Raw genomic sequence first — 115,343 nt, 5'->3', positions numbered from 1 at the left:
CTTGTCGATTTACGGCCAGGCAGCGCTCAAGATGCTCCGCGGCGGAGCGAATTACGATGCCGTTGTTGACTGCCAAAACGGGATCCCGTTTTTCTCCCCATTGTTCTTACCGCGCACTACGCCCATCGTCCAAGTGGTCCATCACGTCCACCAAGAACAGTTCCGGACAAAATTTTCCCCACCCATGGCTGCGGTGGGACGTTTCCTGGAGAGCGCCGGCGCCAAGACGGTGTACGGCCAGCGCTCCATCGTCGCCGTTTCGCCGTCAACGCGTTTGGAATTGCGGAAGCTCGGATTTTCCGGACCCATCCACGTGGTGCCTAACGGCAGCATCGACATTCCTCCATTGGTGGCAGAGCGGGCGACTGAGCCGACCATCGCCGTCGTGAGCCGTTTAGTGCCGCATAAGAGGCTGGACCTGTTGTTGGGGCAGTTCGCCGTTGCCGTGCGGACTGTGCCGAAACTGCGTTTGGACCTTGTTGGTGACGGTCCCGAGCGGTCACGCCTGCAACAGCTGGCCATGGACCTGGGCCTCGACGACGCCGTGACGTTCCACGGTTATCAACCCGACGCAGTTCGGGATGAGTTGTTGGGCAGGGCATGGTTGACCGCGTCCACCTCGGCTTCGGAGGGATGGGGATGTTCGGTGATCGAGGCGGCCGCGTGGGGTGTGCCTTGCTTGGCCATACGAGTTCCTGGCATCCGGGACTCAGTTGTTGAAGGCAGGACCGGATGGCTTGTGGACGCGCCTCGGGAATTCGCAAATGCAATGATCGACGCCGTGTGGGCTTTGGCCGCACCGCGAACGGCCAGCGTGATGGCCGCGGAGTGCCGCGAATGGGCCGGATGCTTCACGTGGGACAGGAGTGCAAGGCTGCTCACCGGGGCGCTCCTCGAAGAAGAAAAGTTGTTGCGCGAGGGTGGAGATCCACGCGCCAGCCACTCGGATCTGTCCACGTTGGCGCAGTTCGATCTGCCCGCCGAAGCGGATCTGGATACCATCCTGCGCCCAACGGACGAGGTTGCGGTGATTGGGGGGAGCTACGTATCGGTGTTGATGAGGGGGCGCGACGAATTCGAAGCCTTCGCTGCCGTGACAAGGATCGGCGGCGAAGGGGTGCAGCTCCGTCCAGCGGGCCCGAACACGCTCCTCGCCGGGCCTGGAAGCGCATTCTCTCCTGTCGACGCCGTCGACGGTCAGTAGCGCTAATTTGTTGGTGGAGGTTAAGGATCACGTCGTGACCACTGCTGTGCGGGAGCGGGCAACAGCGCAGGGCAGGGACAGCACACCGGACAGCACGGTGGACATAGCCGGCAACAGCGGTGTCCTGGCTGTCTCTGCGGGAGTAGTTGGCCTCGTAAGTTATGCCTGCACCCTCTTGATGGCCAACATGCTGGGCACAGCCGACTACACATTGTTCGCCTCAGCCTCAATGATGGTCGGGATTGTGGGTATCGTGGCCGCGGCCTTGGTCCCCCTACCGCTTTCGCATGTTGTGGCCGCTTATCCCGAGGGTTCTGAAGGCAGGCGCGACGGGATTGCCTTCTCGGTTTTTGTGTCGTGCCTGGCTGGTGCTGCGGCTGCCCTCATGTCGGGCGGACTGACGCTGGCGCTGGGCAAACCGTCCATGGCAGGCTCGGTGGCGCTGGGTTCTTTCGCCATTTTCGCTGTGACGGCCCAGGAGGGATGGCTTCAGGGCGAACTGCGTTTTAAGTGGTACGCCCTGCGGACCGTGGGCGAAGTGGTGGTCAGGCTGATGTTCAGCCTGTTGGTCATTGCGATGGCTTGGGGTGCGGGAGGCGCAGTCCTGGGCTTCGCCGTGGGTGCCGCCGGAGGACTGTTGGTGCCGCGTTCGTTCTATCGCGACCTCCGTTGGCGTCCGCATGTGGTGCGCCAAAAATGGCGGTGGGCTGAAACCAGCGACATCGCATCGGTTCTGTGCGTGGTGTCGGTGTTGGTGGGCATTGATGTGGTGTTGGTGGGCTTTCTGGACAACGGATCGGTGGCCGCCGCAGGTTTCCAGGCTCTCTCAACGATCGCCAAGGGTCCCGTTTATGTGGCGGCAGGGACCGCGTTGGTGGCCTTTCCGTTGCTGCGCACCCCCGGGGTGGACGCAGGCGGCGTCCTCAGGGATGCCTTCGCTTCTTTCGGGCAACTCGCCGTGGTGGCCTTTGCCATCATCGCCACCGCGCCGGCGTCGCTGGCCGGCTTGATTGTTCCGCAGAAATATCACGGCTCGTTGGAACTCCTGCCGTGGCTTGCCGCAGCCGGCCTGGGTTACGCGGTGTTGATGGGACTTTCCACAGTGCTATTGGCCATGCGGGCCTACCGTCGTTGCCAGGCTGGCCTCGTGTGCGCGTCATTGCTGGTTGTTGGCGGTCTCTGGGGCGGATGGCAGATGGGCGGCGTTTTCGGCTTGAGCATCGGTTGTGCCGTCGGGTCTGTAGCGGCCGCCGTCGTCATGGTGGTGTTGGCGCGGCCCATCCTGATGACTGCCGGGCCGGGCACTGGAGTCGGCCGGTCTGCGCTCCTTGCCCTGGCGTTGCTGGTAGTCCTCGCTGTGGCCGGGCATCTGGAGCCGATGGTATGGCTCCTGGTGTCGGGTGTCAGCGGGGTGGCAGTCCTCGCACACCAGCGCGGCATGCTGCCGTACTGGAACGACCTCAGAATTCGACGGCGACGCCGGGCCCGGCGCCGCCGTATGTCCAAGCATGTTGAGCGGCGAACAGTTCGAGTGGCGTTCTTGGGCAGTTGGGTGTTTTCCAACGCAGCGGTTGCCTTCATTGCCGTGGTTGCCGGGGCGTTCGGTGTCCGGGCCTTGGGCCTTCAGCAGGGTTTTGAACTGTGGGTGGATGAGCTGTTGTACGTCCAACTCGGTGAATCCGTCAGCACCGGGCACTTCCCCACGCTGCCGGATGGACCATTTTTCCTTCACCCACCGGGCTACTTCCTGCTCGAAGCAGCAGCCATCAAACTGTTCAACATTTCCGGACCCATCATCGACGTCACTTTGCACCTGCGCTGGCTCAACGCCGCGCTGGGTGCCGTGACCGTGGGTCTGGGTTTCCTTCTGGTGCGGAAGCTGGCCAGTACGACGGCGGCATGGCTCACAGCTGCGCTTCTCGCGTTCGAGCCGTTCGTCCTCAGGAACAACAGCCATGCGTTCTTGGAAACTTCGGCGATGCTACCGGCCCTGATCGGACTGCTCCTACTCGTGGATAGAGGCGCGCAAAAGAGCAGGCGATCTTTCCTGAGGATTGCTGCCGCCGGTCTGCTGCTGGGGATTTCCGTGCTGTGTAAAGACTTCTTCTTTATTTGCAGCGTTGCCCCCGTCCTCGTTGCCACTGTGTGGAAGAAGACGATCCCGTGGCGTCAAGGGCTGGCTGTGGCCGGCTTCGGGTTGGTCCCCTATGCGGTGTACCTGCTGGTTGTGACTGCCAATGGATATTTCCCCAGTTGGGTGTGGGCCAAGAGCAACGGCGTATTGCGCATGTCCGGGGCGGTGAAGACCTCGGGATTTACGTCGGAGGGGTCCCCGAGCCTGGTCTCGCGGCTCATTGAGCAAGGCGGCAGCTTCGGTACAAGTTATGCGCTGTTGGGCTTGTGCCCGTTGGTGGGGCTCCTCCTGTGCTTCAGCCACTACGCCGGTCGGCGTCTGATCGGGTTGGCCGGCTTGGGCCTTGGCGCGGCGGGCGCCTACAGTGCAGTGTTCGGCACGTTCGAGGAACAATACGGGTACGGCGTCATGGTGGCCGGGGCTATCTGTTCGGTCCTGGTTGTTGTGGAGCTGCGGGAAAGACGGCCCAAAGCACGCCGACCGCTGGCAGTCCTCAGCGTTTGCTACGTGCTTGTCACCGTGGTGTTGGGGCTCCGCACCGAACTGGCCGTGGATGACGGATTCGTCAGGGCCAACGGCTGGATACAAGCCGAGCTTCCACCCGACGCTCGAATCAGCGTCACCAACAGCACAGCGCAGTTCGCCTACAGGGCGGATCCGCGGTTCGGGATTTGGCCTTCCGCGCCCCTGATGAAACAAAACGGCGTCAGCTACATCCTCACCCAGTCCAAGCCCACCAGCCAGGGCTACGGATATGCCAACCCCACCATGCTCGTTTGGTTGAAAACCCATGGCACCCCGATGATCACCACCCCCGGCCCTACTAACGGTGAAACCACTGTTTGGTACGTGGATCCTGCCGATCTTGAATCCGCGGCAGCGGCCAACGTCGGGGTGCCCTCCAAGGACTACGGGACGGAAAAATGACGATGCGGGTTTTGCACTTGGGATTTGAGGATCCCCGGATGCCCGGAGCGGGCGGCGGGTCAGTCAGGACCCACGAAATCAACAGCCGCCTCGCAGCGAAGGGGTTTGACGTCACGGTACTGACCACCCGTTATCCCGGTTGGGAGGCGCGCGTCCAAGACAGGGTGCGCTATATCCCCATCGGCATCGGCACCGGAAAAAACAGGTTGACCAGGTTGCTCGGATACGTAGTGCGCCTCCCTTGGGAAGTGCGCAAACGCCGTTCGGCGGCAGACCTTGTTGTGGAGGACTTCTTCGCGCCCTTTGCCACCATGGCCGCACCGCTCTGGACCCGGCGCCCTACCATCGGAATCGTTCAATGGCTCCACGCCCGTGACAAAGCACGGCAATACAAGTTGCCCCTGCACTGGGTTGAACGGTGGGGCGTTCGCAAACATCGCCGGCTCATCTCCGTTTCGCAGGGAATTGCTGACAACTTGCGGGCCTATAACCCGAACGTCCACGTGGATGTCATCGGAAACGGAGTCGATCCCGCTGCGTGGAAACCGGAACCCAAGCTCGGGCGTGACATCCTCTTCCTCGGCCGTCTTGAGTTCGGCCACAAAGGGCTGGATCTGCTCTTGGAAGCGTGGGCGCAGTGCAGCGAGCGCATAGACGCCAACCTGCTAATCGCGGGGACCGGGCATGACGAAGCCAAGCTGCGCGAAGCCATCCGCAAGTCCGGTCTTGAGGGCCGGATCAGAATGCTTGGCTGGCTGTCGGGGGACAGGAAGTTTCAAGCGCTCAGCGATGCGCGGCTGGTGGTAGTGCCTTCAAGGCATGAAACCTTTGGGTTGGTGGCCATCGACGCCCTGGCCACGGGGACCCCGGTGATCGCGTTCGACATCCCCTGCCTCAGGGATGTGGTTCCACGGGGTGCGGGTTGGCTGGTGGATGCCTTTGACATCAACGCCTTCGCAGACGAGATGGCGTTGCGTTATGTGGACCCTGGGCTGCGGACCGCGGCGTTGACCGGACGGGAATTCGCCGCCGGGTACAACTGGGACGCGCTCGCCGACTTGCAGGCTAAGTCATACCGGGACTCGCTGATGGCTTTGGGGCCAGCCGGGTCAGAAGCAATGCACTCAGGCGGTCGGGAAGGGGCATAAGTGCCGCATCAAACAACAATCGAACACTCGCTGGCGGGCGACGCTCCGTGGTTGTTCCTCTCGCCCCACCTCGACGACGCCGTATTGTCCTGCGGCGCGCTGATGGACGCACAAGCCCGGGGACGCGGGATCATGGTGGCCACGGTGTTCAGCGAAGCAACGCCTGCACCACACACTCGCGCTGCGCGGTCCTTTTTGCGGCAATGCACCATGTCAGACGCCGGAGAGCTATTCGAGGCCCGGAAGGCGGAGGACCGGGCAGTCCTGGCGGACATGGGCATCCAATCCATCCATCTCGGCGAGGTGGATGCGCTGTTCCGACGCCGGCGCAAGCCACCCCTGCTGGGGAGCAGCGCCTGGGACAGGCTCCTCCCGGAGTTCACCCACCGCTACCCCAGCTATCGGTTTGATATCGCCCTGGGTCGGATTGCCAGAGGCGACATGGCACTGATCCGCGAGCTAAGGAACGTTGTGTCTGCGCTCATGAGCCAAACGCAGGCTGAGCTGCTGTTTTGTCCGGCCGGGGTGGGTAACCACGTGGACCACCTCATCACCCGCGGTCTGGGCGCGGATCACCGGGATCGCTTGGTGATGTACTCGGATTTCCCGTACGACATGGTGGCGGGACCGGACCAAACGCACATCGACCGCATGGGACTTGTGCCGTGGACCTGGGCCGAGGGCCTCCACGCCAAACCTGGCCGGATCCGGCAATACGCTACCCAGGCCGACGCGTTGTTCCCCGACGGCAAGATTCCCTTGCACCCCGAAACCTATTACGTGCCGTCCGTGTAGACGCTCCTAAAAGCTTGACTGAAATCGTCCGCTCCGCATATTCTGAACGAACGGTCGGTAATTTATTAGGAGCAACCATGGCATCGCAGAATCTGCAGTCAGTGCCCGCTGAGCTGTCCCCGGAGGAGCAGGAGCGGGAGGAAGCGGGTAAGGCGTACTTTGATCGCATCATCTCGGAGGACTCGCGCATCGAACCGCGTGACTGGATGCCGGCGGCATACCGCAAGACCCTGCTACGGCAGATCTCCCAGCATGCCCACTCGGAAATCATCGGGATGCAGCCGGAAGCCAACTGGATTACCAGGGCACCGAGCCTGAAGCGGAAGTCCATCTTGATGGCCAAAGTCCAGGACGAGGCTGGTCACGGCTTGTACCTGTACTCCGCAGCAGAAACGCTGGGCCAGAGCAGGGACCAGATGATGGAAGATTTGATCGCCGGCAAGGCCCGGTACTCGTCCATCTTTAACTACCCCACGATTTCCTGGGCGGACATGGGAGCCATCGGTTGGCTTGTGGATGGTGCCGCCATCTGCAACCAAGTGCCCCTGTGCCGCGCCTCCTACGGTCCTTACGGCCGCGCAATGGTGCGCATCTGCAAGGAAGAGTCCTTCCACCAGCGCCAGGGTTTCGAGATCCTGCTCGAGCTCTCCAACGGCACGCCTGCACAGAAGCAGATGGCCCAAGACGCAGTGAACCGCTGGTACGCGCCGTCGTTGATGATGTTTGGTCCGCCGGATGACGATTCGCCCAACTCCAAGCAGTCCATGGCATGGAACATCAAGCGTTTCAGCAACGACGAACTCCGCAGCCGGTTCGTCGGGATGATGGTGGAGCAGGTCCGCGTCCTTGGCTTGACCCTCCCGGACAAGGACATCCGCTTCAACGAAGAGACCAAGAAGTGGGAGCACGGGCCCCTGGACTGGAACGAGTTCAAGGAAGTCCTGGCGGGCCGCGGCCCCTGCAACTCGCAGCGCATCGAGCGCCGCCGTGAGGCACACGAAAACGGTGCTTGGGTTCGCGAAGCCGCAGTGGCTTACGCCCGCAAGCAAGCAGAGAAAGTGAACGTAGCATAATGGCTCCCCACGGCAACCCCGAAGCACCGGCCAGCGCCGCCAGTGAGATTAACCGCGAAGCACCTAAGGTCGCTACTACTGCGGACCAGCATCGTGAAGCGCCATGGTCCCTCTGGGAAGTCTTCGTGCGCTCCAGCCGGGGTCTCTCGCATGTGCACGCTGGTTCCTTGCACGCTCCGGATGCAGCTATGGCCTTGCGAAATGCCCGGGATCTGTACACACGGCGCAATGAGGGCGTCTCCATCTGGGTGGTTCCGGCAGAGGCCATCTCCTCCAGCGACCCGGATTCCAAGGGAGCATTTTTCGAGTCCCCTCAGGGCAAGGATTACCGCCACGCCACCTACTACACCAAGAGCGAAGGCGTGAAGCACCTGTGAGCAACAAAGAAACCGACTTCGCTATCGAGGGCCACGGCGACATTTCCGTAGGAGTCCACGGCGCTGGTGCGTCCGGAGATGGTTCTGCAAGCGCCACCCGCATCACGCCAGGTAATGCACTGCGTCCGGAAGACATTGCCCTTGAGATCACCAGGGGAGAGATCAAGCCCAGCGAGGACGTCGCCGAGTTCGCCCTGCGCGTGGGCGACGACGGCCTGATCCTCGCCCAGCGCTTGGGCCACTGGATTTCCCGTGCTCCTGAGCTCGAGGAAGACATCGCGCTCGGCAACATCGCCTTGGATCAGCTGGGCCACGCCCGTTCGTTCCTGACCTATGCCGGTGCTGCTTGGGGCAAATCCGAGGATGATTTGGCGTACTTCCGCCGCGAACACGAGTTCCGTTCAGCGCACCTGTTTGAACAGCCCAACGGTGATTTCGCAGTGACCATCGCGCGCCAGTTCATTGTGAGTTTCTATCAGTACGAGCTCTACACCGCGTTGACCGCGTCCACGGATCCCACCATTGCCGCCATCTCCGCGAAGGCCGTGAAGGAAGTGGATTACCACCGCGATCACAGTGCCCAGTGGGTGCTGCGCCTAGCGGGCGGCACTGACGAATCCAGGAAGCGCATCATCCAGGGTTTCAAGCTCTTGTGGCCGTACGTGGACGAACTGTTCGAAGACGATGAGCTGACCACCCGCCTGGCCGAGGCCGGCGTCGTGGTTCAACCGTCGAGCCTCCGCCCGGCATTCGACCGGCTGACGGGCGAAATCATGGCCGAAGCCGAACTTGATATCCCCGCCGTTCCGCAGGCACCCGGTGGTGGCCGCCGCGGTATGCACTCCGAGCACCTTGGTTTTGTCCTCGCTGAGATGCAGGTCCTGGCGCGCGAGCACCCAGGCGCAAGCTGGTGACCAGCGTGGCAGCACAGGCTCTCAGCACGGTGGAGCAGCAGGCATGGGACATCGCGTCCACTGTCTGCGATCCGGAGATCCCGGTCCTGACCATCGAGGACTTGGGCATCCTGCGGGGCATCCGCGTCACGCCTGCGGTCGGGGAGACTGACTCGCACGACGGCGGCCCCGCAACTACCGCCGTCGAGGTCACCATCACGCCCACCTATTCCGGCTGTCCCGCGATGGACGCCATTGGTGACGATCTCCGGAAGGCCTTTGAGCAGCAGGGCTACGCAAGCGTGGATATCAACCTGGTGCTCGCGCCGGCGTGGACCACGGATTGGATGACCGAGTCCGGCAAGGCGAAGCTGCAGGAGTACGGGATCGCGCCGCCCTCGGGCCGGGCTGCCGCTGGCGGACATTCCGGTCCCGTCCGGCTGAGCCTCGCGGTCAAATGCCCGCAGTGCAACTCGCTGAACACCAAGGAACTCACCCGTTTTGGTTCCACCTCCTGCAAGGCGTTGTTTGTCTGCCAGGACTGCAAGGAACCGTTCGACTACTTCAAAGTCCTCTAAGGAAGCAGCCATGACCACCGAAACACAGACGGCCAGCCGCCGTCGTGCGTCTTTCCACAACCTGACCGTCACGGACGTCCGACGCCTCACGGACGATGCCATTGAGGTCACGTTCGGTGTTCCTGCCGAGTTGGCTGGCCAGTATGACTACCTTCCAGGCCAGTACGTAGCGTTGCGCACCACGTTGCCTGACGAGAGCGGCGAACTGCACGAGGTCCGCCGCAGCTACTCCATCTGCGCGGAGCCGCGCAGCTTTTCGGACGGCAGCAGCGAGATTCGTGTGGCCATCAAGAAGGACTTGGGCGGGCTGTTCTCTACCTGGGCGAACGCCGAGCTCAAGGCGGGGGACGTCCTGGACGTCATGAGCCCACAGGGTGCGTTCATCTCACGGCACGGTAAGGACGGTTCCGCCGTTCAGCACAACGTCATGAACTCCATGAACCACCCGGAGGAGTTGGCGGGGGAGCCCGGGAGCTTTGTGGCAATTGCTGCAGGGTCCGGCATCACTCCGGTGATCGCGATCGCGCGGACCCTCCTGGCGGCGAATCCCGAGACCACTTTTGACTTGGTGTACGCGAATAAAGCGGCCATGGACGTGATGTTCCTTGAGGAGCTCGCGGACTTGAAGGACAAGTACCCAACCCGTTTGGCGTTGCACCATGTGCTGTCCCGTGAACAACGCATCGCTCCCTTGATGACGGGGCGCATCGATTCGGAGAAGTTGCAGGCGCTGTTGAGCAGTGCCATCCACGCCGAGGACGTGGACGAATGGTTCCTGTGCGGGCCGTTCGAGTTGGTCCAGTTGTGCCGCGACACGCTCGCCGCACGTGGCGTGGAGCCGGAGCACATCCGCTTCGAACTGTTCACCACCGGCCGGCCGGACCGCCCCGAGGGCAACGCCGGCAGGCCCGTTCTTGCCGACGAGTCGCAGGATACGTACAAGATCACCTTCACCTTGGACGGCCTCACCGGTGACGTCGCCAGCCCAACCCATGCCCGCGAGTCCATCCTCAACGCTGCCCTGCGCGTTCGTCCGGACGTTCCGTTCGCCTGTGCCGGCGGCGTCTGCGGGACCTGCCGGGCCAAACTGGTCACCGGGACCGTGACCATGGATGAGAACTACGCCCTTGAACAGGACGAGCTGGATAAGGGTTACGTCCTGACCTGCCAGTCCCACCCCACCAGCGAAGAAGTGACCGTCAACTTCGACGTCTAAGGAGTCCCATGATCGAGCTCTCCATTGCCAGCGGCACTGCCGAGATAGTCCTTAACATCCCCGAAAAGCTGAACTCGCTGAACGAAGACGCGCTGAGGGAACTGGATAAAGCGTACGACGACGCCGCTGCCGCCGCTTCCCGCGGCGAGGTGCGGGCCCTGTTGCTCCGCGGGGAAGGCCGGGCTTTCTGCGCTGGCCGCGACATAGCTGCAGTCACTCCTGAAACCGATGATGCCCAGGCATACCTGGGCGGGCTCGTGGAGCCGTTGCTGAAAAAGATGGCTGCGTTCCCGGCGCCCACCTTCGCTGCCGCACATGGTGCGTGCCTCGGCGTTGGTCTTGGGCTGTTGCTGGCCACGGACGTTGTCTATGTGGCGGAAAATGCCAAGTTCGGCTCTCCCTTTGCCAAGCTGGGCGCCACCCTGGACTCCGGCGGGCATTGGTACTTCACGGAGCGGCTGGGCATGCACCGCACCCTGGACTTGATCTACACGGCCGATCTCATCTCGGGCACCGAAGCCGTGGCTCAGGGAATGTTCAGCCGCGCGATGCCGGCCGACGTGTTGCTCGATAAGACGTGGGCGATTGTTGCTCGCGTTGCTTCCGGCGCAACGGGTGCCTTTGTTGCGTCCAAGGAGCTGGTGGCCCACATCCGGGATCAGCGCCTTGGCCTGTGGGCTTCCATGGCCGAGGAAAACACGGAGCAGGCGCGTCTGTGCAAAACCGACGATTATGCCGAGGGTTTCCGGGCGTTCCAAGAGAAGCGCGCGCCGGTTTTCAAGGGGTAGTCGGGTCCGCACATCCTCCGGCCCACGCAACGCCGGGCCTTGCCGCAAGAGGCAGGGCCCGGCGTCGTACGTTCCGCTAGGGGTGACCCGGCAGCGTCTGGCAGGCGATTCCGTTCTTGTCCCGGTCAAGTCCGGCCACATCCCCGTACCAGGGGTAGTACTTGTTGAACCATGCCTGGGCTGCGGACCAACTGCTGAAGCTGGTGCAGTTCACACTGTCACCCGGGTTAGCCGGCGGCTGGGGCGTGGGTGGTGGCGGGGGAGTGACGGGCGGCTGCGGCGCCGGCGGCGGCGTGACCACCGGCGGGGGAGGCGGCGAGCAGTTGTTGCCCGTAATACCGCCGGTGCCCCCGTTCACGGACCGGTACATGAAGGCGGCCATGGCATCCCGGGCCACCGGCTGCAGCGGGTTGTAGGCCCGGCACCCGTAGCCAATGTCCCAGCCTGTGGAAATACCATGTGCTGCGAGCCAGGTGATTTGCTTGTAGAACTGGCTGCTGACCGGAACATCCTGGAACGGCGACGTCCCCGGGGCCGAGAACGTCGGATTTCCTCCGTATCGATAGAGGAAAGCGGCCATCGCATCACGATTCACCGGCGTGAGCGGGCGGAACGTCGTCGTGCCGTTCGATTCTGCCCAACCGGTTGAGATCCCCCTTGCGGCAAGCCAGGTGATTTCCTTATAGAACTGGCTCGACGGCGTGACGTCAGCAAAGGGCGATGTGGCCGGGGGCGTGAACACGGGATTGCCCGCCAAGCGGTACAAGAACGCTGCCATGGCATCGCGGTTGACGGCACTGAGCGGACGATAAGTTCGGGTCCCGTTTGACTCCAACCATCCGGTGGAGATTCCTTGCGATGCGAGCCAGGAAATCTCCGCATTGAATTGCGTGGATCCGTTCACGTCAGTGAAGGAAATAGGTTGCGCCACAGGCGCATCGATGGCGACCGTCGGGACCGCCACCATAGTGTTCCCGCAACTGCCTTGCAGGGCTGAGGAAAGCGCCGCGGATTCCGCGGAATCCACGGTGAGATGCCACCGGTACTTCACGAGTACCCAGTCCGTCACGTACCGGCAGGATGTGCCCGCCAGCGGGGGCATCCACTCCGCTGGGTCGCGGTCGCCTTTTGCCTGGTTGACATTGTCCGTGACGGCTTCCAATGCCACGTCCAGGCCTAGGTCGTTGGCATAGTCCCGGCGCTGGTCCGAGGTCCAGGCGCTCGCGCCGGAACCCCATGCTTCGGCAAGTGGCACCAGGTGGTCGATGTCGACGTCGGACGCGTTTGTCCACGTTGCTCCGTCATACCAAGAGTTCCACTGACCGGTTGCCACGGTGCAGCCGGAGCCGAAGGTGACCGGGGTCAGCGACTCCCGCTGGAGCACCTCTGATCGGGTGTCGCAGCCGTTATGGTCCGCATCGATCCATAACTGGAACTGGTCCCGGGTGTAACCGGCATTTGATTCAGGTGCGATGGTGAGTGTTGAAAAAAGTGTTGAAACGCTGGCCTCATTCGAGGCGCTCGCGGATTGCGGCAAAAAGACAGCCGCCGATGCGGTCAGCGATAAAATCGCCAACCACGAAAGAGCCTTCGGCATCTGGGTCCCCATATTCGATTAGTGCGCTCTGAGCAGCGCATATCATGGGATCGTACAGCCCCGCGAGGGTTTTAGAAGGAACCTTTCATTCTGGTGACGCGGGCGTAATGGTCATGACGGGGGAACGGATGTCCCGAGGTCCGGATCGGAACACGTCAGATCATATAGCTCTGTGCTGAGCGGCAGAATGTCGCTGACCTTTGGCCAACCTGGCGAAATTATTGCCGCTTCACCGGCCAATGAAGTTTTCAGTTGCTGAGTGGTCTGCAGGGCGCTCAAATCAGGGTCCCGCATAAGTTGAATGGCCGCCAGCAGCGCTTTTTCCGGGAGCGGCGCGTGCCCAACCCCATAGCTGGCAATCCAGACGACGTGATTTTCGTCGGTGTTGTAGAGACCCTTGCCACGGTGCTGGAAATCGCCGTGCTGGAGGAAAGGCACGGCATGCACTGGCGTGTGCCAGTCAGTGCCGTTCTGCATATAAAGCAGGCGCCGAGGTTTGCAGTCGAGGGCGTCCAGTCCGACGCCGAAGCGCCGGGCCTCATGTTCCGCAACCCGCTTCCAATCGCTATCTTCAAGGTCAGCATCGGCCGCAAGGGCTTTCGTTATGTAGTTCTTGACGAATATCGGGTTGTATTCAATGATTCTGGTCTGTGGATTCCAGACGAGAACGGATGCTGCTTCCCCTAATTCATGGCCGAAGTATAGCGACGCGAACCCTCCACCCGATCCTCCGATGAGCAGGAGTTCGCGCCCGCTTCGTGCGGAGATCTCTCGCAATAAGGACGTTAAGCTGTCTTGGAGGCTTTGGTGGGCATTGCCCGCATACCAAGCCAAGCCCAGAGTAGGGTCCAGATTTACAGATGGGTCGGACACTGCGATGAAGCCGAAGCCACCCATGGCACTGATCTTTCGACCCGAAAAGAACGGGCCGGATTTATCTTCTCGCCCAGTGATTGCGCCGTTAAAGAAAACGGGAATTACCGCATTTGACTCTTCCAAGGGATTGCCACTGACGAAAATATCCAGGTCTGGACCAGATCCGAGCCCAATCGTGTGAACTCCATCGCGCCACTGAGGGCCCTCAAGGAAATGTGCCACCGTATCCCACTCGAAGTGACTGCCAGGCCAAACGTCATAATTACTGGCAGGGACCGTCACCGGACGTAGTGATTCAGAAGGGAAGTTCATTGAATCAGTTCCCCTTTTGCAGCGCATGTGCCGCGACGTACGTCCCCAATTGATCCTTCGAAAGTGCAGAGCTGATGTCGGAGATGGCCGTTGTGTCTGCGACAACAATCGACTGCCCGTCCTGGGAGGTGCCGGTACCAAGGGTCGGCAGTGTGAACATGACCGTGTCGCTGGCTTTTAGGTCCTTCAGGCCCAGCGCCAGGCCGGCCAGCGCAGCAGCGTCAAAGCCTTTGTCCACGGTGATGAATGGTGAGACAGCGCTGACCATGCTGCTGACGGTTACGGGGTTGGTCAGGGTATTGCGGGCAATTGTTTTGCTGATGATGGCCTTCATGAAGGCCTGCTGATTGCGGACGCGTTGGTAGTCCCCGTCGCTGAACGACTTGCGTTCACGAACGAAAGCTAAGGCTTCGTCGCCGTTCAGCGTCTGCTTGCCTGCTGCGTAGTAGTGACCCTTCATTGGGCCCGACGCCGGAGCGAACGGAATCTTCACGTCTACTTCGACGCCGCCAAGCGCATCTGTGAGGCCCTTGAAACCCTCAAAGTCCATCATGGCTACATGGTCGATGCGCTGCTGGAGCAGGGATTCCACGGTTTGAACCATGAGGGGAACTCCGCCCAAGGCTAGCGCTGCGTTGATTTTTGCTTGGCCATGGCCGGGAATGTCGATCCAGAGGTCCCGCATGAGGGAAACGGCGTAGACGTTCTTACGGTCTGCCGGAATGTGTACCAGCATCAGGGTGTCCGCCCGCTGGTCCGTTGGTGCTTGGGTGGATACATCAAGCCCGCTCGAGCCACGGGTGTCACTGCCCATGACCAGAATGTTTACGGCTGCAGTGCCATTGACCGGCTCAGCTTTCTGGGGCCGGGTTGACTCGTCCGGAAAAGCTGCCTCGATTTTGGTGGTGCCGGAGTTAAAGGTCTGAGCCAGATTGAAGAGGTATCCGCCCCCGATCAAAGCTGCGACGAGAACAGCGGCCGCGAAGCCCAAGAGAACGTTTCGGGTGGTCTTGCTGGCCTTCTTTTCACGCCGGGGACGGGGTCCTACGGGCGCGTTTTCGGTATCGGTCGGGAGCGTCATGAGTTCCTTGGTGTAGGCAGCAATGACGATTCTAACAAGGGGTACCGATCAAGATCACGAATGTGGGCGTCCCGCGAGAGTCCTTCGGGCTCAGGAAATGCCGGCGTACGGAATTTCCTGGGCCGCACCCCAGCGATTGGTCAGGCTTATTGAATACCGGTTTCCGCTGGGTATAGCTGCCGCGCCAACTCTAAGCGTCAACGCTTCCAGCTTCGGATTCAAGCCTTGCTGTTGGCCGTATGCCGTATCGGCATCGGTCAATTCGAAAACTTTCGTGTGGGTGCTCCCGTTCACGTCGGCCCATGTCACCTGGGCCGAGCCTCCTTCGAGGTTGAAACCTGTCACATGGATTTCTCCGGTGGCCGCAGAAAAGGTGCTTTCCGTAATCACAGGTTTGGCGTACCCGGAGATGAGCTGATTTTTCAACGGGGTGCCGGTCCCCTTGCACGTGAAATAGGGGTCCCACATGAAAGATATAACCTTCTTTGCCGCGCCCATCTGCTGGAGTTGCCTGTCCATACGTGGCAGGGAGGTCTGCCCACGGGGTCCTGCGCCGCATGTGTTCCCCGTTGCCGTGGGCGTCATGCCTTCAAGATTGGCCCAGAGGACCGCGCCAGTACCTTCAATACCTGATGCAGCAGCCCTGAAGTAGTCCCCGGTCGGGGCCACGTACTTGCTTTTCCATGAACCATCTCCAACCACGGCTGCTGCGTACGAGTCCACCGGGGCGCTGGCTTCACTGGGCAGATAAGCTCCGCCTTTACCTGTGCCCATCCCATCTTGAATCGCTATGTTCACAACAAGCCCACTGGATGTCCCGGCTATTTTTTCGATACCCCTCCGGACCGTGTCAGGACTGATATTAGCGGCGTCAACCCTCGTGTCCAGGTAAGGACTGATGATGGCGGACCGCGTAGGTAGGTATTTGTGAACCAACTGGTTTTGGCTTTTGTAGAGTTCCAAGATGGGATCGAACACCGCACTATCGCTCAACGGCATTTCAATGTGGTGGTAGAAACCTGCGAGCCCGTCAACGTTATTGACGGCGGCTTGATACTGGAGGAACCGTTCAGTGAACAGGGACAGCGTTCCTATGTAGCTAAGGTCAGGGAGATAGTCGACGTCCGTCCGCTTTACTGGAGCAGGGAGGCCGGCGTAGTAGTGCATTCCTGACTTCGTTGCTGCAGCGGCCAACCCACCGGTGGTATCCGTGCCCGGAGCCTGGCCGCCGCCCGCTACCACAACGTCGTACCTGCCGTCCGGGGAGTCGCAGCCGTCGCCCGTCGTGGGCAAGACAAAAACCGCGAAGGACCTGCCGTTGTTGGAAATAATCTGGTCCCTGGGGCACTTGAGGGCTGACCGGCCCCAGCTGTCGCCGTCCAGATAAGTGAAATACCGATTGACGACAATGCCTTTGGTAGCCGGGGCTGAGCAATTCTCGCCGCTGACACTACAGTCGGCCGGCAGTGAGTTTGCGGAAGCCGGGGTTAGTAGAGTTCCAAACGTAATCACGGTGTCACCGCCCGCTGCTTTGATGTCTGCCAACTTAGTTCTGCTATCTGAGCTATCAACAGGTGGAGAAATAAAATATCCGCTGATCGGATAGCGCGGCAGGTCCTGGGCTTTGGCTGCGCCTGTGAGCGTCTTCGTCACCGGCCCTGGACCGATCCCCACTGCTGCCGCGACCATGAGCGCCGCAAAAAGGGTTATCAACCATCGCTTGTTTCGGGAGCCGTCACCCAGACGGGTCCCGACTTGCCCGAAAAACTTGGGGGGCGTCATTTATTCCTTGATGTCGGGGGCAGCAGAGTTGACTCTAGTCCATACGATAAACTAACCCGGGTTGCCCTCTGCGGATGGACGTCCCGAGGCCTCCTGTTCAAGGAGCGCCGCTGGATCCGGATGTGGGGGAATCACGGATGTACTACGGGGGAATAAATTGATGAGAACCGCGATCACACGCGCTGGGTCGGTAGGTGCTGTCCTACTGCTGTCCCTCCTAGGTTTCTCTGGCGTTCAACCCGCTCTGGCAACAGACACAAACCCGCCTACCACGTCCGAGCAGCCTGGCGAAAGTGCGTCGCCTGATCCGGGGACAATCGACCCACTACCTATCGACCCGCTCCCTGTGCAGCCCGTACCCTCCGAAACTCCTGTCGTTGCTCCCACCGAACCCGCCCCGGTTCCTGTTGACCCGGCCCCCACACCTGTACCTGTTCCCGATCCCGTTCAACCTCCGGTTACAGTTCCGAGCCCGGAACCGGCCGCGCCCGGCCAGGACTCGCCGGCCCCCGTTGGTCCCTCAGTACCTTCCGCGCTTCCGACGATTCAGGACGTTGTCCCCACTCAAGACGACAGCTCTGCGTATGTGGAACCTGCTCAACCTGGTGGGGAAGATTCGACCACACCATCAGCCGAGCCCACTCCAACACCCACACCGCAGGCTTCCAAGACGGCCGAGCCTCCAGTGGCGAGCGCGACGATTACCGGTCCGCTAAAGGCTGCTTTGGCTCCTGTAGCAGAGAATAGTCCCTTGGTGCAGATCATTACCGTCTTGGTGTTGATTCTGTTAGGCGTCGCGTACTTCCGAGCCCTGCGCACCAAGGGTGTCCGCGGCCCCCGCCTTAACGGCAAGTAAACGCATGGGCAATTCGCTCGCCACGGACAACTCCGCCACAAATCCTGCATCACCCATGCGCGTCATGCTTCTCACGCATTCTTACTGGCCTGAGTACAGTCCACCCCAACGGAGGTGGATGACGCTCACAAGGGAGTTCCGCCGCGCAGGCTGTGAAGTCGATGTTGTGGCGCCCGTAGCGCACTATCCGAACGGGCGAAGAAACCTCCCCCGTAAAGAGGCAGGTGTGGCTTTTTCGAGCCAGCGCGGCCCGTATGGAGAAACCATTCGCCGCGTGCCGTACATGCGACACCTGGGTACGTCCTCTTTGGCGCGTTTCGTTGATCAGTTCTTTTCGGCTGTCATGTCTGTCCCGGTTGGCCTCCGGGGACGGAGACCGGACGCAATACTGGCAACAGCCCCAAGCCTTCCTACCCTCGCCACAGGCTTTGCCCTGTCGAGGATCCGCAGAGTGCCCTTAATTGTTGAAATGAGGGACGCTTGGCCCGACCTGGCGCGGGACGCCCGGATAGTGCAGGGCAGCGTTAAAAGCGTTGTGGAACGAGTTGTTGAATTCGTGCAACGCCGTGCCGACCTTGTCGTCACCGTTACTGAGGGCTTCGCAACGACTTTGCGGGAACGCGGCGTCAAAAACGTCGTGACCATCAGCAACGGCCTTGATCTGAAGTCGATTCCATTCTTGCCACCCCCGCCGCTACACAGGGAGGTTTTCCATGCGTTGTATCTGGGAAACCACGGCAAGAGCCAGCGCCTGGATGTGTTAATCCGCGCTAGCGCCCTGCTGGGCGACGGCTTCCATCTCACGCTGGTAGGCCAAGGGTCAAGCCGCCCCCAGTTGGTCAAACTCGCTCGGGAACTCAACGCACCGGTGACCTTCCTTCCCCCTCTGCAAGGTCCTGCGGTCATCGAGAAATACCGGGAGGCGGACACCTGCATAGTTTCTCTGCGCGACGATTGGAAGTCGTTCGAAACGACTGTCCCGTCCAAAACATACGAGGTCCTCGCTATCGGCCGGCATGTCACAGCAATCGTCAAGGGTGAGGCCCAACGCATCATCCTAGATGCCGGTGGGGGAGATGTGGTGGCTGCGAACCCTGAAGCCGTCGCGCATTTGTGGCGGGAGTTGGCCGCAAACCGGTCCCGATTGGCCGCGAGCACCAGTGGAAGAGAATGGGTACGGGAGAACGCTGACTATCCCAACTTGGCAGTCCGCTACATGGAGGCGATCTCGGTGTTGATCCACCGGGATGCGCTGGCCCCAGAAGGTCGTGTCTCGTGATTCAGCTCGTTAAAAATGTGCGTTTGGCTGCGGAGACTGTCTCTGAGCACCTGACCGAGTCTCCGTTCATGCTTGTGCTCCTCCTATTGCGCAAAATGCCATCGCGCATCGTGCGTCCGATTGCTGGATTCATTTCTGGGTTGCGGCCCACGAGCGGCCACCCGGTTTTCCTCTTGGCCGCCCACTCAGCGGGTGACCAGAAAGGCCTTATTCGACGCTTCGAGAGGTCCTTTGAAAACAAAATCAAGGGTGAGCGGGCGCGGAACGGCGCCGAAGTAGCTATTGCTGCAGGCCTGCCGGAATGGGCGGATACTTTCCTGGAGCTGGCTGCAAACTCAAACGTTGCACGGCATGCCTCCACTACTGCGAGGCGCCAGTGGTACGCGGGCGAGATGAGCCGCGCCGTCGCTGTTCTCGACGGCGGCTCCGGCAGTGCAGCCAAACTGCACAACAGGCTCCACGCTGAGTTGCTCGTATTCCAGGGCTGGCGTCCGTCGCTGCCGCATGTGGAAATGATCCCTGAGCCTCAGCGGGTACTGCATTTACTTACAAACTCCGTCCCGCATACGGCGAGCGGTTACGCCCGGCGAGCCCATTCCATTCTCACTGCCCAGCGAGAGGGAGGATGGGAACCTTTGGCCGTGACCAGGCTCGGGTATCCGGTCCAAGTAGGGGCCTTGGATGCCAAAAAGCAGGACACCGTAGACGGAGTCCGCTACATGCGTATCCTTCCCTCTCGGATGGCGCGGACCATGGACGGTCGATTGCAGCAGCAAGCGCGCGAACTTCTCGAGATTGCCAGTGATTTCAGGCCGGCAGTGCTTCACACGACGACACACTTTGTGAATGGTTTGGTCGCCCGGGAGGTAGCCGAAGCCCTCAACATTCCTTGGGTTTATGAAGTCAGGGGCCAACTTGCTGACACATGGGCATCCACCCGCGGTGAGACCGCACGCACCAGCGAACGTTACAAGCTCTTCATGGATTGTGAAGGCGATGTCATGCGCTCAGCTGATCTGGTGGTGACGCTCGGGGAAGCCATGAAAAGGAACATCGCGGCCATGGGCGTTCCCGAGGACAAGATCCTAATCAGCCCGAATGCCGTCGGAGGGGCGTACTTGGAAGAGCCAATGGAGTCCCGGCAGGCCCGGCTCCTTCTTGGGCTGGATCCAGATGGACTATACATAGGCACGGTCAGTAGCCTCGTGGGATACGAAGGACTTGACGATCTTGTCACGGCCTTTGGTTACTTGGCGCCACGCCTGCCGGGGTTGAAGCTTGTTGTCGTGGGAGACGGCATTGCCGCACCGATGCTGCACGGCCAAGTCCAGAGGTTGGGACTCGCGGATCGAACTGTCTTTTCGGGCCGCGTTCCACCGGAAAAGGCTCGGCTATACCACGCGTCGCTGGACGTTTTTGTAGTCCCGCGGAAGGATATGGCAGTCACGAGGGCCGTCACGCCACTCAAACCGGTGGAGGCTTTGGCGTCGCGACGGCCGGTTGTGGTGAGCGATTTAGCGGCCCTGCGTGAGATAGTTATCGACGGCGTGAACGGCAGGGTAAGTAAGCCCGAGGCCCCGGAACAGTTGGCTGAGGTGTTGATGGAATTGCTCGAAGATGAGAGCGCGCGCCGCCGACTCGGATCCGCCGGCAGGGAGATGGTTTTGGCCGAGAGGACGTGGCCGGCGAATGCCGCTGTCCTGGGCCGGGCTTATGAGAATTTGGGGTCCAAATACATGAGAAGGATCAGTTGATGTCCGCCAAAAAGGCTTTTTTGCCCGAACCGGCGGTCGTTCAGCCGTTGGCTGTAGATATGCGCCGTTTGACTCGAGTCGGGGCACGGCCGCGGTTTCTGGATTATTTGGTGCAGCTATGGGACTTCCGGGAATTCATTGCCTACGATGCTAGGGCAAGAGTTCAGAGCGGCACGCGAAGGGATCGCCTCGGAAGTGCCTGGCTTCTGCTTAATCCTGTTTTCAATGGACTCACATATTATGTAATATTCGGGCTGCTGCTGCAGACCAGCGGCGGCATTGAGAATTACGTAGGCTATCTAGTGATAGGCATCTTTGTCTTCCAGGGAAGTGCTGGTGCTATTACCAGCGGTGCTCGGTCAATCCATAACAACAAGGCAGTAATTCAAGCATTCAATTTTCCGCGAGCGACCCTCCCGATTGGCATGAATCTTCGGGAAATGATGTCTAATGTTCCTCTCATAATTGCAATGCTCTTAATTATAACTCTGATACCGCCGGTCGAAAAGATCACCTGGCTTTGGTTTCTAATTATCCCAGCGCTGCTGTTGCAATCAATCTTCAACCTCGGTGTTGGCTTTGTCTTAGCGCGCGTGATATCCAAGGTTCATGATGTTACCCACCTACTGCCATTTGTTATGCGCGCCTGGATGTATGGTTCCGCTATTTTTTACTCTTACGAGCGCTTTATCAAGCATCCGGATATATTAGCCGTGATGAAGATGAATCCGCTTTTTAATGTCATCGATATTATTCGTAACTGCGTTCTTTATGCGCAAGCACCCACATGGCAGTCGTGGGCCACCTTGGCAGTCTGGGCGCTGGGTGCGCTTATTGTCGGAATAGTCTTCTTCTGGCAAGGGGAGGAATCATATGGTCGGGGCTGAACAGACCTTGGAAGTCGAGGGTCACCCATGCGTAGTGGTCGACCGTGCTGCCATGCAGTACAGAGTGGTGACTAGTGACTCAGCGGCCGTGGCGTTGGAACGCAAGGGCACGAGCTTCGCGAGACGACTAGGACGTCGACGCAACACTGTGACGGTAAGAGCGCTCCATGAGCTCTCCCTCGTTGTTGAGCGGGGTGAATCATTGGGGATCATTGGCCGGAACGGATCGGGCAAAAGCACCCTAATGAGACTTATTAGTGGGCAGGAAAGACCCACAACAGGGGCCGTCTTCGCGTCAAGCACGCCTATCATGCTGGGGGTCAACGCAGCGCTTATGCCCGACCTGTCCGGTCACCAAAACGTGGTCTTGGGTTGCTTGGCAATGGGCATGAGCTGGGAGCAAGTCAACGCTAAGTTTTCGAGCATCGTGGAACTTTGTGGTCTAGAGGATTCAATCTATCTCCCCATGAAATCCTATTCCTCAGGTATGGCTTCGCGGCTACGCTTTGCCATTGCTGCGAGTATCGACCCCGAGATACTTCTCGTGGACGAAGCCCTGAATACGGGAGATGCACAATTCGGTGACCGCAGCATGAAACGAATGGACCAGTTGCGGGAGCAAGCAGGCTGCGTTTTTCTGGTAAGCCACTCCCTGGATACCGTCATCAAAATGTGCAGTCGCGTCATATGGTTGGACAAAGGGCATCTCATCATGGACGGTGATCCTACCGAAACTGTGCAGACGTACCGCGATTTCACCGGCCATTTGGCTAAGGGGAACAACATATCCGCGGTTCGAATCCGCGATGAGGCACGCGCTTCCTTGCAAATGACTGAAGTGCTGACAAGAGGCAAGTCTCGTAGGAGCCGACCATGATCCTTTCCGTGAAAAACGTACGTACGGCAGCGTGGCACTTTCGAGCCGGTGGGTTTTCCCAAGTCCAAACTTGGTATTCGCGTCAGCGTGCACTCGCGACTAGAAATAGGTCCAGCAACAGCGTGGAGGCCCGTCCGCAGGCCCAGAAGCCCGCCAGTGAGAAGAAGCAGTTATCTTTTGCTGCGTACAACTATCCGTCGGTCCCCCCGCGTAGAAGTGATCTGACGGTGGGTGTTGTTCTCGACGATTTCTCCGCCAAAGCCTATGCATTTGAATGGAATCTCGTCTTCCTCAAAAAGGACAGATGGCTCCGACAGCTGCAAGATCAGAATGTTGATTTCCTATTCATCGAGTCTGCTTGGAACGGTAACGAGGGTTCTTGGCGGTACCAGCTCACGGGCACAAGCGGCCCCAAGCCGGAGTTCCTCGCCTTGATGCGCTGGTGCCGGGAGAACGGGATCCCGACGGTTTTTTGGAACAAGGAAGATCCGCCGCACTTTGAGGACTTCTTGGCGGCGGCGAAGGAATTCGATGTTGTGTTCACGTCGGATGAGAACAAGCTGCAGGATTATCGTCAGGCACTTGGACACGACAGGGTGGACGTTCTCCCTTTCGCGGCTCAACCAGCTATTCACAATCCGATCCGCCCTAAGAGTGGCCGGCATGCGCGTGATGTCGCTTTTGCGGGGATGTACTTCGCCCACAAGTACCCTGAGCGCAGGGAGCAACTGCGGATCCTCCTGGACGGGGCCATCGCTGGCTCGGATAAAGTCAAGCACGGGCTTGAGATATTTTCGCGACAGTTGGGCGGGGATCCCGAGTATCAGTTCCCTGCACCTTATGACGGACATGTTGTTGGGACCCTGAATTACGACCAGATGCTGACGGCGTATAAGGCTTACAAAGTCTTCCTGAACGTCAATTCGGTTGTCGACTCGCCCAGTATGTGTGCACGCCGGATTTTTGAGATTACTGCGTCCGGTACCCCTGTGGTGACGACTCCTAGTCCTGCCATCCCGCGCTTTTTTCCGAACGGGGAGATTCATTCCGTATCGAATACCGAGCAAGCGAAACAAGTCACCCGGGCGCTGATGCGGAGCCCGGAGTTGAACGACAGATCAGTGCACTTGGCGCAGAGGAAGATTTGGGCGGAGCACACCTACGCTCACCGAGCGGAAAAAGTCGTCGGAGCGGTCCTTCCACATCGGTCACGACCGGTTCAAGTGGGCTTGGTGAGTGCGTTGGTGTCGACCATTCGTCCGCACCAATTGGAGCACATTTTCAAAACGATTGGTTCCCAGAGGAACGTTGTTGTTGAACTTGTCCTGCTGACTCACGGGTTCAAGCCAAGCTGGCTTAAGATCTGGCGTCTACGGCGAAGGTACGGGGTCCGCCGGGTGACGCTTCTCCACGCGCCTTCGACGGACAGTTTGGGTGATTGCCTTAACCAGTGTGTAGCCGCCTCCACCGGCTCCATTTTAACCAAGATGGATGACGATGATTACTATGGCGCCCATTATCTGCGGGACCAGGTGAATGCACTTATGTATTCCGGGGCGCAGGTCGTGGGCAAGCTCGCGCATTTCATGTATATATCCAGTGCGAACGCAGCGCTGCTCAGGTTTGGACACATGGAGCATCGCTTTAGTCACATAGTCATGGGCCCTACCATCATGGCGGAACGATCGACTTTCGAGCAGCACCCTTTCGAAAATCTTGGCCGAGGCGAGGACACTGCGTTCTTGAGGTCAGTCACTGATGCTGGCGGCAAGATCTATTCCTCTGATCGCTATAACTACTACCAATTTAGGGGCGGTTCAGGACATACATGGTCCGCCTCGGATGATGAGCTCCTTGCATCCGGCGAGGTTCAGTTCTGGGGCGATCCTGAAAAGCATCTAACTCTTTAAAGAAAAAATGAAAAATATGGGGAGCATTAAATTGAGTAATATTAATCGAGTTGCCGTAATAGGCCTTGGATACATCGGTCTTCCGACCGCCGCGATTTTGGCAACGAATGGTTTAGATGTGGTTGGCGTCGATGTCAATCAAAAAACTGTCGACGCTGTCAATCGAGGAGAGGTTCCATTCGTCGAGCCGGACCTCGGCGTTCACGTGGCGGGCGCCGTCAGCCAAGGCAAGCTCAGGGCTGTGACTAGCACGCCGTCAGCGGAGGCCTACATTGTGGCCGTGCCGACGCCTTTTAGGGACGATCATTCGGCGGATTTGAGCTACATTGAAGCGGCAGCGCGAGGCATCGCCCCCCAGCTCAAGGGAGGGGAACTCGTGATTCTGGAGTCGACCTCCCCGCCGGGTGCAACGGAGCATCTGGCACGGTACATCTTGGACCTTCGTCCGGACCTGAGCTTGGACGACTCTGACGGACGGGCTGCGATCTTGGTCGCGCACTGCCCCGAGAGAGTGCTGCCAGGTCGAGTCATGATTGAGCTGGTAACGAATGATCGGATCGTTGGCGGAATAACGATGGCTGCGGCTGAAGCTGCCAAAGACCTTTACGGTGTATTTTGTCAAGGTGAAATCCTCACCACGGATGCTGTCACCGCCGAAATGGCAAAGCTTGTCGAGAACTCATATCGAGATGTTAATATCGCCTTCGCGAATGAATTGTCCGTGATCAGTGACAAGTTGGGCATCGATGTGTGGGAGCTCATCCGGCTGGCGAACCACCACCCCCGAGTGAATATCTTGCAGCCGGGGCCAGGGGTCGGTGGCCACTGCATCGCAGTCGATCCGTGGTTCATTGTCGCTGCGGCGCCCGAAGAAGCGCGTCTGATCCGCACCGCGCGGGAAGTTAACGATGCCAAGCCCAGATGGGTCGTGGACAAAGTACTCCATGCGCTCGAAGGCCTGCCAGCTGATGCGGAAGTAGGGCTACTTGGTTTAGCTTTCAAGGCCAACATTGACGACCTCCGCGAATCACCGGCCATAGCAATCACTGAGACATTGGCGGCCGAGCTCGGTGGCCGCAGGATCAACGTCTCGGAACCGCACATCGGTGAGTTGCCCAAGAGCTTGTCTGCTCTGACGAACGTTCACCTTTCAGAAGACGCTGTCGAGCGGTCCCAAGTTGTGGTCCTGCTGGTGGACCATGATGAGTTCAAGGCGTTGCCTGCAGCTGAGTTCGAGGGAAAATACGTGATTGACACACGAGGTTCCTTGGATCTTCTCGCACTAGAGGTTGGTATCCGGTAGCTGTGAAACCAATCGAGATCACCGCCGGTGGGACCACATATCGCCTGGATCTTCCGGATGCGGAGCAGGACTATATACAAAAGACCATAGCAACCACTCTCCGGCCGTATGAGGAAGCGATGTTGATAGACATCGCAGGCCTGCTTTCCCCCGGTGATCTTGTGCTCGATATCGGAGCGAACTGCGGTAACCACACCCTGTACCTGAGCTGTGTCGCTGGCGCAGAAGTGCACGCATTTGAACCGGATTCGGAGCTTTGCTCGACAATTCGGAAAAGCCTTTCGTTGAACGGAGTCGAGCATCTGGTCACTGTCCACGATGTCGGCGTCGGTGACGCAGACGGATTTGGTCAGTTAGTGCAGACGGCTGAGAACAACAGGGGGGCTCAGCGACTTCAACGAGTTGCTTCCGGTGATGATGCAGCACGAATTGTCCGACTGGATGATTTAACCTTCCCGAAGCGGATCCGTGCCATCAAGATCGATGTCGAGGGTATGGAACTTGACGTGTTGAACGGTGCGCGCATGCTTATCGAGCATGATCGCCCAGAACTCTACGTCGAATGCCAGACGCGTTCGGACTTCGAAAGAATCCACAGTTGGCTCGCATCATTGGGCTACGGGTATCTATCAACGTTCAATGCGACCCCCACCCACCACTTCGGGTCGACGGGTTCACCTGACGGTAGGGACCGTTTCGAGCAGATAGTTAAGCAGCAAGTTGCCGCTACCTATTATGACCAAGAGCTCATAAGCCGGCTGCGGAAAAGTCTTACCGAAGCCAATCTCAAATATAGGGGTGCCACTGCCAAGATTGCGCCGCTGACTGAACAGCTGCGTATTGCCTCTGAATCACATGCTGGCCAGGCAGAACTGGTGGAGCAGCTCAAGAACCGCGTGGTGGATTCCGACAGGCGGTCATCGGAGGCAGATCGTCGTGCAGAGGCCGCCGAAAGGCAGTACCGGGAGCTCCGAGCGAAGCTGGACGCCAGCGCTAAAGCGACCGACAAGCTGACAGAAAGTGCCAAGGCCCATTCTGTCATCCTGAGCGAAGTGCGCCGAAGCCTAGAGTCGGAACGCAATCGAGTCAGATCTCTGGAGAGGCTGACTGCACAATCAAATGCCCTGAGTCTCGAACTGGGGGCGCGTAACGCCGACCAGTCCCGGCAGTGGTTCGAGGAACGGCAGGGGCTCGAGTCTAGGCTTGAGTTGTCAGGAAAGCGCTTACAACGAATGCGCCGCAAGGCGAATCTTGCTTGGGCCAAGGCATTCGCTGCGGTTAATCAGGAAGCCGAAACTGCTTCCCGGCTTCAGGACGTGGCCTCCAAACTTGCGGATTCTGAGACCGGGTTGGAGGCCGTGACGGCCCGCTTGGAGGAGACATCAGCACAACTTGCGGACGCAAATGCGGCGCTCAGCGAGGCAGACGCGAGGGCAAGAGAGGCCAATCGCCGTGTCACCGTCGAACGTGGTTTGGTTTCACGGCTCGAGAGGTCCCTCGCGGACTCTAGGGCCGATGAGAAGAACTGGCAGGACGCCCTCGATCTTGCAACCGGCCAGTTGAATGCAACCAAGGAGAAAACCAGCGACCTTGAGGGACGGTCGAACGCACTTGAGCAACAAGTAGCGCGACTTCAGGCCGCACTCGACGAAGCTGAGTCGCAGCTAGAAGCTGCTGAGCTAAAAACGAAGGCACTCAGAGCAAGCGTCACTTACCGCCTTGGTCAGACCCTCAGGGAGTCGGTTAAGTCGCCGACCCTGATGTTAAGGCTTCCGGTTGCACTCAGCGCGCTAGCTACCGAGCAGCGCCGCCGGCAGGTCATTCAAGGAGCAGTTGTGCCCGAAACGACCTTTGGGCCATCGGCATCCGCCGACTTGTCCTTGGACGTGTCCCAGGTTCCCCGCAATAGGGCCGCGGAATTAAGGGCAGCGCGACGGCTGCCCGGAACTGCCACGGCAACCTTGCAACTTACAGCGGATCAACGCAAGTCACGATTGCGAGTGGCAGCGATCATGGATGACTTCACTGTCCAATCGTTCGCCCCGGAATGTGATCTGCTGGAACTCAGTGTAGCTAACTACATTGAGGAACTTCGCTCCTTTAAACCATCCTTGGTATTCCTAGAGTCTGCCTGGCGTGGTAAGGACAATGAGTGGGGCAACAAGGTGGCGCAGACTGCCAATGAGGTGCGAGAAATCATTGCTTGGGCTCAACTCTTTGGTGTTCCTGTCGTGTTATGGAATAAGGAAGACCCGGTTCATTACTCGACCTTCTTGAATACTGCTAAGTTGGTGGATCATGTGTTTACCACAGATATTGACTGCATCCAGAGATACAAGGGTGACCTAGGCCATGACCGAGTCCATTTCCTTCCTTTTGCCTGCCAGCCGGCGCTCCACAACCCTCTCGAGATCTTTGATCGAGAACCTGCTTTCTGCTTTGCTGGGGCATACTATCGACGATACCCGGACCGGACGCGTGATCTCGAATCGTTCATGGAGCACATTCCAGACTTCGCACCTTTGGAAATATTCGACCGAAACTTTGGAAAAACTGACGAACAGTATATGTTCCCGGAAGAATACCAAGGGTATATAGTAGGGACTCTCAATAGTGCGGAGATAGACTTAGCATATAAGGGCTATAGTTATGCTATTAACCTAAATTCGGTGAAGGAATCGCAGTCAATGTTCGCCCGACGCGTTTTTGAGCTTCTGGCATCCAACACTACCGTGGTAAGCAACTACTCTCGCGGTCTCCAGCTCATGTTCGGCAGCATTCCTGTGGTGGCCGATAGTGGGGCGGTTGTTGTCAGCGAACTGGCAACGTACAAGGATAAGCTGCATGATCGCCGGCGTCGACTTGCGGGCCTGCGGAAGGTTATGCGAGAGCACACCTACAGCCACAGGCTGGAGCATGTCATGGCGACTGTTGAAAATCGATCCGGGACGGTGGCGGAGCCAACTATTGAGGTCTTCAGTCTCGTGGCAAATCCTGCCGATGTTGCGGCTGTTAGATCCGCTGTAGCGCGCCAGGTAGGGGTCAACGTAGTGCTGCACCTCTATGCCGATTCCGAAACACGTTTTGCGGGCTCCGACGGCATGGAAACAGTTGAACCTCTTTCGACCGTTGCCGAACTTACGCCGAAGAATTTGGTTGCGTCGAGCAGCTTGGTGGCCGTCATGGTGCCTACTGACTATTACGGGGAAAATTACCTCCTCGATATGGCGCTTGCTCAGCGCTACTCGTCGGCCGCGGTTGTAGGCAAGGCTACTCATTTTATGACTCGCCGGGATGGCGTCCGTCTCGATGGGTCTGCTACCGCCTACACATCCGCGGGTGCTTTGCCGGTGAGGGCAAGCCTTGTGCTCGAGTCTGACATTCTGCAGAGACCACTCGGTGAGTGGTTGGCGAACGCCCTTCATTCCAGCTACGAGCACAGTTCGATGCTCAACCTTGAGGCCTTCGACTACTGTCGGGACGGCAGGAATTTGTCTGACTCCGCCCGAGCGTCTGTGTCCAGTAGCTTTCTGGACGAGGGCCTTCCATTCAGCGAATTGGCTCGCAGAGCGGACCGAATTGAGGCGTCCGACTTCGTCCAGTCCAGCGATCGGGCCATGACTGGTGCTGAACTGGCTGAGTTGTTCGTAACGCGCGCCCGTCCCGGCGTGAGCACTTCCATCGGCGGTGATGGCTGGGCGTTCGAATCCACTTTGGCTGATGGCGTGCATGACTACTTGTATGCCACTGATCTTATCTCTTTGGACAAAATATCGTCTGACGGCAGGTTGGACCTCCATGTTGAAGTTGACCCAGGGCTGAATCTTCAGATTGCCATCATCTATTACGGGCAGGAGAACGATCGCGTTGACGGCCTGGTTCGGGCGCCGAACCAGAATCACACGCTTCACGTCCCAGAAAACGTGGTGGCCGTGAAGGTCGGGGTTCGAATCTACTCATCAGGTGCAACAATTCTTCGCAGAATATTATGGGAGCACAAGAACGTTGAACCCGCGTTCATAGCAGCACGTGCCAAGAACTTGGTACTGACGAACAGATACCCGTCGTATGACGACCTGTACAAAAACGCATTCGTGCACAGCAGGGTCCGTCGCTACATCGATGCTGGTGTGCCAACCGAAGTATTCGTATTGGCGGAGAATTCGTCGTTGAGCTTTAGGGAATTCGACGGCGTCAATGTCATTACTGGTTCAAGTGGGGCACTCCGGATTTTACTCGAAGAAAGAGATCACCAGTCGATTTCGCTTCACTTCATTAACGAAGCGATGTGGGACGCCATCCGTGATCTTCCGCAGCAGCCACGTATTGCGATATGGGCGCACGGCGCTGATATTCAAAAGTGGTCGCGGCGCGGGTTCTTGTATCAAACGGATGATGAAGTCCGGAAGGCAAAGGAAGCAAGTCAGCAGCGAATCGCCCTCTGGCGTCGAATTTTCAGCGAGGCAACATCAAAGGTTTCGATCGTCTTCGTTTCTGAGTGGCTGGCGATGACTGCCTTTGAAGACCTTGAAGTAGCGGCATCCGAGGTCACACATGAAGTCATTCATAATCCGATTGATACCGAGCGATTCGCATATCGAAAGAAACATCCTAATCAGCGTCTAAAGGTTCTTTCCATAAGGCCATACGCGTCTTCCGTCTATGCAAATGATCTCTCCGTCGAAGCCATCTTGCTGCTGTCCGAATTGCCGATATTTCCCGAAATGGAGTTCCGCCTCGTTGGGGACGGTCCGCTTTTTGATGAGCTCACTGAGCCATTAAAGATCTTTCCAAATGTCATCCTTGATAAGCGCTTCCTGAGCCAAGAGCAGATTGCGAAAATGCACCAAGAATATGGTGTCTTCCTTTGCCCATCCCGCATGGACACCCAAGGTGTGTCCAGGGATGAGGCTATGGCGTCGGGTCTTGTGCCGGTGACGACGCGTGTGGCTGCGATCCCTGAATTCGCGGACGAATCATGTGGAGAGCTAGTTGAGCCGGAAAACGCGGCCGAGATTGCCGCTGCCTTGAGTCGATTGGCTGGATCGGCACGTCTGTTCCGCAGGAAGTCGGCTGCTGCCGCGAAACGCGTTAGATCCCAAAGCGCAGCTGGGACTGTAATTCCGAAAGAACTTCAAATCTTGGGATACTCACAGACCAGGTGAAAGGCAAAAGATGAGCCGATGGCCCCTACAGCGTCTGAGGGCCATCGGCTCACCCTGCGTTATGGCAAGAAAGACGATCCCGAGTGCTTTCGTGTCGCTTAGATGAGCGTCTCGAGGGGCTCGCTGGCGGCTATCCGCGAGAACATGCTCACTCTGCCGATGTCGACCTGCCCCTTTGCAACCTGCCATCCCATGACCTTGATGGAGGTACACGAAACACCCTCGGGAAGTTCGAAACCGGCGAAGTACGTCCGCTCCCCGGCGTCGACATCGACGTAACGAAAGTGGCCGATGTTTGGAATGACCGATTTCGTGAGGCGCTGTTTAGAGAGTTGAAGGTCCTCCGCTCCCTCTAACTGGAGCGATAAGAGCAGCCGCCGGCCGGATGAGACATGACATCTAGCGTCGAACTGTAAGCCAAATGATCTTACTTCCGGAGAGACGGTGAATCCTTGGGGACTGAGAACTGAGTCATGCCACGAGTTGCCAGAAGCCACGCTCGTGGCCTCATCAAGGTTTTTCTGCGCCGAGGCTCCAAGAGCCACCGCCTCTTCTATCTCAGCAAATTGTTTAGCCACGGACTCATAAACAGAATCTTGATAGTGATAGGGAGCGAGGCTCCACTTGTGCTTCCGATCTGAGAGCGCCTGCTCCCAGGGAATCTCGATGCATGGCACGTTCATGTATTGCCTTACAATGGCGACGTACCTGGCCAGTAGGTTATTGGCTTCATCAGGCATCATGTTCCACGACTTTTGCAGAGGGCGTCCCTCGTTGTCATACATGGACCACGGGACGTTGAACAGAACGATCTTTGAGGTTAGCGCGTTCGTTTCCAAGTACTTGGCAAACGTGATGACGGCACTTTCCCACAGGCGGAAATGCTCCTCAGATCCAAATTTGATCCACTCCGAGTCACCAAGGCCATCGAGGAGTCCGCTTTGGATTAGTTCAACTGAACGCGTAATGTAGCTGTTTTCGGCAACCCGAATCACCCCGAGACGCTCGTCGGTGAGATCCCAGAAAATGTAATCGGACTGAGCTGACACGTCTCGAAGCGTGGTGAAGATACTGCCGTCGAAATCCCCCTGCAAGTTGCGGATCTGGAAGCGGCTCTCCAAGGCGCCTGAGTTGGCTTCTGCAACGTATGGAAGGCCGGTTGCGCTGATCAGCGACTGTCGTGCGGTATATCCGATCAGCGAATGCTTAGTCTTGTCGAGAAAATCAAAGGAGTCACGAGATACGCAACTACCGTAAACATAGATTCGTGCCATTATTTACTCGCTCTAACTCGTGTGCGGTTGCCTATGAAGAGAAATCGGCGATTCGATTGCCGACACCCAGTAGTTCTGCAACGGCGGCAACTGTTCGTGCCGCTGCCCTGCCATCGCCATATGGATTAACAGCGTTGGCCATCGCGTCGAAAGCATCCGGCTGATTAAGAAGGCGGTCAACCTCTTTAACGATTCTTTCTTCATCCGTCCCGATCAACGCGACTGTGCCTGCAAAGACCGCTTCGGGCCGCTCGGTGTTTTCTCGCATGACCAGAACCGGCTTGCCCAAGCTGGGAGCTTCCTCTTGGACGCCGCCAGAATCCGTCAGTACAACGTGCGCCAGCGACAACATGCGGGTGAACTCACCGTAGGCAAGAGGCTCGGTGACGATCACGTTCGCTTTGTCTTCGATGGCAGGCAGGACCGCTTCGCGAACGGCAGGGTTTTTGTGAACGGGCAGGACGACGAGCAGATCGGGTTCATTTTCGGCGATCCGGGCGAGGGCACGGCCAACCCCGCGCATGGCGTCCCCTTGGTTTTCACGACGGTGAGTCGTCACCAACAGAATCCTCCGCCCGGATGCGGCCAACTCCTCTAAACGAGAGTCAGAGAAGGGAACATTCTTGTCAACGGTGGTGAGGAGAGCATCAATCACGGTGTTTCCGCTGACGACAATGTCTTCCTCAGCAATTCCTTCGGCTAGGAGGTTTGCTTTGCTTGTGCTGGTTGGCGCCAAGTGGAGGCTAGCGATCTGGCTGGTGATCTTCCTGTTTGCCTCTTCCGGAAAAGGGGAGAACAGATCGCCACTGCGAAGGCCCGCTTCCACATGAACAACAGGGATGCCGTGGTAAAACGCTGCAATAGCGCCTGCAGTGGAGGTGGTGGTGTCTCCTTGGACGATGACTGCGTCCGGTTTGTTGATGGTAAAAAGCTTGTCCAGGCCATCGATTGTTCGCGTCATTATTGCCGACAGCGACTGGCGCTGTTGGAGGATGTTTAGATCATGGTCTGGGACGATTCCAAAAAGATCGTTGACTTGATCGAGCATCTCACGGTGCTGGCCGGTTACAGTGACGACGCAATCGAAGTCGTCTGACTGCTGGAGAGCAATGACGATGGGAGCCATTTTGATGGCTTCCGGACGGGTACCGAAAATTGGCATGACGCTGGGCATGGATTCCCCCAATAGCAATGGCTGACCAGCCGATGCTATCGCACAGTCAATCGAGGTGATTAATCCATGTGACGTTAGGAATTGACTAGCCGGCCAATATCAGGCTCAGCAGGAGGAGGGGGATGCTGAGGGAAATGAGAGCCACCAGGGCCAGGGCGACCCTGCGTTTCTGCCGAAAGGTTACCGCACTCCGCCCAAGTGAGCCCGGGGTCCCGCGTCCTAGGAAGCGGTGTCTCCGCATGTGCCGTGGAGATGGCAAGAGGGTGGTAGGTCGCCCCATAAGATTCGCCACCCGTTCGCTCCTCAGTTCCGTCCATGACGCGTCGACCAATCAATTCTTACACTGAGGAACGGTTGCAACCACCCTCACGATCCTGGAGGAGGGGATGGGGTGCTTTACCCGGCCTGCTCAGCCTTGATCTGAATAAGGTGCGTCGTTTTTCATGCCTGCACCGTTGAGTACGTCGATCAGGTAGTACTTACCGGATCCCAGCGATGTGTTGCCAAGCGATGCCATCACAGATTCAATCCGAGGATTTATGCCTTGCTGCGTGCCGTAATTCGGGTTGTAGCTTGTTGCTGGAACTGTCTTGTTAAAGGTTTGGCCATTGACGTCTGTCCACCTCACCTGAACGGTGCCTCCGCTCAAATTCTCCCCCGTGACGAGAACATCCCCGTTTCCATAGAAGATTGAGTCCGTGATGACCGGAGTGGCGCTTGCAGTCTTCATTCGCTGGAACATGGGTGTGAACGTTCCCGTACACGTGTAATACGGGTCCCACATGAAAGAGATGATCTTCGTGGGGCTGTTGCCGAGTTGCTGGAGTTGCCTGTCAACACGCGGCTTGGTCGTCTGGCCCCGAAGGCTGGTGTCACAGGGGTTCTGCGAGGTCGCTGGCGCCATGCCTTCCAAGTTTGCCCACAGCTGCGTCCCGGTTCCGTCGACGCCGTCAGCCATCGCGGCAAAATAATCCCGGTTGGGTGCCAGATACTTGCTTCCCCATGAGCCGCTGCCAACTACGGACGCTGCGTACTGGTCCACGCTACTACCGCTTTCATTGCCGAAGAAGGCTCCGGTTTTCCCAGTCCCCATCCCATCCTGTACGGCAATAGCCAGTGAAACTCCGTTGGCTGTGGCTGCAATGTCGGCAATCGCCCGGCCAGCCTCATCCGGCGTGATGTTCGCTGCGGAAGCTATCCGAGTGTCCAGATACGGACTTATGACGGCGGCACGCGTAGGCATGTATTTCCTTATCGCCGCGTTCTGGAGCTTGTAGACGTCGAGGACCGGTGCCCAGATGGGGCTGTCACTGAGTGGCATCTCAGTGTGGTGGTAGAACCCCGCTAGCCCGGGAACGTTGTTGACTTTGCCTTCGTACTGGAGAAAGCGGTTAGTGAATGCGGTGAGTGTTGACTGGTACGAGAGATCAACGAGATAGGTGATGTCCGTTCTCTTCACAGGTGCAGGCATGCCCGTGTAGTACTTCATACCAAGTGTTGTTGCCGCCTTGGCCACAGAGACTGAGATGGAAGTGGTTCCGCCGTTGATGACGACAACGTCGTACAGGCCGTTGGAAGATGTGCAGGTTGTGCCCAGTGTTGGGAATACGAGGATTGTGTAAACGGTGTTCCCACTCGTGACCGTCTTGTCGCGAGGGCAGATTAGCGCCGGCGCGCCCCAGGAGTTCCCGTCTGAGTACGTGAAGTACCGATTCACTTTGACGCCGGACGTGGCCGCTGCGGCGCAGTTGACGCCCCCGATGGTGCAGGACGCGGGGACTGAGGCTAGGGTGGCCGGCTTCAAAAGCGATCCGAACGTAATGATGGTGTCCCCGCCTACTGACTTTATATCCGTCAATTTGGACATGTTAGTGGCATCGTTGGTGCTGCCATAGATGAAATAGCCGCTAATTGGATAGACGGGCGGTGCGCCTGCGGCCTGGGCAGGGAGCGCAGTCAGGATGCTGACCAGCAGTGCGAACACGGCCAAAAGGGTGGCGGTGATGTGTGGGGCAGGGTTAGTGGTGCGGGAGGGCGTCTCTACCTTTAACTTTGCCACGGGGGATCCTTGGGCTCGTAGGGTGAGACCTTGGACCTATGGGGAAAGGATGGCGCCGTGGCGGCGTAAAACTCAATACTTTGACTGATATCTTCACGCGTAAAACACAGCCGAAATCGAAGTGCTAAAAGTGAATTTAGTGTGTCAGCTCAACGGCATATCTTTACTGGATAAGTCACATGGGCCGAGAGCCTCCGGGCCTGGTCAGCCTGACTGAGTAGAGCACTCCGGCCGCACCCACGTGTCCAACAACCCGCCGGTTTCCACTACGAACCTGTCCAGCCACGCGGCCGGGGAGAGATCGGGTTCAGAACCAACCATTTGGACCTCGACGGCGGTGCACTGCCGGATCAGGGTCCCGGCGCGGATGACGTGATAGTCAGAGGTGACAACGGTGATCGATTTCCAGCCATGTTCCTTGATCAGCGCAGCCAAGGCATCGGCTTCGCCCCTAGTATTGAGCGGCTGCGGACGGAAACAAATCAAGCCGGGCTGGCCTTGCTCATCGTTACAGAGTTCGTCGCTATCAGCGTTTCCTGAAAGGCCCGTGGTGGAGACAACCAAGACGGGGATGGCAAGTTGGCTTTGGAGCTGCTGGGCGGCCGGCAGGCGTTCCCTGCTGAGGCCGCCGAGCACCACGATCGCGTCGGTGTGGTGCGGAGGGGCCTGGGGAGGGTTGTAGAAGAACTGGATTGACGCGATCAGCCAGAGCACAGGCACCAGGAAGATGCATACTGCTGCGATGCTGAGCCCACGCGCGGAGGAGGCGGTGTTGATGGGCATGGGGCCAGTCTAAGGTTCCTGAATGTGGGTTTGCCTCCAGCTTGTGACTGCCCGCTTGCCGCTACCGAGTGTCAACATCCTCAAAAACAAGGAACGTCTGGGTATCCAGAACCCCGTCCATGGACTGCAATTGGTCGAATATCACGCGGCGAAGGTGAATATTGTCCGTGGCGCGGACCAGGAGGATGACGTCGAAGTCGCCACCTACCAGCGCGATGTGGTGGATCTCCGGGATGGCCCGGAGCTGTTCTTTGAGTTCCCGCCAAGAGTGCTGCTGGACTTTCAACGTCACGTAGGCCGAGGACCGCAGCCCGGCTTTGATGGGATCCACCAGCGCGGTGAACTTGGTGAGCACACCTTCGCCGGTGAGCCGGGCAATGCGCGTATAGGCGTGGGCCCGGCTGATGTGGACGTTTTCAGCAACCTGGGTGATGGACATGCGTCCGTCAGCGGTTAGCTCCCGGATGATGTCCCGATCCACCGTGTCCAGTGGTACTGCGCCCTGCTCTGCTTCGGCCTCACTCATGGCTGCCTCCAATTCGTCTACAGCTCAGGCGCGTTACCCAGCTCACAAACACAATTCGTCTTTCAGAATAGCCAAATATTCCAAGCCTTTCCATGATTCTGCCGAGAGCTGGATACGAAACATCCCCAAGGAACATACTGGAAGCACATAGTGGCTAGAGAAGGATGGACCAATGACGATCCACGCAGATCACTCTGCGCCGGAGACGGTAGCAGGGGACCAAGCTGGTGACGTGCGGGCAAAGTTTGGCATCAGCGTTGAGGATTACATGCTTCCCGCCCGGCACCAGATCCAGATGGTGAACCCGGATGGCACCCTCCGTTCCAAAGATGAGCAGGGCACCGAACCTGGCCACGAGTACCCCACACCCGGCGACTCTGAACTGATGGCCGCCTACGAGAGGCTCGTCGTCGGGCGTCGCGTAAACGACCAGAACTCGGCGCTGGTCCGGCAGGGCCGGATGGCCGTCTACCCGTCCAGCCATGGGCAGGAAGCCTGCCAAGTCGCCGCTGCCATGTGCCTCCAAGAGGGTGACTGGCTGTTCCCCACCTACCGCGACGCCGTCGCCGTCATGACCCGCGGCGTGGACCCGGTCGAAGCCATGACCATCTTCCGTGGGGATTGGCACGGTGGTTACGACCCCAAGAAGTACAACGTCGGCATCCAGTGCACGCCGTTGACCACCCAGCTGCTGCACGCCGTCGGGGTGGCGCATGCTGCGAAGCTACGCGGCGAAGACACCGTGGTGATGGCCATGTGTGGCGACGGCGCCACCAGCGAAGGTGACTTCCACGAGGCACTCAACTTTGCCGCCGTCTTCCGCCTTCCCGTCATTTTCTTCGTGCAAAACAACAAGTACGCCATCTCAGTTCCGCTGAGCCACCAGTCCGTGGCGCCGTCGCTTGCCCACAAGGCTGTGGGCTACGGGATGGCCGGAGAGCGCGTGGACGGCAACGACCTGGTGGCCCTGATGGCCGTTATGGACCGGGCCGTGAAACTGGCACGGGAAGGCTCCGGCCCACTGTTGATCGAAGCCCACACGTACCGCATGCAGGCCCACACCAACGCCGACGACGCCACTCGCTACCGTCCCGACAGCGAAGTGGCCGAATGGCAGGCCAAGGACCCGCTGACACGCATGAAGGCGTACCTCACCGACAAAGGCCTGCTGGACGACGCCGCATCGGAACGGATCACCGAACACGCAGAATCAGTTGCTACGCAGCTCCGTGAAGGCCTTGGCGAGGACGTCCCGGTCCAGCCACTGGACCTCTTCAAATACGTCTTCTCCAAGCCCACCCCTCAGCTGAAAGAACAGTCCGACATGCTCGCCGGCGAACTCGCCCGCGCTGAAAGCGCCGGTAACACCGATAACTCCGGAACGGAGAGCGCAAAATGACCGTCACCACAACTGCCACCGGCACCACTACGGCAAACGTCAGCGCGGCCACGGCCAGCGCGGCAGCATCCGCGGCAGCAACTGCCGAGGCAACGGGACCGCAGAGCCTCACCATGGCCAAAGCGCTCAACACCGCCATGGCCGACGCAATGCGGGCAGACCCATCCGTCCTCGTTTTCGGTGAAGACGTCGGCCTGCTCGGCGGAGTCTTCCGCATCACCGACGGACTGATGGCCGAGTTCGGGGAACAGCGCTGTTTTGACACCCCGCTGGCGGAATCCGGCATCGTGGGCATGGCAGTGGGCATGGCCATCAACGGCATGCGCCCCGTCATCGAGATGCAGTTCGATGCTTTCGCCTACCCGGCCTTCGAGCAGATCGTCAGCCACGTGGCCAAGATGCATAACCGCACCAAGGGTGCCCTCAAAATGCCCATGGTCATCCGCGTCCCCTACGCGGGCGGCATCGGGGGAGTGGAGCACCACTGCGACTCCTCCGAGTCCTACTACGCACACACTGCCGGCCTGAAGGTCTACACGCCGGCCACCGTGGCCGACGGTTACCGGATGCTCCGCGAAGCCATCGACTCCGATGATCCCGTCATGTTCATGGAACCCAAAAAGCTGTACTGGTCCAAGGACCAGGTGGACTTGGGTGCCCTGCGCGCAGAGCACGACGCCGGCACCTCCACCGAGGGCCGTGCCGCCGTCGCACGTCCCGGCACTGATGCGACGTTGATCGCCTACGGTCCCTCGGTCCCCACGGCCCTCGCCGCAGCCGCTGCCGCCGCCGAAGAGGGGCGTTCGCTGGAAGTTATCGACGTCCGGACCCTCGTCCCCTTCGACGACGAGACCGTCTGCGCGTCCGTGCGGAAGACCGGCCGCGCCGTCGTCATCGCCGAAGCGCACGGGTTCGCGTCCGTGTCCTCGGAGATCGTGGCACGGGTCCAGGAGCGGGCGTTCCACTACCTCGCCGCCCCGATCCTCCGGGTGACCGGCTTCGATGTTCCGTTCCCCTCTCCCAAGCTGGAGCACTACTACCTGCCAAGCGTCGATCGCATTCTCGACGCCGTCGACGATCTCCAGTGGGAGGACTAACCATGAGCTCAGACATGCAGGTATTCCGGCTGCCGGACTTGGGAGAAGGCCTCACGGAGGCGGAGCTGGTGAACTGGCTCGTCGCTGTGGGCGATGAGGTCCGCGTGGACCAGCCCATCGCCGAAGTAGAGACCGCCAAGTCCATGGTTGAGGTGCCCTCACCTTATGCCGGCACCGTGGCCGAGCTCCACGGAGCGGCCGGTGAAACGCTCGACGTCGGCAAGCCGCTGATCTCGATTGCCCGGGTGGGTGCCGCCTCGGCTCCGGTCACTCCCGCGGCCTCTTCTGACGGACCGTCCGCTGTGTCCACGGGAGTCGAGGTAACACCCGCCGCTGACGCTGCAGCGGAGACATACCGGACCGAGGAAAAGGCCGGCTCCGGCAACGTGCTCATCGGCTATGGCACCCCCGGGGGAGCAACCGGCGGCCGGACCCGCCCGCGGAAGGGGAGCATCGCCGTCGCGGACCGTGCGCCTGAACCTGCAGTGACCGAACCCGCTGAACCGTTGGTGTCCCGGACACGAGTCCCGGGAAAGCTCAGTGCCGTGATCTCACCGCTGGTGCGGAAGATGGCACGGGACCACGGTGTGTCGCTGGATGCCATCAATGGTTCCGGTGCCAGCGGACTGATCATGCGTCGGGACGTGGAAGCTGCGATCTCCACGCCGGAGGCTCCAGTCGCTGCTCCGACCGTACCTGCCGTTGCGGCTCAAGTAGCTGCCGAGGGTTCGCTGGACGGACGCACAGGCTTGGCCGTTTCTTCCCGAACGGCTGTTCGCGGTGTTCGGAAAGCCGTTGCGGCCAACATGACCCGCAGCCGCTCCGAAATCCCTGAGGCAACAGTGTGGGTGGACGTCGATGCCACCGCGCTGCTCGAGATGCGCGCCGAACTCAAGAAGCGCGCTCCGCAGGACACTCCCGGCCTACTGGCCTTCATTGCTCGATTTGTCACGGCTGGGTTAAAAAAGTACCCGGCGCTCAACACACGTTTTGAGACATTGGGAGACGGGTGCCAGGAAATTGTTGGATTCGACGGAATCAACCTGGGTTTTGCAGCCCAAACAGATCGGGGACTCGTGGTCCCGTCCGTCCGTAACGCGCACACGCTCAGTGCCCGCGAACTGGACGCGGAGATCCGCCGCCTGACCGCCGTCGCACGTGAAGGCAAAGCGACGCCCACCGAACTGGGCTCGGGCACCTTCACGCTGAACAACTACGGGGTGTTCGGCGTAGACGGCTCAGCCGCCATCATCAACTACCCCGAAGTCGCCATGCTCGGCGTGGGCCGCATCATCGACAAGCCCTGGGTAGTAAACGGCCAACTTGCCGTCCGCAAGGTCACCGAACTGACCCTCGCGTTCGATCACCGGGTGTGCGACGGCGAAACGGCCGCGGGCTTCCTGAGGTACGTTGCGGACGCGATAGAAAACCCTGGCGGGGCGCTCGCGGACATGTAAGTTCCCCAGTCCTGACACCAAAAAGCGAGTTAAACATCTGTGACCAGCCTTCCAGCTGGTCACAGATGTTTAACTCGCTGGCTACCGTTACTTGGCGGCGTGCTCCGGGTTCTCTGAGCTCACCGTCTGGTTGCCGGCATCTACGGTTTCAGCATCCGTGCCGGCGTTGTTACGGCTTCGCTTGCTGGCCGGACGGGTACGGATGAGCGCGATCACGCCAGCGATAAGGCCGAGCAGGCCGGCGCCAAATCCAACCCATCCCGCGGTGCGGCCGCCGTTCTCCGACGTGGACGCCGAAGCGGCCGTGGTGGACGCCGACGTCGCGCCGTCCTTTGCGGTGGTGACGAACGACGGCGCGGGGTGCTGCGGTTCGGGCTGGCCGTCAACGGCCTTCTGGTCCCACTTCACCACGGTGCCGTCAGTGTAAGTCTGGGTTGCCGGAAGCGTGATGGTGGTGCCCTCGGCCGGCAGGACCCCAACGGAAAGGGAGAAGGACTGGTACTCGTTCACACCAATCTCGTGCGCCTTGTCAGCAGTCCAGACCACCGAAGTGACAGCCTTGGTCAGGGTAGTTCCGGATACTGTGACCGGCTTGGGCAGGGTGGTGGTGACGAGGCTGGCCTTCCAGCCGTCGATGGGCTTAACCGACACCGAGTTGAACGGCGTATCGGTGGGGAGCGATACCTGGATCTTGCTGGTTTTGGCCTTGGCGGATTCGTTCGGGACGTTGAAGGTCAGGTGCGTGTACCCGCCAGCGGCGGGATCGTCAGGATCCACCTTGACGTGGGCTGACGCGGCGGAGACGCCGAAGGCCAACAGGCCGGCAGCCATGACGGCTGCCGAGGTGGTCTTGATGGTGCGTCGGATGGAGTTTTTCATGGCAGGGATGTGCCTTTCACAAGGAGTAAAGGGTAAGGAAAAGTGATGTTGAATCAATGCGCTGTTGCAGAGCGTTGCCGCGGCGGACCTTCTCCACAGTGAGAAGCGGCTCAGGCGGCGTGCAGCACTGACGGCGGCCCCCGCCGGGAGGGCAACCGAAGGCCCAGGCGGCTGCGGAGCGGAACCGGCGGTGCAAGGAACGGATGCGCGACTTGGGGTGTCCTGAGGGGTGCCGGGCGTGGCAGCCGGATGAGTGGGCGGAGCCATGCGGCCACGGCCCACAAGGATTCTTCGCCTCGGGCCAGCACCAGTGCTGTCCCGAGCGTGGCCAGAACGTGGGCAGCCACCATGAGGAGGCCGCCGTCGCCAGCGTTGTGAGCGGGCATGATGGTGGGCAGGGCCCCGATGGAGGAGGCTGCAGAGTGGGCAGCGTGCCCGGTGAGTACCGGCGTCGCCGAATCCGCAGGGCCAAGCGAGGCAGAAAACGCATTGAAGGACCAGTGAAGCCACAACTGCCCGGCGCCCAGTAGCCCGATCAACGCCGGCCAGGATAGCCGGAACTGGGTAAGGACGGCCACCGGGACCATTGTGAGGGCGCACAACGCCGTCAAGATGGCAGGCTCGGGAAGGACCCCGCCGCCGGCCGAGTGACCACCGGCGGCCAAACCCAAGACGACTGAGCCAATGACCCCCGTACGGAGCATTCGGAAAGAAGCGCGTGCAGTCACCGGCGCTCCTTTCAGGGAATCATCGAAAAGCCAACAGGCATCTGAAAGATCTTACAATCCGGTGGAGGCGTTTCCACCGAGTGACTTAATCATTGGCCTCAGTGCGGAGCCGTCGCCGCACGTATGCGCCCACCGCGATGAGGCCAGCGAGCACCACCACCGCTCCCACGGCGAGGCCCCAAGGGAACTGCGGTGACTGTGCCGTCGTCGTGGATGCCGTCGCGGACGCCGACGTCGCCCCCGCCGAAGTTGCTGCCGCCGAAGCGTTCGAGGTTCCGGCGGTGAATGTGAACGTCCCCTCTATGGGGTGCGAGTCCGAAGATACGATCCGCCACACCACGGTGAACTTGCCTGCCGGTGCGCCTGACTTGATGTTCTGCGTGACGTGGTTATCCACGATGCTCACGGGACCATCGGACTGGTTGGTCCCGGACTGATCCTTGACGAGGATCTCGGAACCGAGGGCCAGCGGAGTGTGGTCGAATGTCAGGTGCACCGCGGAAGGGACCTGAGTCAGCACTGAGCCGTCTGCCGGATCTGTAGCCTCGAGCACGTCGTGTGCCAATGCTGGAGCAGCAGGCCCCACTGCCAGCACCACCGACGCACCAAACAGTGCCATCACCAGTGCCAGACTCCGCAACGGCCTCTTAGCGGACCAACGACCCATAACGTTTCCTCCGCATCAACCACTTCAATTGTTCTATCCAGTGTAGAACGGAGCACCTCGAGAGCGATGTGCGCGTTCACTGGAACGCGGACACCCATTAAGCTGAATACTGTTTTTGCCTTCAACCACCGGGGAATCGTGCGAATCGTAGTTCTTGGAGATATTGGCCAGCCCGTTTACCACGTTGGCGACGAGGCGATGACCCACGCCGTGGTGGCTGAGCTCCGGTTCCGGGGAATCACGGATATAACCTTGCTGTCCCGAAATCCCGAGGAAAGTACCCGGTTGTACGGCACTGCCGCCGTGAAGACGCTGGAATTCCCGTGGCCCCCCAACCGCCGCGAAACGTACCTCAAGGAAATTCAGTCCGTCCTCGCGGGGGACTCCAACGCGCTGCCTTCCGATGATCAGGTCCACCCTCTGATCCAGACGATTGCATCCTCGGACGGCGTGGTGATCGCCGGCGGCGGAAACATGAACTCGCCGTACGGTTGGCTGCTCTACGAGCGTGCTGCGGTGGGAGCAATCGCCAAGGCATTGGGTAAGCCGTTAGTCATCTCCGGGCAAACTGTTGGCCCCGTGCTTACCGGCCCGGACTACGACACAGCGCTGGAACTGTACCGTTCAGCGGCCTTATCCAGCGTACGCGAGCGCACGTCCCTGCAGATGATGCGCGACGCCGGAGTCCCGGCAGGCCTCACCCTGGACGATGCAAGCTTCCTCATCAGCGATCCGACCAGCCGCCCCGAGCCGTCCTCAGCGTCGCCCACGTATTCGCCCAGTCCGGAGCGGCCATTCCTCGTGGCCAGCTTCGCAGGCGGAACCGGCGCCATGGACAAGGATGACTTCAACCAGCGTGTGGCAGAGCTGCTGGACAGAATCGCAAAGGCCGGCGATCTCGACGTCGTGATGATTCCGCACATGTCGCATCCCGGCAAAGCGGATCTGGACATCGAAACTCACGAGGATATCCGGCGTCGCATGACGTGGGACAGGGTCACCGTGTGCGGGCAATTCACGGCGGAAGAGGCCGCGGCCCTCACCGCACAGGCCGAATTGGTGGTTGCGAGCCGGTACCACCCGATTGTCTTTGCCCTTTCAGCGGGTGTGCCATGCCTGGGACTCGCTGTGGATTACTACGGAGAAGTCCGGCTGGGCGGTGCGCTGGCCAATTGGGGCCTCGGCCACACGTTGAGGTCCCTGCGTCATATAGTGACCCCCGAATTTGATGAATTCGTGGATGAATTCTGGAGCCGAAGGGACGAGATCCGCTCATACCTTCTAGAGCTGAGCCCGGCGCACGCCCGATTCCAGGGCGACTGGTGGGACGCCGTCGTACGCGCCCTTAGGGGTGCGTCCGAAGAAGCCCCGGTCTTGGGCACCTTGGCGCCGGCTTTTCCGGAACTGGATTCCGGAGAGCACCCTGTGGCAGCCAAGCTGACAGCGAACAACGAGTCGCATATTGGCCACCAGTCCGTGGAATTGTTCCGGCTGACCCATGCACTCGAGGACACCACCGCTACCTTGGCTGCGGTTGAGGCTGAAGCCGCCCAACTCCGGCTACAACTCGGGGCCCTGGAGTCCAGCCGGGTAGTCCGGTTGGCGCGGTGGCTGAGGTTGCTGAGGCGCTGAGCCGTGCACCAATCCCTAGCCAACGCACAGCCGGTCTTCCAACAGCCAGCAGGGTTCCGTGGGTAGAGTAGAGGCCTGAACATCGCCGGATTGCACTGATACGGAGAACTCATTGTCAGCTTGGCTTGAACTTGGACCAGACAACTACGTCTTGGAAACCGAGGGATCGTTACTTAACACCGGGCTTGTGGTGGGCTCTGAGCTTGCCATGGTGATCGACACCGGTTGCGGCCCACGTCAGGGCCGGGAGATCCTCGCTGCTGTCCGCGAGAAGACGCAGCTGCCGCTGGTGGTGGTGAACACCCACGCCCACTACGACCACTTCTTTGGGAACGCGGTTTTCGCGGACGACGGCGTCACGGAGTTTTGGGCCCACGCCAACTGTGCAGCGGCAATCGAACGCGACGGCGACAATCAGCGCCGCTTCGTAGCCACCAACGAACCCGAGATGGCCGCGGGGGAGGGCGACGCCGTCGGGATTGTGGTCCCTAACGCCCTTGTTCGTGACCAGCCGGTTCTCGTGGACCTCGGTGGAATCACGGCGACCCTTTTCTACTTGGGCCGCGCGCACACCGACGGAGACCTGATGGTGGGCACCGCCTCGACGCTGTACGTGGGCGATGTGGTGGAGCACGGCGCTTACCCGTCCTTCGAGGATTCCTATCCCGAGGAGTGGGCCGATGCCCTGAGGCACATCTCTGCGCTCCGGCACCGCTACGAATTCCTGGTCCCGGGACACGGCAAACCAGCCAGCGACAGTTTTGTTAAGACCATGGCGGACACCATGGGTACAGCCGTGCGGCAGGCCACCCAGTCCATACGTGACATGCCCTCCGATGCCACCAAGGCCATTCCGGTGCTGCCTTACGGTCCTGAACAGTCGCGCTGGTTCATCAAGAGGCTCCAGGAAACCAACGCCCAACACGGACGGGTTTCCTTGGCCACACCGGATTTCGGCCCTAGCTCCACCGGCTCCTACCCCTCATGACAGGTTCCTTACAATTTTCGTGATTGGTTCCTCCTAACCATGGACTAATTGCTGCCAGGGGTTTTAGGATGAAGGCGACCATCGGTTTCGCGACTACCTGGGGGTGTCGAGATGACGGGTTCACGCGCTTTCCCGCGTGCTACCAGCATTCTCCGCTCTGTCATGGTCGCGGGCGCTGGGACGGCCCTCTGGATGGTCCTCTCAGCCACAGCTGCAAGCGCTGACTCAGGAACGTCAGGCAAGCACTCGCTCACGGATGGACTGACCTCAACCATTTCGTCCACTGTCTCCTCCGGTCCTGCCATCAGCATCCCTGTGCTCAATGTTCCGTTGCCCGCGCCCGTCAAGGCCCTGGTGCCACAGGAAGCGGTCCACGTTCCCGTGCCGGCAGTAGCACCCATCGTCCACCAAGTGAGCAACAGCGTTGACCACCTGGCGGGTTCGGCCCCGGTGGTTGGCAGTGTTGTTCCCGTCGGTACGGTTGGCGCCGTGGTCAATACCGTGGTGGTTCCTGCCGCCGGTGCAATAGACCACACGGTGCAGGTTGTGGTTCCCCCGGTCAACCAGGCCGTGGAACCCGTCCAGCTGGCCCCGGTAACTGATGGTGTGAACCCGGTTGTTGATCCGGTTGTCGGTGTGATCGGCGGCGTCCTTCCGCCGGTTGATTCCCTGACGCCGCCCGCTGGGATCCTCCCGGTTACTACTCCTCCGACGACTGCTACGCCTCCCACGACGGACCCAGGGTCCCTGCTCCCGGCGCTGCCTGACGCGGTTAAGGCGATCGGCGACGGCGTCGAAAGTTCCGCCGCCATCGCGGTGACCGAAGCGGCAGCGGGACGTGAAGCGACGGCTCGGACAGCCGGGTTCGGCACGGTTGCGATGTCCCAGGCCGGGAGCAATTTTGGGACCGCCGGTATCACCACCGTTCTCGATGCGGAGTGGGCACAGCCCGCCCCAGGAGACCCTTCGAACCTTCCGGTCGGCCCCGGCACGGTACCCGTTGGTGCCACTGGCGCGGGCTTCAGCAGTTCCCAGAACGGCCCTCCCGGTCCGGCAGCCGCCTTCCTTCACGGCGCGCTGATCATTCCTGCAGACCTCCTTACCGGCCCAAACGCGGCCAGCTACCAAGAATCACCAGCCCCGGTCTTCTCTGACCCCGGCTCCTCTCCTGACTAGGTTCCCAGCCCGCCGCTGATCGTTGCGCGGCATAAGGCACATTGGGCGCTCCGGAACCGGACGTCCCTGGAACCTAAAACTTCAGGAGAAGACCACCATGAATACGACCATCCGCACGTGCCTGATCGGCACCTGCTTTGCTGGGGGCGTCATCGTCCTCAGTGCGACGGCGGCCAACGCCGCCGACACCACCAGTGGTAACAACGGAACCCTTTCCGGCACCCAAGTGGTGGCGCCAGTTACCGCTCCAGTCAACGTCAACAGCACTTCGCTGGGAATCCTCGGCACATCGACCGCGACCTCCGGCACCGCCGCCCCATCGGGAACGTCGGGAGCCGCGCCGGCAGCCGGTACCAGCGGTTCCAAGGGCATTGGCTCAGGTACGCAAGTAGTCGCCCCGATTACTGCGCCAGTAAACCTGGGCTCGTCGTCAGTGGGTTTGTTGGGGGGTTCCACTGCGACGGGCCCGGCATCGTCATCCACTGCTCCGGCAGCTTCGGCTCCGGCAGGGGCCACGACCAATGGCTCGAAGGGCGCCGCTTCGGGTACACAAGTGGTCGCTCCGGTGACCGTTCCCGTTACGGTCGGTTCGACGTCGGCGGGCGTGCTGGGGGATTCGTCCGCTAGTTCAGCTCCGGCAGCTTCGACCCCGGCAGCTTCGGCTCCGGCAGGGGCCACGACCAATGGCTCGAAGGGCATCGGTTCGGCTACGCAAGTTGTCGCTCCGGTGACCGTTCCCGTCACGGTTGGTTCGACGTCGGCGGGTGTCTTGGGGGATTCGTCGGCTGGTTCCGCACCAGCAGCTTCGACCCCGGCGGGCACCGCTCCGGCAGCAGGTTCAAGCTCGGCTCCGGCTGGCTCAACGACTAGCGGCTCGAACGGCATCGGTTCAGGAACGCAAGTAGTTGCGCCGATTGCGGCGCCCGTAAACCTGGGCTCGTCGTCAGTGGGTGTGTTGGGGGGTTCCACTGCGGCGGGTCCAGCGGCGTCCACTACTCCGGCGACAGGCTCAAGCTCCGGGGCCACAACTAGTGGCTCCGGCGGTATCGGTTCGGGGACGCAGGTAGTTGCTCCGGTGACGGTTCCTGTGGGCGTGGGTTCGACGTCGGCAGGCGTCTTGGGGGATTCCGTACTCACGGCGGGTTCCGCTGGAACTCCCGGCGCAGCAACTCCGGCTGGTTCGAACGGAGGCACAACATCCGGCGATAACGGAGTCGTCTCCGGCACCCAGTTGGTCATCCCTGTTACTGCTCCCCTGAGCGTCGGCTCCGTCACCCTTGGCATCGGTGGTGCCTCCGCCGGTGGAGTGACCCCTCCGGCCGTCATCCCTCCAGTAGCCACGCCCCCGGTTGTCACCCCTCCTGCTGGCGGCACCAACAATGGAGGCGCTGACAATGGCGGCGCTGACAACGGTGGCGCTCCGACCGATAACGTCATCAGCACCCCGGCCATGGGCGGGCTCACCGAAGGCGTTATCACAGCAGGTGTGAGCACCGGCGCGGCTGACGCTGGAATTCGAGTGGAGGCTGCTGCCGCTATCACCGGGGCCGCCAAAGGTGCCGTTCTGGCAGCGCCCACGGCCGCCGTCGTCGGAAGCTCCCGCGCCTTGGCCAGCACCGGTCTGAATGCCGCAGTGATCGCTTGGGCCGTTGGCTTGGTGCTCATGGGCCTGGCCTTCGCGGCCGCCGGCCAGAGGAAGTCAGCCGCCAACGCCTGGTTGCTGGGGTAACCGTTCCACACTGAAGTTGCCGCGGTCCCGGAAACGGAACCGCGGCAACTACGGGCCGGTGACGCCGTGGTCATAGGATGAAGGCGATGACCACCACCCAAGCGAACCAAAACTTCAGCCTCCGCAGCATCGCGCTCCCGGCGTTCGGGCCCGCGCTTTTGTTCTGTATTGGCGAGGGGGCGGTGCTTCCGATCATCGCACTGTCCGCGCGGGACCTCGGAGCTTCGGTTGCTGTCTCTGCCCTGATCGTGACACTGATAGGTCTCGGTTCCTGGATCTTCAACATTCCGGCGTCCATCATCACCATGAAGTTCGGTGAACGGTGGGCAATTGTCGGAGCCGGTGCTGCGGGTGCGATCGCACTCGGTGCGGCTGCGTTCGCACCGCACATGGGCAACGGGATCTGGTTACTGGCCGTCGCCATGACGTTGGTGGGAATGTCCGCCAGTGTCTTCAACCTGGCCCGGCAGAAGTTCCTGACTGAGGCGGTTCCGGTCATGTTCCGGGCGAGGGCCCTGTCCACGCTGGGCGGCGTCACTAGGATCGGTATTTTCATTGGACCGTTTATCGGTGCCGGAGTGATGCAGTTCGCGGGGATCAGCGGGGCTTACTGGGTGGGGTTCGTGGGAATGATGGCGGCGGCAATATTGTCGCTCACCATCCCGGACCTGGTGGTCCCTGACGCGTCCGACGGCGGCCCCCGGCCTCCGGCGTCGACGTTGAAGAGCGTGGCGGTTTCCCATGCGGGAGTGTTCCTGACGGTGGGTTTCGGCATCCTTCTGCTCAGTGCGCTACGTGCTTCGCGTCAAGTGGTGATCCCCCTGTGGGCTGACAACCTGGGGCTCGACGCCACGCACGCGTCGTTGCTCTATGGCCTTTCCGGGGCGATCGACATGCTGGTCTTCTACCCGGCAGGCAAGCTCATGGACCGCAAGGGCCGGCAGTGGGTGGCCGTTCCTTCCACGCTGATCATGGGAACAGCCTTGATACTGATCCCCTTCACCGGGGGATTTGTGTCCCTGCTGCTCGCCGCGCTGTTGATCGGGTTCGGCAACGGCATCAGTTCCGGACTGATTATGACCCTGGGTGCCGATTTCTCGCCGGACAACGGGCGCAGTCATTTTCTGGGTATTTGGCGCTTCATCTCAGACTCCGGATCCACGGGTGGGCCGGTGCTGCTTTCCGGGCTGACCGCTGCAGTCTCGCTCTCCACGGGGATCTGGGCCACGGGCGTCCTGGGGTTTGCCGCGGCGGCCGTGTTCGCCGTCGCAATTCCCCGCCTTAAGCACCGCCGGAACTACTAAGGGGACCCTGCGACTATCCGGTGACGAAACTCACCGGAGATTCACAGGAAAGTCACCTCTCTGGATAAACTCAATCAAGCTGCGTTCGCGGCCAATTTTCGGTGCTCTTTGGGGGCGCTAGAGCAAAAGGGCGAAAAAATATATGCGAGACCACCGGAGAGCAGTACGCTCACGTCTCATTCTTGTCAGTGTGGCCGCCCTGTTGGGGACTGCACTTCCCGCTCTCCCGGCGGCGGCAACCGAAACGCCGGCTCCCACGCCGAGCGCGGGGCCGGTGACGCCGGGGACTGATTCAACCACCATTCCAACGGACCAGTTCATAGTGAAGTTCAAGGACCGGGCCGGCATTCAGTCCATCGATCCGCAGAAGTCCTTCAACCAGGCCGCAAATGCGGTGGGCGTGCCGGTCAAGAAGGTGCGCACCACGGGCTCGGGCGAGCAAGTGGTGCGCACTGACCGCAAGCTCGGCGGCCCGGAAGCCAAGAAGTTGGTGGCCACCCTGGCAGCCGATCCCAGCGTGCAATACGCAGAACCGGACGCTATCATGAGGCCCCTGGCGCTTGCACCGAACGACTCGCTGTTCAAGTATCAGTGGAACCTCGGTGCGGGGACAGGTGGAATCAACGTCCTTGGCGCGTGGGATGTCAGCCAAGGTCAGGGCAGCGTAGTGGCCGTGGTCGATACCGGGATTCTTCCGCACAGCGATCTGGACGCCAACGTTCTCCCCGGCTATGACATGATCAGCGACCCCGCGGTAGCACGTGACGGCGATGGCCGCGACCCCAACCCGCGGGACGAGGGCGACGCGACGTCGGCCGGTCAGTGTGCGGCCGGTGAGGCTGCCCGGAATTCCTCGTGGCACGGCACGCACGTTGCAGGCATCATCGCGGCAGTTGCCGGGAACGGGCAGGGCATTGCCGGCGTGGCGCCCAAGGCCAAGATCGTACCCGTGAGGGCTATCGGCACCTGTGGTGGCTACACGTCCGACATTGCCGATGGCATCAGGTGGGCCGCGGGCGGTTCGGTGAGCGGAGCTCCCGCCAATGCAAATCCGGCTCGTGTGATCAACCTCAGCCTCGGAGGCCAGGCAACCTGCTCCTCCACGTACCAGAACGCCGTCGACTTCGCTCGAAGCCAAGGCGCAGTGGTAGTGGCAGCGGCCGGAAACGACAACATCGATGCCTCTCAGATCAGCCCGGCGAATTGCCAGGGCGTCATGGCCGTGGGTGCCAGCACCCGGACAAACGTGAAGGCGTACTACTCAAACTTCGGCCCGAAAGTTGATATCTACGCTCCGGGTGGAGACATGACCAACAATGTCGTTGACGGCATCGTCTCCACGCTGAATGACGGCACGGACACTGCCGGCGCCGAAGCTTATTACCTGAAGGCCGGAACTTCCATGGCCGCACCCCATGTGGCCGGGGTCGCGGCTTTGATGCTCTCAAAGTTCCCGGCCTACACACCGGATGAAGTCAGAGCGACCATGCTGGTCACCGCCTCCACCGCCGGCGGCGTAAACCTTGTGAATGCAGGACTGGCTCTGCGCAATACGGCCCAGGACGCTACCCCTCTCCAATCGCAGGTCCCTGTCATCGACGGGCAACCTACCGTTGGTAACACGCTCTCCACCACCGCCGCAGACTGGGTGGGAATCGAGAGGGCAACGGTTGCCTACCAGTGGCAGCGGGACGGGGTAGCCATTCCCGACGCCGTCAGCCCCGCCTATACGCTGGCCCCCGCCGATGTAAACGCTGCCATCTCCGTGACGGTGACAGCTACCAAGAGCCATTTCCCGGCGGTCTCGGCGACGTCGGCGGCAACGTCTCCGGTGCAGGCAGGAACCCTGACCCGGGCCACTCCGGTGATCAGCGGTTCGGCCTATGTGGGCAATATGCTCTCGGTGGACGCCGGAACGTGGGGTCCGGCTCCCGTATCCCTGGCATACCAATGGTCCCGAGGTGGCGTTCCCATCGACGGTGCTACCGCCGCTCAGTACACACTGACTGAAGCCGACACGGGCGCGACGGTCACAGCAACAGTGACCGCGACCAAGGACGGTTACCAGCCGACGTCGGTCACTAGCGACGCCACGGCAGAAGTCGTGACTGCCGACAAGGCCGTGGCTCCAGAGCCCGTGACCTTCACCGACGCCCCGTACATGGCCGACGACAAGTACACCATCCCTGCCTCAGCGAACTTCGACTACCAGGTGGACGGAACAACGACGCCGGCAGGAACCTACCCGGCGCGCGGCCAGGTGAAGGTGGTGGCCAAGGTACATAGCGGCTTCGCGCTGTTGACCGGGGCCCAAGCTACGTGGACTGCGTACTTCAGCACCAAGGGACCCGCTTTCACGGCACCAGCCCAGTCACCGTTCACGGATGTGACCACCACCCAACCGTTCTACACGGAGATGGCGTGGCTGGCCGACCGGAAGATCTCCACGGGTTGGGTTGAAGCTGATAAATCCGTGACGTACCGTCCCTCGGCTTCGATCACCCGTGATGCCATGGCAGCCTTCCTGTACCGCATGGCGGGCTCTCCCGATTACACACCGCCGGCCGTCTCGCCGTTCACGGACGTCGCTACCACCCAGCCGTTCTACAAAGAAATGTCGTGGCTGGCCCAGACAGGAATCTCATCCGGTTGGATCGAATCTAATGGGTCCCACACATACCGGCCACTGACTTCGATCAGCCGCGATGCCATGGCCGCCTTCCTGTACCGTCTGGCCAACAAACCGGACTTCGTTCCACCGGCAACCTCGCCGTTCTTTGATGTGAGTCCGGGCCAGCTGTTCTACAAGGAAATGACGTGGCTGGCGGACCAGAGGATTTCCACCGGCTGGCAGGAGACGCCGACTACCAAGAGCTACCGCGCGCTTTCTCCGATCAATCGCGATGCCATGGCTGCATTCCTTTACCGGATGCCGTAAGGCTCACGGTCGGGACGAGCCGGCAGGGCCAGCGCGCCGCAGAGTCAGTTATATGCGGCGTGCTGCCCTGCCAAACAACCACGTGCCACCAAGGGCGGCTGCGTAGCCTGCCACGACTATGAAGGCCGTCCCGGCCCAGAAATAGTCCACGGTACTGTCCTGGCTCAGGCCAGGAAGGATCTGGGCAAGCGAATACGCTGCCACCACCACGCCGGCAAGCAGCGATGCGACACTAAGCCACACCCAGAGCCGTGAGGCTGCCCAATGTTCGCCGTACCCGTCCCAAACGTTCCAACTGCTGCCCGTGCGGAGAATGAGCCACCCTGCCGGGAGCATGACGGCCCCCACCACCAAGAAGGCAGCGACGACGTCGGCCGGGCGATGCCATTGGTTGATCAGGGTAGAGACACCCGTGGCCACGGCGAAGGTGCTCCCGAGGAAACCAACCAAGGGCCTCCATCGGGGCGACACCATCAGAAAAACCGCCGCAGCCGCGGATGCAGCCAGAGTGGTGTGCCCCGAGGGAAGTGAGTTGAAATCAAGGGTTTGGACACCCCGATTGGGCCTGTCCGGGATGACGAATTTCAGCAGCTGCGTGGCCAGGTTAGCGGCGACGCAGGCAAGCACCGCGATTCCCGCCGCCCTCCAACGGCGGCGGGCCACGGTCACGAAAAGAACCACGACGGCGGCGATCGCCAGCGACAGCATGGGCAAGAGGTCCAAGAACTCCGTGGAGGCCCTTCCCGCAGAACCACTCAATTCGGTGGCTTCGACCAATGCGGATTCGTCGATGAATTGACCGGCGGTGGTGCGGACAAAGAAATAGTACGTTGCGGCGATGCCGAGGAAGCTTGCCGCGGTGGCCAAGGTAAACAGCACGCCCGAACCCGCGCCCGCCTCGCGTTCCCGATGCGGCCGTTTGCTCGACCTGCCGCTCACGCGGAATTGCTGGTAACTCATTCTCTTAAGACTGCCACACAGACGGGGGACGCCGGACGACGTCGGGCGCCCTAGGCTGCGACCGAGTAGCCCATCGCTGCCATCATCGAGTGCAACATCGTGGATACCCAGATGGACACGGCCACCATGTCCACCACGTAGACGGCGATGAGCGCCCACACCGGCAGCAACCCGCGCTTGGGCGCCACTTTGTGCACGATCACTGAGCGTCCCACCACGTAGACCGCCCCGTTCAGGAAAGCCCAAGCCCAGTGGAACGGACGTACGACGCCGATCTTCAGCAACCGCTGGTGGTCCAGGTAGGCCAGGAAGACCATGAGCCCCCATGCCAGGAGGCCAAAGATCAGGGTCACGAAGTAGCCCGGGGTGTACATCGAAAGAGGATCGATCGTGTGCACGCCCTGGCGGGTGGTGATGTACCTGAACTGCGGCTGCCAGGTGGACAGCAGCAGGACGGAGACCAACGGCAGGAACGTGATGACCCAGATGAAGGGGTTGTATACAGGCGTCTGTTCACTGAGCTGGGTTCGCGGCTGAACGTAGCGCGCTGGCTGGTACGGGCCCTGATGGTACTGGCCTGGCTGGAATTGCCCCTGCGGGTACGGACCTTGCTGGAACTGGCCCGGCTGCTGGTACGGGCCGGGCTGGAACTGGCCGGGCTGCGGTGCCGCAGGCCGGAGGTGCGCGGTCCATGCCTGTCCATCCCACCACCGGACTTGGCGCGGATCAGCAGGGTCCGGGTACCAACCGGCTGGCGTCGTCGAACCGGGCATAGGCTGCGTCATGCGTCCCCCATAGTGAGTCGTGAATTCGAGGATATCGTGTTCGGTGTCATCTCTTTGCAAACGCCCCTCTACATCGTCGGCGGGACGGTGTAAGGATAGGTTATGACGTTCTTCGACGACATGCCTGAATCGACGCAAGGGTCGCGCAAACCCCGGCCGGTCAGGCCGGCTTGGGCCGGTCCGCCGTCGAACGAACTGCCGGGCGTACTGCACATCGGAGAGTTCCTCCACAGCAGCGAGCGGATGGTCTTGGCACTGAAACTGGTGGAGGTGTATTCCACGGGCTGCCTGCTGGATCTCGCTTGGACGGTCCGTCGGCGTGGGGACTCGGACAACCAATGGCGTGAGGTTATGGACCAGGGCTTCAACCATCCAGGATCGCGAACAGCGTGGGATAGCGGCCTGATGGTGGGCATTTCCTACGCCGATGGCGGCCGGGCGATCGCCGCGCAGGATGTTCCGGCCGTGCCCGGAAATGACGACGTCGCCGGGCCGGTTCTTGCCGTGTTGGGTCGAGGCGGTGGCGCCGCCAATGATGAGATGGTCCAAGCATCGGCACGCTACTGGTTGTGGCCGTTGCCGGTGGAGGCCGACACGCAGCTCGTGGCCCAATGGGAAGCGCTCGGGGTGCCTGAAAGCTCCCTGACGCTGTCCGCGGAAGAACTGAGTGCCGCGTTGGCGAACATCCGGACGTACTGGTCCGAATAGTCGTACTGGTCCCAATAGTCATTGTTTAGAGTGGCTCTATGCCCGAGCCTCTTCCAGCCATGCCCTCGATCGAGGAACTCCTCGAGTCCGCCCACGTTGTATCGCTGCCCATGCGGGTCAAGTTCCGCGGCATTACGGAACGGGAAACACTGCTCGTGCAAGGTCCGCTGGGCTGGGGCGAATTCTGCCCCTTCCCCGAATACGACGACGACGAATCCTCGCGGTGGTTGGCAGCGGCCTTGGAAGCGGGCTGGCTTGGCTTCCCGCGGACGCTCCGCGAGAGCGTCCCTGTCAACGCAACTGTTCCAGCCGTCCCCGCGGAGCGTGTTCACGAGGTGCTGGCCCGCTTTGGACGCGTAGATGCCGTCAAGGTCAAAGTCGCTGAACGCGGGCAATCCCTGACGGACGACCTCGCCCGCGTCACCGCAGTCCGGCAGGCCCTACCGGACGCCGCGATCCGCGTCGATGCCAACGGTGGATGGGACGTGGAGCAGGCCGTGGCAGCGCTGGGTGCCCTGGCCGCCGTCGAGCTTGAATACGCAGAACAACCCGTACCCACTATCGAAGGGCTGGCCGAAGTGCGGCGACGCCTCGCAGCCCAAGGAAGTCCTGTGCTGATAGCTGCAGACGAGAGCGTCCGCAAAGAGGACGATCCCCTTCGAGTGGCCCGCGCGGGGGCCGCCGACCTCATCGTGGTCAAGGTGGCGCCGCTCGGCGGAGTGCGGCGCGCACTGGACATCGTGTCCCAGGCCGGGCTGCCCGCCGTCGTAAGTTCGGCGTTGGATACCTCGATCGGCATCCGTGCCGGGCTGGCTTTGGCCGCGGCGTTGCCATCGTTGCCCTACGCCTGCGGGCTGGGGACGGTCTCACTGTTCGCCTCCGACGTGACGGCCGATCCTCTGGTGGCCGACGACGGCGCGATCCGGCTACGCGACGCCGTCGCCGATCCCGGACTATTAGAGCGGTACGCGGCCACGGGCGAACGCCGCGACTGGTGGCTGAAGCGGCTCCGCCGAGTGCACGCCGTGCTGGCAGGTACGGGCCCGCACGGGCATGCATAGACTCGCCCATAGACTGGAACGGTGACTTCCCAAGACTCCCTCACCTCTATCGCCGCCGCACGAATCGTCGTAACTGCGCTGCTCGACGGGGGTGTGCGCCATGTGGTGGTGGCGCCGGGCTCACGCTCGGCACCCATGGCGTACGCCCTCGCTGAGGCCGAGGCGGCCGGGCGGGTTCGCCTCCACGTGCGCATCGACGAGCGTGACGCGGGATTCACGGCCTTGGGACTTGCCCTGTCCACCGAAGCCCCCGTCGGCGTCGTGACAACCTCGGGAACGGCTGTGGGCAACCTCCTTCCATCCGTCATGGAGGCCAACCACGCCGCCGTCCCGGTGATTGTGGTCTCCGCCGACCGGCCCCAGGAACTCCATGGCACGGGAGCCAACCAAACCACCGCGCAACTGGACCTTTTTGGTGAGCACGTGCGTTTCGCCGTCGACGTTCCGGCCGGCGAGGATCCTTCGCGAGCTGTTGCCACTGCCCTCTACGCCGCCACGGGCGCACTGGAAGGCACACCGCCCGGACCGGTCCAAATAAACCTGGCGTTCCGCGACCCACTGGTCCCAGGGAACGGTGATGCTTTGCCCGCCACTACCGGCCACGGTGTTTTCCATTACGACGCCGGTCCGCAAGCGTTGGATCTGCCGGCGGCCTCCACCGAACTCGCCGAGCGCCGGACCGTGGTCCTGGCCGGGCACGATGCGGGCCCTATAGCCGAGGCCTTTGCCCGGGCCCACGGACTGCCCCTGCTCGCCGAACCGTCCTCCAACGCACGCTTCGGCCCGAACGCAGTGGGCCCCTACAGGCTCCTGCTCGAACACTTCGGGCCCGGGTCACCAACCCCGATTGAGCGCGTTGTCCTCTTCGGCCGGGCAACGCTTTCCCGGCCCGTAACAACGCTGCTGGCCCGTGAATCCGTGGAATCAGCGATTTACCAGCCCGTTCCCGTGGCATGGTACGAGGCCGGCCGGCGGCGCGAGGCCCCCATCGAAACCCTCCACGAACTGGCTGACTTTGCGGGCCGGGGCACTGCGGAATGGTTGGATGCCTGGCTCCTCGCCGGGGCAGCCGCGCAGCATGCCATGGACGGCGTGCTCGCTTCAGAGGACGACGCGAACGGTCCTGGCGTGGGAGCCGCTGTGTGGGAGCATGCGCGCGGACACCTTGTGCTTGGTTCATCGAACGGCATCCGCGACGTCGACCTTGCCGGGCGGCCGCCTAGGGAACCCGCGGCCACGGTCTATGCCAACCGCGGGCTGGCAGGGATCGATGGCACCGTTTCCACAGCGACGGGTATTGCGCTCGGAAGTGGACGGGAAACCACGGTGTTGCTCGGCGATGTGACCTTCCTGCACGACGTCGGCGGCCTCCTCCTCGGCTCAGGCGAACCGGTGCCGGATCTGCGCATCGTGGTCCTCAATGACTCCGGGGGTGCCATCTTCGGGCTCCTCGAACACGGCGCCGTCCAGGATTCAGGCGCCTACGGCACCGCCGTCGAGCGCCTCTTTGGCACGCCCCACACAGTGGACATCGCCGCGCTGGCTGCGGCATACGGCGTCGGATACAAAAAAGTAAGCACGACGGCGGAACTCGCCGTCGTGCTTACCGGGCCTTTGAAGGGCCGCACGATTGTGGAAGTGTGCACTGACCGTTCAGGCCTGCGCACCCTTCATTCGCGTATCAAGGATGCTGTTGCCGCGGCCGTGTCCCAAGTGTTGCTCGGGGCATAACCGCGGCAGCGGGCTACAGAACGCGGCTCAGGAATTCCTTGGTCCGCGCGTGCTGGGGGTTGGCGATGATCTCCCGGGGGTCGCCGGATTCAACCACCACGCCGCCGTCCATGAAGGTGAGCCGGTCGCCCACTTCGCGGGCGAAGCCGATCTCGTGGGTTACCACGATCATGGTCATGCCGGACTTCGCGAGGTCCTTCATGACGTTCAGGACGTCGCCCACCAGCTCGGGGTCCAGTGCGGAGGTGGGCTCGTCGAAGAGCATCAGTTCCGGTTCCATGGCCAGGGCCCGCGCGATCGCGACGCGTTGCTGCTGGCCTCCTGAAAGCTGGCCGGGGTAGTGGTTGGCGCGGTCAGCCAGACCCACCCGGTCCAGGAGTTCAAGGGCCTGCTTTTTAGCGGCGCCCTTGTTCTTTCCCTTGACCTGCACGGGAGCTTCCATGACGTTGTACAGCGCTGTCTTGTGCGGGAACAGGTTGAAACGCTGGAACACCATGCCGATCTCCCGGCGCTGCGCAGCGATCTCCTTGACTTTCAGGTCGTGGAGGCGGCCGTTGACTTCGCGGTAGCCGATCAGTTGATCGCCCACGGAGATGCGTCCGGCGCTGATGCTCTCCAGGAGGTTCACGCAGCGGAGCATGGTGGATTTGCCGGAACCGGACGGCCCGATGACTACCGATACTTCGCCTTGGTTGACGGTCAGGTCAATGCCGCGGAGGACGTGGTGGGGGCCGAAGTACTTGTGAAGCCCTTCGATGCGCACCAGGGGTTTGTCGGTGGTGGTGCTCATTTTGCCTCATCCTCGGGGTCGTCCATCATCAAAGACGGTTCTGCTGCGGCGCTCGGTGCCATCGCGGCTGAAGCCTTCGCTGCTGCAGGGTTGATGACTGCAGGGGCCAGGTTGTCTACACCCTTGCCGTAGTAGGCCTCGATGTAGTGCTGGCCCACCATGAGCAGGCTGGTGATGACCAGGTACCAGATAGCGGCCACGATCAGCAGCGGCACCGGAAGGTAGATCCGGTTGGCCAACGCGTTGGTGGCGAACGTCAGGTCCAGGGTGAACGGCACGGCCAGGACCAGGGAGGTGGTCTTGAGCATGCCGATGGTCTCGTTGCCCGTCGGGGGGACGATGATGCGCATGGCTTGGGGCAGGATGATCCGCCACATGATTTTGGCGTTGCTCATGCCCAGGGCCTCGGCGGCTTCGGTCTGTCCCTTGTCCACGGACTTCAGGCCGGCACGGAAAATCTCCGCCAAGTACGCCGATTCGTTCAAGCCCAAGCCCAGGATCGCAGCCACAAGCGCGGTGATGACCGTGTTGGTGTCAACGCTGAACAGTTCGGGACCGAACGGCACCCCGGCACTGATCTTCGGGTAGAGAACTGCGACCAAGCCCCAGAACACCAACTGCGTGTACACAGGGGTTCCGCGGAAGAACCAGACCCAGAGCCATGCGGTGTAACGGAGAACCGGGTTGTCGGACTGGCGCATCACGGCGAGCAGGATCGCGAGGACGATCGCGATGACCATGGATGCCACGGTGAGCAGGAGCGTCCAACCGACGCCCTGCACCACCTTGGTGTCCAGGATGTACGTGCCCACAACGTCCCAGCGGAAGTTGGTGTTGGTGACCACGCTCTGGATCATCAAGGCCAGCAGGCCAAGGATGATAAGTGCGCTGACCCAGCGCCCCGGGTGCCTGACCGGGACCGAATCGTTCAGTACCGGGGCTTTGTGGCCTCCATGGTGGTCCATGTGTGCACCTGATTTGTGATCGGTGGCGGGAATACTCAAGACTTGGCCGCCGGGTTTACCTCGGAGGTGGTGAGGGCGCCTTCGGCGTTGCCCCAGCCGGCCAGGATCTTCTTGTAGGAACCGTCAGCCATGAGCTTGGTCAGCGTCTTTTGGATGAGGGCGGCGAGGGCGGTGTCGGACTTTGCCACGGCAATACCCTGGGGAGCGGCGTCGTAGACGTCACCGAGCTTTTCAAGCTGGCCGTTGGTCTGGGCCAAGGCGTAACCGATGATGGGGGAGTCCGCTGCCATGGCGTCGATGCTGCCGTTGACCAAGCGTGTGGTGACATCGGTCTGGTTCTTGAGGGTGACGATGTTGATGGCAGGCTTGCCGTCAGCTGCGCACTTCTTGTTGCGGCCCGAAAGGTCCGGGTCCTCCTGGGTAGTGCCGGTCTGGACGCCGATGGACTTGCCGCACACGTCATCGAGGGAGAACTTCTTCGGGTTGCCCTTCTGCACAGCCCAGGCGGTGCCGGCGTTGAAGTAGCTCACCATGTTGACGGCCTTGAGCCGCTCAGCGTTGATCGTGAAGGAAGAAATGCCGAGATCATACTTCGGGCCAAGGGCCGGGAGGATGCCGGTGAACTCAGCGGTCTGCACCTGGACCTTGAGGCCCAAGGTGGCACCGATCGCTTTGGCGATGTCGACGTCGTAACCCACCGGAGTCTGTCCATCGGCACCGAGGAACTCCGCCGGAGCGTAAGAGGTGTCCGAACCAACGGTCAGGGTTCCCTTGGACTTCAGGGCCGCAGGGACCATGGCCGCAAGGGAGTCGTCCTTGGTGATGGTGGTGGGATCGAAGCTTGCGTTGGCGCTACCGGAAGCCGAAGCGGCACTTGAAGGGCCAGCTTGCGAGGCATTGGTGCAGCCGGTCAGTGCCAGAGCACCGATTGCAATGACTGCAGCAGCCTTGAGCGTCGAAGTGACCGGAAGCGAACGGGATTTCTGCATTTTCTTACCTTTTGTTGCAGCGGATGCGAAACTAATCGGTTCATAGTGTAACGCCGAACGTGAGATGTGCGTCACAGAAAACTAAGTTTTACTATTGGATAACTAGCTTAGTGAAAAATCAAGACCCGCGGTGAGGCTATTGTCTCGCATTCCAGACAGTTCCGCAGGCCGGAGGCAGGCTCCGGTGGGGCGTACTTCAGCTGTTGATGCCCAGCGATTCGAGCATCGGACGGAATTTGGCCCACGTCTCGGCGAGTTCGGCCTCGGGAACAGAGCCTTCGACGATTCCGCATCCCGCATACAGCCGGACGCTGGTGGGGCTTTCGATGATGGCGCCGCGCAGGGCAATTCCCCATTCGCCGTTGCCCGCGGCATCGAGCCAACCTACGGGCCCTGCGTACGGGCCGCGGTCCATGTGTTCCAGTTCGCGGATCAGTTCACCTGCCACCAGCGTGGGTGTTCCACACACTGCGGCTGTGGGATGGAGGGCGTTAATAAGTGCCAGGCACGTGGGGACATGCCCTTCGACGTCGGCGAGTTCGGCCTTGACGTCTGAGGCCAGGTGCCACACGTTGGGCAGTTCCAGAATGAACGGTTCGCTGTGCGCGTTCATCGCCTCAGAGAAGGGGGCAAGCTGTTTTGTCAGTGATTGGATCGCAATCTCATGCTCGTGGCGTTGCTTCTCCGACCCTGCCAAGACGCGTTCCGCGTACTCCATGGGTGAGCCGTCAATGCCTTCAGCGTCGCGCCGATCCAACGTTCCGGCCAAGACGCGTGCTTGTGCGGTCCGGCCCTCCACCTGAATGAGCATTTCCGGGGTAGCACCCACCAATCCGTCCACGCCGTACGTCCAGCATTCGCGGTATCGGCTGGCTAACTGCTGCAGGACCTTGGCGGTTTTGACACCGTGAGGCAGGGTTGCCACGACGTCGCGCGCCAGCACCAACTTTTCCAGCTTGCCTGTGCGAATCTGCGCCACCCCGTCGGCGACCGCCTGCTTCCAGTCCGCTTCGCTGAGCGAACCGCTCGCCAGGGTGGCGGTACCGTCCGCAGTTACGGGTGACAGGTCCTCGAAGGGTGACGGTTCGTCGTCGTCGTCCAGGCCCGTGCGAAGCCAGCCCGCCAAAGCGGCCAGGGCTCCTGCCTCGGTGAGTTCGACGTCGTCAAGGGTCAGTTGGGTGAGCCAGGACTTCCCGTCCCGGATCCCGACCACGATTTCAGGAAGGACAAGGCCCGATTCGAACGCCGACGTCTTGGAGAAGGCAAAGGAGCCGAAGGCCACCGGGCCGGTGCCGGGCAGTTCCACGGCATCGGTGACGTCGGCCTCGATCACCAGGTGGCGCCACCAGATATCGGCCTCAAGGAAACGGTCAGGGCCTGAGGCTGTGAACCGCGCCAGCTCACCGAATCCCACCAGTCCGTTCTCCCGCCTGGACCAGCACAGGACGTCGTCCCGGACCAGAAACGACGGCAGCCCCCCGGAGGATGAATCAACATCGAGGGGGACTGTCAAAGTGCGGAGCGTGCTCGTCATGATGGAACTACACTACTCCCGGGTTCAGGAAGAACTTGCCCCTTCTTCTACAGCGCAGCAAAGTCCGCTCAATGTCTGAGACAATTGCAGGGTGAACCGAGCATCCTTGGAAAAGCGTCCGGACGAAGTTGCGACGATGTTTGATGATGTCGCGCCAAAATACGATGTCGTCAATGATGTCCTGTCCATGGGGCAGACACGGCGTTGGCGCCGGATCGTTGTGGACGCCATGGATGTCAAGGTGGGCCAAAAGGTACTGGACCTTGCTGCCGGAACGGGCACGTCCAGCGAACCCTACGCGGACGCCGGCGTAGACGTAGTGGCATGTGACTTTTCCCTCGGAATGCTCAAGGTGGGTAAGCGCCGCCGGCCCGACATCGACTTCATCGCCGGGGACGCGACGAACCTGCCGTTCGCGGACAACAGTTTCGATGCCTCCACCATCTCCTTCGGTTTGCGCAATGTCGTGGAACCCCGCAAGGCCCTGGAAGAGATGCTGCGCGTCACCAAGCCCGGCGGCCGGCTGGTCATCGCCGAGTTCTCCCATCCAGTGGTTCCGCTCTGGCGCAACTTGTACACCGAATACCTGATGCGTGCGCTGCCGGCCATCGCAACCAAGGTGTCCTCCAACCCGGATGCCTACGTTTACCTTGCCGAATCCATCCGCGCCTGGCCGGACCAGGACAACCTCGCCCAATGGCTCAGTGACGCCGGCTGGACGGACATTACGTACCGCAACCTCAGTGGCGGAATCGTTGCCGTGCACCGGGCGCAGAAGCCTGCCGAGCATCGTGAAAGCGTTCCGGTGGCCAAACTGCGCCGCCACATCAAGCCGCGCCACCAGGCCGGATGACTTTTTTCGCCTGCTGATTTAGGACGACGTGAAAGTACTGATTGTTGGCGCCGGGCCAGCCGGCTCCACCGCTGCGTATTACCTCGCGACGGCCGGCATAGATGTCACCGTGCTGGAGAAGACCGCTTTTCCCCGTGAAAAGGTCTGCGGAGACGGCCTCACGCCGCGCGCGGTCCGCGAGATCCAAAAGCTCGGGCTGCCCCATGCCGTGGAGCAGGGGTGGCGCCGGAACAAGGGCCTGCGCCTGATTGCCGGCGGCCGCACCATCGAACTGCCGTGGCCGGAAGTCGCCGACTTTCCCACGTATGGCCTGATCCGCACCCGTCTCGGTTTCGACGAGTCACTGGCCCGCCACGCCCAGGCCGCGGGCGCCGTCGTGCTTGAACACCACAGCGTGACCACGGCCTTGCAGGATGAAGACGGCAGGGTGATCGGTGCCCGTGCTGCAATCCTCGATGAGTCCGGACGTAAGACGGGGCAAACGCGGGACTTCCATGCCGACGTCGTACTCGCCGCAGACGGAAACTCAACCCGGACCGCAGTGTCGCTCGGGATGCAAAAACGTGATGACCGCCCGCTGGGCGTGGCCGTCCGCACCTACTTCACGTCGCCCCGGCATGAGGACGACTGGATGGAAGGGTGGCTTGAGCTTCCTGGAAAGTCCGGGAAACCGCTGCCCGGCTACGGCTGGGTGTTCGGCGTGGGCGATGGCACATCCAATGTGGGCCTCGGCATCCTGAACTCCTCCAAGGAATTCGGCAAGCTCGACTACAAGCAGGTCCTGCGCGAATGGACCGCCGGAATGCCCCCTGAATGGGGCTTCACCCCCGGGAACCAAGTGGGGGAGATCCGCGGCGCTGCGCTGCCCATGGGCTTCAACCGCACGCCGCATTACTCGCCCGGGCTGCTGCTGCTAGGCGATGCCGGCGGCATGGTGTCACCGTTCAACGGCGAAGGCATCTCCTACGCGATGGAATCGGCCCGGTTCGCGGCAGAGTTCATCATTGACGCTTCCTCCCGCTCGGCGTCGGCCGGTTGGACCACGCACGACGCCGATGCGCACCTTGCGCGGTACGCGGACTACGTGCGGGGCCAATGGGGATCGCACTTTACGTTGGGCCGGCTCTTCGCGTCCCTCATTGGTAAGCCCGCGGTGATGAAGCTTGCGCTGCGCACGGGCATGCCCATTCCTGTGTTGATGCGCTTTGTGGTGCGCATGCTCGCCAACCTCACGGACCCTTCCGCAAAGGGCTTCGAAGACCGGGTCATCAGGGTTCTTGAGCTACTGGTGCCGCCCACCTCCAATACCTCTTCAGCCCGCTCTTTTCAGGCAGCCGGCTCCGACACCGCGGTTTCCGCAACAACTAGTTAGGGTTAAGCCGTGACGAATTCTGCCGAACACAGCTGGACGCATGCCGGGCACGGCCTGCCCGAGTCCAACGAGCCTTCCCTCAACACCACTGCGATTGCCACGGGCCTCCAGCTACCCGCGGGTTTTGCCGCCATCGCCGGGGATGCCGAGCTTGGTCCGGCTATCACCACCAACCTTGCACGGGTGGAAAAGAAGCTCCGCGAAGCCATCTCCAACTCCGACCCCCTGGCTGATGCAACGTCGCGTCACCTGGTGGAAGCCGGCGGCAAACGCATCCGTCCACTGTTGACCTTGCTCTGCGCACACCTCGGCGATGCCTCGCGTCCCGAGGTAGTCCAGGCCGCCGTCGTGGTTGAACTGACCCATCTGGCCACGCTCTACCACGACGACGTGATGGACTCCGCGCCGTTCCGTCGCGGCGCTCCCACTGCCCATGAAGTGTGGGGCAACTCGGTGGCCATCCTCACCGGAGACCTCATCTTTGCCCGCGCGTCGATTCTGGTGTCCGAGCTCGGATCCCGCGCGCTCGGCATCCAGGCCCGGACCTTCGAGCGGCTGTGCCTGGGCCAACTGCATGAAACCGTTGGCCCGCGTGAAGACGAAGATCCCGTGGACCACTACCTGTCCGTCATCGCAGACAAGACGGGTTCGCTGGTCGCTGCCTCTGGACAGCTGGGTGCGATCTTCGCCGGGGCCGATCCTGACTTCGAAGACCTGCTGGTGGAGTACGGGGAAAAGGTAGGCGTGGCCTTCCAACTCGCCGACGACGTCATCGACGTCACCGGTGTGAAGGTCAAGTCCGGTAAATCCCCGGGCACCGACCTTCGCGAAGGAGTGCCAACTTTGCCTGTCCTGCTGCTGCGTCGCGATGCCGCCGCGGGGGATGCCTCGGCAACTGCGCTCTTGGGACTGATCGATGGCGACCTGTCCTCCGATGAGGCTCTGGCCGAAGCGGTGGCTGGTTTGCGCGAGCACCCCGTCACCCAGGAGTCTTGGAAGATTGCCCGCCAGTGGTCCGCCGAGGCCGTCGCCGCTTTGGCGCCGTTGCCGGAGGGCGTTGTCAAAGCGTCGTTGACCAACTTTGCGCACGCAGTGGTGGACCGGAGCAGCTAGCCCCCTTTTTCTCGCGGCTTTGACGCGACAGGCGTCCGGACCCACCATGGGCCGGGCGCCTGTCTTGTGTGTGTAAGTATCCGGGGTCCTTTGGGCCGGACCTGTCTTTTGGTGGCGCCTCTTTTGATGGCGCTTCCCTTGATGGCGCTTAAACGAAATGGCCCCGGGTCGCTGCAACGTTACGAGTCATACGCTGCACCGAACCGGGACCACAATCTCCGTTCGCATCAGAACCACCGGAGGCATTTAGTGGATCCGTGAAAAGCTTATGACAGTCCTGTCACATATGCAACTCACTGGGTCAACAATTCTTTCGCTGCCGCAGGGGGTTTACGCAAAGCGCAAATCCTCCGCCACCAACTTTGAATTTCGAATGCCAGGGACACGCCGCACCAGGGTGTGTCGCAGCCTGGTGGGCCGTCAAAGTTGGTGGTGGAGGTACACGGCGGTTGTCCACATACGATGATTCGCGTCCCCGTCTGGCTGCTCAGGACCCAAGCCTTGGCATATGGACATCACACAATTCCTGCGTAGTCGGCACGGCGCTGCCACTATGGACTCGCTGCGAAGAGCGGGATTCACTCGGCGGACCGTGGCAGCCGCGTTGGAGGCAGGTTTAATTCTTCGGCTGCATCGCGGCGTGTACGTAGTTGAAGGCGCAGCGCCCGACCTCGTTGCTGCTTTTAGGGCGGACGGCTTGATCACGTGCCTTTCCGCGGCACGCTTTTACGGACTGTGGACCTTGCGCGGGGACGAAGAGCTGCACCTCAGCTGCAGTACCGGCAAGAAGCGGCGGCACGTGATCCATCATGGAGCATGCCTACACCCGCGCCACCCATACATGCCCGTCGCCGGGGTGGCCGATGTCTTACTGCACGCCCTCAGGTGTCTTCCGGAGCTGGAAGCACTCGTGATGGTGCAGAGCGCCGTCACCCGGGCACTCCTGTCGACGGAATTCCTGAAGTCCAAGCTGCCGGGCAACAGGAATGGCAGGATCCGAAAAACCCTGGACCTGGTCCTGCCCCGGGCCGACTCCCTCTTGGAAGTGCTGGCCCACGCCCACTTTGCAAGGGCGGGGCTGCGGGTGCGCATGCATGTGCCATTACCCGGGGTGGGGGAGGTGGACTGCCTGGTCAACGAATGCCTGGTGGTTGAACTCGACGGCGGCACGCACCTTGAGGGGAAACAGGTTAAGAAGGACCAGTACAGGAATAACGCGGGCCTACGCGGCGGCCTGCTGACCCTACGCTACTACTACGCCGACGTCGTTCATCATCCTGAGCGGATGGTTGCTGAGGTCCTCGCAGTTCTCCGCAACAGGGAGGGTTCACGCTACGCGCCTAGGTGGGTTCCGCCGTCGTAATTCCCCTGCTTCCTGTACCGCCACCACCAACTTTGGCCATAAACTGCCGGCGACACGCACCCTGAACCGCGCGTCGGGGCCCGGTCAAAATGAAAGTGGGTGGTGGCCGTACAAGGGCCCCCAGCAAAACAGCCCCTGGCAACCCGGTAAGGGCGCGCAGGGGCTGCTGAAAAAGTGAAACTTAGTCTTCGTCGTTGAACGCCCACTCGAACATGTCGAACACGAATTCCGAGAACGTTCCTTCTTCGCTCTTCCACTGGCCACGGGCGTTGTTGCGCCGCCAAACGATAGGGTCCGGGATGCTGAGATCGGCGGTGCGGAAGCCCCAGGTGAATTGCTCGTCCTCGTCCTCGAGGAACATCAGGAAGCCTTCGTCGTCCACCTCGAGCTCTTCGGGGTCCCAGAAGTAGTGGTAAGCCTCCATTAGATCCTCGCAGCCACCCAAGGCCTGGTAAAACTCGCGCAAAACCAAGGGGATGGTGAAGGAGTGTTCGGCGAGGGCGTCATCGAGTTCGTCCGGCGTCAGGCCGTCTTCTTCCTGCCATTCATCCTCGAGATACTTTGGGACCAGCGCGCGGAACTTCTCGAGGAACATGTCAGTCATGCTCTTATCCTAGCTAATCCCGGGCACCCGAAATTGCGCTGGGACCGCTGCCGGTGCGGTGCCATCCACGGACAGCCAACGGCACATACCAACTGCGTCGCCAGGCCGTGACGCGGAAAGCGAAGACGACGGCGGCCACGGCGCAAGCGGTCACTCCGCTGAAGAGGCCCAGATGCCACAACAACGTGGTCAAGCCGGCGCCCACAAAGGCAGGCAACGCGTAGATGTCCCGGTTGTTGAACAAGGTAGGAATCTCGTTGGCCGTGATGTCGCGCAGCATGCCGCCACCCACCGCCGTGGTCACGCCCAGCAGGATCGCGGCGACAGGATTCATGCCGGCGGTCAGCGCCTTGAGCGTCCCGGTGATGCAGAACAGGGCCAACCCGCCGGCGTCGAACAGGGTCAAAAGGGATGTAAACCGCTGGACGGAGGAGAACAGGAAGTAGACGAGCATCGCGGCGAGAAGGGGCGGGGCCAGGTACGCAGGGTTGGTGAAGGCAATTGGCGGCCCGGCATTGAGAATGATGTCCCGGATCACGCCGCCGCCCAGCGACACGAGGGATGCCAACAACACCGAGCCCACGATGTCGAATTGTTTGCGCGCGGCAAGCAGGGAACCGGACACCGCAAAGAAGAAGACGCCGACCAAGTCGAGCCACAGAAGGACAATGTCAATGGGAATCAACTGAACGGGTTCTTTCTGGGTGCGGCTCTGAACAGATGCTTGCTCAACGTTACGCTAGCTCCCATGAACAGCCCCGTTTTGATCGCCTGCGCCCACGGAACCCGGAACGCCGCCGGCCAAGCCGCCATCCGTCAGGTCATGGCGGAGATTGAGGCCGCGCGCCCCGGTTTGAAGGTCCTGGAGGCCTACGTGGACGTGCAGGAACCGGAGTTGTCTGCCGTGGTGGCGACCCTGCCCGAGGGGACTGCCGCCGTCGTCGTGCCGCTTCTGCTGTCTACCGGCTTCCACGTCAAAGTGGACGTCCCCAAGGCGATTTCGGGCCGCCCGGAAGTCGTTGCCGCCAGGCCGTTGGGTCCGGACCCGCGCTTGGCCGAGCTGCTCGCCAGCCACCTGCGCGCTGCCGGCCTGGGGGAGAACGACGGCGTGCTGCTGGCTGCCGCCGGATCGTCACTTCCCGACGGCTCGGTGGACTCGGAGGAGCAAGGACGGCTCCTGGCCAAGCTGCTGCCCAACAAGGTCCGCGTCGCCTATGGTGCCAGTGCCCAGCCAACAGTGCCCGACGGCGTCGCAGCCTTGCGTGCCGAACTCGCCGCCGACGGTACAACGGGCAGGGTCTTCATCGCGTCCTACCTCCTGGCAACAGGCTATTTCCACGATCAGTTGGCCAAGGCCGGCGCCGACGTCGTGACTGCTCCGCTGCTGCCCTCACTGATGTTGTCGGAGATCGCGCTGGAACGGTTTGACGCGGTGGTCAATTCGTAAATGCAAGGACTCCGGCGCGTTCATGACGAAATGTTTCCCTAGGTGACTTAGCGTTTCCGGACCTTTGCTGACGAAATCTGGCCGCACCTACAGTCGATGCATGACAGATACAGCTGTAGCCGGTGCGTCGGCGGACACCGCGGTCCCGTCCCGCCCGGCGCGCACCCGTCCCGCCGCCAAGCCCCACGGCCAGTGGAAGGTTGATGGGACCACGCCCCTCAATGCCAACGAAACCTGGAAACAGGACGATAACGGGCTGAACGTCCGTGAACGCATTGAATCTGTCTACTCCAAAGAGGGCTTCGACTCCATTGAAGGCACCGATCTGCACGGGCGCTTCCGCTGGTGGGGCCTTTACACGCAACGCAAGCCCGGGATCGACGGCGGCAAGACCGCAACGCTTGAACCGCACGAGCTCGAAGACAAGTACTTCATGCTGCGTGTGCGCATTGACGGCGGCGCGCTGACCACTGAGCAGCTTCGTGTCATCGGCCAAATTTCCGTGGACTTTGCCCGCGGCTCTGCAGACCTGACTGACCGCCAAAACATCCAGCTGCACTGGATCCGGGTTGAGGATGTGCCGGAGATCTGGCGCCGCCTGGAATCGATCGGGCTGTCCACCACCGAGGCTTGCGGCGATGTTCCCCGCGTCATCCTGGGGTCGCCGGTTGCCGGGATCGCCAAGGACGAGATCATCGATCCGACGCCGATCATCAACGAACTCGCCGAGCGCTTCATCGGCGATCCTGAGCTGGCTAACCTGCCTCGCAAGTACAAGACGGCCATCACCGGGCACCCGTCTCAGGACGTGGTGCACGAGATCAACGACTTCGCCTTGGTGGGCGTCATCCACCCGGAACTCGGTGCCGGCTACGACCTCTGGGTTGGCGGCGGCCTCTCCACCAACCCGCGCCTGGCGGAACGGCTGGGCGTGTTTGTTTCGGCCGACGTCGCCGCTGAAGTGTGGCTCGGAGTCACCAGCATCTTCCGCGACTACGGCTACCGCCGCATGCGCACCAAAGCACGCCTGAAGTTCCTCATGAACGACTGGGGGCCGGCCAAGTTCCGCCAGATCCTTGAAGACGAATACCTCGGTTTCAAGCTTCCTGATGGCCCGGCCGCTCCCAAGCCCACGTCTCCCGGTGACCACATCGGCGTCCATGAGCAGAAGGACGGCAAGTTCTTCATCGGCGTGACGCCCACCGTGGGACGGACGTCCGGCGAGGCCCTGGTCACGCTCGCCGATACCTTGGAAAAGCACGGTTCCTACCGCCTGCGCACTACTCCCCACCAGAAGCTCGTCATCCTTGACGTGGCCAAAGAGCAGGTGGAACCGCTTGTCGCCGAGTTGGACACCTTGGGCCTCTCGGCCAGGCCTTCTGTGTTCCGTCGCGGCACCATCGCGTGCACCGGCATCGAGTTCTGCAAGCTGGCCATCGTGGAAACCAAGGTCACGGCGGCAACTGCCATTGCTGAACTGGAACGCCGGCTCGCCGATCTCGTGGAGACCAAGCAACTGCCCCAGGCACTGTCCCTCCACATCAACGGTTGCCCGAACTCCTGCGCTCGTATCCAGACCGCTGACATCGGCCTCAAGGGCATGATGCTGCCGACGCCCGACGGCGACCCCACCCCGGGTTTCCAGGTCCACCTCGGTGGTGGGCTGGCCAACAACGAGCGCGAGGAAGCCGGCCTGGGACGTACCGTCCGCGGCCTCAAGGTCACAGTGGAAAACCTGCCCGACTATGTGGAGCGCGTTGTCCGCAAGTTCGTGGCCGACGGCGCCGAGGGCCAGACCTTCGCGGAGTGGGCACTCGCAGCAGATGAAGGAGACCTTCAGTGACCGCTTCCCGGGCCGTCGCCCCGACTCCGGCACCCCGGCCCGCACTGCGTTCGCACGAGGAGCTCAAGGCCTTGGCCGAAGCCGGCGCCGCGGAGCTGGGCTGGAACGCCCCGGCGAGGGACGTCATCGCGTGGGTTGCCCGCAACTTCGAGCTGCCCGCGGTGACCGTCGCGTGCTCCATGGCCGACGCCGTCCTGCCCGCCTTGGTCGCGGACCAGCTTCCCGGCGTCGACGTCTTGTTCCTGGACACGGGCTACCACTTCAAGGAAACGTACGAGACCCGCAACGAAGTTGCGGCGAACCTGCGCGTCAACGTGGTGGACGTCCTTCCCGAGACCACGGTTGAACAGCAGGACCGCCTGTTGGGCAAGGACTTGTTCGCCCGCGATGCCGCCCAGTGCTGCGCGCTCCGGAAGGTGCAGCCGCTCCGCCGGTCGCTTTCCGGCTACGAGGCCTGGTTCACCGGTGTCCGCCGCGATGAAGCCCCCACCCGTACCAACACTCCGGTGGTTACTTGGGACGAGGGCTTCGGCCTGGTCAAAGTGAACCCAATGGTCGACTGGACGTTTGACCAGTTGGTGGAGTACTCCGAGGACAACATCCTTCCCGTCAACCCCCTCCTGAGCCAGGGCTACCCGTCCATCGGCTGCCAGCCCTGCACCCGCAAAGTGGCCCCGGGCGAAGATCCCCGCGCAGGCCGATGGGCAGGATCCGACAAGACAGAATGCGGACTACACACATGAGCACCCAAACAACCAATGCGCCCACTCCCGGGGCGGTAGCTGCTGCTGCGGCTCTGCAGTCGACTCGCCTGAGCAGTCTGGACACGCTCGAGTCCGAGGCCATTCATATTATCCGTGAGGTGGTCGCCGAGTTCGAGAAGCCTGCGCTGCTGTTCTCCGGCGGCAAGGACTCCGTGGTCATGCTGCATCTGGCCACCAAGGCATTCTGGCCGGGCAAGGTGCCTTTCCCTGTTCTGCACGTGGACACTGGCCACAACTTCCCCGAAGTTATCGACTTCCGTGACCGCACAGTGGAGCGCCTCGGCCTGAAACTGGTGGTCGGCTCGGTGCAGGAATTCATCGACCGCGGCGAGTTGGCCGAGCGTGCCGATGGCACCCGCAACCCGCTGCAGACCGTTCCGTTGCTGGACGCCATCCAGCGGAACAGGTTCGACTCTGTGTTCGGTGGTGGTCGTCGGGATGAGGACAAAGCCCGCGCCAAGGAGCGCATCCTGAGCCTCCGCGACGAGTTCGGCCAGTGGGATCCGCGCAACCAGCGGCCCGAGCTGTGGAACCTGTACAACGGCCGCCACACCGTGGGCCAGCACGTCCGGGCGTTTCCCATCAGCAACTGGACCGAGCTGGACATCTGGCGGTACATCGAACGCGAGAACATCGAGCTCCCCGGTCTGTACTACGCGCACGAGCGTGACGTCTTTGCCCGTGATGGCATGTGGCGCGCAGTCGGCGAAGTTTCACAGCCGCGCCCGGACGAGGAAGTCATCACCAAACTGGTGCGCTACCGCACGGTCGGTGACATGTCCTGCACCGGTGCCGTCGAGTCCGACGCCCGCACCGTGGCCGACGTCGTTGTTGAAGTCGCTGCCTCCACCCTGACCGAACGTGGCGCCACCCGAGCAGATGACCGCATCTCCGAGGCCGCCATGGAAGACCGCAAGAAGGACGGCTACTTCTAAATGAGCACCGAAACTTTGGCTGCCGGGCTGGAAACAGCCCTGCCCACCACCCTTTTCCGCTTCGCCACCGCCGGATCGGTCGACGACGGCAAGTCCACTTTGGTGGGCCGGCTCCTTCACGATTCCAAGGCGATCCTTGCCGACACGCTCGACGCCGTTGCCCGCACCTCAGCGGACCGCGGTTTCGGCGGCGAGAACGCCACCGGAACAAGGGCGATCGACCTTGCCCTCCTCACCGACGGCCTCCGTGCCGAGCGCGAGCAGGGCATCACTATCGACGTCGCCTACCGCTACTTCGCCACGGACCGCCGCAGCTTCATCCTGGCGGACTGCCCCGGCCACGTTCAGTACACCAAGAACACGGTGACAGGCGCGTCCACCGCGGATGCCGTCGTCGTGCTCATTGACGCCCGCAAGGGCGTGTTGGAGCAGACCCGTCGGCACCTTTCGGTGTTGCAGCTGCTCCGCGTTGCCCACGTGATTGTGGCCGTGAACAAGATCGACCTGGTGGACTTCAGCGAGCAGGTGTTCCGCGACATCGAAGCGGACGTGCAGAAGGTGGCCCGTGAGCTTGGCTTGGGCCGTGAACATTCAAATGCGAGCGGTGTGACGGATCTGTTTGTGGTGCCCGTTTCGGCGCTGGACGGCGACAACGTTGTGGACCGCTCAGAGCGCACCCCTTGGTACAGCGGCCCAGCGTTGCTGGAGGTCCTCGAAACCCTTCCTGCGGCCGACGAGCTCGAGGCCGACCTGGAGAGCTTCCGCTTCCCGGTGCAGCTGGTGATCCGTCCCCAAGGCGCCTTGGCTCCTGACGCCGTCGCAGCCGGGCTCGACGTCGAGGCGTACCGCGATTACCGTGCCTACGCAGGCCAGATCACTGAGGGCTCGGTCAAGCTCGGAGATGAAGTCACCGTCCTGACCCCGGGCCATGAACCGCGCACGACGTCGGTGATCGGCATTGATTTCGCCGGCGGCTCCCTCCAGGAAGCTGCTGCTCCGCAGTCCGTCGCCATCCGCTTGGCCGACGAGATCGACGTCGCCCGTGGTGACACCATTGCCGCGGCGGGCACTGTCCGCGAAAGCACCGCGGACCTGTATGCCTCGCTCTGCTGGCTCTCGCCCAAGCCCCTACGCGAAGGCCAGAAAGTTTTGGTGAAGCACGGCACCCGTACCGTGCAGGCGTTGGTCCGTGCAGTGAGCGGCAAGCTGGATTTGGCCACCTTCAACGTGGAACCCGCGTCCAGCTTGGAGCTCAACGACATCGGACACGCCCAGCTGCGGCTCTCTGCTGCGCTGCCGTTGGAGAACTACCTGCATCACCGCCGCACCGGGGCGTTCCTGGTGATCGACCCGTTGGACGGCAACACGTTGGCCGCAGGCCTGGTGAAGGACCATCCCGGGGACCACGAAGACGAACGTTATGTCATCTAGGGTCCGTACGTAGCGCACATGCCACAGAACACAATCCTCAGCACTCTCCTGTCAGCCGGGACCGACCTGGTCCTGGACGGTGCCTTGGCCACCGAGCTCGAAGCCCATGGCTGCGACCTGGAGGACGCGCTGTGGTCAGCGAAGGTCCTCCTGGAACAGCCCGATCTCATCAAACAGGTCCATCGGGACTATTTCGACGCCGGTGCTTCCGTTGCGATTACAGCCAGTTACCAGGCCACGCCGCAGGGTTTTGCGCGGCGTGGGCTCGCCGAGGCTGAAGCCCTGGATTTGGTGGCGCTGAGTGTACGGCTGGCCGATGAAGCACGGCAGGAGTACCTCGCCGTTCACCAAACGCGGCGTCCGTTGCTGGTGGCCGGTTCCGTAGGCCCCTATGGCGCCTATCTGGCTGATGGTTCTGAGTACCGCGGCGACTACACCCTTTCGCCTGCCGAGTTCCGCGACTTCCATCGCCCACGCATTGCCGCGCTGGTAGGGGCTGGTACCGATTTCCTGGCTTGCGAGACGCTTCCCTCGTTCGCCGAAACGGAGGCGTTGCTGTCCCTCGTGGCGGAGTTCGACGTCGAATCCTGGTTCACGTTTACGCTGCGGGATGGTGGCCATATCAGTGATGGAACACCGTTGGCGGAGGTGGCAGCGCTGCTGCGCGCGGAACCGCGCGTGGCCGCCGTCGGGGTTAACTGCGTGCCGCTGAAGCTCGTGACCGCGGCTTTGGGCACTTTGCAGGAAGCCACCGATGCACCCCTGATGGCGTACCCGAACTCGGGGGAGACGTACGACGCCGCGACCAAGACATGGGGCCCCTCGGCTGGTGTCCAAGGCAACGGAACTTTGGCAGGAAACGCCGCCGACTGGCTGGACCGTGGTGCCCGGCTCATCGGGGGCTGCTGCCGCACCACACCGCGCGACATTGCCGCCCTCGCTGCCACTATGACCTCAGGTGACCGTGCGTGAACGCAGATGGAAGCCCCTGGATGTGATTATGACGCCAAGTGACCCTGCGTGAACCTTGGTTTCTGCGGGATTGAAGCGGAAATATGACAGTCCCTACTGTGAAGGCATGACTTCTCCGGACTGGTCCTTGCTTGCCCTCGACGGGCGATGTCGCGAGGCCTGAACCTCGCCCACAGCATTTCTCCATCTTCCTTAGGACCCCTCATGTCGAACACCCCCGATCCCCAAAAACCCGGGTCAGGTACCACCCGCATCGTCGCCGGTGAGACCACACCCAAGGCCAAGCGCCGCCGCACCATCGAAATCGTGATCGCACTGGGCGTTGTGCTGCTGATCGGTGCAGGCGCCGCAGTTGCCTCCGCCGTCTCCCAGAACAACCAGGCCACCCCGAGCGCCGCCACTTCACCGGCTGCCGAACTCCGGCTCGGCTACTTCAGCAACGTCACCCATGCTCCGGCCTTGGTTGGCATCAGCAAGGGCATCATTGCCAAGGACCTCGGCAGCACCAAGCTCACCACGCAGGTCTTCAACGCCGGCCCGGCCGCGGTGGAAGCGCTGAACGCCGGCGCTATCGACGCGACCTACATCGGCCCTAACCCGGCCATCAACTCCTTCGTCAAGAGCAACGGCCAGTCCATCAGCATCATCGCCGGCGCAGCCTCCGGCGGAGCCCAACTGGTGGTCAAACCCGGGATCAACTCGGCCGCCGACCTCAAGGGCAAGGTCCTGGCATCGCCGCAACTCGGCGGCACCCAGGACGTGGCCCTTCGAGCTTGGCTCGGCCACCAGGGCTACAAAACCAACCCGGACGGCAGCGGCGATGTGACCATCAACCCCACCGACAACGCCCAGACGCTGAAGTTGTTCCAAGACGGAAAGCTCGACGGCGCATGGCTGCCGGAACCCTGGGCCTCCCGCCTGGTCCTCGAAGCCGGGGCGAAGGTCCTGGTGGACGAAAAGGATCTGTGGGACAAGGGCGAATTCACCACCACCATCCTGATCGTGAACAAGAAGTTCGCCGCTGAACACCCCGAAACTGTGAAAGCACTCCTGAAGGGCCACGTTGAGTCAGTGAACTGGCTGAACACGGCTTCTGCCAGCGAGAAAGCCACCACCATCAACGCAGTCCTTAAGGACACAGCGGGTAAGCCGCTCGCGGCCAACGTGATTGACCGGGCCTTGAAGAACATCACGTTTACCACGGACCCCCTCGCCGCAACGTACAAGAAATTGCTGCAGGACGGCGTCGATACGGGCACCACCAAAGCCGCTGACATCAACGGGATTTTCGATCTCCGCGCCTTGAACGAGGTACAGGGCAAAAAGACCTCCGCTGCGGGACTCGGCCAAGACTAAGCACCACGCTCCACCAATCACCACGAAGGACGGGACCATGCCAGTCGTACTCGAGAACCTGGGCAAGCGCTTCGGCGACGGCGCCCCGGTGCTGGACGACGTCAACGCCACCATCGAGCAGGGCGAGTTCGTGGCCCTGCTCGGTGCGTCCGGCTGCGGCAAGTCCACCCTGCTGAACATCATGGCGGGACTGGAACGGCCGACGTCGGGCGCCCTTGAGGTGCCCAGCGACGGCGCGGCTTTCATGTTCCAGGACGCGTCCTTGTTCCCGTGGTTGACCGCCCGCGGCAACATCGAACTGGCGTTGCAACTAGCGGACAAGTCCAGCACCAAAGCGAGCCGGCGGCTGCGGGCAACCGAACTGCTGGAACTGGTGCACCTCGGTGGCGCCGGAGAGAAGCGGCCCCATGAACTCTCCGGAGGCATGCGGCAGCGCGTTGCCCTGGCGCGCTCCTTGGCCCAGGACAGGCAGTTGTTGCTGATGGACGAGCCGTTTGCGGCGCTCGACGCGATCACCCGCGACCTCCTGCACGACGAGCTGGAGCGCATCTGGAAGGAAACCGGACGGACCATCGTGTTCGTGACACACAACGTGCGTGAAGCCGTCCGGTTGGGCCAACGGGTGTTACTTCTGTCCTCCCGACCGGGCCGGGTGGTGGCCGAATGGAACGTCACCGAAGAGCACCGCACGGATGCCGGTCGTGCGGGGGAGCTCACCGGGACCATTACCCGCCGCCTTCGCGAGGAGATCCGCCGCCATGCCAAGTAAGACCACAACCACCGACGAGCGGACCGTTCCCGTGACCGAACCCACTGAGCGCATCACCTCCCCGTCCTTGAAGGGCAATACGTCCGAGTTACGCGATCTTGAAGCGGGCCTGGACAACCTGCAATCAGACGCGGGCCGCAAGCACGGGATCGAGTGGAAGCGCATTCTGCTTCCCGTCGCTGCCCTGGTGGTGCTCATCCTTGTGTGGCAGTTCTACGTTTCACTTGGCTTGAAGCGACGCGATCAGGTTCCCGGTCCCCTCGATGTGCTCAGCCAATTGTCGGCGCTGTGGGGCGAGGGGAAAGTCCAGGAAACAGTGTGGACCTCCCTGCAGCGCGGCCTGATCGGATTCCTCATCTCCGTGGTGGTTGCGACGCCGGTAGGGCTTTTGCTGGCTCAGGTGGCCCCGCTTCGACGGGCCTTTGGTCCTTTGATCTCAGGGTTGCAGGTCCTTCCGTCCGTTGCGTGGGTTCCTGCAGCGATCATTTGGTTCGGCCTGACCGACGCCACGGTGTACTTCGTGGTGCTCATGGGCGCCATCCCGTCCATCATCAACGGGCTGATCTCCGGCGTCGACCAAATCCCGCCGCAATATCGGAGCGTCGGCAAAGTCTTGGGCGCCAACCGGTTCCAGATGGCCCTTCAGATCGTTCTTCCGGCAGCATTGCCTGGCTACATCGGCGGCCTGAAGCAGGGGTGGGCCTTCTCATGGCGGTCACTGATGGCCGCGGAGATCATCGCGGTGGGCGGTACCATCGGTTTCGGCCTGGGGTCCCTCCTTGACCAAGGACGTTCCCTGTCCGATATGGGGGTGGTCATGGCCGCTATCTTGCTGATCCTCGCCGTGGGAATCCTGATCGAACTCATCGTCTTCGGGCCGATAGAGAAGCGCCTCCTCCAGCGTCGAGGGTTGTTGGCTGGCAGCAGCCGCTAGTTCTGAGGAATTCTGCGGACGCGCAAAGAGTTGTCCCCAGCATGCACAAGAAACGGATAGGCTTCCTCTCCTTCGGACACTGGGCCCGGGTCCCCGGCTCGTTGGTACCCACAGCGGGTGAGGCCCTAAAACAGGCCATCGAGCTAGCCGTGGCTGCTGAGGAACTGGGCATCGACGGGGCGTTCTTCCGTGTGCATCACTTCGCACGGCAGCAGGCGTCACCGTTTCCGCTGCTGAGCGCGATCGCAGCACGAACCAGCCGGATCGAGATGGGTACTGGCGTGATCGACATGCGCTACGAGAACCCGCTCTACATGGCGGAAGAAGCAGCGGCCACGGACCTCATCAGTGACGGCCGCCTCCAGCTCGGGGTGAGCCGTGGTTCACCCGAGCCGGCACTCAACGGTGCAAGCAACTTTGGCTACGTCCCGGCCGACGGCGAGGATGCAGGTGACATGGCCCGCCGCCACACCACGTTGTTCCGGAAGGCCATAGCCGGCCATGGCGTCGCCCAGGCCGATCCGCACTACGCGGGCGGTGCAACCGGTTTGTTGCCGATCCAGCCGCAATCGCCAGGACTCCCACAGCGGATCTGGTGGGGTGCAGGGACACGCAAGACGGCGGTCTGGGCAGCGGAGCAGGGGATGAACCTCATGAGTTCCACCCTTCTCACGGAGGACACGGGCATTCCCTTCGATGAGCTGCAGGCCGAGCAGATCCACATGTTCCGTGAGGCGTGGGCCGCGGCGGGACATGGCTTCGAGCCCAGGGTCTCGGTCAGCCGCAGCGTGATCCCGATTGTGGACGAGATCGACAACCACTACTTCGGTCTCCGCGCCCAGGCCGATAGCCAGGACCAGGTGGGAATTCTCGACGGCGCGTTGTCCCGTTTCGGGAAGAGCTACATCGGCGACCCCGAAACCCTGGCTGAGGAGTTCGCCCAAGACGCAGCAGTTCAGGCAGCGGATACGGTGCTCTTGACGATCCCTAACCAGCTTGGCGTGGATTACAACGCCAAGCTGCTGGGCAACGTGGCCAAGCACATCGCACCAGCCATCGGTTGGAAGGCCGGACACCCGGTCGGCTAGAACCTGCCGTCCGGGTTGCCCGGCCTTGCCGTCAGCGGTTGTTTCTGTTTATGAGGCCGACGCTGCGTCGGCCTTCTTGCCGAGGGCCTGGGCGGCTTTCTGGATCTTGGCACCGTAACCGCCGTTCAGCGCGGTGTCCTTGATTTTGTTGGCCTGGGCATCCAAGTCAGCCGGTGCGGCGGCCTTGAGGGTGTTCAGGTCAGCTTGCAGGTTGGCCGGGAGCTTGGCGAACAGCTTCGGGTGGCTGATCACCTGATCGGCGACCTTCTGGAGTCCCGCGCCGGGGTTGGCCGACGTGAACGCTGAGCGCAGCTCCGACCGCAGGCCCGCACCTTCCGTCTTGCCTTCGGTCTTGGTCTTCTGTGCAGTTTCGGCCCGCGTCTGAATCTCTGCACCGTATCCGCCGGACAGGGCGGTGGTCTTGATCTTGTAGGCGGCAGCTACGCGGTCAGCGGGGGCGGCGTCCTTGAGCGCCTTCAGGTCAGCCTGCAAGGCGGCGGGGAGCTTGGCGAATACCTGCTGATGGTTCACCAGTGCTGTTGCTGCCTTGGCGGCACGGTCACCGGCCGCCTGAGGGCTATTCGCCGTGATTTCCAGGAAGGCGCCAAGGCCGTGCAGGCCTGCGTGGGTGCCTGCCTTGGCTCCTGTGGACGGAGCGGCCGTCGATGTCGCCGACGGGGAGGGGGTCGTGGGGGTTGCTGAGGCGGCACTGACGCCCACGCTGGCGATGGCGCCGGCGGCCAGGACGGCTGCTGCTCCTACGCCTAGGCGGGTCTTCAATGAGAGGTTTGTCGGCATTTCTACCTGTTTCCTTCCGCTTTCGAATCTTACGGGCCGGGGCTTTGTATCCGGCCTGCAGCCACTGTACGAGCCGAGGCTGGATGCTAACTGAAAGAACCCTCCTGCCGAACGTTACGAGGCAGCCGTCACCAGCCCCGCGTCGACACCCTCAGCGTCGACACCCTCAGCGCCAACACCCTCACTGCCAACACCCTCACTGCCAACACCCTTACTGCCAGCACCCTCAGCGCCCTTGGTCCCCGAAACGTGGTCAGCGAACACCCGGTACCCGCGGTCATGATCAAAGCCGTGAATTTCCCGTGTGTCCAAGGCGGCCATGAACTCCAAGGTCTGCCGTGTGATGACCTGGCCCGGGACAAGGATAGGGAAGCCCGGCGGGTAGGGAGTGACAAAACCTGCGGAGACCACCTCTTGCCCGGCAGCGACTGCAGCCGCTACTTCCTCAGCTGAGAAGTAGAGGGTGGAATCCGGCTTATAGCTTTCGAAGTAAGCGGCCCGGATGTCTCCGTCCTCGCAGGCGTCGGCTGTGCGGAAGCGCTCAGCGAAGGTGCTGAAGTCCGGCAACGGTGGCGTCTGTCCCACCCCGAGCGCCCCTCGGCGGTTTGGGTGTGTTGAGCCTGGGCGTACGGTGCCTTGCGAGTCCTCGAAGCCCTCCGCAAGCTTGACCAGCACCTCGATCAGGTAGGCCACGGAACTGCGCGATGTACCGATGTTGGTCATGAATAGCACGGTGTTCCGGGACGTCTTATTCACCTGGATCCCGTGATCGTCCATCAGGTAGCTGTGGCGGAACGTGTCGCCGTCGATCCCTGTCCTGCTGATGTCCAGCGTGAGGCGGCTGGGGTCAATGACGAATTCGTCGCGCTGCCATGCGTCCTGGAGCTCGGCCAGGCCTTCCCTCAACGGCATGGTTGAGCTGGTCTCCCGGTACCGGTCCTCAATAAGGTCCCGGGACGAGAGGACCCGGAAGTACTTCCGAAGCAGGGGATGGCGGGCCACGGCCTGCGCTACCGAGACGGCGAGGTCGGACTGTTTCTGGACCAGGCCGTAACCTTCCAGCTCCACTTGGCGGCGTCCGATGTCCAGCGACGCCAGGATTTGGTAGTTCGGCGACGTGGACGTGTGGGTCATGTACGCCTCGCGGAAAGACTCACTGTTGGCCGAGGCAAAGTCCTGGTCGAACACGTGGATCATGGAGCCTTGGCGCAGCGAGGTCAACGTCTTGTGGGTGGACTGGGTGGCATACACCCGGACCCGTGCGACGGCGGGGTCCGGCACCAGCCGTTCCCGGATCCATGCCTCGTCGTCAACGGGTTCGCCGGTGACCGGATCATGCAGTGCCTTGGCCTGTGCTGCGTGCCGGGCGGCGTAGGCGGGATCGGCGAACGACGCCGTCAGGCTCGCGGCCGCCGCCATGGCTGTACGACGGCGGTACACGGGATGGGAGCGCGCGAAGGCGAACCACGCCTCGTCCCAGAGAAAAACGAGGTCCGGTTTGATGGCGAGGCATTCCTCCATGACCCGTTCGGCGTCGTAAACCACTCCGTCGAAGGTGCAGTTGGTCAGCGTGACCATCTTGACCTCGTGAAGGCGCCCGGCACGGCGGTACTCCAACAATCGCCGCTTCAGGCTTGCCAACGGGACAGCCCCGTAAAATGCGTACTTGTCCAAAGGGTAAGCATCCAGGTACGAGACGCGGGCACCGGCAAGCACGAAAGCGTAGTGGTGGGATTTGTGGCAGTTGCGGTCCACCAGCACCACATCCCCGGGGGCCAGCATTGATTGGTGGACGATCTTGTTGGCCGTGGACGTGCCGTTGGTGACGAAGTACGTTCGCTGGGCACCAAATGCCCTGGCCGCGAGATCCTGTGCACGTTTGATGGATCCGTGGGGGTCAAGCAAGGAGTCCAGCCCGCCGGAAGTGGCAGACGTTTCGGCCAGCAAGAGATTCGTCCCATAGAAGTCGGCCATGTCCCGGATCCAGGGAGAGTTACCAACGGACGCGCCGCGGGAAATCGGGAGCGCGTGGAAGACGCTTGCGGGCCTGCGGCTGTATTCCTGGAGGGCGGTGAAGAAGGGTGTCTCGTATCGCTCAGCAACGCCGGACAGGAGGGAAAGGTGCAGGTCCAAGTGGTCCTGCCTGCGGAAAATCCGTCGGAACCCCTTGGTCAAGGAACCTGCCAAGGACTCGATCGACACACCCGCAACCAGGTAGACATCCAATTCCGGTCGGATTCCCGAGACAGCCTCGGCCAAACCAAGAATGCGCCGCAGTGGCCGGGCGGACTCCAAGCCTTGGCCCGCGTGCCGGGCCAGGAATTTCCGGAGGTCCCGTCCCAAAGGTTGGGTGCTCCGGTACGAAAAGCCCGGGCGCAGGATGACAGCCTGGATATCCGGGTTGAGGAGGACCGCAACCAAAGCATCCTCGTAACTGGGCACCACGTTGATCGCATACGTGAAGGCGTCCGAGGGCCGGGCCTGGGCGGCCATGTCGGCTTTGAGAGCTTCGGCCTCGGAGTGGTCCAGGGTGTCTACCACCAGCACCTCGAAGCGGGGACGCTCCGGGAAGTTGGCCGCGGGACCGGCCACACCATCATCGTCCAAAGCCTCGACGACGGCGACGGCGCCGGACTCGGTTGCGGCCGCGAGGGGAAGGTTGGACAAACCCGACAGAAGGTCGAGCGCGGAGCGGGGGTCGCCGTCGTCGACGAAGTGGCGCAACTGTGCCACTACCGCTACCCCCGGCTGCGCCCAATACGGTTCCACGGCCTCAAGAAGGGCGAAGGCACGGCCGATCTGTGAGCCGAGGTCCGGGTCCGACGAATCGCTGTGACGGCCCGACGCCAATTGCTTAATGGCGTATCCCAGGAACTCCCAGGCGTCGGCGCGTGAACGCCAGGCCCGGCTGGGCGTGCCAATGGTGGGGGACGGGGAGTGGTTGCTCATGTGTAGTTTTTTCTCTTTCAAACTGACGGAACGGCTATGAGGTCAGGCCACTGCGGATACGGCCCCGGTAGGCGTACCAACCGGCCACCAGCAGCGGCACAAGGACCAGCAGCGAGGCCAGCACCCAACGGCCGGTTTCGGAAAAGCCCATGGTGACCAGCACGAAGGCCAGGAATCCGAGGGTCAGGTATGACGTGAACGGGGCGCCAAAGAGCCGGAACGCGGGCCTGGTGGCTTTGCCGATCTTGACCCAGGACTGCAGTTTGATGTGGCACAACATGATGGTGGCCCAGCCGCCGATGATGCCCACAGCCGAGATCTCAAGCACGATTTCGAAGACCTGTGAGGGAACTATGGCGTTCAGGCCCACGCCCACCAAAGTGATTGCCGCGGTCAGGAGGATTCCACCGTAAGGGACTCCGGACGCGCTGATCCTGGCGGTGAAGCGGGGAGCCGAGCCATTGAGCGCCATGGAGCGCAGAATCCGGCCCGTTGAGTAGAGCCCTGCGTTGAGGCTGGAGAGCGCGGCGGTCAAGACCACGAAATTCATCACCGACGCCGAGACGGCCCCGGCCTGCGGGTCACCGAGGTGGGAGAAGAAGGTCACGAACGGTGATTCGCCTGCCTTGTACATCGTGAAAGGCAGCAAAAGGGACAGCAACAAAACCGAGCCAACGTAGAAGATGCCGATCCGAAGCACCACGGTGTTGACGGCCTTGGGCATGACCTTGTGGGGGTTGGCTGTTTCGCCCGCGGCAGTGCCCACGAGCTCAACCGCGGCGTAAGCGAACACGACGCCGCTGATCGCCAGGAGCGGTGCCACGGCTCCGGTGGGGAACACTCCGCCGTTATCAGCGATGATGTTCAGCCCCGGAATGCCGACGTCGGTCCTGCCGCCAAAGACGATAAAGCAGACGCCCACCACCAGGAACGCCACCAATGCGCCCACCTTGATGAGGGCGAACCAAAATTCCATCTCGCCGAAGATTTTGACCGAAACGAGGTTCAGGGACAGCACCACCACCAAGGCAACGAGCGCCACGAGCCACTGCGGCACATCGTTGAGGGGCGCCCAAAAGTGGCCCCAGAACTTCACATACAGCGCGACGGCGGTGACGTCCACAATGGAGGTCATGGCCCAGTTCAGGAAGTACAACCAACCGGCCGTGTACGCCATCTTTTCGCCGTAGAACTCACGGGCGTACGAAACGAAAGAGCCCGACGTCGGGCGGTACAGCACCAGTTCGCCCAAGGCCCTCAGGATCAGGAAAGCGAAAAACCCGCAGACCGCGTAGGCCAGGACAAGGGCGGGTCCTGAAGCGTGGAGCCGCCCGCCTGCGCCCATGAAAAGGCCGGTTCCAATAGCGCCTCCGATGGCGATCATCTGGATTTGCCGGGGCTTGAGCGTCTTCCGGTAGCCGACTTCCTCCAAGGAAAAATCGTGCGCGGCGGAGGGTTTAGTGGCGGTGGCCAACGCGCCGTGAAGGCTCGGCGAGGCTTTCTCTGTTGAAGCTGGACTGGGTATCACTGGGGGTCTCCTTTGACTCCGGCGCCACCGGTCAGGTGGCTCAATACTCCGCAACGCGTGGCCGGACTGAAAGGACGCGGGCACCATGGCTTGGGCGCGTCCCAGGGCAGTCTTCGTGGCGTTTGGGGACAGTCACCAACTCTAGGGCGAGACGGTCCTCGGGAAACTGGCTGGCGAACCAAATTCACGGCCCGGCTCTTGTGCTGGGAGGACAACACTGCTGAGCTGAAGTGCCGGTAATGTTGCTGGCTGTGCGCGTTCATGCGCATGCACCGGCAGGTATTTTTCAATGGCGAAAAATGCCCCGGGCCGGTGAAAAAGCGGTGAAGTCAATGCGACGAACTTAATAAGGAGAGGAAGCGTCAGCTTCGTTGAAAGCCCTGGAACCTGACGACGACGATGTCGTCACCCTGCTAAGCGATGTACTGGAAGACCTGGGAGTGGACAACGCCAGGCTGTTGCTGGCGCCCAACCCCGACAACGGGATCGTCCGCGATGCGATCATCGTGGACGCGGAAGATGAAGACGGGGTTCAGCCCGAAACCTTGGTGATGCTCATAGGCGCCCGCGGTCGGGCGGCGTTGCCTGCTATCCGCCGGATCATGGCACACCGGCCCGCGGCCATTGCCGTCAAAGGCAACGAACGCGAACTGGAAGCCACGGCCCAGTTGCTGGAACCAGCTGGTATCGGACTCATCGCGGTGGCTCCGGGCCTGCGCTGGGACGACTTCAAGCGCATCGTCATGGACCGAATCCACGAGAACGATGTGCCGGGGGACAGCCCCACGTCGGTCCACCGGGACCTGTTCGCGATTGCGCAGACCACCGCCACCCTGACCAACGGGCACGTGGTGATCGAGGACCCAGGCAACCAAGTGCTGGCCTATTCGCCCGCCTCCAATGATGTGGACGAGTTGCGCCGCCTCTCCATCCTGGCCAGGCGCGGGCCGGAGCGGTACCAGAAGCTGCTCAAGGAATCCGGGGTCTACAAACACCTTCAAGCCACCGAAGCGCCCGTCCATGTTGAAGCCAACCCGGACGCAGGACTCCGGGAACGGGTAGCCATCGGTATCCATGCCGGTAGCCGTGTCATGGGCTACATCTGGTTGCAGGAGGGCGCCGAGCCCCTCGCTGCGAACACGGACAGACTGATGGTCGGCGCCGCCCGCCATGCCGCCGTCGAACTGGTACGGCACCGCAACGAGCAGTCCCAGTCGATGCGCGAGGACCGCGTGTCCAGCCTGCTCAGCGGCACCGCACAGGTCCATTCCCAAGCCCAGTCCGCAGGCATCGACCCATCAAAACCGGCGGCACTGGTGCTGATCTCCGCAGGAGGCCTGGACCAGAGCGCTGCAGGGCTTCAACTTCGCAGGGGCGAGCTCTCCAACCTCGCCTCCATCCATGCGGCCGGATACCGTCCAGGCGCAGTGGTGGGAGCTTTGGGCCTTGAGACGGCCATCATCCTCCCGGACCTGGACCCCGCAAAGTCGCTGCCTGCCATCAACCGGCTGGTCAACACGATTGTCCGTGATGCCACCACCCACCTGCACTTCCACGTCCAGGCAGCCGTTGGCCCGATTGTTCCCCGCTTGGATGCATTGTCCGCCACGCTGGACCACGTCCGGAATGTCCTCAAGGTGCTGGAGGCCACGCCGTCGATCAGGGTTGCGTCCTACAGCGACGTTGAAACCACGGTGCTGACCAATGAGCTCCTGGAGTTGCTCGGGTCACGGACAACCCTCCGGCATGAAGGGATCACCAAGCTCTGCAGCCTCTACCCGGAGTTCGCGTTGACGCTGCTGACCTACCTGGAGTTTTTTGGCGACGTCAACCGGTGTGCCGAGGAGCTGGCCATCCACCGCAACACCGTCCACTACAGGCTCCGCCGCGCCTGCGAAGTGGCTGGGTTGGATCTGCAGTCCGCGGACCAACGACTACTCGCCCACCTCCAGATCAGGCTCTGGACCTACGCAGGCACAAAGGGCTGACACCATGGACATTCAAAACCTCCTCGATGACATTGTGGGGGCCGTGCAGCCGCATGTCGGCCAAGGAAACGTGGCCGACTACATCCCGCAACTGGCCGCGGTTGATCCCCACCAGTTCGGCATTTCCGTAGCCACCCGGGACGGTGAAGTTTTCTCCGCGGGGGATGCCCACGTGGAGTTCTCCATCCAGAGCATCTCCAAGGTCTTCGCGCTCGCCTTGGTCTTGGCGTTCGACGGCGACGGCATCTGGAAGCGCGTCTTCCGGGAACCGTCCGGTAATCCGTTCAATTCCTTGATCCAGCTGGAGAGCGAAAACGGCATTCCGCGGAACCCCTTCATCAACGCTGGCGCCATCGTGGTTTCGGACAGGCTCCTGAGCGTCACCGGGAGCGCTGCGATGGCTGTTCGGGACCTCCTGCGGCGGGAGACCGGAAACGCCACGCTTGAAGCGGACCAGCGGGTGGCAGGCTCCGAACTGGCCAACAGCCACCGCAATGCCTCGCTGGCACACTTCCTGGCCAGTTGCGGCAATTTGGAAAACCCGGTGGACCTCGTCCTCGAGTCCTACGTCAACCAGTGTGCTTTGGCGATGACCTGCGAAGACCTGGCGCTCGCAACCCGGTTCCTGGCAGCCAACGGCGTCGGCGCTGAAGGCACTCGGCTGCTGTCGCCGGCGCAGACCAAACGGATCAACGCCGTGATGCTTACCTGCGGAACCTATGACGCCGCAGGGGAGTTCGCGTACCGGGTGGGACTTCCGGGCAAGAGTGGCGTGGGCGGTGGGATCGTGGCAGTAGTCCCCAACAAGTGCGCCATCAGTGTGTGGAGTCCAGGGCTGGGGAGGTCCGGCAACTCGGTGGCCGGCGTTGCGGCTTTGGACGAGTTCACTACCCGCACGGGCTGGTCGGTGTTTTAGGCCCTGTGTTTTAGGCCCGCACTCTATGTGACGCAGCATTACCCAGCGTTACCGGGTGTTTCCGGGCCTTTGAAGCATGTTACGGGGCCACCCTACAGTTTTTTCATGGCAATACAGGACATTTACCCCACGGCGCTGCGGCTTCTCGGCCGGCCGGTGCTGGTGGTTGGCGGCGGTCCCGTCGCGGAGCGGCGGGCCAAAGGACTGCTCGACGCCGGTGCAGTAGTCACCGTGGTCGCTCCGGTTGCCACCGATAACCTTCGCGGGCTCGCCGACGCCGGCCTGCTCACCTGGGAGCCCCGCGAGTACCGCACGGAGGACCTCGACGGCGTCTGGTTCGTCCAGACCGCCACCGGCACTTCCGCCGTGGACACCCAAGTGGCCGCCGACGCCGAGGCCCAGCGGCTGTGGTGCGTCAACGCCTCCGACCATGAAGCCTCAGCGGCCTGGACGCCCGCCGTTGCCGTCGTCGACGATGTCAAAATCGCCATCAACGCCGGCGGGGATCCGCGCCGCGCCATGGCCCTCCGCAACGCCGTGGCAACGGCCCTCGAAACGGGGGACCTGCCGCTGAGGCGCCACCGCACGCCGGACGCTTCCGGAACCACAGGATCCGTCGCACTCGTCGGCGGGGGTCCGGGCGACTCCGGGCTCATCACGGTCCGCGGCCGGCGCTTGCTGGGCCAGGCCGACGTCGTGGTTGCCGATCGTCTTGGCCCGCGGGAGTTGCTCAATGAACTAGCCCCTGACGTCCGCGTCATTGAGGTGGGCAAAACTCCTGGACACCACCCCGTGCCTCAACTGGAGATCAACCGCATCCTCGTGGATGAAGCCTTGCAGGGCAAACGGGTGGTCCGCCTCAAAGGCGGGGACCCGTATGTCTTGGGGCGCGGCGGGGAGGAAGCGGAGTTTTGCCGCCAGAACGGCGTCGAGGTTGAAGTTGTGCCCGGCGTGACATCGGCAATCTCGGTTCCCGCGGCCGCCGGCATTCCAGTGACGCACCGCGGCCTGGCCAAAGGCTTCAGCGTGGTGACCGGCCATGAGGAGCTGTCCGAAGTCCCCGCCCGGCCCGATCACACTGTGGTGTTGCTCATGGGGGTGGCCCAATTACGTGATTCTGCGGCTTCCTTGGCTGGCTCGGGTCTGCCTTTGGACACTCCAGTAGGTATCGTTGAGAACGGGTATTTGCCGAATCAGCGCGTCACTATCGGTACGCTGGGGAGCATCGCGGATCAGGCCGAAGCCATCGGTGTGGCCAATCCAGCGGTCATCGTGATCGGCGACGTCGTCCGTGTCAGCCCCTTTGCGCCGCAGCATTTCAAGACCGCTGATTACAGCACCATCACCCCTAATCGTCCCCGCGTCCGCACCAACTGAACAGAAGAAGGAACACAGCCGTGTCAATTAGCACTCCCGTAGGTTCTGCGGACCGTCCGCTTCGCGTCGCCGTCATCGGCTCCGGCCCGGCCGGTGTGTACGCCGCGGACATCCTGACCAAGAGCGAGGCCGTCAAGAGCGGCGAACTCAATGTCAGCATCGACCTTTTTGACCGCTACCCTGCACCTTATGGCCTCATCCGCTACGGCGTGGCACCGGACCACCCCCGCATCAAGGGCATCGTGAACGCGCTGCACAAGGTCCTGGACCGCGGCGACATCCGCTTCTTCGGCAACGTTGACTACGGCACGGACATCTCCATCGAGGACCTCCGCAAGCACTACGACGCCGTCATCTTCGCCACCGGCGCGATTAAGGACGCGGACCTGAACATCCCGGGCATCGAGCTTGAGGGTTCCTTCGGCGGCGCGGACTTTGTTTCCTGGTACGACGGGCACCCTGATGTCTCCCGCGAATGGCCCTTGGATGCCAAGGAAATCGCGGTCCTTGGTAACGGCAACGTGGCGCTGGACGTAGCCCGCGTCCTTTCCAAGCACGCGGACGATCTCTTGGTCACCGAAATCCCTGATAACGTCTACGCCGGCCTGAAGAACTCCCCGGTCACCGACGTTCACGTCTTTGGCCGCCGCGGCCCGGCCCAGGTCAAGTTCACTCCTTTGGAACTGCGCGAACTCTCGCACTCCAAGGATGTTGACATCATTCTGTACGCGGAAGACTTCGAATTCGACGAAGAGTCGGACCGCCAGATCCAGACCAACAACCAGACCAAGACCATGGTTGGCACGCTCACCAACTGGATCGCCGAGCAGCCAGAGGACCTCTCCGAGCTCACGGCTTCCCGCCGCCTGCACCTGCACTTCCTGCACAGCCCGGTTGAAATTGTCGATTCCCCTGAGACCCCGGGGAAGGTGGCAGGCATCAAGTTTGAGCGCACTGAGCTGGACGGAACCGGCAATGCACGGGGCACCGGCGAGTTCATCGACTACCCCGTCCAGGCCGTGTACCGCGCCATCGGCTACTTCGGCTCGGCCCTGCCGGACGTGGAGTTCGACCACAAGAAGGGCGTTGTTACCAACGACGGCGGCCGCATCCTCGACGCCGACGGGAACCACGTCCCCGGGCTCTACGCCACTGGGTGGATCAAGCGTGGTCCGGTGGGCCTCATCGGGCACACCAAGGGCGATGCCCTCGAAACAGTCATGTACCTCCTCGAGGACCGGGAGAACCTTCCGGCAGCGGAAGTTCCCGCGGCAGACGCCGTCGTGGATCTTCTTGACGCGCGCGGCGTCAAGTTCACCAGCTGGGAAGGCTGGCTTGCACTCGACGCCCACGAACTCGCACTCGGCGCAGCGGCCACGGAGGCTGGCGGATCCCACGGTGTTGAGGTTAAGCGGGAACGCATCAAGGTTGTGCCGCGCGAGGACATGGTCACCATCTCCCGTGACGGAGTAGCCGCGGAGGTCTAAATCCCTGCCTGACTTCCGCTGTAACCGTTGCCCGACCACACATCAGGGGTCGGGCATCGGCGTTAAAGCGGTCCGTACGTGCCACGGCGCTGCGAACGGTTAGAGAACGTTGTGTCCTTGGTCCGCGCTGTAGTCCAGGTTCTTATAGACGCTGCGGACGGCGGCCTCGGGGTCACGGGCTGCCAGAGCCTCAATCAGCTCGTCATGTCCCGCCCGGGGGAGGCCGTTGAAACCGTCTTCGCGCTGGCTGCGCAGCAGGTCGTTGTGGAAGACCCCGCCAAATGATGCGTACAGCTGATGCAGCAGGGGGTTCCCGGAGGCGGAAGCAACCCGTTCGTGGAAATCCCAGTCGGCCCGCGCCCACGCCGGGTAGTCTCCCTTTTCCCACGCATCGCGCCGGAGGGCCAGGAACCTGCGCATCTCAGCCAGGTCCTCTGCGGTGGCATGCTTGGTGGCAAGCCGCGCGGCTTGGGTGTCCAGGCCGAGGCGCACTTCCACCACGTGTTCTTGCGTGTGCTCTGCGTACATCCGTTGGGCTGCCCCGGACATTTCGCTGTTGGACCGGACATACGTGCCATCTCCGCGCCGAACCTCGAGCATCCCGGAGTGGGCCAGGGCCTTTATGGCCTCCCGGAGGGTTCCGCGCGACACACCCAGGGTTGCCATCAACTCGGGCTCCGCCGGGATCCGCTCCTGGAGCGGCCACTGACCTGTTGTGATCATGTCCCGGAGTTTGGCGGTGATCTCCTCGGCCAGCGCCGGCCGATGTGAAGGTGTCAGGGTCATGCTGTCCTCGGTCCCGTTTTGGTGGCAGTGCGCTTGCTCGTGAGCAGGTGGCCGGTAACCATGAGCGCCACAGCAACGATGGAAAGCAACGCCAGGGGCAAGACCCAACTGCCAGTGGCACTGTGGAGCAAGCCCATGCCGAACGGGCCAATTGCGGCGATCAAGTACCCCACGGATTGGGCGACGGTGGAGAGCGCGGTGGTTTCCGCCGTCGACCGGCCGCTGCGGCTGATGATCACCAGGACCAGGGGGAAGATGCCCAGACCGAAACCAAAGAGTACCGCCGGAACGACGGCCAAGGACGTAGGCAGCCAGATCGTGGCACCGATGGCCATAAGCGTGGCGCTGCTCGCGAGGTAGAGCGTGGGCCGAAGCATGCCGCGCCGGGAACCGAGCGCGAGGAGGATCATGCCGGCGGCCACGGAGACCAACTGCATAATGCCGAACTGCAGCCCGCTGTCGGAGGCGCTGAGACCTTCGGAGGTCAGAATGTAGGCGAACCAGCTCATGACGGCGTAGGCAAGGAACGCTTGCAGGGTGAAGATGGCAGTGATCAGCAGGCCGAGGCGTGTTCGCAGCAGCGGCCACATGGAAACGCGTGCGGCGTCGGCCTTGCTCGCGTGGCGGTGCGAGTGTAGGACAACGGGGAAGAAACCCAGGAGCGCAGCGACGCCGAGGACACCCCATGCAGCCAAGCCCAGGGACGGCGTACCGAGTTGTTGCGCGAGTGGAACGCTGACAGCCGCGGCGAACGTTGCGCCCCCGGACATGGCGAACGTGTAGAGCCCTGTCATCATGGAGGTTCGCTCCGCGTAGTGCTCCCGGATGAAGGACGGCATGGCGACGTTGCACACAGCCAGCCCGGACATTCCGAGCACGGTGCCGCCCAACAAAGCGCCCGTTGCCGGGACGCCGCGCACCAGCAGGCCGCCGGCCAGCAACACCAGGGCAATAAAGATCGCCTTTTCGACTCCAACGCGGCGGGTCAACCATGCTGTTCCCATCCCGGCCACCGCAAAGCAGAGCAACGGAATGGACGGCAAGATCGATGCCACCAGCGCCCCGTAGCCCAGGTTCTGCTGCAAGTCGTGGAACAAGGCCGCCGCGCTGGTGATGCCTGCACGGAGGTTCAGGCCGATCAACACCACGGCAATGATGCCCACAACGACGACGACGCGCGGCTTGGGTGCCACGCCCTGCTTGCCGCCCGAAGCGGGAGTCAGGGAGGGGCTTTCGGTGTTGGGGGTACGGGGAGTCGACACAGCCATAGCTAAAGGTTAGACGTTTGACGTCTAATGTTCGTGATTTTGTGGCGGATCTCTCGCTGTTCCCCGCAGCCCTAGGGCTACCGCGGCTGCCGTGAACCCAGTCTCTGCACCGCCAGAGCGAGCCAGAGTTGCACCCGATCCTGGGTCTGGGAGGGATCGTAACCGGTCAGCTCCGTGATCTGCGCCAGGCGGTATCTCACCGTGTTGCGGTGCAGTGTTAACGCATCGGCGACGGCGGCGACCGAACCGTTGTTGTTGAGGTAGCTTTCCAGCGTGGTCACCAGTTCCGCACCGTGGGCGGCGTCGAATTTTCGTAGCGGAGTGAGCGACTCGCTCGCCATGTCGGCCAGCGGAACGTCCTCGCTGGCCAGCAACAACGAGGTCAGGCTCAGCCGTTCCGGTTCGTTGACCGGCAAGCCGTGCGCCACGGCGTCGCGCGCTTCAAAGTAGCTCCAGCGCAAGCCGTTGGGCTTGGTGTACGCCCCGCCGATGCCGATGACCGCATGTATTCCGGCCTCTTGAAGGTGATCGCTGAGCCCCTTGGCCAAGGCAGTCGCGGAGCTTCCGTCGTCCGGGATAACCGTCACCAAATCCTTTCCGACGACGGCGCTGACGCCCGCGTCCAGCGCTTGGGGGAGGGAGATGCTGACTAGTTGTTTGGTGTGCGCGGAAGACTCAGCGACCAGTACCACGTTCTTTCGGGTGCTGTTGATTCCCACCCCCGCCAAGCGCCGGGCAGCTTCAATCGTCTCCAGGGTGCCATGAATGACGTCGTCCAAAACCTGGCCGGCCATGGCGCGCTGGGCCTGGCGTTGCTTGACCATGTTGTTCAGCTCCACGCTGATGAGGTTTTGCGCATAACTGACAATGCCGGAGTCCACGAAGGGCTGGCGCAACCAGAGCGTGCAGGCGTCCCTCCGACCGGTGGGGATGGGGTAGGAAGCCCAGCCGTCCGCCGTCGGAGCCGGCTTGCCCGCCACGCTGTTGTAGAGCTGAGCGCTGAACTGGGTGAGCACAACATCGGTCCGCAACATGCTTCCGAGCTGCTTGAGGAGTTCGTTGAGGCCACCGCCGGTCAGAAGCGAGCGGGCCAGGATCTGGTGCCCGGCGAGGAGCCGCTCCAGGTTGGAGTAGTGATCGGCTGAATGGGATTCGGCCACCAGCTTGCCGATGGCAATGAACGGTGTCTCGTACGGCACCTCCACCAAGGGCAGGCCCCAACGGTTTGCCTCCGCGATGAGGGCGTCAGGGACGGACTCGTGCGTCAAGCCAATGCCGAAGCCGATGCCGACGGCCCCCGCGCGTTGGGCCTGCCGGACGAACCGACGCTGATCGGCAGCACTCTTGAGGCGCAACCCGGTGGTGAGGACCAATTCCCCACCGCTCAGGAAGCGTTGCGGATCTTCCAACTCAGTCACTGCAACCCAGCTGATGTCCTGGTCCCAAGTGGTCTCCGCGCTCCCTGCTCGGCGGAGTTTCAGGGACGGGACAGCGACGAGCGAAGCGAGGGACATGGCCATGGTGAAAGGATAACCCGGCGTTGGTCAAGCGCACTAAGGCGAACCCGGGGGAGTGTGCAGCTGACTATTCCTTGGACCCCTCGCCTGGCATAGGCTCTGATCAGTTAAATCCAGTCTCCAGGCTCCGAAAGAGGGTTGCACACCGTGGTTCAAACCTTGCAAAACTTCATCAACGGCGAATTTGTCACGCCGACGGGCACGAATCTCATGGACATCGTGAACCCGGCCACCGGGGAAACCGTTGCCAAGTCGCCCATTTCGGTGCAGGCCGACGTCGACGCTGCCATGTCCGCGGCCAAGGAAGCCTTCAAGACGTGGAAGAAAGTGACCCCCGGGCAGCGCCAGCTGATGCTCCTTAAGCTCGCCGACGCCGTCGAGGCCAACAGCGAGGAACTGGTCGAAGCCCAGCACCGCAACACCGGCCAGGTCCGCTCCCTCATCGCATCCGAGGAAGTTGCTGCCGGTGCTGACCAGCTCCGCTTCTTCGCCGGTGCCGCGCGCATCATGGAAGGCAAGTCGGCCGGCGAATACTTCGAGGGCCACACCTCCTACGTGCGCCGCGAACCGATCGGCGTGGTGGCACAGGTTGCACCCTGGAACTACCCGTTCCTCATGGCCATCTGGAAGATCGGCCCTGCTTTGGCCGCCGGGAACACCGTGGTCCTGAAGCCCTCCGACACCACTCCCGAATCCACGTTGGTGCTGGCCCGCCTCGCCGGTGAGATCTTCCCCGCCGGTGTCCTGAACGTTGTCCTCGGTACGGGTGAAACCGGTGCCATGATGGTGGACCACAAAGTCCCCGGCCTGGTATCCATCACCGGGTCCGTCCGCGCAGGCATCGCCGTCGCTACTGGTGCTGCCAAGGGCCTCAAGCGTGCTCACCTTGAATTGGGTGGCAAGGCGCCGGCCATCGTGTTCAAGGATGCCGACATCAAGAAGAGCGCGGCAGCCATCGCCGAGTTTGCCTTCTTCAACGCCGGCCAGGACTGCACCGCCATCACCCGCGTGCTGATCCAGGACGAGATCCACGATGACATGGTGGCGGCCATGGTGGAGCACACCAAGACCCTCCAGACCGGCTCGCAGAATGACGAAGACAACTACTTCGGCCCGCTCAACAACATCAACCACTTCAACGCGGTGACGTCCGTAGTGGAGAACCTTCCGGAAAACTGCAAGATCGAGACCGGCGGACACCGCGCGGGCGAGAAGGGCTTCTTCTTCGAGCCCACTATCGTCTCCGGCGCCAAGCAGACCGATGACATCGTCCAGATGGAAACCTTTGGCCCGGTCATCACCGTCCAGAAGTTCAGCACCGAGGCCGAAGCGCTGGAGATGGCCAACGACGTCGAGTACGCCCTTGCGTCCAGCGTGTGGACAACCGACCACGGCACCGCCATGCGCATGAGCCGCGATCTGGACTTCGGTGCGGTCTGGATCAACACCCACATCCTGCTGACGGCTGAGATGCCGCACGGCGGCTTCAAACAGTCCGGCTACGGCAAGGACCTCTCCATGTACGGCGTTGAGGACTACACGCGCATCAAGCACGTGATGTCTGCGCTCGATGCATAACGCGATTGCATAACGCAGCCGCGTAACCGTACGAAATTCCCAGAAAGGCAACCTCATGACTACTACCGCGAACGAACTCTCGTACCGCATCGAGCAGAAGCGCAACATCAACGGCGCTTTCCCCGGGCCCAAGTCGCAGGCACTGGCCGAGCGCCGCTCCGCCGTCGTTGCGGCCGGCGTCGCCTCCGGCGTCCCCGTCTACGTTGAAGACGCCGACGGCGGCATCATCCGCGACGTCGACGGCAACTCCTTCATCGACCTCGGTTCGGGCATCGCCGTGACCAGCGTCGGCGCGTCCGATCCCGCCGTCGTCGCCGCTGTCCAGGAAGCCGCCGCGCACTTCACGCACACTTGCTTCATGGTGACCCCATACGAGGGCTACGTCGCCGTCGCCGAGCAGCTCAACCGCCTCACCCCGGGCGACCACGCCAAGCGCACTGTGCTGTTCAACTCCGGTGCCGAAGCTGTTGAGAACGCCGTCAAGGTGGCACGCTTGGCCACCGGCCGCGACGCCGTCGTAGCTTTCGACCACGCCTACCACGGCCGCACCAACCTGACCATGGCACTGACCGCCAAGGCCATGCCGTACAAGACCAACTTCGGCCCCTTCGCGCCCGAGGTCTACCGCATGCCCATGAGCTACCCGTTCCGTGAAGAGAACCCGGAGATCACCGGTGCCGAGGCCGCCAAGCGCGCCATCACCATGATCGAGAAGCAGATCGGTGGCGACCAGGTTGCCGCGATCATCATCGAACCGATCCAGGGCGAGGGCGGCTTCATCGTCCCGGCCGAAGGCTTCCTCCCGGCACTGGCCGCTTGGGCCAAGGAAAAGGGCATCGTCTTCATTGCTGACGAAGTCCAGTCCGGCTTCTGCCGCACGGGTGAATGGTTCGCCGTTGACCACGAAGGTGTTGTCCCGGACATCATCACCATGGCCAAGGGCATCGCCGGCGGCCTCCCACTGTCCGCCATCACCGGCCGCGCAGACCTGCTCGACGCCGTTCACCCGGGCGGCCTCGGCGGCACCTACGGTGGCAACCCGGTTGCTTGTGCTGCAGCCATCGCCGCAATTGGCACCATGGAGCAGCATGACCTCAACGGCCGTGCACGCCACATCGAAGAGCTGGCCCTGGGCAAGCTCCGCGAACTGGCATCTGAAGTTTCCGCGATTGGAGATGTCCGCGGCCGTGGCGCCATGCTGGCCATCGAACTCGTACAGCCCGGCTCCAAAGAGCCGAACGCCGAGCTCACCAAGGCAGTAGCCGCCGCGTGCCTCAAGGAAGGCGTCATCATCCTGACCTGCGGCACCTACGGCAACGTGATCCGCTTGCTCCCGCCGCTGGTGATCAGCGACGAGCTGCTCATCGACGGCCTCGAAGTTCTCGCTGCGGCCATCAAGGCCAACGCATAAGCTGCACCACGCAAGAGGAGGGCCGGGTTCATTCGTGAACCCGGCCCTCTCTCGCTTTAAATACTCAAATCCTACGCACCAGCCGCTGCCAGCCGGGAGCGCTTCTTCAACGCCGAGTTGTTCCGCGTTACACGAAGCATGTCCACCGTCAGCAACACCAAGGCCAGCCACACCACGCCAAAGCCGATCCAGCGCGCGGCCGTCATGGTTTCGTTGAACACCGTCAGCGCCACAATGAACTGAAGGATCGGCGCAAAATACTGGAGCAGCCCGATCGTGGTCATGGGCAACCGACGGGCAGAAGCACCGAAGAACAACAACGGCACCGCGGTGATGACGCCCGATGCCAGGAGCAGCCAGAAATGTCCCGGGCCCATCGAAGTGAGCGTCGCAGCAACGGAGCTTCCCAGAACCACCATGGTGATCGCTGCGAAGGGCGCCAGAACCACCGTCTCCACCGACAGGCTGGTCAGTGCGTCCACCTTTGGGCCCACCCGCTTTTTGACGAAGCCGTACAAGCCAAAGCTGAAGGCAAGGATCAAGGCGATCCACGGCAGCTGCCCGTAAGAGAACGTCAACACGCCCACGGCCAGGAAACCGATGACCACAGCGGCCCACTGCAGGCGGCGAAGCTTTTCCTTCAGGACGAAGACGCCGAGCAGCACCGACACCAGCGGGTTGATGAAGTAGCCCAAGGACGTTTCAACGGCGTGCCCTGTAGTGACTCCGAAGGTGTAGGTCAGCCAGTTAATGGCAATCAGCACCGCGGCCACGGCAAGGGGGCCAAACACGGAACGGTCCCTGAGCGCATTACCCAGGGCCTTCCAAGCCCGCGTGACCGTGATCAGAAGTGCGCAGAAAATCAGCGACCAGACAACGCGGTTGGCCACGATCTCAAGGGCCCCGGCGGGCTGAAGAATGAAGAAATAGAGGGGAAGGAGACCCCACAGGCCGTACGCGCCGATGCCGAACAGGATCCCCGCCGTCGACTCGCTACGCACGGGTTTGCCTGAGGTACCGGCACCGCCGGCTTTGCCCGCCGTACCCGGGCGGGCACCCGGCGTCGTGGGTTGCGTGGTGGAAGGTGGGCTGGAAGCTATCTGATCCGGTGTAGACACACTGTCGGCAACAGAGCCGGACCGCGCAATATTCCGCAATGTAACAGGGCTGTTGATGAAATGCCGTGACTCTTGCCATATAAGCGGCCCGGCGCGGAGCAGACCCCTAGAATTGGAGTCTGCACGCCCCTACGGCGGCGTGGCTCACTGCTTCGGAAGGGCTAACGGTGTCCAACTCAACCGATAACACTCCCCAACGGCCGCTTCGCGTTGCGATCATCGGTGCCGGCCCCGCCGGTGTCTATGCGGCGGACATCTTGACCAAGTCCACGGAGGTCAAAGAAGGCCGCGTGGAGGTCAGCATCGACCTCTTCGAGGCTTATCCCGCACCGTATGGCTTGATCCGGTATGGCGTTGCGCCTGACCATCCGCGAATCAAGGGCATCGTTAACGCGCTGCATAAAGTGCTGGACCGCGGCGATATCAGGTTCCTGGGCAACGTCACATATGGCCGGGACCTCACCCTCCATGACTTCCGTGCTTTCTATGACGCAGTGATCTTCTCCACCGGTGCCATCAAGGACGCAGACCTGAAGATTCCCGGCGTCGAGCTTGAGGGATCTTTTGGTGGAGCGGATTTTGTGTCCTGGTATGACGGCCATCCGGACGTTCCCCGGGATTGGCCACTGGATGCCAAGGAAGTTGCGGTGATCGGCAATGGCAACGTGGCCTTGGACGTAGCCCGCATGCTGGTCAAGCATCCTGAAGAGTTGCTGGTCACGGAGATTCCGGACAACGTCTACGCCGGGCTCAAGAAGTCCCCGGTCACCGACGTCCACGTCTTTGGCCGTCGAGGTCCCGCGCAGGTTAAGTTCACACCCTTGGAGCTGCGCGAGCTTTCGCACTGCAAGGACGTGGACATCGTGCTGTACCCGGAGGACTTCGAGTTCGACGACGCCTCCGACGAAGCGATACGCACCAACAATCAGATCAAAACCATGGTCAACACCATGACCAACTGGCTCGTTGAAGAACACACGGAGTCAGAGCAGCCGTCCTCCCGCCGCCTGCACCTTCATTTCCTGCACAGCCCAGCTGAAATCGTGGACTCGCCTGAGACCCCGGGAAAGGTGGCTGGAATGAAGTTCGAGCGCATGCAGTTGGATGGCACCGGAAACGTCAAGGGCACGGGGGAGTTCATCGAATACCCGGTCCAGTCCGTGTACCGTGCCATTGGCTACCACGGTTCGCCGCTGGAAGAGCTTGAGTACGATACCCGCCGTGGCGTCATACCGAACGACGGCGGACGCGTCCTGGATGCCGACGGAAACCACATGCCCGGCATCTATGCCACTGGCTGGATCAAACGCGGGCCCGTGGGCCTGATCGGGCATACCAAGGGAGATGCCTTGGAGACTGTTGGATTCCTGTTGGAAGACCGGCTGAACCTGCCACCCGCCCAGAACCCCGACCCGCAGGCGATCATCGATCTTTTGGATGATCGCGGGATTGAGTACACCACCTGGGAGGGCTGGAACCGGCTCGATGCCCACGAAACCGCGTTGGGTGCTTCCTGGTCGGCTTCGGATGAAAACCCGGACGGTGTGGTTCGTGAGCGCATCAAAGTTGTTCCACGTGAGGACATGATCAGAATTTCGCGTGGCTGACAATCTCCCGGTAACGAACTAGACTCCTGGGTACTGTGCCGCGCACCACCTGCGCAGCGCACTACGGGAGTTCCATGAAGAATTCAGTCCATCCTGCAGTTGCCGGTAGCGATGCCGGGAAGCTGTTGCAAAAGCGTGCCTTGGCCGGCCACGAACACTTGGACATTCTGCGCTCCAACTCATCCACCGAACTCTCCGGCCTGCGCCGATTGGTCCGCGAATCCTGGCAGCGTTCGGCCAGCCTGAAGGCCAATCCAGACGTCGCCGAAGCACCCCTCGCCATGGACAGCGATGAGCTGGAGCAGTACCGCCAGCATCATCCGTTGGCTGCCATCATGCCGGTCATCAGGAAACTCCTGGTCCAGCCCAGCCATGACAGCGGCCTCTTGGTGGCAGTGGGCGACGACGTTGGCCGGCTCTTGTGGGTGGACGGTGACCCTGCGATGCAGCGGCGTGCCGAAGGGATGATGTTCGTCGCCGGATCCGACTGGTCAGAAGCATCCGTTGGGACCAGCGCGCCCGGTACGGCCCTTGCCTTGGACCGCAGCATCCAGATCTCCGGCGCGGAACACTTCAAGAGGTCTGCCCATGCCTGGAGCTGCACCGCGGTGCCCTTCCATGACCCCGATTCCGGAGCTGTGCTGGGTGTTGTGGACATCACCGGTACGGATATCGCCGTGGCACCACACACGGTGTCCTTAGTGGAGGCAACTGTTGCTGCAGCCCAGGCGCAGCTTCGCATCGAACGCCTGCAGCGTGCCGCGGCTGTTCGGGACACGCCGCGTCGCCGCAGCGCGCTGCCGACTCCGAATCAGGCCTTGTATCGGAACAGCCTCCAGTTGCTCGGACGGGACCAAGCCCTGCTCAGCATTGCGGGCCGGACTGTTTCCCTGTCGGCACGGCACAGCGAGCTCCTGGCCGTCCTTTCCAGCCACCCTGGCGGTCTCAGCGCAGAGGACTTGTGCGCCGAGCTCTATCCAAGTGGTGGATCCCCGGCGACACTTCGCGCCGAGATGGTACGTCTGCGCAAGGTCCTCCACCAGCTCAGCCCGGATGCGGTTCCCGAGTCACGGCCCTACCGGCTGCCCGTCGAGTTGCTTCCTGACTCCGGGCAAGTACTGAACTGCCTGCAGCGAGGCGCGCACCGCATCGCCTTGGAAATCTACAAAGGTGCTGTCCTGCCGCGTTCGGAGGCGCCCGGCGTCGTGCACTTGCGCGAGCGCCTCTCCCACGTGCTGCGCGAAGCGTTGCTCAGTGACGGTAGCGTCGATTCGCTCCTCAAGTACGCTGAACTGCCCGAGGCGAAGTACGACGTCGACCTCCGCCTTGCCCTCCTCAGGCTGCTGCCGCCGCGCTCGCCTCGCCGCGCCGCCGTCGTCATTGACCTCGAACGCATCGACAGTGAGCTGGCTCACAAGGTTGCAACGTAGCTGCAACGTAGCGGCTCCTAGGCTCGGATTAACGGCGACAGCCACCGTGATTCGCAGCAAAGGAGCTAGCAATGACCGTTTACGCCCAGCCAGGTGCCGAGGGTTCGAAGGTTACCTTCAAGGACCGGTACGAGAACTGGATTGGCGGCGAGTGGGTTGCCCCGGTCAAGGGTGCCTACTTTGAGAACATCACACCGGTGACCGGCAAGGCGTTCTGCGAGGTTGCCCGTGGAACGTCCGAGGACATCGAACTGGCCCTGGACGCCGCCCACAAAGTCGCGCCTTCTTGGGGGAAGACCTCGGCCACCGAACGCGCGGCCATTCTCAACAAGATTGCCGACCGTATCGACGAGAATGTGGAGATGCTCGCCGTTGCGGAAACGTGGGACAACGGCAAGCCCATCCGTGAAACGCTCAATGCCGATATCCCCTTGGCCGCCGACCACTTCCGCTACTTCGCCGCAGCCGTTCGTGCCCAGGAAGGCCACCTTTCCCAGCTCGACGAGGACACCACGGCGTACCACTTCAAGGAACCGTTGGGCGTGGTGGGCCAGATCATTCCGTGGAACTTTCCCATCCTCATGGCCGTGTGGAAGCTGGCTCCGGCCTTGGCAGCCGGCAATGCCGTGGTGCTCAAGCCGGCCGAGCAGACGCCGTCGTCCATCCTTGTCCTGATGGAACTGATCAGCGGTCTTCTGCCTGCGGGCGTGGTGAACGTCGTCAATGGCTTCGGGGTTGAAGCCGGAAAGCCGTTGGCTTCGAGCCCGCGCATCCGCAAGATCGCCTTCACGGGCGAGACCACCACAGGGCGCCTCATCAGCCAATATGCATCCAACAACCTCATTCCTGTCACCTTGGAACTGGGCGGTAAGAGCCCTAACATCTTCTTTGACGACGTCGCAGCCCGGGACGATGCCTTCTACGACAAAGCCCAGGAAGGCTTCACGCTCTTCGCCTTCAACCAAGGTGAGGTGTGCACCTGCCCCTCCCGCGCGCTGGTCCAAGAGGGAATTTACGATTCGTTCATGGCCGACGTCATCGCCCGGACGCAGAAAATCATCCAAGGCAACCCGCTGGACACTGACACGCAGGTGGGTGCCCAGGCGTCCAACGACCAGCTCGAGAAGATCCTCTCCTACATCGACATCGGAAAGCAGGAAGGCGCCAAGATCCTCACAGGCGGCGCGCGGGCCGAACTCTCCGGTGAACTGGGCGAGGGCTACTACGTCCAGCCCACCATCTTCGAAGGCCACAACCGGATGCGCATCTTCCAGGAAGAGATTTTTGGTCCGGTGGTGTCCGTTACTAAATTCAGCGATTACAACGACGCCATCGGTATCGCCAACGACACCCTGTACGGGCTTGGCGCAGGTGTTTGGTCGCGCGACGGAAACGTCGCTTACAGGGCCGGACGGGAAATCCAGGCCGGCCGCGTGTGGATCAACAACTACCACGCCTACCCGGCCGGCGCTGCCTTCGGCGGATACAAATCCTCGGGCATCGGCCGTGAAAACCACGCCATGATGCTGGACCACTACCAGCAGACCAAGAACCTCCTGGTCAGCTACAACGAGAACAAGCTCGGCTTCTTCTAGGAGCCAGCCACCAGGGAAGGTTCACCATGAACAACCCCAGCTTGGACGCTGCGGTGACGTTGCCCGGGGAGGATTTCTCCCGGGTGGCGCTCACCGCGGCGGCCGTGGAGCTCCTACGTAAACTGTGGCTCCAGCACGGGCCACTGATGTTTCATCAGTCCGGGGGCTGTTGCGACGGCTCGTCCCCGATGTGCTTTCCCGCCGGGGAATTCCTCACCGGGGACTCCGATGTCCTCCTCGGAAGGTTCGACGTCGGATCGGTTCAGGAACCGCAGCCGCTGGAATTCTGGATGTCCAAGGAACAATTCGCCTATTGGTCGCACACCCACCTCACCGTGGACGTGGTCCTTGGCAGGGGAAGCGGGTTTTCGGTTGAGGCACCCGAGGGCAAACGGTTCCTCATCAGGTCTACCCTGATGGATTGGAATGTTCCTGGGATGTGACGAGGGGCCGTGAATCGGCTATTGGGTAACGACTATCCGGGCGTCTCAGTATCTGGAATAACTGGGGCCGTCCATTGGCCGGACACTATTCTTGATGAGTCCATCACCAGCCTCCTCCAGAATGTGGCACCTTTATGAACATTTTCAGGACCAAGTCGATCGAGCAATCGATCGCCGACGCCGATGAGCCCGGGCGTAAGCTCAAGCGCAGCCTCAGTACCTGGGACTTGATGATTATGGGCGTGGCCGTTGCGGTTGGCGCCGGGATATTCTCCGTTGGGGCCAAAGCCGCAGCGAACTTTGCCGGTCCGGCCGTCACGATCTCCTTTGCCATCGCTGCTGTTACGTGTGCCCTGGCCATCATGTGCTACGCGGAATTCGCCACGGCGATCCCGGTGGCCGGCTCCGCGTATGTGTTCACCTACGCGACCATGGGTGAAGTGCTCGCGTGGATCATTGGCTGGAACCTCATCCTGGAACTGTTTACCGCCGCGGCAGTGATCGCCAAATATTGGGGGATCTACCTCAGCAAGGTTTTTGCCTTGATGGGTGTTGACGTTCCGCCGGCGTTGAACGTCGGCGGCGTCGACCTCTACTGGGGTGCGTTCCTCATCGTCGCAATCTTTACCGTCCTGCTGGTCCTGGGGACCAAGTTGTCCGCACGCGTGGGCAATGTCTTCACGATCATCAAGATCGCCGTGGTGCTCTTTGTGATCATCGTGGGCTTCAGCTACGTCAAGTTCTCCAACTTCACGCCCTTCGTTCCCGCCTCGCAGCCGACCGCCGGAGCTGGTGCAGGCGACGTGATGAAGCAGTCCTTCTTTGGTTTCCTCACTGGCGCGGTCCCCGCCCAATACGGAACCTTAGGCATCTTTGCTGGTGCTGCGCTGGTGTTCTTCGCGTTCATTGGCTTCGACGTCGTGGCGACTTCCGCCGAGGAGGTCAAGAATCCGCAGAAGACCTTGCCGCGAGGGATCTTCAGCGGCCTGGCTGTGGTCACCCTGCTCTACATCCTGGTCTCGCTTGCCCTCACCGGCATGGTTTCCTACGCCCAGCTGGCCCAGGAAAAGAACCCCACCCTGACTACGGCTTTCGAGGCCGTAGGTAACACCGATGCCGCCAAGGTCATCGCTTTTGGCTCGTTGATAGGCCTGACCACGGTGATCATGGTGCTTCTTATGGGCCTCTCACGTGTGGTCCTGGCAATGAGCCGGGACGGATTGTTGCCCCGTGCCCTTTCGAAGACCAGCGCCAAACGATCCACCCCCGCGCGCCTGCAGATCATTTGCGGCGGTGCCGTTGCCTTGGTGGCCGGGCTGACGAACGTGGATCTGTTGGAAGAAATGATCAACATCGGGACACTGTCCGCGTTCGTGATGGTCAGCCTTGGCATCCTTGTCCTCCGCAAAAAGCGTCCCGACCTCAAGCCCGCGTTCAGGGTCCCCTTGGGTAAGGTGCTCCCATGGGTTTCTGCGGTCCTGTGCGTGTACCTGATGACAAACCTCGCTGTTGAGACGTGGATTTTCTTCGCCATCTGGTTGGTCATTGGCATCGTCATCTACTTCTCCTACGGACAACGCCATTCGAGGCTCAATGAGAAGTTCGCCTCGGCAAAAGCCGCGGTTAACGCTCCCGGTGGTGGCGCTGCCTACGATGCCGAAACAAGCGGTGGGTCCACGGACAGCAGCTACACCAAGGTCTGAACCCCCCCTAGCTGCCTGTCGGACAGCTAACGCCTCAGTGCTTTTGGAGCGCCCGGAACGGATGGTTCCGGGCGCTCTTTCATGCACTCTTGCCGGGTTGCCTCCCGTTAGGGAGCGGCATGAACGCTGACCCATTGCACCAGGGGCTTGAGCGCTTCCCAACGAGCGGCGACGTGTTCCACCGCAGCGTCCGTCGAGACCCAGGCAGGCTCTCCCAGATGCTCACGGGCAGATAGCGTCTTATGTTTGAGCAGCTCACCCCGGGGGTGGTCTTTGTCGAAACCGCGGGGAACGGTTTTGAGTTTTTCGCCCTCGACGGTAAACCCGGCTGAGGTCACGGAGTCCATGATGTGCTCCAACTCCAAGCCACTGTCCGGAGCGTCAACTGCGGCCCTGAAGCGCGTCAGTTGGGCTGGTGTGTGGGAATGGTATCCGCCGCCCACCAACAGACCGTCAGCGCTGACCTGGAGGTAATAGCCCACGCCCTCCTGGATCGCAGCGAAAGCTCCCTGTGCCGTCTTGTACGGAGACTTGTCCTGCGAAAACCTGACGTCCCGATTGGGACGAAAAATTTTGGCTGCCCCGAACTCCGGCTCCAACTCCGCAAGAAGAGCTGCCAACGGACCCCGCACGCAGTCGTCGTACGTCTTTTTGTGTTCCAACCACCACTCGCGGTTGTTGTTCTCTTCAAGCTCGGCGTAGAAGCGGAATGCAGCGGTCGGGATGCCCTCGAATGTGCTCATGAGAAGATCCTATGGATCGGGGCCGCGCCACAACCATAGGCCGCTATGGCTATGTGGAAAAAGAAAAGGGACACCCCGCCACGGAGATTCCGTGACGGGGTGTCCCAAGAAGCCGTAGAGCTTAGAGCTTGTTGGCTGCTTCAGCGTCGGACGTGGTCTGGCCGGCACCGAGGTTGGCGCGCAGCTTGGCACCGAGTTCGGCGTCGACGTTGGTCCAGTACTGGATAGCGCGTTCCTTGATATCGGCGCTCTTCACGCCACCGACGGCACCGGTGATCGTATCGAGGAAGCGGGCCTTGGCAGCTTCATCGTAGACCTCGCGGTACAAGGTTCCGGCCTGGCCGAAGTCGTCGTCCTCAGCGTGCAGGGTGTGAGCGGAGAGGGTCAGTTCTCCATCATTCTCCCAGCCGCCGGCGGGGGAGAGGGGCTCCACCGCTGCAGGTCCACCGACTGAGTTCGGCGCGTATACCGGAGTGGTGGGTGCGTTGAACAGGTAGCGGCCCTGGCCGTCCTGGCTGTAGTTGTGCACAGCGTTCTTCGGCTGGTTCACGGGGATCTGTGCGTGGTTGGTGCCCACGCGGTAACGGTGCGCGTCTGCGTAGGAGAAGATGCGGGCCTGCAGCATCTTGTCCGGTGAAGCAGCGATCCCCGGAACGAAGTTCGACGGCGCGAAGGTGGCCTGCTCGATCTGCGCGAAGTAGTTCTCCGGGTTTTTGTTCAGTTCCATGGTGCCCACGTGGATCAGCGGGTAGTCAGAGTGCGGCCACACCTTGGTGAGGTCGAACGGGTTGAACCGGTACGTCTTGGCGTCCTCATACGGCATCACCTGGACGTGCAGTTCCCACGAGGGGAAGTTGCCGGCGTCGATGTTTTCCTGCAGGTCGCGGATGTAGAAGTCTGCATCCGAGCCGGCAAGTGCTTCTGCCTGGTCTCCGGTCATGGAGTCCACGCCCTGGTTGGATTTGAAGTGGTACTTGACCCAGAAACGCTCGCCGGCCTCGTTGATCCACTGGTACGTGTGCGAGCCGTAGCCCTGCATTTCACGCCAGGAAGCCGGAAGGCCGCGGTCGCCCATGAGCCAGGTCACCTGGTGCGCCGACTCCGGGGAGAGCGTCCAGAAGTCCCACTGCATATCGGCGTCACGCAGGTGGCTGCCCGGGAGGCGCTTCTGGGAGTGGATGAAGTCCGGGAACTTGATGCCGTCGCGGATGAAGAACACCGGTGTGTTGTTGCCGACGAGGTCGTAGTTGCCCTCGGAGGTGTAGAACTTCACCGCGAAACCGCGAGGGTCGCGCCACGTGTCCGGGGAGCCGTTTTCGCCTGCGACGGAGGAGAAACGGATCAGCATATCCGTCTCGACGCCGGGCTGCAGGAAGGCTGCTTTGGTGTATGCGGAAACGTCCGAGGTGGTTTTGAACGTACCGAAAGCTCCGCCGCCCTTGGCGTGAACTACGCGCTCCGGGACCCGCTCGCGGTTGAACTGGGCGAGCTTTTCCACAAGGTAGTGGTCAGTCAGGATGATGGCACCGTCAGCGCCGACGGACTGTGAGTGAGCGTCCGAGGTGACGGGGGCACCGGACTGGGTGGTCGACTGAACGGGCGTGATATTCGCGGTCATCGTTCTCCTTTTTCTATTTCTTGGTTACGTGAGGTTTACGGGAAGCTGTTGTTTGGACTGGCAGTCCTGGCAGATGCCTTGGTAGAGGACGTCTGCGATCCGGATGGTCATGGGCTTGGAGTTCCCACTCCAGTGCGGCGTGAGGCACGGTGCGTGGCCCACAGCGCAATCGACGTCTTCAACACGGCCGCAACTGGTACAGACGGCGTGGTGGTGGTTGTCGCCCACCCGGGTTTCATAAAGTGCGGGGGAATGCGGTGGCTCGAACCGGCGCAGCATCTCAAGGTCAGTCAGGTCGCTGAGGACCACATAGACGGACTGCGCCGTTAGTTCCGGAAGCTCCTGGCGGGCGGCCGCGAGTATTCCTTCGGCGGGTGAGTGCGGGTGGTGCTGGACTGCTGCAAGCACAGCCAGGCGCTGTTTGGTGACTCGCCGGCCGTGGGCACGCAGCTCAGCGGCCCATGTCTCCTGTTCGGCTGTGAGTGCGGTCATGCATTCATTGAAGCACTTATTATTAGGAGTTCACAATAAGGCGTGGCTAACTTGGCGTGAACAAACCAGAACCTGCCGTTTAACCCGCTCGTCCTGCGGCCCGGGCTGGTGCGCGCTGATTAGGCTTACACGGTGGCAAAACTATTGGCGGACATCACCCCCCTCAAGGAGAGCCCCGCATTTCGACGACTCTGGCTGGGGGCGTCCGTAGCCGCCGTCGGTTCCCAACTGACCTTGGTAGCTGTCAGTTTGGAGGTCTACCGGCTGACCCAACAGAGCCTCTATGTCGGCTTGCTCGGCGTCTTCGCCTTGGTGCCCCTCGTCGTTGCGGGACTGTATGGCGGATCAGTGTCAGATGCCTACGACCGCCGGAAAGTTGCACTGATTGCTTCCCTGGTCCTGTGGGCATCCACGGCGGGTTTGGCGCTGCAGGCATGGTTGCACCTAGGCAACATCTGGATCCTCTACGTGTTGGTAGCTATCCAGAGCGGCGCCCAGGGAATCAACGGACCCGCACGCAGCGCGATCATCCCGCTGTTGGTCCGCAAGGAATTGCTTCCAGCTGCAAATGCGCTCAACATGCTCACCTTCGGCCTTTCGATGACGGCCGGGCCATTGCTGGCAGGCGTACTGGTAGCGAGCATCGGCTTCGGCTGGACTTACACCATCGATGTCATCAGTTTCACGTTCGCGCTGTGGGGCCTTTTGGGACTCCCGGCCATGCCGCCATCCCACGACGCCGCCCGGCCGGGACTTCGCTCAGTGGTGGAGGGATTCCGGTTCCTCGGCACACGCCCCAACGTCCGCATGACCTTCATCATCGACCTCATCGCCATGATCTTCGCCCAGCCGCGCGCTCTGATGCCGGCTATCGGAGCCGTGATGATCGGGGGCGGCGAAACCACAGTAGGGGTGCTCCTCGCGGCAACGGCGGTCGGTGCATTTCTCGCGGGCCTCTTCTCGGGACCGCTGGGACGGGTCCGACGGCAAGGGAGCGCAGTTGTGTGGTCCGTGATCGGCTGGGGTGGTTCCATCGCCGCCTTTGGCCTGGTGGTCCTCCTGGCCGGTGAATCAGGGCGTGGAGGCGTGACATCCTGGCTGATTCCCGCGGCTCTTTGCTGCGCGCTCGCCGGAATCGCGGATTCGGTCAGCGCCGTGTTCCGAACCACCATTCTCCAGTCGGCCACGCCTGACCATCTCCGTGGGCGCCTGCAAGGTGTGTTCGTGGTGGTGGTTGCCGGTGGCCCACGCATCGGTGACCTGGTTGCCGGCGGGGTCACCCGATTCCTCAGCGAGGGTGGGGTGCTGCTCGCGGGAGGGATGGTCTGCATGGTCCTGGCCCTGCTGGCCGCGCGAATCCAGCCCGGATTTGCGGCGTACGATGCCAAACACCCGACGCCGTAGGAACAGGACGGCCGCCGTCGTCGTTAAGGTCATTAGCTAATCCACGCGAGAACCGACGAAAGGGACGATGACAACGGTGCGAAACCACAACAACGGCCTCAAGACCGCCGCACTCTTTGGCGTGCTATGGGCGGTGTTGCTGGGACTGGGCGCCATCATCGGCGCCGGAACGCGGAGTGCCGCGCCGCTGTGGATCATGGCCTTGCTGGGTGTGGCCACCACGGCTTACGGCTACTGGAACAGCGATAAAATCGCGATTCGCTCCATGGCCGCCTATCCGGTCAGCGAAGCGCAGGCCCCGCAGCTCTATCAGATCGTCCGCGAGCTTTCGATGCGGGCCAACCAACCCATGCCGCGGATCTACCTCTCGCCCACCATGACGCCCAACGCCTTCGCCACAGGCCGGAACCCCAAGAACGCCGCCGTGTGCTGCACGGAAGGGATCCTGCACTTGCTCGACGCGCGGGAACTCCGGGGCGTGCTGGGCCACGAGCTTATGCATGTGTACAACCGCGACATCCTGACATCTTCGGTTGCCGCCGCGGTGGCTGGGGTCATCACGTCCGTGGGGCAGATGTTGTTGTTCTTCGGCGGCGGGGACCGTCGCAACGCAAACCCGCTCGCCATGATCGCAATGGCACTGTTGGCGCCTTTTGCCGCGTCCTTGATCCAGATGGCCATCTCGCGCACGCGGGAGTACGACGCCGATGAGGACGGAGCTCGGTTGACCGGCGATCCGCTGGCGCTTGCCTCGGCCCTGCGCAAGGTCGAGAACGGCGTCACACAGATTCCTCTCCCGCAGGACCAGAACCTCGTGAATGCTTCGCATCTCATGATCGCGGATCCATTCCGTGGCGGCGGAATGCGGCGGATTTTTGCCACGCATCCGCCCATGAAGGAAAGGATCAGCCGTCTGGAGCGAATGGCGGTCCGTTAGCCCCCGCCGGGTTAGGAGAACAGGCCTTCGCCGATGAAGCCACCCTGCTTAATGCCCGGTGGCACGGCGAACAGCCCCGAGCCTGTGTGTTTGAGGTAGTCCACGGATAGGGTGTCGCCCTTGGCCAGTGCCACTTGCATGGGCACGTAGTGGGTCCGAGGATCCTTGACGAACGCGATGAAGAACAACCCCGCATCCAAGTGGCCTAGGCCGTCAGAGCCGTCCGTGAAGTTGTAACCGCGGCGCAGCATCCGTACGCCGTCGTTCTGGTCTGGATGGGCGAGACGCATGTGCGAGTTAAGGGGGACCAAGGGGACTCCGTCCCGCCCGGCGAGCTTGAAGTCGGGAGCGCTGAACTCGTCGCCTCCGGACAGGGGCGCCCCGGTGCCCTTGGTGCGACCGATCAAACCCTCCTGTTCCCGAAGCGACGTCCTGTCCCACGTCTCTATGTGCATCTGGATCCGGCGTGCCACAAGGTAGCTTCCCCCGGCCATCCACTGCTCCCCGGCACGATCACCGGGAGCCACCCACACATGGTCGTTCACGAGGGAGTTGTCCTCCACTTTGAGGTTGTTGGTGCCGTCCTTGAAGCCAAAGAGGTTCCGGGGTGTCGCCTGCGCCCTTGAGGTGGATGAAGTGCGCCCAAAACCCAACTGCGACCAGCGCACCCGGACCTTGCCGAAGCCGATCCGGGCCAGGTTGCGGATGGCGTGGACTGCCACTTGGGGGTCGTCGGCGCAGGCCTGGATGACGATGTCCCCGCCAGTGCGCCCGGGCTGAAGAGCGTCCCCAGGAAAGTGCGGAAGATCGATCAGGGCTTCGGGGCGGCGTCCCTCCAGGCCGAATCGGGCCTTGCCGTCCTTCTCGAAAAGCCCCGCCCCAAAGCCAAACGTCAAGGTCAAATGTGCGGCGGCGAGATCCAGCGCCTCCCCGGTGTCCTCGGGCGGAGCGTTGTACGGTCCGTCGACGGCGCCAGTCTCGCCGGTGGGCTTGCCGGCAGTCATGGCCTCCGCTGCGGCGGTCCAATCACGCAGGAGCTTGATCAGGTCCTTGCGGTCCTCGGTGGTTACATCGAAAGCGGCCATGTGGAGGCGGTCCTGGGCGGGAGTGGTGATTCCGGCCTGATGGTCGCCGAAGAAAGGCACCACGGCGGCATCGGTGCCAGGCGCGGTAGCTGCTGCCGATGTGGCCGCGACTGCGTCGTGGCCTAGAAACCCGGCAGCCAGGCCGGCGACGGCCCCGGCACCGCCAATGCCCGCAATGGACAGCAAACCGCGGCGCGAAAAGCCGCTCGTCCGTCGAGGTTCGTTCGCTGCACCGCCGTCGGCTGCACCGCCGTCGGCTGCACCGCCGTCGGAAACCTCCCCGGTGTGTCCGAAAGGACAGCCGCTCACAGCACCACCGAAGCGGTGAGCTTGGAGAGGGGTTCGCCCAACGCGTCGACCAAGGCCGCAAGCTGCTGCACCTGGTCCTTGCTGAGCTCGTTGTAGTAGGCAAAGCCGTCGACCTTGGCGTGCTTTTTCAGCTCTGTTTGAAGGGCGGTGAATTTCTCGTCCAGTGAGGTGGCGAGAGCCGCATCCTTTTCCTTCAGTGCAGGCTTGAGACTTTCGAAGGCGATCCGGGCGCCGTCAACATTGGCTTGGAAATCCCAGAGGTCGGTGTGCGACCAGATCTCTTCCTCGCCGGTGACCTTACCGGTGGCCACCTCATCGAGGAGTTCCTTGGCGCCATTGCCGAGCTTGTCCGCCGTCAGCGTCACGGACCGGGTCCGTTGGACCAGATCCTCCGTGTTGGCGACCAGCTTGGTGGAGACAGCCTGGCGTTCCGCCTGCGTCATAGGTGTGTACCCGGCGGGTGGGAACAGGTCTTTTTCAGCCCGGTGCCAGCCGGTCCATTCCTGCCCCGGCTCAAGGTCCGCCTCGCGGGCGTCCAATTTCGGATCGAGATCAGAAAAGGAACCCGCTACTGGTTCGATGCGTTCCCAGTGCATGCGCGTGGCTGCATAGAGATTACGCGCCTTGGCCGCGTCTCCGGCAGCGAAGGCAGCCGCGAAGTCTTTGGTCCCCGTCAGCAATTGATCGCTCTGGTCCTTGACGTAGGCTGCGTACTGCTGGGTCCCGGTATCCAGGAGTTTCTGGTGGTCGGCATTGACGCTGGGCTTGTTGCGCGAGTCCGTGACCTCGAAGGCGCCGCGGATACCGTCCCCCTGCATCCCCGGCTTGCACGCCGTGGTGTACTTGCCAGCGGAAACCGTGACAACCAGGTTCCGGGTGATGCCTGGCCCGATGTTTTCCACTTCGCCGAGGATGCGCAAGCCATCTTCGGCGAGCAGATAGTACTCGGTGATTTCGGTTCCGTCGTTCTTCACAGAGAACGTCAGGGTGCCACTCGGGGCGCTGCTGGCGGATACCTTGCACTCGGTTGCGGTGCTGCTCACCTGAATGGGGCCGCCAGTTGCGCTCGCAGGTTTGGCATTGTCCGTGCAACCAGTCAGTACCAAAGGCACTGCGACTGATACGCCGAGCACGGCAAGGACTCTACGGAATGTGGGCGAAGCGGGCATGGGGGTGCCAGGCATGGACGTGTCCTTTAAGTTCGAGGGGAAGCGAGTGTGAGCGGGACGGGATCAGGGGTGCGCGGTGACCGCGGCAGCCGGACTGCGTACCGGTTGCGCAGCAGGAGACCTATTGGCGCGGATGTACAGGAACAGCACGGGAATGACGTACATTAACCAGACCGTGGCCTCGAGCCAAGTGGTTGCGGGGGAGAAGTTCAGGGTGCCTTTGAACAAGGTGCCGTACCACGACGACGGCGGCACGGCGGCTGAGACGTCGAAGGCCAGGCTGTGCAGGCCGGGGAAGATGCCGGCTTCCTGCAGGTCATGGACGCCGTAAGCCAACACGCCCCCGGCGATGATAATCAGTCCAACTCCGGTCCAAGTGAAAAAGCGGCCCAGGTTCACTTTCAGGACTCCCCGGTGCAGCAGGTACCCAAGGCCAGCGGCAGCCAAGAGACCGAGCAATGCACCCAACAGTGGAAGAGTGCTTGCTCCGGTGGACTGCGCGGCGGCCCAAATGAACAGAGCTGTTTCCAGCCCTTCACGGCCCACGGCCAGTGCTGCCACTAAGACAAGTCCCCATGCGGCGCCGTCGGCAGCCTTATCCACGTGCGAGCGCAACTCGCCGCCCAGGCTGCGCGCCGTGCGCGCCATCCAGAAGACCATCCAGGTCACCAAGGCGACAGCGACTATGGACAGGCCGCCACCGATTGCCTCCTGTGCCTCGAAGGTCAGCCCGCGGGGACCGAAGGTCAGGAGGGCGCCGAATCCAAGGGATACAGCGATGGCGAGGGCAACGCCGGCCCATAGCCTCGGGATCAAAGACTGCCTGCCTGTTTTGACGAGGTAGGTCATCAGGAGGACAACGACGAGCGATGCCTCGAGGCCTTCGCGCAGGCCGATCAGGAAATTGGCGGTCATGATCAATTCTTTCGCTAAGGGGAGCCGTACTTAGGCTCGCCTAATGAGAAAGAATACTGTGTGGTGGTCATTACGCAAAGTTTTCGTGACGTAATGAAGAAGTCACTGATGGGTGTGGGCGCTGCGTCGTGGCGACCTATGTGTTTTTGCCCTTGAGGATGAGCAGGAGCTTGAGGCCGACGGCGACTTCGTCCGGGTTATCCGAGGATCGGAGGTCTTCGGCGAACTGGTGGATGTCGGCGAGCTTGTCACCGGTTGCGGGGCGTAGTTCAGTTGTCACCGTCATACGGTGACAGCACATTCTGAGCGTAGCTGAGGAGACGACGAGGGCCGCAGGAGCACAATTGCTCGCTGCGACCCTCGGTGCCTGCGGAACGGACTTAGCTGCGGAAGTTGACGAACTGAAGATCCGCTTCGTCGAACTTCTTCAGGATATTCATGGTCTCCTGCAGGTCATCGCGGGACTTGGAGGTGACGCGCAGTTCATCGCCCTGAATCTGGGACTTTACTGACTTGGGGGCCTCATCGCGGATGATCTTGTTGATCTTCTTCGCGATGTCTTGGGCGATGCCCTCCTTGATGGAGCACTCAAGGCGGAACTCCTTGCCCGAGGGGAACGGTTCGCCCTGCTCCAACGATTTCAGTGAGATGCCGCGTTTGATGAGCTTGGACTGGAACACATCCAGGACAGCGAGTACGCGGTCCTCCGAGTTGGCCTTCATCAGGATCTTTTCACCGCTGAAATCGATCTCTGCGCCCACGCCCTTGAAGTCGTAACGCTGGGCGATCTCCTTCTGGGACTGGTTGAGCGCGTTGGCGACCTCTTGCTTGTCTACCTTGCTGACGACGTCGAACGTGGATTCGCCTGCCATGACTCTCCTTAGGTTGGGGGCCCTTTAAGGGCGGTTGGTCTGGCATCCAGCCTAGTACGGACGGCCACTGTTGGAGCGGTGGACAGCTTTCACAGTTCGCTCACAGCACACGCTTGGCTGGAACCGAGGACCTGGCCGGAGAGTTGTACCAAGTTGAAGAGCACAACCGGAGGTAAGCATGAGCACCAAGGCCGTCCGTTACGTCGGTAAGTCCGCCTCTGCGGCAGCGGGTTCTATCGGCACGGCAGCAGTAGCGGCAGCAAGTGTGGTCGCTGCAGCCGCCGTCGCGGCATCCATAGTCCTCAGCCCCGTCCCTAACGCCGACGCGCGAATGGACGGCATCCACACTGATCTGCTCCGTGCTGTGCAGCTAAACCAGATCACCGCCGAGCAGGCCCAAAAGTTCGAAGCGAGGCTTGCTGGCCGAATCCTCGGGCAGGCTTGAAATACCGTAGCCTCGAGGCCCGGGTTTGCCGATTAGATTCTTCGCGGGAAGTTCTGTAAGGTTGTCTCTGCCTTCGGTTACCGGATCGGAAAGAAATGGTCTCCGGAAGTGATCTTCTTTTGAAGTTCGGCAGATTACCCGAGCGGCCAAAGGGGGCTGACTGTAAATCAGCTGGCAACGCCTACGGGGGTTCGAATCCCTCATCTGCCACAAGTGTGATGAGTCGAGACATCCTTCACGGATGAGTCGAGTCATCGGTTACACCCCGGTCTTCGGACCGGGGTGTTTTTCTTTGTCCGGATTCTCTGGGTTGGTAGTTCTTGGTGGGGTCGATGGTGAGTTCGCGGATGATCTCGCCGGTGGTTGCGTTGCTGATGGTGACGTCGGCGTCGTGGATGAGCATGAGGACGTGCGTGCCGGCGTGGGCGCGGCCGATGCCGAGGTGGCGGAGGCGTCCGGCGTGGCGGAGGGTGAGTTTCCCGAATTTGTCGACGCGGTCAACGCGGCGGCGCCAGTGGTCTCCTTGTTTCGCTCCGGCGGGTGCTGCTTTGGGTGTCGCGGCGTAGGCGGCGGCGGGCGTTCGGCGGCCCAGGGCGCGGTGGGGGCTTTCGTGGTTGTAGATCTCCGGAACGTGTCCAGTTGTTTGTTGAGGTCTTTCAGGGTGTGGGCGCGGGGTTGCCCGGTGAGCCAGCGTTTGAGGGTTTGGTGGAACCGTTCGATTTTTCCTTGGGTTTGCGGGTGCCCGGGGCGGCCGTTCTTTTGGGTGATGCCCACGGACGCGATGAGGGTTTCGAAGGCGTTCCGGCCGCCGCGGCCGCCGGCGAGGCGGGTGGTGTAGACCATGCCGTTGTCGGTCAGGGTGGAGG

Annotated in this window: 93 protein-coding genes, 1 tRNA gene and 1 pseudogene (1 of these 95 running past the window's edge); 58 read left to right on the top strand and 37 right to left on the bottom strand. The window is 61.8% G+C overall.

Annotated elements, in window-relative coordinates; all coding sequences use genetic code 11:
- From QRN04_RS08110 to QRN04_RS08065, 10 genes are all read left to right on the top strand, one after another.
- On the top strand, positions 1 to 1,204 hold the 3' portion of the coding sequence (locus tag QRN04_RS08110; protein WP_284975505.1) for a glycosyltransferase family 4 protein. 239 nt of this gene lie to the left of the window's left edge; only the last 1,204 of its 1,443 coding nucleotides appear in the window; its start codon lies off the left edge, out of view; it ends in the stop codon at positions 1,202 to 1,204.
- A gap of 34 nt (positions 1,205 to 1,238) precedes the next feature.
- Positions 1,239 to 4,265 carry a polysaccharide biosynthesis protein gene (locus QRN04_RS08105; protein ID WP_284975504.1) on the top strand — a complete coding sequence of 1,009 codons (3,027 nt, stop codon included), beginning with the start codon at positions 1,239 to 1,241 and terminating at the stop codon, positions 4,263 to 4,265.
- Positions 4,262 to 5,413, top strand: a complete 1,152-nt coding sequence (locus QRN04_RS08100; RefSeq protein WP_284975503.1) for a glycosyltransferase family 4 protein — start codon at positions 4,262 to 4,264, stop codon at positions 5,411 to 5,413. Before QRN04_RS08105 ends, QRN04_RS08100 begins: the two co-directional genes overlap by 4 nt.
- Positions 5,414 to 6,208: a PIG-L deacetylase family protein gene (locus QRN04_RS08095; protein WP_284975502.1), complete on the top strand. Its 795-nt coding sequence runs from the start codon at positions 5,414 to 5,416 to the stop codon at positions 6,206 to 6,208.
- Positions 6,209 to 6,285: 77 nt separating this feature from the next.
- Positions 6,286 to 7,281 (top strand): 1,2-phenylacetyl-CoA epoxidase subunit PaaA, encoded by a 996-nt coding sequence (paaA, locus tag QRN04_RS08090; protein ID WP_284975501.1) that lies wholly within the window; start codon positions 6,286 to 6,288, stop codon positions 7,279 to 7,281.
- Positions 7,281 to 7,658, top strand: coding sequence for a 1,2-phenylacetyl-CoA epoxidase subunit PaaB (gene paaB, locus QRN04_RS08085; RefSeq protein ID WP_284975500.1), 378 nt, complete (start codon positions 7,281 to 7,283; stop codon positions 7,656 to 7,658). The genes paaA and paaB overlap by 1 nt, the downstream gene beginning before the upstream one ends.
- Positions 7,655 to 8,572 (top strand): 1,2-phenylacetyl-CoA epoxidase subunit PaaC, encoded by a 918-nt coding sequence (paaC, locus tag QRN04_RS08080; RefSeq protein WP_284975499.1) that lies wholly within the window; start codon positions 7,655 to 7,657, stop codon positions 8,570 to 8,572. Before paaB ends, paaC begins: the two co-directional genes overlap by 4 nt.
- 5 nt (positions 8,573 to 8,577) lie before the next feature.
- A complete protein-coding gene (gene paaD, locus QRN04_RS08075) occupies positions 8,578 to 9,129 on the top strand; it encodes a 1,2-phenylacetyl-CoA epoxidase subunit PaaD (protein ID WP_502868772.1) in 552 nt (183 codons plus the stop codon).
- A 10-nt stretch (positions 9,130 to 9,139) separates the two neighbouring features.
- A complete protein-coding gene (gene paaE / locus QRN04_RS08070; protein WP_284975497.1) occupies positions 9,140 to 10,345 on the top strand; it encodes a 1,2-phenylacetyl-CoA epoxidase subunit PaaE in 1,206 nt (401 codons plus the stop codon).
- Positions 10,346 to 10,353: 8 nt separating this feature from the next.
- Positions 10,354 to 11,133 (top strand): enoyl-CoA hydratase/isomerase family protein, encoded by a 780-nt coding sequence (locus QRN04_RS08065; protein ID WP_284975496.1) that lies wholly within the window; start codon positions 10,354 to 10,356, stop codon positions 11,131 to 11,133.
- Positions 11,134 to 11,209: 76 nt separating this feature from the next.
- Here the strand turns inward: QRN04_RS08065 and QRN04_RS08060 are convergent, their stop codons facing one another.
- The 4 genes from QRN04_RS08060 to QRN04_RS08045 form a co-directional block, all read right to left on the bottom strand.
- The gene (locus QRN04_RS08060; RefSeq protein ID WP_284975495.1) at positions 11,210 to 12,730 is read right to left on the bottom strand and encodes an S-layer homology domain-containing protein; all 1,521 of its coding nucleotides are present in this window, start codon (positions 12,728 to 12,730) and stop codon (positions 11,210 to 11,212) included.
- Between the two features lie 111 nt (positions 12,731 to 12,841).
- On the bottom strand, positions 12,842 to 13,918 hold the full coding sequence (locus QRN04_RS08055; protein WP_284975494.1) for a hypothetical protein: 1,077 nt from the start codon (positions 13,916 to 13,918) through the stop codon (positions 12,842 to 12,844).
- 4 nt (positions 13,919 to 13,922) lie between these two features.
- On the bottom strand, positions 13,923 to 14,999 hold the full coding sequence (locus tag QRN04_RS08050) for an LCP family protein (RefSeq protein ID WP_284975493.1): 1,077 nt from the start codon (positions 14,997 to 14,999) through the stop codon (positions 13,923 to 13,925).
- A gap of 90 nt (positions 15,000 to 15,089) precedes the next feature.
- Complete coding sequence (locus tag QRN04_RS08045) at positions 15,090 to 16,781, bottom strand: hypothetical protein (RefSeq protein ID WP_284975492.1); 1,692 nt, start codon at positions 16,779 to 16,781, stop codon at positions 15,090 to 15,092.
- A gap of 860 nt (positions 16,782 to 17,641) precedes the next feature.
- Between QRN04_RS08045 and QRN04_RS08040 the strand changes: the two genes are divergently transcribed.
- The 7 genes from QRN04_RS08040 to QRN04_RS08010 are packed head-to-tail and all read left to right on the top strand — an operon-like array spanning position 17,642 to position 30,812.
- Positions 17,642 to 18,916, top strand: coding sequence for a glycosyltransferase family 4 protein (locus QRN04_RS08040; protein ID WP_350224923.1), 1,275 nt, complete (start codon positions 17,642 to 17,644; stop codon positions 18,914 to 18,916).
- A 17-nt stretch (positions 18,917 to 18,933) separates the two neighbouring features.
- Positions 18,934 to 20,670 carry a glycosyltransferase family 4 protein gene (locus QRN04_RS08035; protein ID WP_284975599.1) on the top strand — a complete coding sequence of 579 codons (1,737 nt, stop codon included), beginning with the start codon at positions 18,934 to 18,936 and terminating at the stop codon, positions 20,668 to 20,670.
- Positions 20,670 to 21,557, top strand: coding sequence for an ABC transporter permease (locus tag QRN04_RS08030; RefSeq protein ID WP_284975490.1), 888 nt, complete (start codon positions 20,670 to 20,672; stop codon positions 21,555 to 21,557). Before QRN04_RS08035 ends, QRN04_RS08030 begins: the two co-directional genes overlap by 1 nt.
- Positions 21,544 to 22,434 carry an ABC transporter ATP-binding protein gene (locus QRN04_RS08025; protein ID WP_350224922.1) on the top strand — a complete coding sequence of 297 codons (891 nt, stop codon included), beginning with the start codon at positions 21,544 to 21,546 and terminating at the stop codon, positions 22,432 to 22,434. The genes QRN04_RS08030 and QRN04_RS08025 overlap by 14 nt, the downstream gene beginning before the upstream one ends.
- Positions 22,431 to 24,344, top strand: a complete 1,914-nt coding sequence (locus QRN04_RS08020; protein WP_284975489.1) for a glycosyltransferase family protein — start codon at positions 22,431 to 22,433, stop codon at positions 24,342 to 24,344. The genes QRN04_RS08025 and QRN04_RS08020 overlap by 4 nt, the downstream gene beginning before the upstream one ends.
- Before the next feature lie 16 nt (positions 24,345 to 24,360).
- Positions 24,361 to 25,647 carry a UDP-N-acetyl-D-mannosamine dehydrogenase gene (gene wecC, locus QRN04_RS08015; RefSeq protein ID WP_284975488.1) on the top strand — a complete coding sequence of 429 codons (1,287 nt, stop codon included), beginning with the start codon at positions 24,361 to 24,363 and terminating at the stop codon, positions 25,645 to 25,647.
- A gap of 2 nt (positions 25,648 to 25,649) precedes the next feature.
- Entirely contained in the window at positions 25,650 to 30,812 is a 5,163-nt protein-coding gene (locus QRN04_RS08010) for an FkbM family methyltransferase (RefSeq protein ID WP_284975487.1), read from the top strand.
- Between the two features lie 98 nt (positions 30,813 to 30,910).
- On the opposite strand, the gene QRN04_RS08005 is transcribed toward QRN04_RS08010, so the two are convergent.
- From QRN04_RS08005 to QRN04_RS07985, 5 genes are all read right to left on the bottom strand, one after another.
- Positions 30,911 to 32,086 carry a DUF6270 domain-containing protein gene (locus tag QRN04_RS08005; RefSeq protein ID WP_284975486.1) on the bottom strand — a complete coding sequence of 392 codons (1,176 nt, stop codon included), beginning with the start codon at positions 32,084 to 32,086 and terminating at the stop codon, positions 30,911 to 30,913.
- A 31-nt stretch (positions 32,087 to 32,117) separates the two neighbouring features.
- Positions 32,118 to 33,260: a non-hydrolyzing UDP-N-acetylglucosamine 2-epimerase gene (gene wecB, locus QRN04_RS08000; RefSeq protein WP_284975485.1), complete on the bottom strand. Its 1,143-nt coding sequence runs from the start codon at positions 33,258 to 33,260 to the stop codon at positions 32,118 to 32,120.
- Positions 33,261 to 33,669: 409 nt separating this feature from the next.
- On the bottom strand, positions 33,670 to 35,319 hold the full coding sequence (locus tag QRN04_RS07995) for a hypothetical protein (protein ID WP_284975484.1): 1,650 nt from the start codon (positions 35,317 to 35,319) through the stop codon (positions 33,670 to 33,672).
- Between the two features lie 204 nt (positions 35,320 to 35,523).
- The gene (locus QRN04_RS07990) at positions 35,524 to 36,102 is read right to left on the bottom strand and encodes a YdcF family protein (protein ID WP_284975483.1); all 579 of its coding nucleotides are present in this window, start codon (positions 36,100 to 36,102) and stop codon (positions 35,524 to 35,526) included.
- 61 nt (positions 36,103 to 36,163) lie between these two features.
- Complete coding sequence (locus QRN04_RS07985; RefSeq protein ID WP_284975482.1) at positions 36,164 to 36,628, bottom strand: Lrp/AsnC family transcriptional regulator; 465 nt, start codon at positions 36,626 to 36,628, stop codon at positions 36,164 to 36,166.
- A 172-nt stretch (positions 36,629 to 36,800) separates the two neighbouring features.
- Here QRN04_RS07985 and pdhA point away from each other — a divergent pair, with 172 nt between their 5' ends.
- Genes pdhA through QRN04_RS07970 form a run of 3 tightly spaced genes read left to right on the top strand, consistent with a single transcriptional unit; the run spans position 36,801 to position 40,581 of the window.
- Positions 36,801 to 38,027: a pyruvate dehydrogenase (acetyl-transferring) E1 component subunit alpha gene (gene pdhA, locus QRN04_RS07980; RefSeq protein WP_284975481.1), complete on the top strand. Its 1,227-nt coding sequence runs from the start codon at positions 36,801 to 36,803 to the stop codon at positions 38,025 to 38,027.
- Complete coding sequence (locus QRN04_RS07975; RefSeq protein WP_284975480.1) at positions 38,024 to 39,124, top strand: alpha-ketoacid dehydrogenase subunit beta; 1,101 nt, start codon at positions 38,024 to 38,026, stop codon at positions 39,122 to 39,124. Before pdhA ends, QRN04_RS07975 begins: the two co-directional genes overlap by 4 nt.
- A gap of 2 nt (positions 39,125 to 39,126) precedes the next feature.
- Positions 39,127 to 40,581: a dihydrolipoamide acetyltransferase family protein gene (locus QRN04_RS07970; protein WP_284975479.1), complete on the top strand. Its 1,455-nt coding sequence runs from the start codon at positions 39,127 to 39,129 to the stop codon at positions 40,579 to 40,581.
- A gap of 87 nt (positions 40,582 to 40,668) precedes the next feature.
- On the opposite strand, the gene QRN04_RS07965 is transcribed toward QRN04_RS07970, so the two are convergent.
- The 3 genes from QRN04_RS07965 to QRN04_RS07955 form a co-directional block, all read right to left on the bottom strand.
- Positions 40,669 to 41,460: a YcnI family copper-binding membrane protein gene (locus QRN04_RS07965; RefSeq protein WP_284975478.1), complete on the bottom strand. Its 792-nt coding sequence runs from the start codon at positions 41,458 to 41,460 to the stop codon at positions 40,669 to 40,671.
- A 110-nt stretch (positions 41,461 to 41,570) separates the two neighbouring features.
- Positions 41,571 to 42,188 (bottom strand): hypothetical protein, encoded by a 618-nt coding sequence (locus QRN04_RS07960; RefSeq protein ID WP_284975477.1) that lies wholly within the window; start codon positions 42,186 to 42,188, stop codon positions 41,571 to 41,573.
- An 85-nt stretch (positions 42,189 to 42,273) separates the two neighbouring features.
- Positions 42,274 to 42,855, bottom strand: coding sequence for a copper resistance CopC family protein (locus QRN04_RS07955; RefSeq protein ID WP_284975476.1), 582 nt, complete (start codon positions 42,853 to 42,855; stop codon positions 42,274 to 42,276).
- 138 nt (positions 42,856 to 42,993) lie between these two features.
- Between QRN04_RS07955 and QRN04_RS07950 the strand changes: the two genes are divergently transcribed.
- From QRN04_RS07950 to QRN04_RS07940, 3 genes are all read left to right on the top strand, one after another.
- Entirely contained in the window at positions 42,994 to 44,487 is a 1,494-nt protein-coding gene (locus QRN04_RS07950; RefSeq protein WP_284975475.1) for a polysaccharide pyruvyl transferase family protein, read from the top strand.
- 112 nt (positions 44,488 to 44,599) lie between these two features.
- Positions 44,600 to 45,475 carry an MBL fold metallo-hydrolase gene (locus QRN04_RS07945; protein ID WP_284975474.1) on the top strand — a complete coding sequence of 292 codons (876 nt, stop codon included), beginning with the start codon at positions 44,600 to 44,602 and terminating at the stop codon, positions 45,473 to 45,475.
- A gap of 111 nt (positions 45,476 to 45,586) precedes the next feature.
- On the top strand, positions 45,587 to 46,651 hold the full coding sequence (locus tag QRN04_RS07940) for a hypothetical protein (RefSeq protein WP_284975473.1): 1,065 nt from the start codon (positions 45,587 to 45,589) through the stop codon (positions 46,649 to 46,651).
- A gap of 81 nt (positions 46,652 to 46,732) precedes the next feature.
- Here QRN04_RS07940 and QRN04_RS07935 read toward each other — a convergent pair whose 3' ends face one another.
- Positions 46,733 to 47,788: a hypothetical protein gene (locus QRN04_RS07935; RefSeq protein WP_284975472.1), complete on the bottom strand. Its 1,056-nt coding sequence runs from the start codon at positions 47,786 to 47,788 to the stop codon at positions 46,733 to 46,735.
- Here QRN04_RS07935 and QRN04_RS07930 point away from each other — a divergent pair.
- From QRN04_RS07930 to QRN04_RS07920, 3 genes are all read left to right on the top strand, one after another.
- Complete coding sequence (locus QRN04_RS07930) at positions 47,769 to 48,380, top strand: hypothetical protein (RefSeq protein WP_284975471.1); 612 nt, start codon at positions 47,769 to 47,771, stop codon at positions 48,378 to 48,380. The genes QRN04_RS07935 and QRN04_RS07930 overlap by 20 nt on opposite strands.
- A gap of 86 nt (positions 48,381 to 48,466) precedes the next feature.
- Positions 48,467 to 49,684: an MFS transporter gene (locus QRN04_RS07925; RefSeq protein ID WP_284975470.1), complete on the top strand. Its 1,218-nt coding sequence runs from the start codon at positions 48,467 to 48,469 to the stop codon at positions 49,682 to 49,684.
- Positions 49,685 to 49,826: 142 nt separating this feature from the next.
- The gene (locus QRN04_RS07920) at positions 49,827 to 52,622 is read left to right on the top strand and encodes a S8 family serine peptidase (protein WP_284975469.1); all 2,796 of its coding nucleotides are present in this window, start codon (positions 49,827 to 49,829) and stop codon (positions 52,620 to 52,622) included.
- 48 nt (positions 52,623 to 52,670) lie between these two features.
- Here QRN04_RS07920 and QRN04_RS07915 read toward each other — a convergent pair whose 3' ends face one another.
- Positions 52,671 to 53,582: a phosphatase PAP2 family protein gene (locus QRN04_RS07915; RefSeq protein WP_284975468.1), complete on the bottom strand. Its 912-nt coding sequence runs from the start codon at positions 53,580 to 53,582 to the stop codon at positions 52,671 to 52,673.
- A gap of 50 nt (positions 53,583 to 53,632) precedes the next feature.
- On the bottom strand, positions 53,633 to 54,367 hold the full coding sequence (locus QRN04_RS07910; RefSeq protein ID WP_284975467.1) for a DUF2510 domain-containing protein: 735 nt from the start codon (positions 54,365 to 54,367) through the stop codon (positions 53,633 to 53,635).
- 102 nt (positions 54,368 to 54,469) lie between these two features.
- Between QRN04_RS07910 and QRN04_RS07905 the strand changes: the two genes are divergently transcribed.
- From QRN04_RS07905 to menD, 3 genes are read left to right on the top strand one after another with little or no spacing between them, the layout of a single operon-like run.
- On the top strand, positions 54,470 to 55,075 hold the full coding sequence (locus tag QRN04_RS07905; protein ID WP_284975466.1) for a hypothetical protein: 606 nt from the start codon (positions 54,470 to 54,472) through the stop codon (positions 55,073 to 55,075).
- Positions 55,076 to 55,113: 38 nt separating this feature from the next.
- Positions 55,114 to 56,136, top strand: coding sequence for an o-succinylbenzoate synthase (locus tag QRN04_RS07900; protein ID WP_284975465.1), 1,023 nt, complete (start codon positions 55,114 to 55,116; stop codon positions 56,134 to 56,136).
- 21 nt (positions 56,137 to 56,157) lie between these two features.
- Positions 56,158 to 57,867: a 2-succinyl-5-enolpyruvyl-6-hydroxy-3-cyclohexene-1-carboxylic-acid synthase gene (gene menD, locus QRN04_RS07895; protein WP_284975464.1), complete on the top strand. Its 1,710-nt coding sequence runs from the start codon at positions 56,158 to 56,160 to the stop codon at positions 57,865 to 57,867.
- A 13-nt stretch (positions 57,868 to 57,880) separates the two neighbouring features.
- Here the strand turns inward: menD and QRN04_RS07890 are convergent, their stop codons facing one another.
- The 4 genes from QRN04_RS07890 to QRN04_RS07875 form a co-directional block, all read right to left on the bottom strand.
- Positions 57,881 to 58,657, bottom strand: a complete 777-nt coding sequence (locus QRN04_RS07890) for an amino acid ABC transporter ATP-binding protein (protein WP_284975463.1) — start codon at positions 58,655 to 58,657, stop codon at positions 57,881 to 57,883.
- Positions 58,654 to 59,622, bottom strand: coding sequence for an amino acid ABC transporter permease (locus tag QRN04_RS07885; protein WP_284975462.1), 969 nt, complete (start codon positions 59,620 to 59,622; stop codon positions 58,654 to 58,656). Before QRN04_RS07885 ends, QRN04_RS07890 begins: the two co-directional genes overlap by 4 nt.
- Positions 59,623 to 59,657: 35 nt before the next feature.
- Positions 59,658 to 60,611 (bottom strand): ABC transporter substrate-binding protein, encoded by a 954-nt coding sequence (locus QRN04_RS07880; protein WP_284975461.1) that lies wholly within the window; start codon positions 60,609 to 60,611, stop codon positions 59,658 to 59,660.
- Between the two features lie 196 nt (positions 60,612 to 60,807).
- Positions 60,808 to 62,145 carry an isochorismate synthase gene (locus QRN04_RS07875; RefSeq protein WP_284975460.1) on the bottom strand — a complete coding sequence of 446 codons (1,338 nt, stop codon included), beginning with the start codon at positions 62,143 to 62,145 and terminating at the stop codon, positions 60,808 to 60,810.
- Positions 62,146 to 62,236: 91 nt separating this feature from the next.
- Here QRN04_RS07875 and QRN04_RS07870 point away from each other — a divergent pair, with 91 nt between their 5' ends.
- The 4 genes from QRN04_RS07870 to QRN04_RS07855 all read left to right on the top strand — a co-directional run bounded on the left by QRN04_RS07870 (position 62,237) and on the right by QRN04_RS07855 (position 66,846).
- Positions 62,237 to 62,998, top strand: coding sequence for a demethylmenaquinone methyltransferase (locus tag QRN04_RS07870; RefSeq protein WP_284975459.1), 762 nt, complete (start codon positions 62,237 to 62,239; stop codon positions 62,996 to 62,998).
- A 28-nt stretch (positions 62,999 to 63,026) separates the two neighbouring features.
- Positions 63,027 to 64,370 carry a geranylgeranyl reductase family protein gene (locus QRN04_RS07865; RefSeq protein WP_284975458.1) on the top strand — a complete coding sequence of 448 codons (1,344 nt, stop codon included), beginning with the start codon at positions 63,027 to 63,029 and terminating at the stop codon, positions 64,368 to 64,370.
- 9 nt (positions 64,371 to 64,379) lie between these two features.
- Positions 64,380 to 65,483, top strand: a complete 1,104-nt coding sequence (locus QRN04_RS07860; RefSeq protein WP_284975457.1) for a polyprenyl synthetase family protein — start codon at positions 64,380 to 64,382, stop codon at positions 65,481 to 65,483.
- 508 nt (positions 65,484 to 65,991) lie between these two features.
- Positions 65,992 to 66,846: a type IV toxin-antitoxin system AbiEi family antitoxin domain-containing protein gene (locus tag QRN04_RS07855; protein ID WP_284975456.1), complete on the top strand. Its 855-nt coding sequence runs from the start codon at positions 65,992 to 65,994 to the stop codon at positions 66,844 to 66,846.
- 181 nt (positions 66,847 to 67,027) lie between these two features.
- Here the strand turns inward: QRN04_RS07855 and QRN04_RS07850 are convergent, their stop codons facing one another.
- Complete coding sequence (locus tag QRN04_RS07850; protein WP_284975455.1) at positions 67,028 to 67,450, bottom strand: hypothetical protein; 423 nt, start codon at positions 67,448 to 67,450, stop codon at positions 67,028 to 67,030.
- A 13-nt stretch (positions 67,451 to 67,463) separates the two neighbouring features.
- A complete protein-coding gene (locus tag QRN04_RS07845; protein WP_284975454.1) occupies positions 67,464 to 68,135 on the bottom strand; it encodes a trimeric intracellular cation channel family protein in 672 nt (223 codons plus the stop codon).
- Between QRN04_RS07845 and QRN04_RS07840 the strand changes: the two genes are divergently transcribed.
- The 10 genes from QRN04_RS07840 to QRN04_RS07795 all read left to right on the top strand — a co-directional run bounded on the left by QRN04_RS07840 (position 68,136) and on the right by QRN04_RS07795 (position 78,989).
- A complete protein-coding gene (locus tag QRN04_RS07840; RefSeq protein ID WP_284975597.1) occupies positions 68,136 to 68,897 on the top strand; it encodes a sirohydrochlorin chelatase in 762 nt (253 codons plus the stop codon). It begins immediately after the preceding gene.
- Between the two features lie 100 nt (positions 68,898 to 68,997).
- Positions 68,998 to 70,740, top strand: coding sequence for a nitrite/sulfite reductase (locus QRN04_RS07835; protein WP_284975453.1), 1,743 nt, complete (start codon positions 68,998 to 69,000; stop codon positions 70,738 to 70,740).
- Positions 70,737 to 71,483 carry a phosphoadenylyl-sulfate reductase gene (locus QRN04_RS07830; protein ID WP_284975452.1) on the top strand — a complete coding sequence of 249 codons (747 nt, stop codon included), beginning with the start codon at positions 70,737 to 70,739 and terminating at the stop codon, positions 71,481 to 71,483. Before QRN04_RS07835 ends, QRN04_RS07830 begins: the two co-directional genes overlap by 4 nt.
- Positions 71,480 to 72,439, top strand: a complete 960-nt coding sequence (gene cysD, locus QRN04_RS07825; RefSeq protein ID WP_502868770.1) for a sulfate adenylyltransferase subunit CysD — start codon at positions 71,480 to 71,482, stop codon at positions 72,437 to 72,439. The genes QRN04_RS07830 and cysD overlap by 4 nt, the downstream gene beginning before the upstream one ends.
- Complete coding sequence (locus QRN04_RS07820) at positions 72,440 to 73,870, top strand: sulfate adenylyltransferase subunit 1 (protein ID WP_284975450.1); 1,431 nt, start codon at positions 72,440 to 72,442, stop codon at positions 73,868 to 73,870.
- An 18-nt stretch (positions 73,871 to 73,888) separates the two neighbouring features.
- Entirely contained in the window at positions 73,889 to 74,842 is a 954-nt protein-coding gene (gene mmuM, locus QRN04_RS07815) for a homocysteine S-methyltransferase (protein ID WP_284975449.1), read from the top strand.
- A gap of 204 nt (positions 74,843 to 75,046) precedes the next feature.
- Positions 75,047 to 76,198, top strand: coding sequence for an ABC transporter substrate-binding protein (locus tag QRN04_RS07810; RefSeq protein WP_284975448.1), 1,152 nt, complete (start codon positions 75,047 to 75,049; stop codon positions 76,196 to 76,198).
- 37 nt (positions 76,199 to 76,235) lie between these two features.
- Positions 76,236 to 76,967: an ABC transporter ATP-binding protein gene (locus QRN04_RS07805; RefSeq protein ID WP_284975447.1), complete on the top strand. Its 732-nt coding sequence runs from the start codon at positions 76,236 to 76,238 to the stop codon at positions 76,965 to 76,967.
- Positions 76,957 to 77,901 (top strand): ABC transporter permease, encoded by a 945-nt coding sequence (locus QRN04_RS07800; protein ID WP_284975446.1) that lies wholly within the window; start codon positions 76,957 to 76,959, stop codon positions 77,899 to 77,901. The genes QRN04_RS07805 and QRN04_RS07800 overlap by 11 nt, the downstream gene beginning before the upstream one ends.
- Before the next feature lie 41 nt (positions 77,902 to 77,942).
- Positions 77,943 to 78,989: an LLM class flavin-dependent oxidoreductase gene (locus QRN04_RS07795; RefSeq protein WP_284975445.1), complete on the top strand. Its 1,047-nt coding sequence runs from the start codon at positions 77,943 to 77,945 to the stop codon at positions 78,987 to 78,989.
- Positions 78,990 to 79,037: 48 nt separating this feature from the next.
- On the opposite strand, the gene QRN04_RS07790 is transcribed toward QRN04_RS07795, so the two are convergent.
- From QRN04_RS07790 to QRN04_RS07780, 3 genes are all read right to left on the bottom strand, one after another.
- Positions 79,038 to 79,787, bottom strand: coding sequence for a hypothetical protein (locus QRN04_RS07790; RefSeq protein WP_284975444.1), 750 nt, complete (start codon positions 79,785 to 79,787; stop codon positions 79,038 to 79,040).
- Between the two features lie 114 nt (positions 79,788 to 79,901).
- A complete protein-coding gene (locus QRN04_RS07785) occupies positions 79,902 to 82,736 on the bottom strand; it encodes an aminotransferase class I/II-fold pyridoxal phosphate-dependent enzyme (RefSeq protein ID WP_284975443.1) in 2,835 nt (944 codons plus the stop codon).
- Positions 82,737 to 82,770: 34 nt separating this feature from the next.
- Positions 82,771 to 84,264, bottom strand: coding sequence for an amino acid permease (locus QRN04_RS07780; RefSeq protein WP_502868769.1), 1,494 nt, complete (start codon positions 84,262 to 84,264; stop codon positions 82,771 to 82,773).
- 371 nt (positions 84,265 to 84,635) lie between these two features.
- Here QRN04_RS07780 and QRN04_RS07775 point away from each other — a divergent pair, with 371 nt between their 5' ends.
- The 4 genes from QRN04_RS07775 (at position 84,636) to QRN04_RS07760 (ending at position 90,032) form a co-directional block, all read left to right on the top strand.
- Complete coding sequence (locus QRN04_RS07775) at positions 84,636 to 86,252, top strand: PucR family transcriptional regulator (RefSeq protein ID WP_284975442.1); 1,617 nt, start codon at positions 84,636 to 84,638, stop codon at positions 86,250 to 86,252.
- A 4-nt stretch (positions 86,253 to 86,256) separates the two neighbouring features.
- A complete protein-coding gene (locus QRN04_RS07770) occupies positions 86,257 to 87,168 on the top strand; it encodes a glutaminase (protein ID WP_284975441.1) in 912 nt (303 codons plus the stop codon).
- Between the two features lie 105 nt (positions 87,169 to 87,273).
- Positions 87,274 to 88,545: a uroporphyrinogen-III C-methyltransferase gene (gene cobA, locus QRN04_RS07765; protein ID WP_284975440.1), complete on the top strand. Its 1,272-nt coding sequence runs from the start codon at positions 87,274 to 87,276 to the stop codon at positions 88,543 to 88,545.
- Between the two features lie 20 nt (positions 88,546 to 88,565).
- A complete protein-coding gene (locus QRN04_RS07760) occupies positions 88,566 to 90,032 on the top strand; it encodes an FAD-dependent oxidoreductase (protein WP_284975439.1) in 1,467 nt (488 codons plus the stop codon).
- Between the two features lie 99 nt (positions 90,033 to 90,131).
- On the opposite strand, the gene QRN04_RS07755 is transcribed toward QRN04_RS07760, so the two are convergent.
- The 3 genes from QRN04_RS07755 to QRN04_RS07745 form a co-directional block, all read right to left on the bottom strand.
- Positions 90,132 to 90,818 (bottom strand): FadR/GntR family transcriptional regulator, encoded by a 687-nt coding sequence (locus QRN04_RS07755; protein ID WP_284975438.1) that lies wholly within the window; start codon positions 90,816 to 90,818, stop codon positions 90,132 to 90,134.
- Complete coding sequence (locus tag QRN04_RS07750; protein ID WP_284975437.1) at positions 90,815 to 92,086, bottom strand: MFS transporter; 1,272 nt, start codon at positions 92,084 to 92,086, stop codon at positions 90,815 to 90,817. The genes QRN04_RS07755 and QRN04_RS07750 overlap by 4 nt, the downstream gene beginning before the upstream one ends.
- Before the next feature lie 77 nt (positions 92,087 to 92,163).
- Positions 92,164 to 93,606, bottom strand: a complete 1,443-nt coding sequence (locus QRN04_RS07745; protein ID WP_284975436.1) for a PucR family transcriptional regulator — start codon at positions 93,604 to 93,606, stop codon at positions 92,164 to 92,166.
- A gap of 144 nt (positions 93,607 to 93,750) precedes the next feature.
- Between QRN04_RS07745 and QRN04_RS07740 the strand changes: the two genes are divergently transcribed.
- Both QRN04_RS07740 and gabT read left to right on the top strand, forming a co-directional pair.
- Positions 93,751 to 95,181: a gamma-aminobutyraldehyde dehydrogenase gene (locus tag QRN04_RS07740; protein WP_284975435.1), complete on the top strand. Its 1,431-nt coding sequence runs from the start codon at positions 93,751 to 93,753 to the stop codon at positions 95,179 to 95,181.
- Positions 95,182 to 95,236: 55 nt separating this feature from the next.
- Complete coding sequence (gabT, locus tag QRN04_RS07735) at positions 95,237 to 96,592, top strand: 4-aminobutyrate--2-oxoglutarate transaminase (RefSeq protein ID WP_284975434.1); 1,356 nt, start codon at positions 95,237 to 95,239, stop codon at positions 96,590 to 96,592.
- A gap of 71 nt (positions 96,593 to 96,663) precedes the next feature.
- Here gabT and rarD read toward each other — a convergent pair whose 3' ends face one another.
- Positions 96,664 to 97,749, bottom strand: coding sequence for an EamA family transporter RarD (gene rarD, locus QRN04_RS07730; RefSeq protein ID WP_284975433.1), 1,086 nt, complete (start codon positions 97,747 to 97,749; stop codon positions 96,664 to 96,666).
- A gap of 128 nt (positions 97,750 to 97,877) precedes the next feature.
- Between rarD and QRN04_RS07725 the strand changes: the two genes are divergently transcribed.
- The 5 genes from QRN04_RS07725 to QRN04_RS07705 all read left to right on the top strand — a co-directional run bounded on the left by QRN04_RS07725 (position 97,878) and on the right by QRN04_RS07705 (position 104,488).
- Positions 97,878 to 99,317: an FAD-dependent oxidoreductase gene (locus tag QRN04_RS07725; protein WP_284975432.1), complete on the top strand. Its 1,440-nt coding sequence runs from the start codon at positions 97,878 to 97,880 to the stop codon at positions 99,315 to 99,317.
- 74 nt (positions 99,318 to 99,391) lie between these two features.
- Complete coding sequence (locus QRN04_RS07720) at positions 99,392 to 100,747, top strand: sigma-54-dependent transcriptional regulator family protein (protein ID WP_284975431.1); 1,356 nt, start codon at positions 99,392 to 99,394, stop codon at positions 100,745 to 100,747.
- 71 nt (positions 100,748 to 100,818) lie between these two features.
- Positions 100,819 to 102,342 carry an acetaldehyde dehydrogenase ExaC gene (gene exaC / locus QRN04_RS07715; RefSeq protein WP_284975430.1) on the top strand — a complete coding sequence of 508 codons (1,524 nt, stop codon included), beginning with the start codon at positions 100,819 to 100,821 and terminating at the stop codon, positions 102,340 to 102,342.
- 26 nt (positions 102,343 to 102,368) lie between these two features.
- Positions 102,369 to 102,785, top strand: a complete 417-nt coding sequence (locus tag QRN04_RS07710) for a DUF779 domain-containing protein (RefSeq protein ID WP_284975429.1) — start codon at positions 102,369 to 102,371, stop codon at positions 102,783 to 102,785.
- Positions 102,786 to 102,919: 134 nt separating this feature from the next.
- Positions 102,920 to 104,488 (top strand): amino acid permease, encoded by a 1,569-nt coding sequence (locus tag QRN04_RS07705; RefSeq protein ID WP_284975428.1) that lies wholly within the window; start codon positions 102,920 to 102,922, stop codon positions 104,486 to 104,488.
- A gap of 107 nt (positions 104,489 to 104,595) precedes the next feature.
- Here QRN04_RS07705 and QRN04_RS07700 read toward each other — a convergent pair whose 3' ends face one another.
- From QRN04_RS07700 to QRN04_RS07690, 3 genes are all read right to left on the bottom strand, one after another.
- On the bottom strand, positions 104,596 to 105,231 hold the full coding sequence (locus tag QRN04_RS07700; RefSeq protein ID WP_284975427.1) for a DUF2461 domain-containing protein: 636 nt from the start codon (positions 105,229 to 105,231) through the stop codon (positions 104,596 to 104,598).
- 121 nt (positions 105,232 to 105,352) lie between these two features.
- Entirely contained in the window at positions 105,353 to 106,849 is a 1,497-nt protein-coding gene (locus QRN04_RS07695) for a catalase (RefSeq protein WP_502868768.1), read from the bottom strand.
- Between the two features lie 24 nt (positions 106,850 to 106,873).
- Entirely contained in the window at positions 106,874 to 107,341 is a 468-nt protein-coding gene (locus tag QRN04_RS07690; RefSeq protein ID WP_284975426.1) for a Fur family transcriptional regulator, read from the bottom strand.
- A 132-nt stretch (positions 107,342 to 107,473) separates the two neighbouring features.
- On the opposite strand from QRN04_RS07690, the gene QRN04_RS07685 reads away from it, so the two are divergent.
- Together QRN04_RS07685 and htpX are read left to right on the top strand one after the other, a co-directional pair.
- Positions 107,474 to 108,745 (top strand): MFS transporter, encoded by a 1,272-nt coding sequence (locus QRN04_RS07685; RefSeq protein WP_284975425.1) that lies wholly within the window; start codon positions 107,474 to 107,476, stop codon positions 108,743 to 108,745.
- A 76-nt stretch (positions 108,746 to 108,821) separates the two neighbouring features.
- On the top strand, positions 108,822 to 109,682 hold the full coding sequence (htpX, locus tag QRN04_RS07680; RefSeq protein WP_284975594.1) for a zinc metalloprotease HtpX: 861 nt from the start codon (positions 108,822 to 108,824) through the stop codon (positions 109,680 to 109,682).
- 11 nt (positions 109,683 to 109,693) lie between these two features.
- Here the strand turns inward: htpX and efeB are convergent, their stop codons facing one another.
- From efeB to QRN04_RS07655, 5 genes are all read right to left on the bottom strand, one after another.
- The gene (gene efeB / locus QRN04_RS07675) at positions 109,694 to 111,076 is read right to left on the bottom strand and encodes an iron uptake transporter deferrochelatase/peroxidase subunit (RefSeq protein WP_284975424.1); all 1,383 of its coding nucleotides are present in this window, start codon (positions 111,074 to 111,076) and stop codon (positions 109,694 to 109,696) included.
- Complete coding sequence (gene efeO, locus QRN04_RS07670) at positions 111,073 to 112,260, bottom strand: iron uptake system protein EfeO (RefSeq protein WP_284975423.1); 1,188 nt, start codon at positions 112,258 to 112,260, stop codon at positions 111,073 to 111,075. The genes efeB and efeO overlap by 4 nt, the downstream gene beginning before the upstream one ends.
- A gap of 48 nt (positions 112,261 to 112,308) precedes the next feature.
- Positions 112,309 to 113,160: an iron uptake transporter permease EfeU gene (gene efeU, locus QRN04_RS07665; protein WP_284975422.1), complete on the bottom strand. Its 852-nt coding sequence runs from the start codon at positions 113,158 to 113,160 to the stop codon at positions 112,309 to 112,311.
- 136 nt (positions 113,161 to 113,296) lie between these two features.
- Positions 113,297 to 113,440 (bottom strand): hypothetical protein, encoded by a 144-nt coding sequence (locus tag QRN04_RS07660; RefSeq protein ID WP_284975421.1) that lies wholly within the window; start codon positions 113,438 to 113,440, stop codon positions 113,297 to 113,299.
- 100 nt (positions 113,441 to 113,540) lie between these two features.
- Positions 113,541 to 114,032, bottom strand: a complete 492-nt coding sequence (locus QRN04_RS07655) for a YajQ family cyclic di-GMP-binding protein (RefSeq protein ID WP_284975420.1) — start codon at positions 114,030 to 114,032, stop codon at positions 113,541 to 113,543.
- Positions 114,033 to 114,210: 178 nt separating this feature from the next.
- Here QRN04_RS07655 and QRN04_RS07650 point away from each other — a divergent pair, with 178 nt between their 5' ends.
- Together QRN04_RS07650 and QRN04_RS07645 are read left to right on the top strand one after the other, a co-directional pair.
- Positions 114,211 to 114,477, top strand: a complete 267-nt coding sequence (locus QRN04_RS07650; RefSeq protein ID WP_284975419.1) for a hypothetical protein — start codon at positions 114,211 to 114,213, stop codon at positions 114,475 to 114,477.
- A gap of 128 nt (positions 114,478 to 114,605) precedes the next feature.
- Positions 114,606 to 114,687: transfer RNA gene (locus QRN04_RS07645), tRNA-Tyr, on the top strand.
- A 25-nt stretch (positions 114,688 to 114,712) separates the two neighbouring features.
- On the opposite strand, the pseudogene QRN04_RS07640 reads toward QRN04_RS07645, so the two are convergent.
- Positions 114,713 to 115,343, bottom strand: a pseudogene (locus tag QRN04_RS07640) (integrase core domain-containing protein); the annotation flags it as partial.

Origin of the sequence: Arthrobacter sp. efr-133-TYG-104 (genome assembly GCF_030208915.1) — a bacterium.
Classification (GTDB): domain Bacteria; phylum Actinomycetota; class Actinomycetes; order Actinomycetales; family Micrococcaceae; genus Arthrobacter.
This window is presented reverse-complemented; position numbering and strand designations above follow the sequence as displayed.

Bases quoted from the DNA above. Each gene is read 5' to 3' on its own strand.
- QRN04_RS07690 (WP_284975426.1), bottom strand. From the start codon at position 107,341: ATGACCGCACTCACAGCCGAACAGGAGACATGGGCCGCTGAGCTGCGT.
- paaE (WP_284975497.1), top strand. From the start codon at position 9,140: ATGACCACCGAAACACAGACGGCCAGCCGCCGTCGTGCGTCTTTCCAC.
- QRN04_RS07880 (WP_284975461.1), bottom strand. From the start codon at position 60,611: ATGCAGAAATCCCGTTCGCTTCCGGTCACTTCGACGCTCAAGGCTGCT.
- wecB (WP_284975485.1), bottom strand. From the start codon at position 33,260: ATGCCCAGCGTCATGCCAATTTTCGGTACCCGTCCGGAAGCCATCAAA.
- QRN04_RS07745 (WP_284975436.1), bottom strand. From the start codon at position 93,606: ATGGCCATGTCCCTCGCTTCGCTCGTCGCTGTCCCGTCCCTGAAACTC.
- QRN04_RS07810 (WP_284975448.1), top strand. From the start codon at position 75,047: ATGTCGAACACCCCCGATCCCCAAAAACCCGGGTCAGGTACCACCCGC.
- QRN04_RS08050 (WP_284975493.1), bottom strand. From the start codon at position 14,999: ATGACGCTCCCGACCGATACCGAAAACGCGCCCGTAGGACCCCGTCCC.
- paaB (WP_284975500.1), top strand. From the start codon at position 7,281: ATGGCTCCCCACGGCAACCCCGAAGCACCGGCCAGCGCCGCCAGTGAG.
- cobA (WP_284975440.1), top strand. From the start codon at position 87,274: ATGGCAATACAGGACATTTACCCCACGGCGCTGCGGCTTCTCGGCCGG.
- QRN04_RS07855 (WP_284975456.1), top strand. From the start codon at position 65,992: ATGGACATCACACAATTCCTGCGTAGTCGGCACGGCGCTGCCACTATG.
- QRN04_RS07720 (WP_284975431.1), top strand. From the start codon at position 99,392: ATGAAGAATTCAGTCCATCCTGCAGTTGCCGGTAGCGATGCCGGGAAG.
- QRN04_RS07835 (WP_284975453.1), top strand. From the start codon at position 68,998: ATGACAGATACAGCTGTAGCCGGTGCGTCGGCGGACACCGCGGTCCCG.
- QRN04_RS07910 (WP_284975467.1), bottom strand. From the start codon at position 54,367: ATGACGCAGCCTATGCCCGGTTCGACGACGCCAGCCGGTTGGTACCCG.
- QRN04_RS07710 (WP_284975429.1), top strand. From the start codon at position 102,369: ATGAACAACCCCAGCTTGGACGCTGCGGTGACGTTGCCCGGGGAGGAT.
- pdhA (WP_284975481.1), top strand. From the start codon at position 36,801: ATGACGATCCACGCAGATCACTCTGCGCCGGAGACGGTAGCAGGGGAC.
- QRN04_RS07695 (WP_502868768.1), bottom strand. From the start codon at position 106,849: ATGACCGCGAATATCACGCCCGTTCAGTCGACCACCCAGTCCGGTGCC.
- mmuM (WP_284975449.1), top strand. From the start codon at position 73,889: ATGCCACAGAACACAATCCTCAGCACTCTCCTGTCAGCCGGGACCGAC.
- QRN04_RS07955 (WP_284975476.1), bottom strand. From the start codon at position 42,855: ATGGGTCGTTGGTCCGCTAAGAGGCCGTTGCGGAGTCTGGCACTGGTG.
- QRN04_RS08040 (WP_350224923.1), top strand. From the start codon at position 17,642: ATGGGCAATTCGCTCGCCACGGACAACTCCGCCACAAATCCTGCATCA.
- gabT (WP_284975434.1), top strand. From the start codon at position 95,237: ATGACTACTACCGCGAACGAACTCTCGTACCGCATCGAGCAGAAGCGC.
- QRN04_RS07800 (WP_284975446.1), top strand. From the start codon at position 76,957: ATGCCAAGTAAGACCACAACCACCGACGAGCGGACCGTTCCCGTGACC.
- QRN04_RS07770 (WP_284975441.1), top strand. From the start codon at position 86,257: ATGGACATTCAAAACCTCCTCGATGACATTGTGGGGGCCGTGCAGCCG.
- QRN04_RS07850 (WP_284975455.1), bottom strand. From the start codon at position 67,450: ATGACTGACATGTTCCTCGAGAAGTTCCGCGCGCTGGTCCCAAAGTAT.
- QRN04_RS07905 (WP_284975466.1), top strand. From the start codon at position 54,470: ATGACGTTCTTCGACGACATGCCTGAATCGACGCAAGGGTCGCGCAAA.
- QRN04_RS07755 (WP_284975438.1), bottom strand. From the start codon at position 90,818: ATGACCCTGACACCTTCACATCGGCCGGCGCTGGCCGAGGAGATCACC.
- QRN04_RS07900 (WP_284975465.1), top strand. From the start codon at position 55,114: ATGCCCGAGCCTCTTCCAGCCATGCCCTCGATCGAGGAACTCCTCGAG.
- QRN04_RS07785 (WP_284975443.1), bottom strand. From the start codon at position 82,736: ATGAGCAACCACTCCCCGTCCCCCACCATTGGCACGCCCAGCCGGGCC.
- QRN04_RS08020 (WP_284975489.1), top strand. From the start codon at position 22,431: ATGATCCTTTCCGTGAAAAACGTACGTACGGCAGCGTGGCACTTTCGA.
- QRN04_RS08060 (WP_284975495.1), bottom strand. From the start codon at position 12,730: ATGCCGAAGGCTCTTTCGTGGTTGGCGATTTTATCGCTGACCGCATCG.
- QRN04_RS07790 (WP_284975444.1), bottom strand. From the start codon at position 79,787: ATGCCGACAAACCTCTCATTGAAGACCCGCCTAGGCGTAGGAGCAGCA.
- cysD (WP_502868770.1), top strand. From the start codon at position 71,480: ATGAGCACCCAAACAACCAATGCGCCCACTCCCGGGGCGGTAGCTGCT.
- QRN04_RS07925 (WP_284975470.1), top strand. From the start codon at position 48,467: ATGACCACCACCCAAGCGAACCAAAACTTCAGCCTCCGCAGCATCGCG.
- QRN04_RS08025 (WP_350224922.1), top strand. From the start codon at position 21,544: ATGGTCGGGGCTGAACAGACCTTGGAAGTCGAGGGTCACCCATGCGTA.
- QRN04_RS07975 (WP_284975480.1), top strand. From the start codon at position 38,024: ATGACCGTCACCACAACTGCCACCGGCACCACTACGGCAAACGTCAGC.
- efeO (WP_284975423.1), bottom strand. From the start codon at position 112,260: ATGCCTGGCACCCCCATGCCCGCTTCGCCCACATTCCGTAGAGTCCTT.
- QRN04_RS07795 (WP_284975445.1), top strand. From the start codon at position 77,943: ATGCACAAGAAACGGATAGGCTTCCTCTCCTTCGGACACTGGGCCCGG.
- wecC (WP_284975488.1), top strand. From the start codon at position 24,361: ATGGGGAGCATTAAATTGAGTAATATTAATCGAGTTGCCGTAATAGGC.
- QRN04_RS07985 (WP_284975482.1), bottom strand. From the start codon at position 36,628: ATGAGTGAGGCCGAAGCAGAGCAGGGCGCAGTACCACTGGACACGGTG.
- QRN04_RS07750 (WP_284975437.1), bottom strand. From the start codon at position 92,086: ATGGCTGTGTCGACTCCCCGTACCCCCAACACCGAAAGCCCCTCCCTG.
- QRN04_RS08045 (WP_284975492.1), bottom strand. From the start codon at position 16,781: ATGACGCCCCCCAAGTTTTTCGGGCAAGTCGGGACCCGTCTGGGTGAC.
- QRN04_RS07820 (WP_284975450.1), top strand. From the start codon at position 72,440: ATGAGCACCGAAACTTTGGCTGCCGGGCTGGAAACAGCCCTGCCCACC.
- QRN04_RS07875 (WP_284975460.1), bottom strand. From the start codon at position 62,145: ATGACGAGCACGCTCCGCACTTTGACAGTCCCCCTCGATGTTGATTCA.
- QRN04_RS07655 (WP_284975420.1), bottom strand. From the start codon at position 114,032: ATGGCAGGCGAATCCACGTTCGACGTCGTCAGCAAGGTAGACAAGCAA.
- QRN04_RS08100 (WP_284975503.1), top strand. From the start codon at position 4,262: ATGACGATGCGGGTTTTGCACTTGGGATTTGAGGATCCCCGGATGCCC.
- QRN04_RS07990 (WP_284975483.1), bottom strand. From the start codon at position 36,102: ATGCCCATCAACACCGCCTCCTCCGCGCGTGGGCTCAGCATCGCAGCA.
- QRN04_RS08055 (WP_284975494.1), bottom strand. From the start codon at position 13,918: ATGAACTTCCCTTCTGAATCACTACGTCCGGTGACGGTCCCTGCCAGT.
- QRN04_RS07805 (WP_284975447.1), top strand. From the start codon at position 76,236: ATGCCAGTCGTACTCGAGAACCTGGGCAAGCGCTTCGGCGACGGCGCC.
- QRN04_RS08005 (WP_284975486.1), bottom strand. From the start codon at position 32,086: ATGGCACGAATCTATGTTTACGGTAGTTGCGTATCTCGTGACTCCTTT.
- paaA (WP_284975501.1), top strand. From the start codon at position 6,286: ATGGCATCGCAGAATCTGCAGTCAGTGCCCGCTGAGCTGTCCCCGGAG.
- QRN04_RS07940 (WP_284975473.1), top strand. From the start codon at position 45,587: ATGACGGGTTCACGCGCTTTCCCGCGTGCTACCAGCATTCTCCGCTCT.
- QRN04_RS07650 (WP_284975419.1), top strand. From the start codon at position 114,211: ATGAGCACCAAGGCCGTCCGTTACGTCGGTAAGTCCGCCTCTGCGGCA.
- efeU (WP_284975422.1), bottom strand. From the start codon at position 113,160: ATGACCGCCAATTTCCTGATCGGCCTGCGCGAAGGCCTCGAGGCATCG.
- QRN04_RS07970 (WP_284975479.1), top strand. From the start codon at position 39,127: ATGAGCTCAGACATGCAGGTATTCCGGCTGCCGGACTTGGGAGAAGGC.
- QRN04_RS07915 (WP_284975468.1), bottom strand. From the start codon at position 53,582: ATGAGTTACCAGCAATTCCGCGTGAGCGGCAGGTCGAGCAAACGGCCG.
- QRN04_RS08065 (WP_284975496.1), top strand. From the start codon at position 10,354: ATGATCGAGCTCTCCATTGCCAGCGGCACTGCCGAGATAGTCCTTAAC.
- exaC (WP_284975430.1), top strand. From the start codon at position 100,819: ATGACCGTTTACGCCCAGCCAGGTGCCGAGGGTTCGAAGGTTACCTTC.
- QRN04_RS07885 (WP_284975462.1), bottom strand. From the start codon at position 59,622: ATGGACCACCATGGAGGCCACAAAGCCCCGGTACTGAACGATTCGGTC.
- QRN04_RS07705 (WP_284975428.1), top strand. From the start codon at position 102,920: ATGAACATTTTCAGGACCAAGTCGATCGAGCAATCGATCGCCGACGCC.
- QRN04_RS07890 (WP_284975463.1), bottom strand. From the start codon at position 58,657: ATGAGCACCACCACCGACAAACCCCTGGTGCGCATCGAAGGGCTTCAC.
- QRN04_RS07920 (WP_284975469.1), top strand. From the start codon at position 49,827: ATGCGAGACCACCGGAGAGCAGTACGCTCACGTCTCATTCTTGTCAGT.
- QRN04_RS08030 (WP_284975490.1), top strand. From the start codon at position 20,670: ATGTCCGCCAAAAAGGCTTTTTTGCCCGAACCGGCGGTCGTTCAGCCG.
- QRN04_RS07965 (WP_284975478.1), bottom strand. From the start codon at position 41,460: ATGAAAAACTCCATCCGACGCACCATCAAGACCACCTCGGCAGCCGTC.
- QRN04_RS07700 (WP_284975427.1), bottom strand. From the start codon at position 105,231: ATGAGCACATTCGAGGGCATCCCGACCGCTGCATTCCGCTTCTACGCC.